Below are 115,343 nucleotides of genomic sequence, written 5' to 3' on the forward strand. Positions count from 1 at the left end.
TTGCCTCATCAGGATATTGCTCTACGAAATTGAGTAGGTTCATGATAACTATTTGATACTAAGTTACAAAATTTAGGTAATATATCGAGGATTCATTTATTTTATTTCCATTTGATATTACAACCTAAACTCGGTCTTTGGAATTCTTCTTGGTCAGCGCCTGCCAAAAGATTCTCGAAAGCAATAATCAAATCTTCTCCTGTAATTTCTTTCTGATTTCCCGGACGAGAGTCATCCATTTGTCCACGATAAATCAAACTTAGATTTTCATCGAAGAAATAAAAATCTGGTGTACAAGCCGCATCATAAGCTTTTGCAACATCTTGAGATTCGTCGTACAAATATGGGAATTTGATGTTTCTTTCATCTACAAAATCAACCATTAATTCAGGAGAATCTGCAGGATATCTATCCACATCATTAGAATTAATCCCAATAAACTCAATTCCTTGAGATTTGTAATCTTCGTATAATTCTTCCAATTTATCAATAATATGAAGAACAAACGGACAATGGTTACACATAAAAACAACCAAAGTTCCTTTCTTTCCTTTCAAAGATTCAAGGCTTTGTAATTCGTTATTCTTGGACGGATTAGGAAGTTTAAAATCCGGAGCTTTTGTTCCTAAAGCCAGCATATTCGAAGGTGTGTTTGACATCGTTATAATTTTTAATCTAATTTATTCAACAAAGATAATGCTTCTTGGAGAGAATTATCATAGTTGACCCAATTTACGTTTTCCAACTTTCTGTTCCACGTTGTTTGGCGTTTGGCATATCGTCTGGAATTTTTCTTAATCTCCGAAACTGCAAAATCCAAATCCCATTCTCCATCAAAATATCGAAACAGCTCCGAATAACCAACGGTTTGTAAAGCGACTTTCTCTCTGTCAGCAATCAAAGCTTTTGCTTCTTCCAACAAACCGTTTTCCATCATTTTATCAACTCGTAGATTAATTCTCTCGTAGATGATTTCTCTTGGTGCATTAATACCAATTCTGATGGTTTCAAAATCACGCTTTGCTTTTGGTGTACTAAGATTTTCGGTGTAAGTTTTTCCGGTTTGCCAAATGATATCAATCGCTCTCAATAATCGTCTGGAATTATCTTTATCAACTATAGAATAATATTCTGGGTCAAGTTCTTCAAGTAAATTTTGCAGAGGTTCAATGCCTTCGTTTTCAAAAATAGAAATGAGTTTTTTCTGATTGTCATCATCAGCTACAGGTAAATCATTCATTCCTTCAACAACCGCTTTTTCGTACATTCCACTTCCGCCAACCATTATTGCAACATCTTTTTTGGAGAATATTTCGTTCAATTTCTTTAGAGCTTCTTCTTCGTACAATCCAATCGAATAATAATCATTAATACTGATATTGCCTACAAAATGATGCTTCGCTTCTGCCAATTCTTCATCAGTTGGTGTTGCAGTTCCAATTTTCATTTCTTTATAAAACTGGCGCGAGTCGCAGGAAATAATTTCTGTATCGAGATGTTTTGCCAAATCGATTGCCAATCGGGTTTTCCCAATTCCTGTAGTTCCGACGATGGATATAAGACGTTTCAAAAAGTTAATTTTTGCAAATTTACAAAATGCGAAATTCTTCTAGCATTATATTTTATCGCAATGGCGCAAAATTGTCATCAATGAAACTTTTATAAGTCGCAAATCAAAAAAAATATAATAAAACGAACTATTAAAGGTTGCGACTTATAATATTAGAGCTTGTTTAAATTTATATCAGAAATTATTTTTAAACAGGCTCTTAAATTTAAAGAAAACATTTGCGCCTTTGCGATAAAATTCCTTGCAGGTTTAAAACAAATATTACTTATTTTTACAATCAGAATGGCATTAAAATTACCAAACTCCAAACTTCCTGATGTGAAAACGACGATTTTCACAGAAATGAGCTTATTAGCACAACAAGAAAACGCAGTCAATCTTTCTCAAGGATTTCCGGATTATCAGCCTGATGAAAATTTAATAAAATATCTCGGTGATTTTGCGAAACAAGGTTACAATCAATACGCACCTTTAGCAGGAGTCAAAGAACTTAGGGAAGCAATTTCAAAGAAATTCAATCTCCAATATCGCGTGGATTATCATCCGGATTCTGAAATTAATATAACAGCTGGAGCAACTCAAGGAATTTTCACGATTATCTCTGCATTTGTGGGAAAAGATGATGAAGTAATTATCTTTGAACCAGCTTACGACTGTTATGAACCTGCAATTATCTTGAATGGCGGAATTGTAAAAAACGTCAAAATGCTTTATCCTGATTATGAAATTAATTGGAATGAAGTTAAAAATCTGGTTTCCGAAAAAACCAAGATGATGATCATTAACAATCCGAATAATCCTTCCGGAAAAATCCTAAAACAGAAAGATATTGATGAACTCATCTCGATTGTAAAAAATACAGATATCATTATTTTGAGCGATGAAGTTTATGAAAGTATCACTTTCGATGAAAAACCTCATCTGACATTAGCCAAATATCCTGAACTGAAAGAAAGAACTTTTGTCGTTGGCTCTTTTGGGAAGCTACTACACATCACAGGTTGGAAAATCGGTTATGTTTGTGCGCCTTTGGATTTGATGACTGAGTTTAGGAAAGTTCATCAATTCAATGTGTTTTGTGTGAACACGCCTGCACAATTTGCAATTTCTAAATATTTGCAGAATATGGATGATTTCCAAACAATTTCAACATTTTTCCAAACAAAAAGAGATTATCTTAAAAATGCTTTAAAAGAAACACCTTTTCAATTATTAGATTGTGAAGGAACTTATTTTTTGTCCGCAAATTTTGGCGCAATTTCTGATAAGCAAGACAAGGATTTTTGCTATTGGATGACGAAAGAATATAAAGTCGCAACTATCCCGTTTTCTGCATTTTACAAAGATAAAACCGATGAAAAAGTGATTCGTTTTTGTTTTGCAAAAGAACAGGAAACTTTGGATAAAGCCATCGAAAAGTTATTAAAAATTAAAATATAATATGAAAAACCTAATCATCGCAGCTTCTTTATTAATAGGAGTTAGCGCATTTTCTCAAGCAAAATTAGATCCTGCAAAACTGAATTATTTTTCAGCTGATGCAAGTCCAATGGATGCATCATATTTTCCAATTCAAGTGACGTCTTCAAAGTCAGACGCTCCAAAAGTAAAAGTCGTTTATTCTCGCCCGCAGAAAAAAAACAGAGTTGTTTTTGGGAACTTGATTAAGTATGGAGAAATCTGGAGATTTGGAGCGAATGAAAATTCTGAAATCAAATTTTATACGCCAGTAGTAATCAGTGGAAAAGAAATTCCTGCTGGAACTTATAGTATTTTCGCTATTCCGTTTGAAAAAGAATGGACGATTGTTTTTAATTCTGAAATCGATAAATGGGGCGCTTATTTCTATGACAAAAGCAAAGATGTTGTGAGATTCAATGTTCCGGTTGAAAAAACTTCATCACCAATTGAATATTTTTCTGTGACTTTTGTACAGACAAAATCTGGAGCAGATTTGTACGCTGGATGGGATAATTCTCAGGTTAAATTCCCAATTGAGTTCAAGTAATTTCTCGAAAATTGTAATAAATGAAGCCTTATCAGATTTTGACAAGGCTTCTTCTTTTTAAAACTTGATTGAAAGTAACTCTTCAAAGTTTTGAATTTCGATTTTAGGATTTTCAACTGTTCCAAAACCGTAATTGGCAAATATAAAATCAACACCAGCTTTTTCAGAAGATTCTTTGTCCCAAATTGTATCGCCAACATAAACCGGATTTTGAAGATTATTTCGCTCGACAATCAATCTAATATTTTTATCTTTGGGTAAACCGGCATTTCCGTAACATTCAAAATCCTCAAATAAATCTTTAAAACTAAAAAACTCGATAAAGTTTTCTATATAACCTTTCATACAATTGCTGACGATAAAAAGTCTGTAATTTTTATTTAATTGTTCTAAAGTTTCTTTGACTTTGGGAAACAATTCACCTCCAAATTCCTTAAGATAATCGCTTTCTTTTTTTGCATAAATCTTTTCAAACTCCTGCAATTTTTCTTTTGGAATAAAACTGAAATACTGAGCAAAAATGTCATCCATTTTCATCCCAGAAAAATCTCTGACGGTTTGTGAAGTGATTTCAATATCAAATCCAATGTCTTTTATACTTTCATTAAAAGCTTTGGAAACTGTTTCGGAAGCATTCCAAAGTGTTCCGTCTAGGTCAAAAATAATACTGTCTCTCTCTTTCATTATAAAACTTTTTCTCCATTAATATAAACTTGATTGGGCAAAAGACTTCCTTGATGATAAAGAATATTTTGGAAATTATCGGTATTGTAAGTTATAAAATCTGCTTTTTTACCTTCAGCTAAAATCCCTCTATCTTCTAAATCCAAAGCAAACGCCGCTCTAAAAGTAATTGCAGATAACACTTCCGCCGTTGTCAACTTCTGATAAGTTGCTAAAATCGAAGCTTGAGTTACGAGATTGCCCATTGGTGCAGAACCGGGATTCCAGTCGGTTGCGATGGCAAGAATTCCGCCTTTGTCAAGGATTTTTCTAGCGGGAGAAAATGGTTCACCAAGACCTAAACTTGCACCGGGTAAAGCAATTGCAACTGTATTTGAATTAGCTAAAAACTCAATATCTTCATCAATTGTTGCTTCCAGATGGTCAGCAGATTTTGCGCCAACTTCAACCGCAATTCTAGAACTCCCTGCCGAAAATTGATCTGCGTGAACTGTAATTTGAAAACCCAATTCTTTCGCTTTTTCAAGAAACACTTTACTTTCTTCAGGTTGAAAAGCTGATTTTTCGATAAAGATATCAACTCGATTTGCGAGGTTTTCTTCTTTTACTTTTGGTAGAATTTCATCCAAAATATAATTGAGATATTCCTCGGAAGTACCTTCAAAATCTTTTGGTTTGAGATGGGCAGAAAGACAAGTGGGAACTAAGGTTACTTTAGTTTTTGCCTGAGCTTTTTTGATAGCTCGCAACATTTTGAGTTCCTCTTCAACATTTAATCCATAACCACTTTTTATTTCAATCGTCGTAATACCTTGTTTGATAAGTTGATTAACTCTTTTAAGAATTCCTTCAACTAATTCTTCTTCAGAAGAGGCTCTTGTATGTTTTACAGAACTCCAGATTCCACCACCGGATTCTGCAATTTCGAGATAAGTTTTACCTGCATTTCTCATTGCAAAATCATTAGAACGATTTCCTCCAAAACAAATATGCGTATGTGCATCCACAAAAGCTGGAATTGCAATTTGCTCACCTTTAATAAAATCAATTTCTGAATCTGGAAATTGCTGTTTTAAAGAATCAAAATCGCTGACTTCTAAAATTTTTCCATTTTCAGTGAGAATTCCGCCATTGGAAATGATTTCTAAAGATTCGTCTTGTAGTTTTCCTTTTAATGGAAGATTATTGAGAGTTACTATTTGTGTGAAAGGACCAGTTAAGTTCATATTAAATCTTATGCTGTAAAAATAACGATAACTTTATATTTTCTATCTATTATAAATTGTACTTTTATAAAAATTTTAAAAACCTATGAAAATAATTATTGCAAATATTGCTATTATATTAAGCACTTCATTTTTTAATGCACAGCAGAATTACAAAATGTTTACCGGTCCTCTTGCTTCAATCAATAAAGATTATGAAAAAGCTGGACATAATGTAATAGGCACCCCTTATTTCAACCTTAATTTTCTTTCCGCAACAATTGGAGAGTCACAGGATTCTTTACCAATTCGTTATGATGCTTATATAGATCAAGTTGAAACTCTCGTTGACGATAAAGTATATGAACTTCCAAAAAATGAAAAATTTGCAACGTTAAAATTTAAAGGATCAAATATCACTATTGTTTATTTAAAAGAAGACAATGGTTATTTTTTTCGATTAGTTGATGGCAAAAATCAATTATTAAAAAAAGAAAAAGTGAAAGTTGAAGTAGTTAAACCTTCAATTGAACCTAACTCTACAATAAAGGACGGTTATTCTAAATTTGAAAGAGTAAATCCTACATACTTTATTAAAACTGAAAAAAATTTAATTAAGATCCCAAAAAATGAGAAGGAATTGATGAGTTATTTTCCTGAACAAAAGAATGAAATTGAAAATTTTATTAAAACAAATAAAATTAAAATAAAGCAAGAAGAATCAATGATTAAATTAGTTAAGTTCTTAAATAGTCTTTAATTTCATTAAACATAAAAAAGAGATGCAAATCACACCTCTTTTTGTCTTAAAAAACTTCTCTTCCGATCTTGAGAATATTATCACTTTTTCCCATCGAATAAAAATGCAGAACCGGAATTCCAAAATCCAAAAGTTCTTTACTTTGGTTAATTGCCCATTCGATTCCAACTTCACGGACATCATTATTGGTTTTGCATTTCAAAACTTCATTGATTAATGCTTCTGGTAAATCGATTTTGAAAACCTGTGGCAACATTTGCAAATGGGTTTTGGTTGCAATCGGTTTGATTCCCGGAATAATCGGAACATCAATCCCAATTTCTCTGGCTTGTTTCACGAAATCAAAGAACTTTTGATTGTCGAAAAACATTTGGGTCACGATATAATCTGCGCCAGCTTCTACTTTTTTCTTCAACATTTGAAGGTCATAATTCATAGAAGGTGCTTCGATATGTTTCTCGGGATACCCTGCAACGCCAATGCAAAAACTGTTGTCAATGTCCGACTCTATCTTACCGTGCAGATATTCTCCGATTCCCAAATCGTGAATCTGCTTTACCAAATCCGAAGCATATTTGTGTCCGCCAACAGAAGGTTCAAAATATTTTTCGCCTTTCATTGCATCACCTCGTAAAGCAACTATATTATTGATTCCCAAATACATACAATCCACCAAAAGATATTCGGTTTCTTCTTTGGTAAATCCTCCACAAAGAACGTGTGGAACGGTATCAACATTATATTTGTTCTGAATCGCCGAACAAATCCCCAACGTTCCGGGACGCATTCTTGTGATTTTTCGCTCCATCAAACCGTTTCCTCTTTCCAGAAAAATGTACTCTTCTCGAGAAGTTGTAACATCAATAAATGGCGGTTTGAACTCCATCAACGGGTCGATGTTCTTATATAAATCCGCAATTCCAACACCTTTTTGTGGCGGAACAATTTCAAAAGAGAAAAGCGTTTTGCCATTGGCGTTTTTTATATGGTCAGTAATTTTCATTTTAAATTTTTTAGTTGTTTGTTGTCAGTTGTTTGTTGTCGGATTTTTAGTCGATGGAAAATCAACCGACAACCATCAACCATCAACTAAATTCGGAGCTAACCATTTTCTAGCATAATCCAATTCAACATCTTTTCTTTCAGCGAAATCTTTCAATTGGTCTTCATCGATTTTTCCAACTCCGAAATATTTTGATTTTTCATTTCCAAAATAATAACCAGAAACCGCCGCTGTTGGCCACATTGCGAGGCTTTCGGTTAAAGTCACTCCAATTTTTTCATCCACTTTAAGCAAATCCCAAATTGTCAGCTTTTCCAAATGGTCAGGACAAGCAGGATAACCTGGAGCGGGACGAATCCCGAGATATTTTTCTTTAATTAATTCTTCGTTATCTAGAGTTTCATTTTCGGAATAAGCCCAATATTCGGTTCTGACTTTTTTGTGAAGATATTCGGCGAAGGCTTCTGCAAAACGGTCTGCCAAAGCTTTTACCATAATGGCATTGTAATCGTCATTCTGGTCTTCATATTCCTTTGCCAATTCATCTGCTCCGAAACCTGTACAGACACAGAAAGTTCCGATATAATCCTGTTTTCCGGAATTTTCAGGCGCAATAAAATCACTTAACGCAAAATACTCTTTCCCTTCTGATTTTTTATGTTGCTGACGCAAAGTTCTGAAAGTCGAAATCACATTATGATTGTCATCAAAAACTAAAATATCATCCTGTTCATTCGCATTCGCTGGGAAAATCCCAAAAATACCTTTCGCTTTGAAACTTTTTTCTTTTAGGATTTTCTTGAGCATTATTTTAGCTTCGTTGAACAAAATCGTTGCCTGTTCTCCAACCACATTATCTGTCAAAATATCAGGAAATTTCCCGAACAATTGCCAACTTCTGAAAAACGGAGACCAGTCGATAAACTCTACCAATTCATCCAAATTTTGGTCTTCAATAATGGTAATTCCTAATTTTTTAGGTGTTGGTATCAATTCATTTTCCCAATCGATTTTGAATTTTTTCTCACGTGCTTCTGCAATCGGAACATATTCTTTATCAACTTGACGATTTAGGAATTTTTCACGGAATTCATCATAATCTTTTCTGATTTCCAAAGCATAAGCATTGGATTTGTCGTGATTTAATAACGCACTGACCACCCCAACCGCTCTGGAAGCGTCATTCACATGAACAACCGTGTTGGAGTATTTTGGTGAAATTTTAACTGCTGTGTGCGCTTTGGAAGTTGTTGCGCCGCCAATCAACAAAGGAAAATCAAGGTTTTTGCGTTCCAGTTCATCAGCAATATGAACCATCTCGTCCAGACTTGGTGTAATCAATCCGCTTAATCCAATCACATCTACCTTCTCATCAATCGCGGTCTGAATAATTTTTTCTGCGGGAACCATCACGCCCAAATCCACAATTTCGTAATTATTACAACCCAAAACTACGCTCACAATATTTTTTCCGATATCATGAACATCACCTTTTACAGTTGCCATTAGAATTTTTCCGTTGGACTTTTGAGTCTGGTCTTTTTCCGCTTCAATGAAAGGCTGAAGATAAGCTACCGCTTTTTTCATTACTCTCGCCGATTTTACAACCTGAGGCAAAAACATTTTTCCGCTTCCAAAAAGGTCGCCCACCACGCCCATTCCTGTCATTAGATTAATTTCTATAACATCCAAAGGACGTTTAGATGTTTTTCTCGCTTCTTCTGCATCTTCTTCGATAAAACGGTCAATTCCTTTAACCAAAGCGTACGTGATTCTCGTTTGCAAGTCCTGCTCTCTCCAACTTAGGTCCTCAACTTTTTCTTTTTTGGTTGATTTATGTTTTTCGGAATAATCCAGAAGTTTTTCTGTAGAATCCTCTTTCCTGTCGAGCATTACATCTTCCACCAGTTCCAGCAGATCTTTGGGGATTTCGTCATAAACTTCAAGCATTGTCGGATTTACAATTCCCATATTCATCCCAGCTTTTATGGCGTGGTAAAGGAAAACAGAGTGCATCGCTTCTCTCACAGAATCATTTCCGCGGAACGAAAACGAAACGTTGGAAACACCGCCACTTACGGAAGCATTTGGAAGATTGGTACGAACCCAGCGTGTCGCTTCGATAAAATCAATGGCATTTTTTCTATGCTCGTCCATTCCCGTTGCAACAGGAAAAATATTAAGGTCAAAAATAATATCTTCGGAAGGAAAGCCTACTTGGTTCACCAAAATATCATAAGATCTTTTGGAAATCTCAATTCTTCTTTCATAATTATCGGCTTGTCCAACTTCATCAAAAGCCATCACGATCACGGCGGCGCCATATCTTTTGATGGCTTTGGCTTGTTTGATGAACTCGTCCTCGCCACCTTTCAAACTAATGGAATTCACGACAGGTTTTCCTTGAACAACTTGTAATCCAGCTTCCAGAATTTCCCATTTTGAAGAATCAATCATAATTGGGATTCTTGCAATATCCGGCTCTGAAGCAATAAGATTAAGGAATTTAACCATTGCATATTTTCCGTCCAAAAGTCCGTCGTCCATATTGACGTCGAGAATCTGAGCGCCGCCTTCCACCTGATTTCTGGCAATATCGAGTGCTTCGGAATATTTTTTTTCTTTAATTAATCGAAGAAATTTTTTGGAACCAGCAACGTTGGTTCTCTCTCCAACATTGATAAAGTTGGATTCGGGGGTTATAATTAAAGGCTCAAGGCCTGATAATTTCAGATATTTGGTTGTCGGTTGTCGGTTGTCGGTTGTTGGATTTATCTTAATTTCCATTGTTTAAGTTTTTATAATAATTGATAAATCCATTCAATAATTTTTTGCAAATTAAAACCTGATTTGCCATTTCATTAAATTCAATTTCTTTAATATAATTTAGGTCTAAAGAAATGTATAATTGAGTTTCCAATTCAAATAAAGAGCCTTTTGCAATATGTAAAAACTGCAAAGTATCTTTTGATGTTCTTCTTCCACAACCTTCTGCAATATTAGAAGGGATTGAGACCGCACTTCTTCTTATTTGATTTGTAAGTCCGAAAAGTTCTTCTTTTGGAAATGACTTGGTTTTTCCATAAACCATATTTGTTAATTTTTTTGCTTCGTTCCAGACTTCCAGATTTGTGTATTCCATAAATTAAATTTAAATCCGACAACCATCAACTAACAACCGACAACTTTCTTGGCTTGTAATTTTTTGCCAAATCAGCAATCGCTTTGATATGGTCTGGCGTTGTTCCGCAACAACCTCCGATAATATTGATTAAACCTTTGTCCACATATTCTTTGATTTGCTCCGCCATTTGTTCGGCCGTTTCGTCGTACTGACCGAAAGCGTTTGGTAAACCAGCATTTGGATAAGCTGAGATTCCGAAATCTGTGTGATTGGCAAGAATTTCCAGATAAGGTGTCAATTGTTTTGCACCCAAAGCGCAATTGAAACCAACACTTATCAAATCCATATGCGAAACCGAAATCAAAAATGCATCGGCAGTTTGTCCGCTCAAAGTTCTTCCGGAAGCATCGGTAATGGTTCCAGAAACCATAATTGGAATCGTGATATTTCTTTCTTCTCTTATTTCGTCAATAGCAAACAATGCCGCTTTTGCATTCAAAGTGTCGAAAATTGTTTCAACCAAAAGAATGTCCGAGCCTCCGTCTAGCAAAGCTTCAGCTTGCTGTTTGTAAGCAATTCTGAGTTCATCAAAAGTAATCGCTCTGTAACCTGGATCATTGACATCTGGACTTAGACTCGCTGTTCTATTAGTTGGTCCGATTGAACCGGCAACAAATCTTGGCTTATTAGGATTTTGCGCTGTAAATTCATCACAGACTTTTTTGGCGATTTTGGCCGATTCGTAATTGAGTTCGTAAACCAAATCTTCCATATGATAATCCGCCATTGCAATGGTCGTTCCGGAAAATGTATTGGTTTCAATAATATCCGCACCCGCCAAAAGATATTTTCTGTGAATTTCTTCAATGGCTTCTGGTTGAGTCAAAGACAACAAATCGTTGTTTCCCTTGAGCGGAGATTCCCAATCTTTGAATCGTTCACCTCGGTAATCTTCTTCGGTAAAATTGTAGCGCTGAATCATTGTTCCCATTGCGCCGTCGAGAATGAGAATGCGTTCGCCCAATGCTTTATATAATTGTTCTGAATTTTTCATAATTCATTTCTTTTTCTAATGTCCCATCGGTTTTACCGACGGCTACTGATATTGAATCTTTCGGATTCTTCTTTTTTTTTCGTTGATTGGAAGATAAAACTTCAACATAGCCCCGATGGTAGCGGCATCCTTTTTTGTTTTTTTGGATTCTTCGACAAGCTCAGAATGACAAATGTTGTAAAAAAACAAAAAAGATATAGCGGACAGCGGGTTGGGATCTTGTTTCGGAGCTGAAAACTTGTTGCTCCTTCCTTCGACTCCGCTCAGGATGACATTAATCCAAAGCTTGTTTCAAATCGCCCAAAATATCATCAATATTCTCCAAACCAACGGAACATCTCACGAGTCCAGCGGTAATCCCAACCTCGTTTCGCTCGTTGTCGGAAAGCTTGGAATGCGTTGTGGAAGCAGGATGCGTAACAATCGTCCTCGTATCTCCCAAGTTTGCAGAGAGAGAACACATCTTGATTCTGTTTAGGAAATTTCGTCCGCCTTCGATTCCTCCTTTGATTTCAAAAGCCACGATGTTTCCGCCTAATTTCATTTGTTTTTTAGCGATTTCGTAACTTGGATGGGATTTTAGGAATGGATATTTTACTAATTCTACATTCGGATGATTTTCTAGAAATTCTGCAACTTTAAGTGCATTTTCGCAATGTTTTTCTACACGAATCGCCAAAGTCTCCAAACTTTTGCTCAAAACCCAAGCGTTGAAAGGTGACATCGCTGGACCTGTGTTTCTTGCAAACAAATAAATTTCACGAATTAAATCTGCTTTTCCAACAGCAACGCCACCCAAAACTCGACCTTGACCGTCAATCAGTTTTGTTGCTGAATGTACCACGATATCTGCTCCATATTTAATAGGTTGTTGCAAATAAGGCGTTGCGAAACAGTTATCGACAATGAAAATCAAGTTGTGTTTTTTAGCAATCTGACCAAAAAATTCCAAATCTAACACTTCAATTGCCGGATTAGTTGGTGTTTCCAAGTACAAGATTTTTGTATTTGGTTTGATGTATTGTTCTACATTTTCAGCATCTTCTGCCTTGAAATACGTTGTTTCGATATTCCATTTCGGGAAATATTTGGTGAACAGCGTATGCGTAGAACCGAAAACCGACTGGCAGCTGACAATATGGTCGCCGGCGCTCAGCAGCGCAGCAAATGTGGAATAAATTGCCGCCATTCCCGTTGCAAAAGCGTAACCGGATTCTGCACCTTCCATTTTCGTGATTTTGTCGACGAATTCTGTGACGTTCGGATTGCTGAAGCGGCTGTAGAGATTTTTGTCTTTCTCTTCCGCAAAGCTGGCGCGCATATCTTCCGCATCTTCGAAAACGAAGCTGGATGTGAGATATAACGGCGTAGAATGCTCATCAAACTGAGTTCTTTCGGTTTGAGTTCTTATGGCTAGGGTTTCGAAATTTTCACTCATATTATTATCATTAGTACTTTGTACAAAATTTACTTAGTTTCACTTAATCTTAAAATATCTCCGAAAACGCCTCTTGCGGTTACTTTTGCTCCGGCTCCGGCTCCCATAATTACGATTGGATTTTCTCCGTAACTTTCTGTATAGATTTCGAAAATTGAATCGGAACCTTTTAGTTGTCCTAAAGCTGAATTGGCTGGAACGGAAATTAATTTCACATCCAATTCTCCTTTTTCTTTTTGCAAGTCTCCGTGCAAATCTCCGACGTATCTTAAAACGTAGCCTGACTCTTGGTTTTCTTTAATTTTTTGATATTCGTCGTCTAATTCTTCCAATCTTGAAAGGAATTCTTCTTTTGAAACAGACAACAAACTTTCCGGAACAAGATTCTGAATATTAATATCTTCAAATTCATTAATCAAATCAAGTTCTCTTGCTAAAATCAACAATTTTCTCGCAACATCATTTCCTGATAAATCTTCGCGCGGATCCGGCTCTGTGTAACCTTTTTCCAAAGCTTCATTGATAATGGTTGAAAATTTGTCATTACGAAGCGAAAAATTATTGAAAACATAACTCAATGTTCCTGAGAAAACACCTTTGATTCTCGTGATATTTTCGCCAGAAAGATGTAATAATTTAATAGTATCAATTAAAGGCAAACCTGCACCAACATTAGTTTCATAAAGGTATTTCTTCTTGTTTTTTTCTAATAATTTTCTGAAACTGCGGTATTCAGAAATTGGTAAAGTATTGTAGATTTTGTTAGAACCAACGATATCAAATCCGTTCTCCACAAATAGAGGATAATTTTTCACAAAGTCTTTGCTTGCTGTGTTATCCACCATTACAAGATTTTCCAAATGATGTTCATTGGCAAAATCCACCAAAGATTTTACACTCGATTCTGTTGTAGAATATTTGATTTTTTGTCTCCAATCGCTTCCGAAACCAGCTTTGTTAAATGCAATTTTTCTTGAATTTGCAATCGCAACGATTTTCAAATCGAATCTTTTACGATTCAGAATATCATAAGCTGAATCCAAAATCTGCTCAACCAAAGTTCCACCAACATTTCCGTGACCAATCAAAGCCAGATGAACTGTTTTTGGCTTTCCGTAGATTTCAGTTTCGATGATGTTTTTTGTGATTTCGGTTTGATTTCCTGTTACAACAATATTCACTCTTCCCGCAGAAGCGATTTGACTTAGCAACAAAGGATAAATCTTATTTCTCTGAAGCTCCGACAAAATCTTATTATAATTATCAGAAACAAACCCGATAACGCTTAGATTTTCAACACTATAAATACTACTTACGTGTCCTATTTTTTTCTCTTTTTCAAATTCTTTATTCAGAAAATCAACTGCATCTGAAGCGTCATTCTCATCCACAAGAACAGAAATTCCGTTTTCAATCGCTTGTTGGGAAATTACTCCAACGCTGATTCCTCCTCCATTCAAAGCCTGAAAAATACGTGAATCCACGCCAATCTGTCCAAGAAAATCCTTCCCTTCGAAATTCACCAAAGCTTTATTTCTATAAATATTAATTGTGTTCTTGTCTGTCATCAGTTCAAAAAATTGGTTTTAAAATTGTGTTCAGTTGCTCATACTCCATTAGGAAAGCATCGTGTCCGTGGATAGAATTAATCTCGTGGTACTGAACGTTTTTGTTTTTATTTTGTAAAAAATGGTAAGTATTTTTGATTTCAAACGCTGGATAAAAAAGGTCTGAATCTACCGACACCAAATGAATCTCTGCTTTGATGTTTTCCAATTCATTTTCCTTTCCGTTGATGTTCATCAGAAGATGATTAACGAGTTTGTAAGCTTTTAAACTAAATCTTTCGTTTAATCGTTTTCCGTGGAAGTTGAGCCAGTCGTGAGATTTCAAAATTTGTTTTTCAGAATCGAATTCTCTATTGAATCTTAAGTTAAGAGATTCCGGGGTTCTGTAACACAACATTGCGTGAACTCTGGCTTTTTCAAGAGGTTTTTTTTCCGATTCCAAAAGAAATTTCTGAACCAGACATTGAGAATGTAACCAATCCGATGTTTTGAAATCTGTTGCAATCGGGATGAATTTTTCTGCTAAATTATTTTGCAAAGTCAACATTTCCCAACCGATAGAACCGCCAACAGAACCGCCAACTAAAGCGAATAGTTTCTCGATTTTAAGTTTTTTCAACCCTTCAATAAAAATTGATGCAATATCTTGAACTGTAAAATCTTCATAATTATCAATAAAAAATCCGTCAAAACCATTTCCGGGAATATTAAAACAAACAATTGTAAATCGATTGGTATCAATTATTTTCCCATCTCCAACCAAAGATTTCCACCAGCCGTTTTCTCCAGCAACATCTGAATTTCCCGTCAAAGCGTGATTGATTAAAACAATCGGAGCCGAATACAGTTCTTTTCCAAAAAGCTGATAGCTTAATGGAATGTCGAGAACTTTTCCGTTCTGAGTCGTGAAGTTATTAAGGTTGATATGTTGTAGCTCGTTTTTCAATTTTGATAAGATTAAATTGAAAATGCTACAGGGAAATGTAGAAATAAGTTTGGGTTATCTTTTCCGCCATTGCGGATAGAATTTAGCACCTTCTTCGTTTCCGAAGGGTTGCCAAGGTTTCACAGAGTCTAATCTCTCCACCTTTCTCGATAACATTTTCAATATGTAAATGAACAAATCTGGACGCAAAGATAGACAAGAAATTGCATTAGTTCCAAATTGTGTTAAAATTTCTCTACATCAATTTTTTGTTAACAATTTATTTTAAGATATTTATAATGGCAATTATGTATAATATTTGCTTAGAAAAAATCACAAAATTTGAAAAATGGACATTAATCTTAATAAACAAGTTGCTATTGTTACAGGTTCCAGCAGCGGTATAGGAAAAGGAATCGCTATCAGTCTGGCAAAATCCGGAGCAATCGTTATCATCAATCATTCATCCGAACATTCTCGTCCCGAAGCGGAAGAAACACTGAAAACAATTGAAGAAAACGGAGGCGAAGGTTTTATTATTCAATGTGATGTGAGTAAGGAAGACCAAGTTTTGGCAATGTTCCAAACGACGATTAATCAATATGGAACTGTTGATATTCTCATTAATAATGCCGGTTTACAGCAAGATGCGCCTTTTGCAGAAATGACGCTTGCTCAATGGCAAAAAGTAATCGATGTGAATCTGACCGGACAATTTCTTTGTTCAAGAGAAGCGATTAAAGAATTTTTGAAACGTGGAATGACCGAAAAATCCAAAGCTCTTGGAAAAATTATCAATATCAGCAGTGTTCACGAGACGATTCCGTGGGCTGGACACGCGAATTATGCTTCCAGCAAAGGTGCACTTAGAATGCTGATGCAAACACTGGCTCAGGAATATGGAAAACAAAAAATCCGTGTGAATAATATTTGTCCGGGCGCCATTCAAACTCCTATAAACAAATCCGCTTGGGATAATCAAAAATCTCTGGATGCGCTGATGACGCTGATTCCGTATGATAGAATCGGGCAACCGGAAGACATTGGAAATTTAGCCGTATTTTTGGCGAGTGATTATTCGGATTATATTACAGGTGCGAGTATCTATGTGGATGGTGGAATGACAAGTCTGGAGAGTTTTGCGGACAACGGATAATTAATTATTAATGATGAATTATAAATTATTAATGGTTTTTTGTTGAATTTAAACGCAAAGTTTTTTGAAGGGCTAAGTATTTTGAAGAAGGCTAAGAATCGATAAATCGATTTTTAAGTTGATGTTTTTTGAAATTTTAAAAACTTGAAAGAAGTGAAAAACCTCAACATAGCCCCGATGGGAACGGCATCCTTTTTTTGCTTTTGAGAAAGTTTTCTTTTGATGACAAATCTCTCTAAGCAAAAAAAGATAAAGTGGACAGCGGGTTGTAATGTTCTAACAAATGTACAACCGTGTTGCTCCCAATAAAAAGAATAATTATTCTCGAAAAATAATTAGAAAAATGAATGAAGAAGAAAAATTAAAAAATCCGGATTGGAAAAAGTGGGGACCTTACGTGAGCCACCGCCAATGGGGAAATGTACGCGAAGATTACAGCACCAACGGCGATGCGTGGGGATTTACCGGTCACGATATGGCGGAAGCGTGGACTTACCGCTGGGCAGAGGAAGGCATCGCGGGAATCTCGGATGAGAAGCAACAGATATGTTTTGCGCTTTCTTTTTGGAATAAAAATGACTGCAGAGTTAAGGAACGTTTTTTCGGACTGAGTAATTATCAGGGAAATCACGGTGAAGATATCAAGGAGATTTTTTACTATCTGGACAATACACCGTCTCATAGCTATATGAAGATGGTTTACAAATATCCAATCAATGCATTTCCGTACGATGACCTCATCAATACGAATGCGCAACGCTCCAACAAAGACCCAGAATATGAAATATTTGATACAGGAATCTTTGACAACGATGAATATTTTGACATTTTTATTGAATATGCGAAAGCTGGCGAGGATGATTTTTTAATCAGAATTGATGTTCATAACAGAAGTAATCAACCTGCTCCAATTGTAGTTCTCCCAACAGTTTGGTACAGAAACAACTGGATATGGGGTTATAACGACTACAAAGGGCAACTCGGTTTTTCTAAACAAGGCGAAATAGATGTTCATCATAATAGTCTTAGTATAAAGAAATTATATTCCAGAAATAGAAATGCTGATGCGCTGTTTTGTGAGAATGAAACCAACCGTTCGAGGCTATTCAATCTTCCGAAGACTGAAGGTTTTTTCAAAGACGGAATTAACCAATATATTACAAAAGGGCTTGCTACTGTCAATCCTTCTAAAACAGGGACAAAAGCATCTCTTCATTGTGAAGAAATCATAGAAGCGAACAGCAACAAGGTTTTTGAATTCCGATTGTCGCCTCATATTATGGATGATGCGTTTTGGGATTTTGATGAAATTGTTTCCCGACGAAAACAAGAAGCGGATGAGTTTTATGCGAACATCCAAAAAGATATTGAAAATGAAGACGAAAAGAATGTCCAAAGACAGGCATTTGCTGGTTTGCTTTGGAATAAACAATTCTATCATTACAACATCGGGAAATGGCTAAAAGGCGACCCTAATTTCCCTATTCAACGAAAAGGTTTTGTGCGAAACAGCAATTGGGAGCATCTTCATAACAAAGATATTATCTCGATGCCAGACAAGTGGGAATATCCTTGGTATGCGACTTGGGATTTGGCATTCCATTGTGTGAGTTTTTCTGTAATTGACTCAGAATTTGCTAAAAATCAATTAATTACATTGACGAAAGAATGGTATATGCATCCGAACGGACAAGTTCCTGCTTACGAATGGAATTTTGACGATGTTAATCCACCCGTTCACGCTTGGGCAACTTTCCGAGTTTTCAAAATCGATGAAAAAAATAATGGTAAACCAGATTTGGCTTTCCTTGAAAGAGTTTTTCAGAAATTATTACTGAATTTCACTTGGTGGGTAAACCGAAAAGACTACAACGGAAATAATATTTTTGGAGGCGGATTCCTTGGTTTGGATAACATCGGAGCCTTTGACAGAAATATGGAATTCAATGAAGGGGAACATCTGGAACAAGCCGACGGAACAAGCTGGATGGCAATGTACGCACTGAATATGATGCGTATCGCTATGGAATTGGCAACGTACAATCCTGTTTATGAAGATATGGCGATTAAATTCTTTGAGCATTATCTTTATATCGCCGAAGCAATGGAAAACATTGGGGAAGACAAGCAAGGACTTTGGAATGAAGAAGACGGATTTTTCTACGATTTGCTCCAATTGTCTAACGGAGACAGTGTGAATCTGAAACTTCGAAGCATTGTTGGATTGATTCCGATGTTTGCCGTAGAAGTTGTGGAACATAGTATGTTGGAAAAACTTCCTGAGTTTAAAAAAAGAATGGAATGGGTTCTGAAAAATAAGCAAGATCTGACGAAACTGGTTTCTCAATGGTATGTTGAAGGCGAAGGAAACAAGCATCTCTTGAGTATTCTCAGAAAAACAAGATTGACAAAAGTTTTAACAAGATTGGTTGACGAATCTGAATTCCTCAGCGATTACGGAATCCGCGCGATGTCCAAAGTTTATGAAGAAAATCCTTTCCGATTCACTGTTCACGGGCAGGAACACGTGGTTTATTACACGCCTGCAGAAAGCGACAGCCGAATGTTTGGTGGCAACAGCAACTGGCGCGGACCGATTTGGTTTCCGATTAATTTTCTGATTGTTGAGAGTTTACAACGTTTTCATTTCTTTTTTGGCGATGCATTGACCATTGAATATCCAAAAGGAAGCGGTGTTCAAAAGAATCTGGAAGAAGTTTCCAAAGACATTAGCGACAGGCTTTGTAAAATTTTCTTAAAAGATGAAAATGGAAACAGAGCATTCAACGGTGGCGTTGAGAAATTCAATCAGGACCCACATTTCAAAGATTACATTATGTTCTTCGAATATTTTCACGGCGATAATGGTCGTGGTGTCGGCGCTTCTCATCAAACTGGTTGGACTTCCACGGTGGCGAAGTTGATTCAGCCGAGATTGGCTAGCCGATAATAAGTTGGAGTGTGTGAGCGTTTTAGGGTTTTAGTGAGTTTTGATTCTCTCCTACTCTAAGACGCTCAAACCCTCAAACTCTATTGCACAAGTTCTCCATTAACGCTGACTTCGTAAGAAATCTCAACATTTGGCTCCAATGTTTTAGAAACAGAACAATATTTTTCGAAAGATAATTCCGATGCTTTTTTTGCTTTTTTCGGGTCGATTTCACCTTCAAGGAAAAACTTCACTTTGATGGATTTGAAAGGTTTTGCATCATCTACCTGCACTCTTTCGCCTTCCACTTCCGCTTTGAAATCTGTAATTGTCTGACGTTGTTTTTTCAGGATTGAAACGACATCAATTCCGCTACATCCAGCCACTGCCATCAATAAAGATTGCATTGGAGAAACACCTTTTGCTCCTGGTAAAGTTGTGTTGTCTAATAAAATAGAATTTCCTTGCTCATTGGAACATTCAAACAAAAAATCATCGTTGATTCTATTAAGTGTAATTTTCATTTTAAATCTAAATTAAAATCAAATTTACAAAATCAAAAGGGGATAAATTCACTTCTCTATATATTTTAACGTATAAGGGAACATTTGATATTAATAATAATTCTACTAATTCATTTTATTGTTTTCTCACAAATGATTGATAAAAGTTTATTTAATGATTAATCATTATCTGCCATTCTGTCACAATATTTTGTATCTTTGCAGACTTAAACAGTTCAAATTTTCGGGTTCAAAGTTCATCAACATTGGATTTCTTAACATTGAACTTTAAATCTAAATGTAGTGCAGGAAAAATATATAGACGAGACCAAACAAGGAGAAGCATTCGCCATTGCAGAAAAATCCGGAAATTCTAAAAAATTATTTCTGGAAAGTTACGGTTGTCAGATGAACTTCTCTGATTCCGAGATTGTTGCATCCATTCTTAATGAACAAGGTTACAACACGACTTTGAAAGCGGAAGAAGCAGATTTGATTTTGCTTAATACTTGTTCCATTCGTGAGAAAGCTGAGCAAACAGTGAGAATGCGTCTTGCTCAATTCAAGAATCTTAAAAAAGAACGCCCCAACATGACCGTTGGTGTTCTTGGTTGTATGGCAGAAAGATTGAAAACCAAGTTCTTAGATGAGGAACAACTCGTAGATTTGGTTGTTGGTCCAGATGCTTACAGAGATCTCCCCAATCTTCTCAAAGAAACCGATGACGGAAGAGATGCTATCAACGTAATCCTTTCAAAAGAAGAAACTTACGCCGATATCAACCCTGTTCGTTTGGGCGGAAATGGCGTCACTGCTTTTGTAACAATTACAAGAGGTTGTGATAATATGTGTACTTTCTGCGTGGTCCCATTTACGCGAGGACGTGAGAGAAGTCGCGACCCGCACTCAATCATCGAGGAATGTCAAAGTCTTTGGAACAATGGATACAAAGAAATCACACTTCTTGGGCAAAACGTTGATTCTTACCTTTGGTATGGTGGCGGTCCTAAAAAAGATTTTGCAAAAGCTTCTGAAATGCAGAAACTAACCGCAATTAATTTTGCGCAGTTGCTTGATATGGTTGCAGTTGCAGTTCCAAATATGAGAATCAGATTCTCGACTTCCAATCCACATGAGATGACAGAACAGGTTTTCCGAATGATTGCCAAGCACGACAATATCTGTAATTATGTTCACCTTCCCGTTCAAAGTGGAAGCGACAGGATTCTACAATTGATGAACCGTCAGCATACGCGTCAGGAATACTTGGATTTAATTAAAAAAGGAAAAGAAATTGTTCCCGACATTTCATTCTCACAAGATATGATCATTGGATTCTGTACGGAAACCGAGGAAGATCACCAATTAACTATGAGTTTGATGCGTGAAGTTGAGTACGATTACGGTTATATGTTCTCCTACTCCACAAGACCAGGAACGCCTGCTCACAAGAAACTGGAAGACGATATTCCGGTAGATGTGAAGCAAAGACGTCTGGCTGAAGTGATTGCTCTACAAGGCGAACTTTCCCGAAAAAGAATGCAAGGTTACGTTGGCAGAGTTCATGAAATCCTTATCGAAGGCACTTCCAAAAAGAATCAAAACCAATGGAAAGGCAGAAATTCTCAAAATGCCGTTTGCGTTTTTGATAAGTTGGAAGGCCAAAAATTGGGCGACATTGTGTCTGTTTTTGTTCACGGCAATACGCAGGGAACGCTTTTGGGGGAAACGGTTTGATAGTTCATACTAATTGAATTCTTATTTGAATTAAGATTGAAGCATATTTTTTACATATTATTTCTACTGCCAATTCTTTTTAGCTGCCAGTCTGAGAAAGCAGTTAATGTCTATCCAAACCAAGTTGGGGATATCGAACTTGATGAAAAGTTAGATGATTCCAATTTTAAAAAATGTTTTGTTGATCCTTTTTCCTTCCAATATTATAATTTTGATGGATTTCAATATAAAGGCGAAAAATTAGAAATAGAAAAAAAATTAGAAAGATCAAATCTAATAAGTGACAAAAATTCAACTGGGTACATTACAATTCGTTTTGTAGTGAATTGTGAAGGAAAAACTGGAATGTTCAGAGTTCAACAAATGGATGAGAACTACAAAGAAAAAGTGTTTGACAAGAAATTCATTAATCAGCTTTTAGACTTTACGAAAAGTTTAAATGGATGGATTCCGCAAGAATATTTAGGAATAAAAATAAATTACTATCAATATTTAACCTTTAAAATAAAAGATGGAAAAGTTTCCGAAATACTTCCTTAGCTTTCTTATACTGGTTATTTATGCTAATGTGCAAGCGCAGGTAAACTGTAATGCAATTGAGGGCGAAAGGTGCAAAAAAGCATGCGAAATCTACAATAGCAATTCCGGTTCTCAAGGATCTCGTGAATCTCAGGAAAGTTTTGATAAAGCTATAGACTTGTGTCCGAATTTCTCCCATGCTTATATGGAAAAAGCAGTTCCTTACTTGAAAAGAGGAGATTTTATAACCTGGAAAAAACTAATTGATAAGGCTGTAGAGCTTAGCCCTAATAATCATTTGGATTACAGAGGCTGGTGCAAATTTCAATTTTTAAGAGATTACGAGGGCGCAATTCAGGATTTTGATCTGCTTGAAAAATATAGACCTGGAAATATCGGCTATTCAGTAAATGGCGATTATAATTTATATGTCGCAAAAGCGATTTGTTACAGCGCTTTAGATCAAAAAGAAAAAGCGATTCAGATTTTAGAAGATCTTTTTAAAACTAAAGATTACCATTTTGGACTTTACGATTATTATCAATTAGGCGTTACGTATTTCGAAAGTGGAAAATATGACAAAGCCTTAGAAAATTTTGAAAAGCAAAGCAAAGTTTACGATTTTGCAGAAAATATTTATTTTAGAAGTAAAGTTTCTAAAATCAGAAATAAAGATTATTTGGATTTGAAAAGTCTAGCCTTGAAGTCATATGACGAAGGCAAAACAATGAAAGATGCTTACACCCATCATTTCAACAAAATTTACAGAAAGCAAATTGCTGAACTGTAAACTTTATTCATTTAATTTTTAATCATTTAATCAAAAAAATGGCAGAATTACAATCCATAAAAGCACGCTTCGGAATTATCGGAAACTTCCCGGCGCTCAACCGCGCTTTGGAAAAGGCAATCCAAGTGGCACCTACAGATATTTCGGTTTTGGTAATGGGTGAAAGTGGCGTTGGGAAAGAGTTTATCCCAAAGATCATCCACGGCGAATCCAGAAGAAAACACCAACCATACATCGTCGTCAACTGCGGCGCCATCCCAGAAGGAACGATTGATTCAGAATTATTTGGTCACGAAAAAGGCGCATTTACGGGAGCAACTTCTACCAGAAAAGGATACTTTGAAGTCGCAGACGGCGGAACTATTTTCCTTGACGAAGTTGGAGAATTGCCGTTGCAGACTCAGGTTCGTCTTTTGAGAGTTTTAGAAAGTGGAGAATTTATGAAGGTGGGTTCTTCGCAAGTCCAAAAAACCAATGTGAGAATAGTTGCCGCGACGAATGTCAATATGATGAAAGCTATCCAAGACGGACGTTTTCGTGAAGACCTTTATTATCGTTTGAATACCGTTCAGATTGACATGCCTGCTTTGCGAGAAAGAAAAGGCGATATCCATCTGTTATTCAGAAAATTTGCAATCGATTTTGCTGAAAAATATAGAATGCCGGAATTGAGATTAACTGACGATGCTGTTGGTTATTTGGAAAGTTATGCATTTCCTGGAAACGTTCGCCAGCTCAGAAACTTGGTAGAGCAAATGACTGTTGTAGAGCAGAATAGAGAAATTAATTCGGTGAAGTTAGCAGAATATATCCCAATGAACGCAAATCTGCCAGCGGTTGTTCAAAAGAATAATCTTGGAGGAAATCAAGGTTCAGATTTTAGTTCGGAAAGGGATATTATGTACAAAATTCTCTTCGATATGAGAAACGATATTAATGATTTAAAATCCTTAACTTCGGAACTGATAAAAAATAAAGGAAATGCTGATCTAAGTTTACAGGAGAAACATCTTATTAATAGAATTTACACACCTGAAACACAGCAAGTAGCGAGTCCTAATTCTTTGCTTTACTTCGAAAATAATAACAATAATCAAAATCAGATTCATCATCCAACGATTATTTCTGAAGACGAAGATCATCATTACAACGATGTAGAAGATATTGAAATTGAAGAAGCTAGGTCAGAATCTCTTTCACTTCAAAACAATGAAAAAGATCTAATAATCAAAGCATTAGAAAAACACAAAGGAAGAAGAAACAAAGCAGCAGACGAGTTGGGAATCTCGCAAAGAACACTTTATAGAAAAATAAAACAATATAATCTAGAGGAATAATGGTCAGAAGTCAGAAGCCAGAAGTCAGAAGCCAGAGAATTAAATTTTTTTTTCTCTTCTCTTTATTCTTTGTTCTTACAAGTTGCTATTCATTCACAGGATCATCTTTAAGTCCGGAAATGAAAACAGTTAAAATCAACACATTTCCTAATAACGCAGCCAACAATCTGCCAAGTTTGAGTCAGGATTTTACGGTGGCGTTGCAGAATCGTTTTCTACAGAGAACTACTTTGAAAGGTGCTATTGAAAAACCAGATCTCTTGATAGAAGGAGAAATAAGTGATTACAACATCACACCAACCAGTGTTGGAGCCGCTACAACTACAACTTCTGGAAGTACAATTGAAGCGCTTCAAAATAAGTTAACCATTTCCATAAAAGTTCATTATGAAAATAATGTAGACCCAACGCTAAGTTTTGACAGAACTTATAGTGACGAAGCCGTTTTCAATAGCGACCTGGATATCAACTTAATAGAAACTGCACAGGTAAGAATTGTGAATGAAAGGATCATCAACAAAATTTACAATGATATTGTAGCCAATTGGTAAAAGTATGAATACAAGAGTTTTAGAATTAATAAAAAATCCAAAGATTATTATAGAATCCGATTTGAAGATATTAGAATCCGAGTCGGAGAAAATGCCTTACGCTCAGAGTATTCGTGCGCTTTATCTTTATGGGATTAATCTTTATCAATCAGAAAAATACAAAGAAAATCTTTCTAAAACAGCAGCTTATACAACGGATAAAAAAATACTTTATCAATTCATCAATTCTGAAAAAATTTCTAAAAAAGAAATCACGTCAACTCAAATTGAGCCAGAAGAAACAGCTCACAATCAAACAATTAACAATACAGAAACAGAAGTTGTAAAACCTGCGGAATCTGAAATCGTAACTGAGATAGAAAAAACAGAAACCCAATCTGTTATTAATCAATTTGACATTGATAAAACTATCGAAAATGAAAGTGAGAAAAATTCCGAATTCGTTGTTTTAGAAAACGAAGAAAACTCCGTAGAAGAAAAAAATCATAAAATCGATTCGCAACCTACCAAAGAACCTGAAATTGTTTTAGTTAAAGATGATTTGGAAATTAAAGACAATTTAATTTTTATTGATGAAAATCGTTCTGAAGAAACTATTTCTGAACATAAAACCGTTGAAGAAGTTTTAGAAACTCCTGAAGAAAAAACTACCGAACCTATAACTGAAACTCAAGTTCAAGATGAGGATTCTTCTGGCAATATTAGTTTTAATGGGATTGAAGATTTTCTTCCTCAGGTTAAGTTTTCGGTTCCCAAAAATCACTTAGATTATCTTAATCCTCCAAAAAGAGAAATTAAGAAAGAAGTACAACAACCAATACAAGAAATTCCTGTTGCAAAAATAGAATATGCAGAACCAGTTGTTCCTGAAATTGCTGAAAATGAAATCGACAACAGCCAGGTAAGTTTTGAAAACACTCAAACTTTAGAAATTTCAAAACCAACAAAAGTTGTAGAAGTTGAATCTGAAATTGACGAAAACATTTGTGAAGATGAAATCAGCTTTGAAAATACTCAGAGTTTCGAAGTTTCGAAACCAGAAGAACCTGTAATTGTCGCTAAAATTCAGGAGCAAGAAATTATTTCTAAAAAGGTAAAAGTTGATGAACAACCTATTTCTGAATGGAAGCCAATGTCTTTTTCTGCTAATATTCCCGATGCGCTGATTGGCAAAACTACAGAAGCAGAAAAGCAGCCTGAAGTTGAAAGTATAGTTGAAGAAAAAACTGCCGAACCTGAAATTAAAGAAGAAATCATTATTAACGAAAAGCCAATTGTAGAGGAAAAACCTCAAATCCTAGAAACTGAAAGACCTGTGATGAATGTTTCTTTCTTCGGCAACGAAGTTTCTAGAATTGAAGAAAAAGAAAAAGAAATTCCCGCAATTATTGAAAAGCCAGAAGCGAAAGAAATTCCTGATAGCAACGTTGGAACTTTCATCAACACTTGGCAAAGCTGGTTGAAAATTGAGAGAAAAGAAACTGCAGAAAAACAAGCAAAAGTCAAGGAAAAAATCATTGATAATTTCATCGAAACAAACCCAAAAATCTCACAATTAAAAGAGGAAAGCAACTATGTTGTAAAAGAGAAAAAAGACGACATTTCTCACTTGATGACCGAGACTCTTGCAAGATTATATACTGAGCAAAAGCTCTATACAAAAGCAATAAAAGCTTACGAAATCCTTTCTGAAAAGCATCCTCACAAAAAAGATTACTTCGAAGAAAAAATCGAAGAAGTCAAGGAAATCAGGAAATCATAAAACAAAAAAGCGGAAAATTATTTTCCGTTTTTTTTTATTTCAATTCGATGGGGTTGTTTTTACTTTTTATTTCAGCTTCCATTCTTTTTTGGAATTCCTGTATTTGTTTAGGATCCATTCCAGGTCTGTTTCCTCCGCCACCTCCAGCTGGACCTCTTCCTCCACCAGAACTTCTCTGAGCAGAAAAAAAACTAGCTGGATCTTTTTGCATCTTTTTTTCCATCTCTACATATTTTGATTTGGGAAGCGCTATAACTTGTCCTCGGTTCAAAGGTTGATAGATCTCTGCTATTTTTTTTGTTTGCATCAGATCAAAAGAATAATCGCCTCTTTCATCTTGAACTTTTACAATCAATCCTGGCAAACCAGAGAATTTGTAAGGGCCATCTTGCAAAGGAATTTCTTGAGTAAACCACGCATACCAAGTTCTTCCACCAAATTTAGTTTCAGCCTTTTGCGTTTGATAATCTCCAATTTTCACCGTTTCTGGTAAGATTTTCCAGTCAAAAGTTGGCGTTTCTGAATAAGAATAATTATCTCTTCCGATTCTTGATTTGTAAATTAGACTTTGATTCGTGAGGTCTTTTTCAATCGTGAACTGTAGATTACTTCTCAAACTCTGCATTTGTTCTCTATTAAAGTTTTGAGTTGTACGCATTCTTTCCATCAAAGAATCTCTTTTCATTGCATTTTCTGCGTAGAATACAGACTTTTTTCCATCGGTATCCAGATAAGCCAGCTCTGTTTTTTTCTCCACATTTGTAGAATCTGGCGTCAATGTCGCTTGATAAACAAAACGTGTTCCTTGCTGAGCCATTACAAAAGGCATCGCGAACAAGCTTAATATTTTAAAAAATTTCATATTAATATTTGTTACTTAATTCAATTGGATTTGTATTTCCGAAATTCATCGTAGAAGCGTTATTTCCAGCCGAGTTACTTTGTGGATTTCCCATTTGTATATCAGCTTGTCCGTTTCCTACCTCGCTACCTGGCATTCCGCCATTCATTCCTTGCTGGCCCCCGAATCCGCCATTCATCCCTCCGTTTCTTTGATTCATCCTGTTGAAACTATCAAAGTTGATCTCAGGATCCTTATTTTTAACCATTTCCATTCTTACAGATTCTTTGTCTCCTCGAAAGTTGATTCTTGTAGATCTTCTGGCGTCCGGTTTTATAACTTCGGAAAAGGCTTTTTCTATATTAATTTTCTTAGTAAAGCTAAATCTGTAATCACCTTTATCATCTTCTAATTTTAAAATCAATCCTGGAAGTCCTAAAAATTTGTAAGGTCCATCAGAGATTTTAATTTCAGGAGCAAACCAAGCTGTCCAAGTTCTCCCTCCAAAAGTCATCGTTGCTTTCTGAACTTTATAATTATTAAAATCAGAAATTTGATTAGAAATATCCCAATTCATTTTTCTGTCTTCTTGATAATAGACTTGTTTTGAACCAATACTTTCAACAAAATTCACAGACTTGTCTTCTTGATTTTTTGTAATAAAATAATCAAAAAAAGTAGGTTGTATAGATTTTCCGTTGGGTAGTTTTGGAAATTCGGATTTATCTTTTTTTGATTTTTTAATTTCTGTTACGCCTTGTTGTTTTAAAACTGCAGTTAAAGAATCTTTTAATAATTTACTTTCACTGATGAATAATGACTGATTATTCTTGACATCCAAGAAAGTATTCTCAACCTTCATATTAACAAGATTAATCGTATCTGGATTCACTTCGGTTTGATAAATATATCTTTCGGTTTGGCTCATCATTTTTCCAAAAAAGGAAAATAGCATCATCAAAATAAAAATCTTCTTCATAACTAATTGTTTGATTAACAAATTCGAGCAAAGTTAATTATAAGAACAATCAGAATTAATAATTGTTTCTTTTTTGATAAGAATTTAACATTAACAAACTGTATCTCATTACAAAACGAATTATTAAAGTCTATTTAAAATCGTTAAAATAGACGCTGTCGATTTGAGAATGCGGAAATTAGTTCGTACTTTTGTAGACTAAAATCAGTCTAAATAAAAACAATGATAAAAGTAAGCGATCAGGCAAAATCCAAAGCAGCTCAGTTGATGACTGAAGAAGGCTTCAACCCTGAGACTGACTATATAAGAGTGGGCGTAAAAAGTGGCGGATGTTCCGGACTAGAATACGTCTTGAAGTTTGATAATGTAAAAAATGAAACCGACCAAATCTTTGAAGATAACGGTGTAAGAGTCATTATTGACAAAAAATCAATCCTTTATCTTGCAGGAACCACTTTAGAATATTCCGGAGGATTGAATGGAAAAGGTTTTGTTTTTAATAACCCAAATGCTGCAAGAACCTGCGGTTGTGGAGAAAGTTTTAGTTTATAAAAATTATGTCTAAATATACCGAAGACGATTTACGCGTCGATTTAGAAAATAAAAAGTACGAGTTTGGATTCGAAACGGATATTGAGTATGAAGATTTCCCGATTGGTCTGAATGAGGATATCATCCGAGCAATTTCTGAAAAGAAAGAAGAGCCGGAATGGATGACGGAATGGCGTCTGGAATCTTTCCGAATCTGGCAAAAAATGGAAGAACCAAATTGGGCCAACATCAAATATCAAAAACCTGATTTCCAAGCCATCAGATATTACGCAGCACCAAAAGCAAAACCAGAATTGGCAAGCCTTGATGAAGTGGACCCAGAATTATTGAAGACTTTTGCAAAATTGGGAATCAATATCGAGGAACAAAAAAGATTAGCTAACGTTGCGGTTGATATTGTTGTAGATTCTGTTTCAGTTAAAACAACTTTTCAAGAAACTTTAAAAGAAAAAGGCATTATCTTCTGCTCAATTTCCGAAGCTATTAAAGAACATCCGGATTTGGTAAAGCAATATCTTGGAAAAGTAGTTCCAAGAGGCGATAATTTTTACGCAGCTCTTAACTCCGCAGTTTTCTCTGACGGAAGTTTCTGCTACATTCCAAAAGGTGTACGGTGTCCAATGGAACTGTCAACTTATTTCCGTATCAATCAGTCTGGAACTGGTCAGTTCGAGAGAACTTTGGTCATTGCTGACGAAGGAAGTTACGTTTCTTATCTTGAAGGTTGTACTGCGCCGTCAAGAGATGAGAACCAGCTTCACGCTGCAGTTGTAGAATTAATCGCAATGAATGACGCTGAAATCAAATATTCTACAGTTCAAAACTGGTATCCTGGTGATGAAGAAGGAAAAGGAGGTGTTTTCAATTTTGTGACTAAAAGAGGTCTTTGCGAGAGAAATGCAAAAATCTCTTGGACTCAGGTCGAAACCGGTTCTGCTGTAACTTGGAAATATCCGAGCTGTATTTTGAAAGGTGATAATTCGGTTGGAGAATTTTATTCAATCGCGGTTACCAATATGCATCAATATGCAGATACAGGAACTAAGATGATTCACATCGGAAAGAATACTAGGTCAACCATTATTTCTAAAGGTATCTCTGCGGGAAAATCTAATAATTCTTATCGTGGATTGGTAAAAGTGATGCCAACTGCAAAAGGAGCGAGAAACTTTTCTCAATGTGATTCTTTGCTAATGGGTAATGAATGTGGTGCGCACACTTTCCCTTACATCGAAATCAAAGACCCGACTGCACAATTGGAACACGAAGCCACGACTTCGAAAATTGGAGAAGACCAGATTTTCTATTGTAACCAAAGAGGAATTGATACAGAAAGAGCAATTGCTCTGATAGTAAATGGATTCAGTAAAGAAGTTTTAAATAAGCTTCCAATGGAATTCGCCATTGAAGCTCAAAAGTTGTTGGAGATTTCTCTGGAAGGTTCAGTTGGATAAATTTTTTTAGCAAGGTTAAACAAAGATTTTCTTTGATTGTTTGAAAAAAATTTAAAGAAATACAAAGCCGCTAAAGCTTAGGAAAGTAATACAAGTTTTAAATTTCTACAATTAACTTGTTTATCTTTGTGAAAAACAACACAAATGACAGAGAATGAAATTTCAAAGATTGTCTTTGAAAGTGGGTTAAAGATTCATAGAAAATTGGGGATAGGCTTGTATGAGAGTATTTACGAAGAATGTCTTTTCTATGAATTAAAAAAAGCAGAAGTAAAAGTCGAAAGACAAAAACCTCTGAATATCCAATATGAAGAATTGTTGCTGGAAAATGCTTTTAGAATGGATTTATTAATTGAAAACAAGGTTGTTTTAGAAATTAAATCTGTTGAAAGTTTAAATAATTTTCACGCATCACAATTAAAAAATTATTTAAGACTAGGAAATTATAAGTTAGGAATGCTTATTAATTTTAATTCTCAACTATTTAAAAATGGTGTAATGAGAATTGCAAATGGTCTTGATTATATTAAAAAATAAGAAACAATAGTTTTTCATTGATAAGCGTTAGCGCCTTTGTTTCACTTAAAAAAGCAAAGGAAGATAAAAAAATCTTTGTCTAGCCTTGCGATAAATTTAAAAGTATGTTAGAGATAAAAAACTTACACGCCAAAATTGAAGATGGCGACAGAGAAATTTTAAAAGGAATCAATCTTGAAATAAAACCAGGCGAAGTTCACGCTATTATGGGACCGAACGGCGCTGGTAAATCTACACTTTCTTCTGTTATTGCAGGAAAAGAAGATTATGAAGTAACGGAGGGCGAAATTCTTTTCGAAGGAGAAGAAATCGGTGAAGATGCGCCTGAAGAAAGAGCACATAAAGGAATTTTCCTTTCTTTCCAATATCCTGTGGAAATCCCTGGAGTTACCGTTACCAATTTTATCAAAGCCGCTCTTAACGAAACAAGAAAAGCAAACGGATTGGAAGAAATGGGCGCTAAAGAAATGTTGGGTCTAATCCGTGAAAACTCTGAGAAATTAGGAATCAAAAAAGATTTCCTTTCCCGTTCTTTGAACGAAGGTTTCTCTGGAGGTGAAAAGAAAAGAAATGAGATTTTCCAAATGATGATGCTGAATCCGAAATTGGCAATTCTTGACGAAACCGATTCAGGATTAGATATCGATGCTTTGAGAATCGTGGCTGATGGTGTAAACCAATTCAAAAACGAAGGCAACGCAGTTTTGTTAATCACGCATTACCAAAGACTTTTAAATTACATTCAGCCAGATTTCGTTCACGTTTTGGCAGATGGAAAAATCATAAAAACAGGAGATAAATCTTTGGCTTTGGAATTGGAAGAAAAAGGTTACGATTGGCTTCTTAATTAATTTCTAATTTGAGATTTGAAGTTTGAAATTATGGCAACAATTAATAATTTTGAAGATTTAGAGATTTGGAAAAAGTCTCGAATTTTATGTCAAAAAGTTGATGCCTATTTACTTCAAAACCCAAATTGCAGTCAAAATATTAAATATCAAATTGACCGTTCATCCGGTTCTGTTATGGATAATATTGCAGAAGGATTTGAACGGGAAGGAAATAAAGAGTTTATTAATTTTCTTTCAATTTCAAAGGGTTCTTGTGGAGAAGTACGTTCTCAATTAATCAGAGCATTTGATAGAAAATTTATTAATGAAAATGAATTTAACGATTTGTTAAAAGATTTTGCAGAGCTTTCAAAAATGATTTCTGGCTTTATGAAATACCTAAAAAATACAGAACATAATGGAAACAAATTTCTGCGTCCTTAACTTCAAATCTCAAACTTCAAACAACTAATGAGTTTAGACATACAAATTTTAAATCAACATTCAGATTTTTTGGAATCGCTTCTTCATTCTTTTTTGAACGAAGAGAGAAAAATCGCTCTTCAGAAATTTGAAGAGAAAGGTTTTCCGACCAAAAAAGATGAAGAATACAAATACACGAATCTGAAGGAAATTACGGAAAAAGATTACAATTTTTTCCCTTCAGAAGCTCATCATATTACCAAAGAGCAGTTGGACGAATTGCATCTTGGAAAAGAACATTTTGACTGGATTGTGTTCATTAACGGGAAACTTCACAAAGAATATTCTAACATTTCTATTGAAAATGCAGAATTCCTGACTTTGAATGAAGCTCTGAATGATTCAGCGAAAAAAGAAACTTTCAATCAATATTTCAATACAATTGCAAGCAAAGATTTAGCTTTCACAAATTTGAATCTAGCTTATTTCAATGAAGGATTTTTCTTGAAAGTTCCGAAAAACATCGTCATCGAAAAACCGATTCACGTTTTTTATATCTCTGACAGTCAAGAAGAAAACACCTTCTATAACACAAGAAATCTTCTGATTGTGGAAGCTGGCGCAAAAGTAGAAGTGATTGAAAGTCATCATAATTTTGATGAATCTTTCGTTTTCACCAACTCTGTGACGGAGATTTTCACTTATCAAAATGCAAAAGCAGATTGGCACAAATTGCAGAACGACAGTGACACTTCCTACCTCGTAGACCACACATTTGCGAAGCAGGAAAGAGATAGTTTAACGACAGTGAACACCTTCTCTTTTGGAGGGAAATTAGTTCGTAACAATCTGGATTTCATTCACAACGGAGAGAATATCAACTCGTTTATGAACGGAATCACGATTATCGGAAAAGACCAATTGGTAGACCACCACACAGCGGTTCATCACAACACGCCAAACTGCGAATCTTACCAGAATTACAAAGGAATCTACAAAGACAAATCGCACGGTGTTTTCAACGGAAAAGTGTTTGTGAACAAGATTGCTCAGAAAACCAACGCTTATCAGCAGAATAATAACATTTTGTTGGACGAAGGCGCAACGATTGATACAAAACCTCAGCTGGAGATTTTCGCAGATGATGTAAAATGTTCGCACGGTTGTACCGTTGGACAGCTGAACGAGGACGCGATGTTCTACCTTAGAGCTCGTGGAATTTCCAAGAAAGAAGCAAGAGCATTGTTGCTTTACGCTTTCGCCAACGATGCGATGCAAAACATCGATATCGAGCCACTCAAAGTAAAAGTTTCCAAACTTCTGGCAGAAAAACTGGAAGTCAATATGGAATTCTAAATAAATCAAATCGCATCTATCAGGTGCGATTTTTTTGTTATTATTTGGGCGCCTTAATCCGCCTTCCGTTCCCAATCTTTTCACTCCACTTCGTTGCGTAAAAAGGATTTCCACTCAAGTCGGGGCGCGGATTCAGCTTCTTTTGAAATATTTGTCGTTAAATTGTAAATTTGAACATCACAACAATTATATTTTAACACAAATGAACTACGAAAAATTACAATTCAACCTCAACGCTTATAAAGAAACCGGCGAAATCCTAGACGGCGCAAGGTTCCTCATTCACGAATTCGAATTGGATGATGAAAACTTTTTAGGATTCGGTTTCCGGGAAGAATTAGAAAAGAACTCGATTTTATTGACTGCTAATGGAGAAATCGGAGATAGGCAGGAAGTTTTGATTCCGAGAAATATTTTCGATTTTGATTTGACTTTGGTTCTCAATATGCTCGCTCACGAGATGTTGCACGTTCGTCAGAAATCGTCAAAGATGATGATTATGGATAAGAATGAACGTGAATGGCAAGCTTACTACGAAATGTTATTTCATACCAATTTTCCGCAGATTCCAGAACTTTCTGATTATTACAAAAACTTCTTTGGTGAAAAAGCTTTGATTTATTATGGAAGAATGGGCGAAGGAAGTGAACTTCAATTAAAATATTTGGAACAAAAACTTGAAGTTGAAAAGCTTTTGCAAGACATTAAAAATAAAACGATTTAATATGAAGAGAATTTTATTATTAATACTGATAAATATATACAACTACTCTTTTTCTCAAAATCTGAAACAAGATTCTATCATAGAAAAATACACAAAAAAATGTGCTTATCAATTTCATTATTTGGCGCAAGGTTGGGAAGATTGTATCAATGAAGGAATAAAAGCAGATTCAACAATTGCCATTTTTTGGCATCATAAAGCGCTTCCACTTTGGAAAACAAGAAAATATGAACTGGCTTTGAAAAGTTATGATAAAGCCGTTTTATACGACAGAAAAGAATATCTGGGAAGAAGAGGTTTCCTAAAATGTATTTTCTCCAAAACTATTCGAAATGCTTTAAAAGATTTGGATGATGCAACAAAAGAATTCGGAGACGGAATTCAGAATGACCACTCTTATGATTTTTATAAATCGCTCTGTTACTTACAATTAAATCAATATGATGATGCCTTAAAACTGATGCAAATCGAAATTGAGAAGACAAAAAAACAAAGTGGAGAAGATTGGGTCTCGCCTCTTTGTTATTTCTATACAGGTGTTATCTATTACGAAAAACGAGATTACAAAAAAGCGGTCGAAGAATTTGATAAAGCTTTGAAACGTTATCCCAATTTTTCAGATGCTGAATATTACAAAGCTCTGAATCAATACAAAATCGATAAAGATTATACAAAGTATCTTGAAAGTGCAAGGCTGGCAAAAAAAGATTTTGATAAAGGTTTGACTTTTACCGAGGGCGATTCTCCTTATGAAAAATATCCTTATCAGGTCAATTGGTATATGATAAATCTGGATTAATATGAAAAAAGTATTCTATCTTTTATTAATGATTTCGGGAATTATTAATGCGCAAAAACTGAGGATTACGTATTCTGCGAAGTGCAAAACGGATTTGAATTTGGAAAAAATCAATCCTCAAATAATGGTTTTAGATTTTGTTGATAATAAATCTATTTTCAGAGAAATGATTGACCGAGATGGAGATTCTCTAAAAATCAATAATGGTTCTCCTATGAACAGCACTGGATTTGAAAATCAATATTATGTCAAAAAGAATTTGGCAAAGGAGAGAACAGAAAAAATCATTACTAATTCTGAAAATAATTTCCTTCTTCCTATTGATGAAAAACTGAATTGGAAAATTTTATCCGACAAGAAAAAGATTGCTGGGTATAATGCTCAAAAAGCAACTGTAAATTATGGTGGTAGAGAATGGACAGCTTGGTTTACTTCTGAAATTCCTATCAATGATGGTCCATATGTCTTTTGTGGTTTGCCTGGATTAATCATTTCGATTGAAGATAATAAAACAGAATATGTTTTCAACCTTATCGAAACCAAGAAAAACTGCGGAGAATTATATGATGCTAGAAAGCAATTGATTGACATTGATTGGAATCAATTTGAGCAATTAGCTATAAATTATTATGACAATCCTAACCGAGAAATGGAGCAAAAAATAAAATCAAATAAAGTTTTTATTACTGACGCAAAAGGAAATCGAATAGATTTGAATATCAAACAAATGAATGAAGAACGCCAAGATTATATTCGAAAAAATAACAATCCTATTGAATTAAACCATAAAATTAATTATCAATAAAAGACATTACAATGACAAAACCTGAAATATCTTGGCAAGATTTTGAGAAAATCGACATTAGAGTCGGAACAATTATTTCCGTTGATAATTTTGAAAAAGCCAGAAATCCTTCTTATCAATTGGAAATCGATTTTGGAGATTTAGGCATCAGAAAATCATCTGCTCAAATCACAACTTTATATTCGAAAGAAGATTTGGTAGGAAAACAAATTCTTGCTGTTGTAAATTTCCCAAAGAAACAAATCGCCAACTTCTTCAGTGAATGTCTTGTTCTTGGGGTTTATGGAGAAAATAAAAGTGATGTAACTTTGCTAAGTCCAAGCTTGCCTGTGAAAAACGGATTGGAAGTTGGGTGAAATCAGTTAAATCAAAAATTTATTTGATATAAGTTTTCACTTCATCAAGAATATTGAAAATCAATTCCATTGGTAAATCTTCTTCCATATTCAAAAGCAAGATTTTGAACTTCTTCCTACCTTCAGATAATAGTTCGGGGTAATCCAACCTATCGCCGTGATAAAAGCTGAGATAATGTTTTTGATGTTGTTTGCTATAATAGAAATAGCAGAGCATTTTCTTTTTGTATTTCAAAAAAGGAAGTCCAAAGCTGAAAGTCTCGGTAATCAGTTCATCAGAGTTCAGAATCTTTTCTCGGATAAATAGAAGTGCACTTCTCGCAGGTTCGTCAATTCGATAAAAATATTCCTGAATGGGATTCATCAATCAAAATTCTGAAGCTCAACCAACTTTCTATAAGTTCCGTCTTTGTCCATCAATTCCTGATGAGAACCTTGTTCTACAATATCACCTTTTTCCATCACAACAATATGGTCAGCTTTCTGAATCGTGGATAATCTATGCGCAATAACCAGAGAAGTTCTGTTTTGCATCATCTTTTCCAACGCATCTTGAACATATCTTTCGGACTCTGTATCCAAAGCAGAAGTTGCTTCGTCGAGAATCATAATTGGTGGATTTTTCAGAACTGCTCTTGCGATGGAAACACGTTGTTTTTGTCCGCCTGAAAGTTTGTTTCCATCATCTCCGATATTGGTATGATAGCCTTCAGGAAGTTGTGAAATAAAATCGTGAGCATTAGCAATTTTTGCTGCTTCTATGACTTGTTCTTCCGTTGCATCAGGATTCCCCATCAAGATATTGTTATAAACCGAATCGTTGAACAAAACAGATTCCTGAGTTACCATTCCCAGAAGTTTACGATAATCCGTCAGCTTTAGGTTTTTTATGTTATGTCCGTCAATCAGGATTTCGCCTTCGGAAACGTCATAGAATCTTGCTAATAGATTGGCAATCGTTGTTTTTCCACTTCCGGATTGTCCAACCAAAGCAACCGTTTTGCCTTTATGTAAATCGATGGAGAAATTCTTAAGAATCAAATTAGATTTTTCATAATAGAATCCAATATTTTTGAATTCAATTTTATCTTTTAATTCAGAAATTGGTGTTGGATTTGGAACTTCGTCAACTTTTAAATCGTAATCCAAAACTTCTGAAACTCTTTCCAAACTCGCCATTCCTCCTTGGATATTGGAAACGGCATTCGACAAACGTTTTGCTGGGTCCAAAATTTGAAAGAAAACCGCAATAAAAGCAAGGAAAGTTGCAGGGTCACGATTGGTTCCATTAATGATTTCTGTTCCAGCATACCAAGTAATCAGCAACATCGTCACGGAACCAAGAAACTCACTCATTGGAGAAGCCAATTCTCGCCTTCTACTCATTGAAATGGCGTGATGTTGCCATTGATTTGTGGTTTTATTAAAACGATTTTTCAGAATTTTATCCGCATTGAAAATCTTGATTACTTTTGAAGATTTTAAAGTTTCATCAACCAAAGAGAAGAGATTACCTAATTCTTCCTGAGCATTTTTAGCCTGCTTTTTCAAACTTTTCCCAACCCAAGAGATAATCCAACCCATAATTGGGAAAACGATTAATGAAAATAAAGTCAATTTTGGAGAAAGAAGAAACAACGCTGTCAATGACGAAAGAATCATAAAAGGCGAGTTCACAATGTCCACCAAAGAACCCATAATTCCACTTTCTACACCACCGATATCATTGGAGATTCTGGACATCATATCGCCTTTTCTCTGTTCTGTGAAGAAAGAAACAGGTAATTTCAGAAACTTGTCGTACATCGCAGTTCTCAAGTCTCTTGTAATTCCAACTCGGTAATTCACCAACAAGTAAGAACCAATGTAACGGAAAATATTCCTCAATAAAAAAGCAAAAGCCGTCATACAGCAAAGAATCGCCAAAACTTTGATTCCGCCGTGTTCATCGATATTTATCTGAATTGTATAATAAGCCCAATCTTTCACATAAGCGAAATAATCTGCCAATCTACCATTCCAAATCGGTGCTCTTGTAGTGTCGATTTCATCAGAAGTTCCGAACATTATGCTCAAAATTGGAAGCAAAGTTCCTATGGAAAAGATTTGCAAAAGCGAGTAAAGAATGTTAAAAAACATACTTCCCCAAAGGTATTTTTGATGTGGTTTTGCAAAACCTAAAATTCGTTGGTATGGTTTCATTAAGAAAAATTGAAAGGCAAAAATACGGAAAATAAATAGCTTGCAATAGATGAAAGAAAATAGATGAAAGATAAAAGACTAACAATCATTATATTTTATCTATAAATACTTTTTTTCCTACTACTTATTAAGACGTTAGAAATCGTATTTTATCTTATCGTTATACTTCGGCTGGAAGTTTTTGGTATTGAATTTTTCAATCGTCTTAGCAAAATTATTGATGATGTTTGTCAAATTATCAGCATCTACAATATTAATATCGTCATTCACAGCGTGATAATGAAAAGCCTTGTTCATATCAACGGTTGAAATCGAATGTGCTATGATTTTTCTTTTAACAAAATTCACATTGTCAGACCTGTAGAATAATTGCTGACCTTGATATGGGTCTGGATAAACTTTCAAACCGTTAACTGCATTAGCATTAATTAATTCATCAAAATCAGAAAATTCATCACCAGTCATAAAAACTGCATTCTTCCCGAACTGAGATTCTGTCGCCAACATTTCGAAATTAAAAAGCGCTTTGATATTATTGAAAACAGGCGTTAAATTTTGATTTTCAGACAAAGCTTTTGAACCAATCAATCCAATTTCTTCTGCATTGAAGGCCATAAAAACCATTGAAAAATCTGTTTTTTTATCTTTAAAATAATCAGCCAAACCAATCACTGTGGAAACTCCACTCGCATCGTCATCTGCTCCGTTGTAGATATTATCACCTTCTTTGTTATTCGTTCCAATATGGTCAAAATGTGCTGAAAAAGCCAAACTCTGTTCAGATTTTCCTTTTTTGATTCCGCAAACGTTGTAACCTTTTTGTCCTTTGTACTCGAAAGGAACGAGATAAGAATCTCCGAAGCAGTAATCCAGATTATTTTTTTTGAATTCCTGAGCGATATATTCTGCGGATTTATCATTTTCTGGCGTTCCGAATTTTCTGCCTTTCATCTCATCAGAAGCTAATGCTGAAACGATACCGACAACTCTTTCTTTGGAAATATTCTGCGCAAAAGACAGAAACGATTGAGCAATTAAAACAATGGAGATAACTTTTTTCATAGTTAGATTGATTTATTATAAAATAATAAGTACGACAAGCTAGCATTTTGTTACTAATCTTCTAAATATAAAGATAATATTGTTATAAATAAAAAACAGCCTCCAAAATGGAAGCTGTTCTCACTCAAAAAAATCGTCGTAAGCCTATCGAAGTCTGTCTACAGATTTTACGAGCCTTTCATCTTTTCTGATGTAGATGTTTGCCAAAAGCAGACAAATAATAGAAATCAATGAAAAAATTGGCTCAATACCCTTCTCAGGAAACTGAATTCCTCCGGATAAATTGAGTAGCCAGTAAGTCAAAAGACCAACCAACAAAGCGTTTATAATGATGCTGATGTTATTCAGCAAAATTTGTCTCTTACGGTTTTTGAAACTGAATAAGCTCAAAAGTCCAATTACAATTAACAAAACTGTTGAAATATTAATGGTAAGATTTCCACCAAAAATATCAAAATCCTGAGCTGTTAGATTCAGGAAAACGGCTCCTAAAACTGCTAAAAATATCCAGACTGTTTGTATTCTTTGTAACATTCTTATTATAAATCCTTTATAAAAAAGGTTAAAATCGATTACAAAAATAAAATAATTTTTGCTTAATTCAAAAATTAATGTAGATTTGCATTGTAATCACTCATTTAAAAATGATAACCGCCTGGTTTTCATTCTTACTTTACAAAAATAAATTTACTTTTTTACGTATAATATGTTTAATATTGAAACGCTAAGGTCAAAATCCGATGAGGAATTGATCAAACTTTCTAAAGATTTAGGCGTTAATTTGGCTAAGAAAAGCTCTCCAGAAGATACTGTCTTTGCAATTCTAGATTATCAGGCTTCAAACCCCAAAGTAATCAAGGATTATCTAAACGCTAATCAAGAGAATATGACGAAAAACACAGAAGAAAACTCTGGAGAAAAAGCTCCTATTAAAAAAAGAGGAAGAAAACCTGCTGAAAAACCAAAACAAGAGGCAGAAGTTCCTACCATAGAGACTGTTGTATCAGAAGCTCCTACAACTGTTGAAACTCCAGTGGTAGCAGAAGAGATTAAGAAACCAAATCCTCCCAAGAAAAAACAACCAAGAACTAGAGTTACACCAACTGAAAATAAAGAGCAAAGTCCTATTGAGGTACCTCTTGAAACAGTTCCAGTTTCTGAAACAACTCCTAAGATTGACGAAAAACCTGAGGACACCAAACCTCAACAAAGACAGCCTCAACAGCAAAACAATCGTCAACAGCAACAAAAGGCCAATAATAATAGAGGTCAACAAAAAACACAAAATCCTAACACTCCTCAGAACAACAATCAAAAAGAACAATCTGAAAATCAGCCTGAGCAGGCTCCGAAAAAAGATTTCACCTTTGATGGATTGATTACAATAGAAGGTGTTTTGGAAATTCTTCCGGACAATTACGGATTCCTACGATCTTCGGATTTCAGTTATATTTCTTCTCCAGATGATGTTTATGTTTCTACGAATCAAATCAGAAATTATGGTTTGAAAACGGGAGATACCGTAAAAGGATTCGTGAGATTACCAAAAGAAGGCGAAAAATATTTTTCACTTCTTAAACCAACAGAAGTTAACGGAAGAGATTTAGCATTCATCAAAGACAGAGTTGCTTTCGAATATCTTACCCCACTTTTTCCTCAGGAAAAATTTAATCTAGCAGGAAAAGGATCAACACTTTCTACAAGAATCGTAGATCTTTTTGCACCAATAGGAAAAGGACAAAGAGCAATGATTGTCGCACAGCCGAAAACCGGTAAAACAATTTTGCTTAAAGATATTGCCAACGCAATTTCTGCCAATCACCCGGAAGCTTATATGATGGTTCTTTTAATCGATGAAAGACCTGAAGAAGTAACCGATATGCAGAGAAGTGTAAATGCAGAAGTTATCGCTTCTACTTTTGACGAAGCTGCGGATAAACACGTCAAAGTAGCGAACTTAGTATTATCAAAAGCTCAGAGAATGGTAGAATGTGGACACGATGTTGTGATTCTATTGGACTCAATTACGAGATTGGCGAGAGCCTATAATACTGTAACTCCAGCCTCGGGTAAAATCCTTTCTGGTGGTGTTGATGCTAATGCACTTCACAGACCAAAACGTTTCTTCGGAGCAGCGAGAAAAATCGAAAATGGAGGTTCTTTGACAATTATCGCAACAGCTTTGATTGATACAGGTTCTAAAATGGACGAAGTGATCTTCGAAGAGTTCAAAGGAACTGGAAATATGGAATTACAATTAGACAGAAAAATTGCCAATAAGCGTATTTATCCAGCTGTAGATTTGGTATCATCCAGTACAAGAAGAGATGACCTTCTTCTAGATGAGGCAACGCAGCAGCGTATGTGGATTATGAGAAAATATCTAGCAGATATGAATCCTCTTGAAGCGATGGAGTTTGTACAGAAACAGATTAAAGGGACAAGAAATAATGAAGAATTTTTGATGTCTATGAATAGATAATTATTTCCCCAATATTATATAACATAAAACCGAGTCAGAAATGATTCGGTTTTTTTTTATTTTTAATATAAAATTCATTAAGCTACAAAAACATCTTCAATATCTTGCTTTCGACTAAGAACAGAATGAGCATAAGAGCAATGAGCTTTGATAGTCCAACGATTTTTCCTTGCAAATTCTACAGATTTATCGACTAATTTTTTCGCTAATCCTTGACCTTCAAATTTTGGAAAAACCATCACATAACTTACAATTAACTTTTTGTTCTCAGGAACAATAGTATAAGTTAATCTACCAACTTCTTCCTCTTGGTTTTTCATTGTTATAAATCCGCCGTTTCCTGATTTTCTGTTTTCGAAGACTAACTCCATAAGATTTTTGTTTCCAGAAAGATAGCGAAAAATATTCCAAAAATTATCAAATCCAAAAACTGAATCTATAATATTTTGGTTTCAAAAAATTTAAACAAAATTGCGATAAGAAATGCTAGGATTATTAGAACTATATTTCGATTGTTTTTTTCTGATTTAAAAAGATTCGAAATTATTACTTTCACTTTTTTGTAATCAAACACCATGATGATTAGAATTAAAACCTGATAATAAATAGCCGAATTCAAAGCTATTATATCATAAACATAATTCTGAATAATGATATTTGAAAGAATTATTGTTAACAAAATACATCCGAAAATCCTTGTCCGATTCATCAATAAACAAATGCCGCCTAAAACTTCAAACACACCAATAATAATTGGATAAGCCAACGAATAAGAATAAAACGTCCACATTAATTTGTGACCTTCTGATAAATTAGGATTATCAGCGCCGTCAAAACGTTGAAATTGAAGTGGTTTAGCTAGTCCATAAACAATCATTGAACCAGCAACGATAAAGATAATTACCCAATAAAAGAGATAGCTAAGATTTTCTCTTGAGATTTTCATTAATTCAGAAAAAAATTATCTTACAGGCGTTCGGAATTCTCCATAACCAATCAAACAATCAAAGTTTCTACCAAATGGTGTATAATATAAAAAGGCTTGATAGAGATTCTCTGTCTGCCAAAAATTCCCATTGACTTCGCCGTAATTCAGTTTTCCATCAGAACCTTTTGTCGCAATTATGTAACTGTAAAAACCTTGTTTCAAATAGATTTTTGCGATATACTTTTGCGCTTTCTCATCATATTGCATTTGGCTTTTAGCATCAGCTTTATAATCATTAAACATTCCCAAGACATATAATTCCTTGTCCGATTTTTGACTGTCTAGAGCAAAATAAACCCAAGAATAATCGGCTTCTCTATCTGCATTTCTTTCGATTCCCAAATCATTTCTTCGGAAATAATAAGCGCCATTTACATCAGGTTGATATTGATAATCTCCTGGATAAGCCCAAACGGGATGAAGATAAGTGTAATTTCTACCATCAATATTTTCCGTATTGGCAACCATATCCATCGCCTGATTCATAATCTTGTTATCGAAATAATAAAACTCATTATTACCTGGAAAAGCCAATCCTAACTGTTGAAAAAGCAGTTGATTGCCTAAAGTAGAACTAGGACGCAGATTTTTAAGCGCAATTCCCCAATTATTATTCTGAATCACACTTAACGATAATGACGAAAGATTATTAGTAATTCCTGCACCATTTCCGATAGCTTGTATTTCTAACCGTTGTTTCAGATTGGGATTTTTTGCATCAATGAATCTGGTAACATTAATCCCAAGATTGGCTCCGTCTTCGTAAATAGAAAATCTTTTCTTAAATAACGGTTTGTCCTGAGAATCTTTGTAAACGATAATCTCATAATTTCCAGAGATTTTTGGCTGAATTTTCTCATTCGGAAAAGTCAATTCGTAGTGCGTATATTTTTGATAAGTATTGAAAGAATACTGAAACTGGTCAATCAAAGCATTCATACTTCCATTGGCATATTCTGTAAAGAAAAGTCCATCTTCTTCCCAATTTCTATTATAGTGTTTGTAAGTGTAACGATAGAGCTGGCTAGAGTTTGACAAATCATCAAATCTTAAAATAAGTTGCTCGCCTTGTGCAATAACAGCTGTCTCATCATTAGTTTTTGGATTAAAAACTTGTATACCACTGATTTCTTGAGCCAAAGTAAATGAACTTAAAAAAATAAAAAATAGTCTAAATAACTTCATATCGCTAAGTTAATGTTTTATATTTTTACATCTAAATTAAAAAGAATGTTGCACGTAAAATCCTTTGCATTTAATCCATTTTCTGAGAATACATACATCATTTATAACGATGAAAAGGAAGCTTTTCTTATTGATCCGGGAAATATGCCCGAAGCTGAAACGGAAACTTTACATAATTTCATCAAAACGAACGAACTTAAAATCAAAAATATTCTTTTGACGCACGCTCATATCGATCATATTATTGGCTTGCAATGGGCTTATGATACATTTGATGTTCCGGTTTTAATTCATCTAGATGAAGTGGAGATATTGGAAAGAGCAACTTTCACAGCTAAGAATTACGGTTTCTTCTTCCCCGCTTTCAACGGAAAAACTGAATATATAAAAGAAGGAGAACAATTGAAATTAGGTTCAGACGTTTTTGAAATCTATGATGTTCCAGGACATTCGCCGGGAAGTATTGCTTTTTATAATCAAAATAACGGATTTGTAATTTCCGGTGATGCACTTTTTATGATGAGCATTGGTAGAACCGATCTTCACAAAGGCGATTCTAATCAATTGATTTCAAGCATTAAAAATAAATTATTGGTTTTGCCAGAAAACACCAAAGTTTACAGCGGACACGGAGAACCAACATCGATTGGTTTTGAAAAAGAATACAATCCTTTTTTGAAATAAATTATTCTAAAAACAAGGCTTATGCAAATTGCATAGCCTTGATGGTTTGTAACCTTGTCTTTTCGGGTTGAGACTATGCCTTGTTTTATTTTTTCAGGAGATTTTCTATGAGTTTGTTTTGAGATTCGATGAGTTTTGTAATTTGTTCTTGGTTTTTAAGAATATTATCGACAAGTTCAGGCGATTGCATATTCACTGTTTGAGCATAATTAAAGATATGATGTGATACACTTGAATCCTTAAAAATATTATTTGACACTATTCCCGTAGTTTCCTCTAACAGTTCTTTCATATCTACATTATGAAACTCACTAAGCTTTAACAAATTATCAGAACTTGGTTTAGCTTGGTCTGCTTCCCATTTGTTATAAGCGGATTGGGATATGCCCAGCATATCTGCAATCTGGGATTGGGACATCTTCTTATCATCTCTTAATTTTCTAAGTTTTGTACCTAGTGTTGCCATAATGTGTAAAATAATCACTAAAGTAATAAAAAATATTCCTAAAGTTGTTACTATTTAATTTTTTTAGGAATACTTTAGTTAAAATATTTTTTTTACTTTAAAACAAAAAACCAAGCAAGATGAAAAAACTACTACATCTGAGAATCATAGCGATGACTGTGCTTCTGCTGCTCTTTGCCTGCCGGCAGGAGATCACAACTATTGATGACCACAACAGCAGGCGGGAACAGGAGTTCTTCCGGAACAACGCAAACCCAGCCTCCAGGAACTTTGGCCAGATCGCCGGGCATATCACAAATCTCAGGGAAATCAATTCCAAAACAGAATTTATTTCAAAACTATCCGACAAAGCCGGGCTCCCGAAATGGGGCTTCTCTATGACCACAGCCATCGGCACACCAGGCAAGAGCGGAAGAACAGGAGATGCGGATGTCCTGATCATCCCAATGCAGGAGGATGATGACAGCTATCTCTCATCCCTGCTGTACGTGGAAAGACCGGAGTCTGATAATCCCATCATCTATACCGTTACCAATCTTGAGCTTTATGACTTTGTCCATAACAGTAATATCAATGCTGAGATCCGGGAACAGATCCTTTCGACCTTCCTTTATTTTGACAAAGAGGTGTATGATAACAAGGACTTTGCCCATCTGCCGGCAGATCTGTACGCAGAGATGCCGCTGAAGGAAGGAGAAACCTCAAAAAGCTTCATGATTACTTCGACAGAAAGCACAGATCCGCAGGGATTGCATTATAATACGATCTGTGTTGTCAACAATCACTGTACAAGAACCTATGTATGTGATTATGGAAGCAATTGCGACCACTGTCTCAAAGAATGCGAAAGTGTTAATTGCTATACGGCGGGCGGCGGAGGCTATGAAGGCCCCGGAACAGATGGCCCTGGCGATACAGGCAATCCCGGCGAGGGCAATGGGGGCGGTACAGGCAGCGGAGAGTGCAACCGAGGCGGCTGGTACAGGATTATACCTCCGAACGGCTGTGGCGGTGGTGGCGATGTTGAAACACCTTGTCAAAATATTAATAATAAACAAAAAGACACAAAATACGCTGAAAAATATAATGCATTAAACCAAAGCAATATTTTTTCTATGAACAGGGAAAGAGGTTTTTTCGAAAGACAGTCTCCACCTTCTAATAATTTAGGCTCTACTTTTATTCAACTTGATGGGCCTGAAGGTAGCTCTGGTTTAGGTCTTCCGGATAATATTAGTGGTATTGTAGGGCTTTTGCATTCTCATAATGATGAAAATGGAGTGATTAAAATCTTTTCACCAACAGATGTGAGAACATTTATTAATCATTTTTTGCCTCAAGCTAACAGTTATCTGGGTAGTTATGGCCAAGCTTATACCACAGTAGTAACATCCTTTGGAAGTTATACATTGCAATTTACAGAAGGAACACATCCAGGTGGTATCAATTATAATACCTGGGAGCAATGGAATACTTGGTATAAAGAAAAATATGAACAATTAATTAAAAATGAAAATCTAACTAAGGCAAATGTTGAAAAAGTATTTACACAATTTTTGAAAGAGGTAGTAAATATTAATGGGCTCGAAGTTTATAGAGTAACCAAAAATACCGCTGTAAGACTGGAATATAATGGAAAAGATAATCCAGTTAAAGAAACTCCTTGCCCAGTAATAACACCATAAAAAATACAATTATGAAAAATATAATCTTATTTTTAGTGTTTGCAATCTCAATGTCTTGCAATGCACAAACGTATCCGCTGAGAACTTATATAGATATGCCTGAGAATGCTTATCTTAAGGACACTAATAACGAACTTCCAACTTATGAAGGGACTTGGTTTGGAAGTTGGAACAATAAAACTATTTATATTACTTTAAAAAAAGTAACAAATAAATATAATTCAATATTGAAGTATTATGAAGATTTATTAATTGGTAAATTTAAAGTCATCAATAATACCGGAGCTGTCTTATTTGACAATACGAGTATTTCTGATGATAAAGCAAAAATAGAAGGAGGGAGTTTTAAAAAATCAGATGGTAAATATTTGTTTAGTTATTTAGATATGGATTTATGTGCCAGAAACGGATATGGAACAATTCAGTTTACAGATACCACAAAAACAAAACTGGAATGGAAATTTTCTGAAGGAGAAGTTATGATAGATACGGATTGCTTCTATTACGGACAGACTTGGCCAGAGCCTCTGCCAAAATCAATTATTCTAACAAAACAATAAAATTAAAGCCTCAGAAAATGAGGCTTTATTCAAAATTATGAAAATAAAAATCTTAATATTATTGGTATTTGTAATTCAATTATTCCAATCCCAGAATATTGAAAAAATTGAATTTGAACACTCTAACTCCATTATAACTGGCAAAGGAATAAAGATAACGATTGCCCCAATCAGAAATAATACAAAAGGTAAAGCAAAGCTCGCTATAAATAAAGATGGCGAAGAATATACCTTAAGAATCTCTAGAGAAAAATTTGTCAACATATCCAATGCTATACAAAAAATTAAAAACGATACTATTGCTGTTTTAGATTCATATTTTGATGTTTCATCCAGTAGCATAACAACCAATGATAACCAACAAAATAAGAAATCTTATTATGCAACTCATTTAACAAAAAATTCTCAATATTGCGAAAAACAAAAAGATTTTTGGTATGCCGCAAAATTAATAATTGAAGCGGCAAAATTAAGAATGGAAGATTTAATAGGCTATTGATAGATAAAAAAACGCTTCCAATTCCGGAAGCGTTTCTATTTTTAATCCAGATGAACTTCTGATAAAACCGGTCCAGAAGAAACCAATTCCAGAGCTTCATCATTATCTGTAAACTGTTCAAAATACTTGATATATCTTGCAGCCAAATCTTTAGCTTTCACTTCCCAATCAGAATTATTCTCATAAGTATTTCTTGGATCAAGGATATTGTCTGAAACATTTGGTAATGCAACCGGGAATTCCAAATTCATTACCGGAACTTTATTAGTCTCTGCTTTATCAATACTTCCGTCAATGATTGCATCGATAATCGCTCTAGTATCTTTCAGAGAAATTCTCTTCCCGGTTCCGTTCCAGCCAGTATTTACTAAATAGGCTTTTGCCCCGTGTTCCTTCATTTTCCCTATTAATGTTTTGGAATACATTGTTGGATGAAGTGTCAAAAATGCTTCTCCAAATGCCGGTGAAAAAGAAGGTGTCGGTTCTGTGATTCCCAATTCTGTTCCTGCTAATTTTGATGTATATCCGCAAAGGAAATGATACTGCGCTTGCTGGTCTGTCAAGATAGAAACTGGAGGTAAAACCCCAAATGCATCTGCTGACAAATAAATGATTTTACTCGCGTGACCAGCTTTGGAAGGCAGAACAATTTTACTGATATGATAAATTGGGTAGGAAACCCTTGTGTTTTCCGTAATCGAGCCGTCTGCATAATCTACGTTTCCTTCGTCGTCTGTAATTACATTTTCCAACAACGCATCTCTTCTAATTGCGCCGTAAATATCCGGTTCTTTTTCTTTACTAAGGTCAATCACTTTTGCATAACAACCACCTTCGTAATTGAAAACGCCATTATTATCCCAACCGTGCTCGTCATCACCAATCAAAAAACGTTTTGGGTCAGCAGAAAGCGTGGTTTTACCTGTTCCGGAAAGTCCGAAGAAAACCGCTACATCGCCTTCCTCTCCTACGTTTGCAGAACAATGCATAGAAGCCATTCCTTTCAGCGGAAGATAATAATTCATAATAGAGAACATCCCTTTCTTCATTTCTCCGCCGTACCAAGTTCCACCGATAATCTGCATTTTCTTGGTCAAATCGAACATTACAAACACTTCAGAATTCAGTCCGTGTTGTTCCCAATTGGGGTTTACAGATTCGGAAGAATTGATGACTACAAAATCCGGTTCTCCATAATTTTGAAGGTCATAATGAGAAGGACGAATGAACATATTCATCACAAAATGAGCCTGCCACGCCACTTTTGTTACGAATCTTACTTTTAGTCTTGTATCCTCGTTAGAACCACAAAATGTATCGATAACATAGATTCTGTCGTCGGAAAGGTCTTTGGTTACAATGTCTTTTAATTCATCAAAAACTTCGACTGTAGTTGGACGATTGATGTTCCCGTCCCACCAAATCGTATCCTGAGTGATATTGTCTTTTACAATATATCTGTCTTTCGGAGACCTGCCAGTAAAAATTCCTGTTTTTACAGCCACAGCTCCCGACTTTGTCAGAACGCCTTTAGCAAATCCGGAATTATTTGGATCCATCTCTGCTTGGAAAATTTCTTCGTAAGTGGGATTATGAATAATCTCTTTTGGATTAAAAATACCTTGACGTTCAAGATAAGATTTTAGCTTGTCCATTTTTAATTTTTTTGAAGATTAAGGGTGTTGTGACAAATGTAAAAATATCAACGAATTATCAATGCATTTATAAACTGACATTCATCAGTTTAAATAAAATTTATAATTAATTGATAATCAACTGATTAAATCTTTCCAGGAAAATATTTTGGAAAAACCACGCTGTTTGAAATAGTCTTGATAATCTCCAAATTTGGATGCAAGAACGAAATCTCCTCCCCAAGCTCCCAAACTTTTGACAAAACTTGGACAATCTTGGAAATATTTTTCTTTCACCGTTGGAGTTGCGAGAAAATCGGACAGTTTTTGCTCGTGAATTGTCATTAATTCTGAAAATTCTTCCAAATTCTGACTATTGACGATTTTTTTGGTTAATGCAGAATAATCATTGATTAATTCCGTTGAAGTCGGCTTGGATCTGTAATGAGAAATTCCTTCTCTTGTATCTTGCTTTTGATTGAGATGAATAAAGATTAATTCATCTTTGAAATTCGGTTGAAAATCAATTGCTTCATAAATTCTTTCAGGAAAACGACTGTAAAGAACTGCAGATTTTTCTTTGGCAACAGCAACGTCATAACCACTTCCTCCTAAACTGATTTCATTAAGAATAAAAGGATCGATATTTGCCCATTCTGCAAGATTGTTCATCAAGGTAGAACTGCTTCCTAATCCAAAGTCTGAAGGAAACTGAAGATTGGTTTTGATGTGATAAGAAGTATCGCTTTTCAGTTTGATTTCAGAAAGATTCTGAACATTTTTGAGCGTTTTAAGAATGAATTCTGAAGCTTTGGAATCGTTAGTTTCAAGGATTTTCCAATTTTTATAATCAATTGTAGCCTTTAACCATAATTGATTTTGATGATATGCTTCCCAAAAAATCAATGACTTCCGGTCTTCATTCTCTGTATAAAAAAGCTCTTGTCCCAGCTTTGTTGGAATAGCTAGAACAAGAGCGCCATCAACAGCAACATATTCTGAGGTAAGCATTAACTTGCCCGGTGAAAATATCCTGCTCATTTGTTGATTATTTATATTGCAGACGCAACACTTACTTCAGGATTAATTTTTTTAATCAAACCTTGAAGTGTTTTCCCCGGTCCAACTTCTATAAAATTAGTTGCTCCGTCTTTTATCATATTCTGCACACTTTGAGTCCATTTTACAGGACCAGTCAACTGAGCAATCAAATTTTTCTTGATTTCCTCTGGATCAGAAACTGCGGTAGTTGTGATGTTCTGGTAAACCGGAATTGTTGCTTTACGGAATTTGGTTTTCTCTATCGCTGCAGCCAATCTCTCTTGAGCAGGCATCATCAATGGTGAATGGAAAGCGCCATTTACAGGTAGTAATAAAGCTCTTTTTGCACCAGCCGCTTTCAAAGCTTCACAAGCTTTTTCAACAGCAACTGTTTCTCCAGAGATTACCAATTGTCCTGGACAGTTGTAGTTCGCAGGAACAACGATTCCTTCGATTTCCGCACAGATTTCTTCAACTTTTGCATCTTCCAAACCAAGAATTGCAGCCATAGAACTTGGATTAATATCGCAAGCCATTTGCATTGCTTGTGCTCTTTCGGAAACCAATTTCAATCCGTCTTCGAAAGATAAAACGCCGTTAGCAACCAAAGCGGAAAATTCTCCTAAAGAATGTCCAGCAACCATTTCTGCGCCCAAACCGTTCGCTACTTTTACAGCAGCAACTGAATGTAGGAAAATAGCAGGCTGAGTTACGCTGGTTTTTTTAAGGTCTTCGTCTGTTCCGTTGAACATTACGGAAACAATATCAAAACCAAGAATATCATTGGCAGAATCCATCAGGTCTTTCACGTCTTTTCGGGAATCGTAAAGTTCTTTTCCCATCCCGACAAACTGTGAACCCTGCCCAGGAAATACAAGTGCTTTCATATATTTATAAATGATAATTGATGAATGATAAATGATGATTCATCAATGTTTTAAATTTTATTTTATCTCTAATGTCAAAGCGAATCCTGAATCAGTTATCATCCATCACTTATCAACTATAATTATTGCATCAATCTCACCACTCTGTAACCATTATTGATGTAAGCACCATTTGGTTTTGTCCTTACAAACTCGAATTTTGTAGCTAACTGTGTTTGAGATTTACCGATTTGTTTGAAAATTTCTCCTTTTTTGTTTTCTCTCGTCAGCATATCATTCATCACATCAAAACCGATTACGGCATATTTTGAAGGCGTTTTACAATATTTGCCTTTGTAAGCCGCAAGAATTTCTTTTTCAAAATCGCCGTCATAATTGATTTTTCTATCCATTAGATAAACCAGACTTGCTTTTGAAAGATCGTCTACATTTTTTTCAAAACTAGGACTATAGAACATACTGAACGCTTTTACGCCCTGTGTTTGTTTTCCAAGTGCAATCACTTTTGATGCAAATGCTGCACCTGCCGATTCGTCATCATCAGCCAAAATCGCAATCACAGGGACCGATTGTCCCGTCATCATATTGTTTTCCAGCTGAATTTCTGATGAGGAATTAACAATAACAACATTAGGTTTTGACAATGATTTTTCTAAACCCGCTTTAATTGCATTGGCGTTTGCTTTGGAATTATCTGCAACGATATAGATTTTTTGATCCTGATAAACCTGACCAACTTCTTTCACAATTCTGTCTGAATAAACCGAATTCTCTGTTTCGATGATAATCAAATTGCTGTAATCAAAAAGGTCTTCGGAGTTAGCAAATGGTGCAACCACGGGAATCTTTTTGTCATTCACAAATCGAAGAACTTCAAGAACATTTGATTTGAAAAACGGGCCAACAATCAAATCTGTATTATCTGGATTGATTTGAGAAAGGCTGTTTTTGAAAGTCGTTTCGTTTCCCGCATCCACAACTTTGATGTCTAGTTTTTGTCCGTTGGTTGCATTCCTTTCAGCAGCTAATTTCGCACCTGTCAAAAAATCAATAGACATTGTTCTGTACTTTGCATCGTTGGCATCGTATCCGAAAGGCAACATCAAAACCACGCTCAAAACATCCCCGTTTTTCTTAGAATACGTCGGATCTTGCTTCTTGATTTTCAAAGTCATCCCGGCTTTCAAACCATCAGAAAGATTTGGATTAAGGCTAATCAACTGGTCAAGCGTAACATTAAATCTGTTCATAATACTGAACATTGTGTCGCCACTTTGAACCGTATAAGTCACATAATCATCTTCTGAAGAACTCACATTTGAAGATGTTTTCGCAGGCTCAGAAACTGTTGTCTGAGTTGTCGTTTTTGTAACCGGAGCCGAAGTTGTATTGCTTTGAGAATTATCTTCAACCTTGATAGAATTAGAAGAACTTGCTGCAGAATCATATCCCGAAACTCTGATGGCTTCACCCGGTTTCAAACCTGTGGTTTCCAATCCCGGATTCAAAGCGAATAACTGCTTTTGAGTCAGGTTGAATTGTCTCGAGATTTTATAATAATTATCTTTTGCCTGAACAACGTATAAACCTTTGTCGGAAGAAGTGGTTTCAGTTTTAGTTACTGTTTTTACTTCCGCAGGTTTTTCCGTCGTAGTCGTTGTTGTCGTTTGAACAACTGTTGCAGGTGCAGAACCTCCAAATTTCTGAATAGTATCTAATGGCAAAGTAATTTTGTCACCGATTTTCATATGAGAATCCAATTCAGGATTCAGTTTTCTAAGGTCTGCCTCAGAAATTTGATACTGTTTTGTAATTCCGTAGATGGTTTGCTTTGGCTGTAAAGTAATGGTTCCTGTTTTACCTGTTTTAGCTACAGAAGTTGTAGTAACAGGCGTTGAAGCTGAAGCCGTAGGTTTTGAACTTCCACTTTTTGAAACCACAATTACGTCACCAATTTTAAGACCGCCTTCTTTTTTAGAAGGATTCAATTGATACAATTCATCAATCGTGATACCATATTGTTTAGAAATCCCGTAAGGCGTTTCCTTTGGTGCAACAGTGTGGGTTTTCTGTGCCGAAAGCCCTAAAAAGCCGATAAGTCCTGATAAAATGAAAATCTTTTTAACCATCCTTTTTTTATATTGCTACAAAAATAATGCTTTCAGATTAAATGGAAGAACATTTTTGTTTCAAAACAAATCGGAATGTGTTCCCGTCCTCAATAAAGTAATGAGACGAACTTCTTCATCTTTATCCCATATCAAAAGCCAATCTGGCTGTATATGACATTCCCAAAGTCCATTGTATTTACCGGAAAGTTTATGTGGCTTGAATTTTGGAGGGAGATTTCCAGATTTTTCAAGAAGAAGTGCAACATCCTTTAAAAGACTTTCTTTCAAGCCTCTTTTTAAAGCTTTTTTGAAATCTTTTTGAAATTTTCTGGATGCTACAATTTTATACATCAGCTTTTGAGTTTTTCAAATAACTCATCAACACTGTCTGCTTTTATAATCCCGACACCCAACCGTACATCCTTTATGACCTTCTCAGTCTCGGTATTATAGCGTGGTTTTTCATCTTCTGAAATTACAACGCCTTTTTCTTTTTCGGACAGAAGCTTTGCCATTTCAAAAATTAATTTTCCGGCTTTTGTACGTTTGTTAATAGTAATAGTCGTCATATTAAAATCTTTTGTTTCACAAATATACAACATTTAAGCACCCGTTTTCTAAATGATATTTTTCAGATTAAATGGAAGAAATTATCAATTCCGATTTTTGAACATCCATCTGTTGATAACTGTCGGCAATCCATTGTTTGCCAAAATCTGCGTAGAACACGCTGAAATTGAATACTCTTTCCTGCCAAGTCCCGCCCGGATGAACTTTCAAAAATAAATTCTGCATCTGATCAAACTTCTCCGATTGTTTTATTTTCTCCGCTTTCAGAAGGCGTTTTTGCATTCTTTTAAAAGATTTCAATTGCCGTGTTTCTTCTGCTTTTACAAGATTGACAAATGATTTGTCCGTGAGTTCAGCTTTAGCTTTTATCTCCGAAAAGGAATCAATCAAGTTTTGTTCCTTCTGTTTAAGAAGAGATTTGATTTCGCTGTTGTCTAATATTTTTTGATTGATGACTTCTGCAAAATTTCCGAAGAAATCTTTTATACTCAATCCTGCTTTCTCTATTTTTCCCATCGTTTTTTGTTCCAGAAATAACATCGAGTTTCTCGGAATCAAAAGGGGGAAAGGAAGATTAATGGATTCGAAATAATCTTTGAGTTCTATCCAGTACATAATTTCTGCGTTTCCGCCAACGTAAGCCAGATTCGGCATAATCGTTTCCTGGTATGCAGGACGAAGAACTGCGTTAGGACTGAATTTCTCTGGATTATTTTCCAACTCTGCTAGAATTTCTTCCTGAGAAAACTTCAAATCGGTGTCTATTATGAAGTAATCATCGTTGATTTTCTCGATTCGATTTCTGGTTTCTGTTAGATAAAATAGATTAATTTCTCTCGGATTGACTTGAACTTTGCCATAATTATCTTCGAGAAATTGTCTTTGCTTTTTAGTGGTTTCGAAAAGTTGATTGGATAATAATTCTTTTCTGAAAATATCTTTGACCTGATTTTTCAGTTCTTTTTCATTTCCATCAATTGTCAATAATCCGTAATCCGAAAACAATTGATTCACCAAATATCGAATCGCTTGTGTATGCGTTTTTCCTTTTTGATAAGCTTTTTTAATCCAAAGAATCAACTCAGTTCCGTAAAGATGATCTTTGAATTCTTTCTCAAACTCCTGAATAAAAAAAGTATCATCGATTTTGATATTTCCAACATCGCCGCCAGCACTCCCTTTGATTTCGTAATAATGTTCACGCGTTTTGAAATGATTGATTTCATCGAAATCGTGGTCTTCCGTCGCCATCCAAAAAACGGGAACAAAATTATGTTCTGGGAAATTGGATTTCAAGAACTCTGCAGTTTTGATGGTCTGCAAAATTTTATAAACAAAAAAAACCGGACCTGTAAACAAGTTTAGCTGATGCCCAGTTGTAATGGTAAACGTATTCTTATCTTTCAAAGAAAGGAGAAATTCCAATTGTTTCGGAGACATCTGCTCTTCCTGATTCTGAGAAAAAATCGTGTTGTAAAGAATTTCTCTTTTGTTATCAGAATAAGAATTTTGTTTTTCTGTAATCTGATTTTTGAAGTTCTCCAAGTCAAAAATTTTTTCTTGAAATCCTTCCAGATTTTTTTTCAGAAAGTCTTTTACCAATTTTGGAATGCTGTCTATATTTTCGAAACCGATGGTCATTTGGTTGATTCTTTTTAAATTTTTAAACGCAAGGTTCGCAAAGTTTTTTTTAACAACTAACTGTTTTAAGATACGCAAAGGCGTTTCACTCAGCAAAATTTTGATTTATTTACAAATGTTGTTTTTATACTGTAACTACAGCCCGACTTATCTCACATTTATTTATTTTTTTATCTGAATCGATGAATCTCGTTCCTAGATTTGCGTGGACATTTCGACAAGCTCAGTGTGACAAATTTTGACTGGAAGGCGGATAAAGCTGCCATAATTATTCTCACAAAATTAGTGGAAAAGATACCAAACTACGCCCAAATTCAATCGAAAATCATAAATAGGGTAATTTGGTGCCGTGAACGACTTGTTTTGCATAAAAGTCTGATTGATATGCTGACCTTCTACATAAAAGAACATTCTTTTCACTTTCATATTAATATAAATATCCGCAATCGGTTGTCCACCAATTGAATACGCGTTTGTTCCAGGTAAAATATATTCATTAAGAATTGGTGAATATTCCCTTGAAGCAAACTTGGTGAAGTAATATAATTTAACACCTGCTTGGATTTCTGCTGCTTTTTTGAATGCCGGAGCTTGATAATATAAATTAACCCGACCAATGAAATCTGGCATCGGTAGAAGATTATCATTCGTCAAAGCTTTTTGAAATAATACTCTTCCGTTCAAATGAAATCTACTATAGTTAGCGGTTGCTTCACCACCAATCTGAGAAATATTGAGCGAAGATGAACTCTGCCGTGGCTTAGCTGAATTATCAAAATAAGTGTAATTATCGATCCTGTAATAATCTACAAACAATTGTGTGTTGAACCATTTTGCCAATTTCAAAGTTCCACCGATTTGGGTTACGGCTTCGTTATTTGGATTTTGCAGATAATAGTTATAATTGAGATAATGCGAAGAATTCACTAGATAATTGAAACTCGGGTAAGCTGACTGAAAATTAACTCGTCCTTCTAGCAAATAATCTTTGATTGGTTCAAAAACTAACTGATTGGTTGTTTTGATGTAATCTCCAAATTCGGAACCTTTGGAAATTTCTAAGAAAGATTTCAGTTGGATTTTGTCTAATAATTTGATTTGTAAATTACCAACCGCTCCAATTCTCTGCTCTTTGAACGAACCAGGAATTCCTAAAATTGGATAAGCATTTTTGTTACCAAAATTCAATGACTGATGACGAAATCCTGCATCTAGCTTAAATTTTTCGTTATCCCAAACTAGACTAATTGTGTTACTTAGATTATTGGATACTTTTTTGCTTCCAAGAGGAAATCCTGTGATATCTGCACCTCCAAAGAAATCTACATTTGTTGATGTTTCCGAGAAATAATATTTGTTACCTTGATGAAAAATTGTATGCCTTAGCTTAAAAGGATATTTTGCTGGGTCAAAAGGAGAAAATTCTTGACTGAAATAATACCGCCTATAACCATACCTAGATTCTACTCCGGACAAGTTGGTTTCAACGTTTTGTCTATTGTTTAAGTCGGAATCACCACTAAGGAAGGCATCGATATCTGCCACTCCACCATTTTCTTGATTGTTGACATTCTGATGGATATAATGTGCATAAGCCTCATATTTTCCATTTTTAGAAGTATAATGACCGCTGAAAATTGTATTATTACTAGATGCTAAACTATTAGTATAAAGACCTTGCGATCTAAGTCCCATATACTCTATAGCAAAGTTGAAATTCTTCCCAACATTTTGCGTATAAGTTGTTTGGAGCTGCCCGCCATTTTTCATAGCATTATTATAGAAGAATGTCGTGGTTGGGGTTTTTACATCATAATAATTGATATCATTTTCACCTATGATGTAAAAGGATTTGTTTTCAGGAAGAAGACTTAAATTTTGTTCGGTATTTTTTTCATACATCAGATTTTGGAATCCGGAGCCAATGTTAGATGACTGAATTTTTCCAAAATTATCTTGCTTATTATATTGAGTTACCACATAAGACCTCTCAATTGTAAATGTTGTATCGTAGATTTTCTTTTCAGAAAATCTTTTTTTCACTTGGTAATCATTGATTGTAGGCTTATAAATCTCCAATGAATCTTTTTCTCCCGAATCTACTTTAATTGTATCGGAGGAAATTTTATTGAAGTCAGTTTTGTTTATCTGTTGTCCATTAATAAAAATATTAAAAATGAATGACAGGAATAATAAATATTTCATCAAGGAAATTTGTCTACAAAAATACTAATTATACTGAAATAAAAAACCCCGCAAGATGCGGGGCTTAATTATATAAACTAATGTTGATTATTTTTTGATAACCTTTGCATTTTCCAACACTTCCGTCAGCATAAATCGCTTGAGAATTAGAAACATCGAGGTATTGTTTTTCACATTATAAAGCCCTCCTTTATACATTTATCCCTTATGAGCAACTTCAATTTAGAGAATTCACACAATAGCATCAAGTATTTGATTTTTAGCACACTATGAATAGTAAATATAAACAAACGCAAATTGACTAAACAAAAAAAAGACCGTCTTCTAAACGGTCTTAAAATTCAAATATTGCAAATATTATTTAACAATAATCTTTTTACTAAGTTTAGTTTGCTCTCCAGTAACATTTACAATATAAGTTCCTGGCACAAGCTTAGAAGTATTTACTTCAACTGAAGTTGCATTAGGAGCTAATTTCAACACTTGCTGCCCTGCAATATTATACACTTCTACACTTGAAATTTTTGATTCCCCTGAAACATTAAATACTTGATTGCTAACTAGCGTAGGATAAACAGAGAAAGACTTTGCTTTAACATCTACAACAGCCAAATCTCCTTCACCATACACGAAGTCATCAATATACCACTCACAAGGATCATTTGTACTTGTAGATCCAGTTATAAATAGACTTCCCGTATCAAATTTCCAAAGATCAGCACCTCCTACAGACAATCCAGGAGCCGTATAATCTGTTTCTATAATTTTTGTCCCGTCTATATATAACGAAACAATTGCGCTGTCCAAATCAAAAACTACTTTGTAAGTTGCCCACTGCCCGATTGGGTAGTCAATTGGATTTGATAACGATACAGTTCCTGCATCAGCGTAAAGCGAAACATACATTTTATTGTCATAATTACTATCACCAATAAAAGTATTTGTGTTAAAGTTCAATTTAAAAGGCATTGAATCATCACCATAAGCAGCAGGATTTGAAGTATCTTCCATGAATGCCATCCATGCCGATTTGTTAGCAGGAACAAGCATTTTCCACTGATATGTATGTACCCCTGTATATACAGTTGGAATTTTCAAGATAACATCTTGCCCATTCACACTAATTGTACCTGATTTTGTTCCACTTGCAGCTTGCGCAGTTGAAACAACTAAATTTTCAGCACCTGATGCTCCAGACCAATTCGACCAATGTCCTCCATAATAAGATCCAGCAGAATAGCTTTCAAAATCGTCATTAATAGAAACTTGCGCATTTGTAGCAGCCATTACCATAACGCTTGCTAAAAGATAGATTTTTCTCATATTAATAAATTTATTTTTTTTAAATTTTGTCTAATTTACATTTTATTTTTAAATATTCAAAAAATAAAATGCAAAATACTAATGAATTACAATTTGTTAAGACATAATCTTAAATTCTTCACATTTATAATACTCACTTAAAATATTAATTTTCTAAGATGAATAAATACACTCCTGAATATTTGTCTTTCAAATTAATTAAAGGCTGCCTCAATAATGAGGCAGCTTAGGATGATTACCATCCAGGGTATTGTTTCATATTTTGATTAATATTCATTTCTCTCAAAGGCATTGGAATTACAAATAATTTATCATTTCCTGGAACTTCGCAGACAATGCTGTAGCAATTTGAAGTTTTGGAAAATCCTAAATTATTTCTTTTCAAATCGAAAAACCTTTGTCCTTCAGCGAAAAATTCTTTCCTTCTTTCTGTTAGTATGTTTTCTAAACTTCCAGAAGTATATGTTGTTCCACCCCTTTCTGAAGCAAAGGCATTCAATTCTATAAGTGCTGCTGGTAGATTACCCAACTTATTGAGTGCTTCCGCTTTATTCAAATAAGCTTCCGACATCCTTAGAACCTTTACATTCTGTGTAAAGTTACCTTCGGATGTTGCTCTAATATATTTTTTAGTCCACACACCTCTTGGTTCGTCTTGAGTTGGAATAGTTGATCCAGTAGCAAGAAACAATTCTTTTCTTACGTCACTTGCTGGAAAAGCATCATAAAAACTTTTTTGAAATAAAAATCTTTTTTTACCTCCGTTGCTCGCATAAAAAACCGAGAGAGAATTGTTGACACCTGTATTTTCTCCAACTGCAGAGTTCATATTGATCTCCCATACCGTTTCGGGTTGATTTTCGCTCTCACCTATAGTAGGCGATGTGAAGTAAGTCACATAATCTGCTTTGGAGACAAATTTAAATTTGCTACTTGACGAGGCCGCAGAATTGATTACCAAATTGGCATAATCAAGTGCTTTCTGGTAATCTCCAGCTGCACCACGAGTAAGGTAAACTCTGGACAACAATAACCTTGCAGCAGTAGGACTCAAATGGCCTTTGTTCGTTGGCGCTTCCTTTGTCATAATGCTAAGGGCAGTAGTCAAATCAGAAATAATTACATCATAAACTTCTGCTACAGTAGCTCTAGGCAATTGGCTATCCGCATTATAATTTCCAAGATTTAATGGTATACCATACTCTAGATTTGTTCCAGAAGTTGGATTAGGAGAATAGAAATTAAGGGCATAGAAATATCCTAATGCTCTTGCAATTCTTGCTTCACCTTTGTAATTGAGTACAGCAGGCGTTTCTTTTAACGAGGTATCATTAATCACCGCATTGGCTAAAACGATACCATCATAAAATTCGTCTAACATTCCAAAATCTGATATATCCGCAGACCAATTTAAAAACCCTGTTGTTCTGTACGCTACATCCGTGTTTTGTGAAGTAATGAAAACATTGTCAGAAATCAAATCTCCAAATACCAAAACATCAGTTCCAAAGCCTGCTGCGGTAGAATACTGATCATATATTCCATTGACCAAGAATTCCATATCTGACTCAGTAGCTAATGGGGTATTAAGTGGGAATTGATCTACAGGCATCTCATTCAATCTTTCCTCGCTACAAGAAGACAAAGTTAGAGCACCTACTAATATGCTTATAAATATTTTTTCTAATTTCATAATACTAATTTTAAAAATCTAAAGAAACTCCAAAAGATAAACTTCTCATAATTGGAGATGTGTAATCGTACAATCCTTTTCCTTGCCAAGAAGCACCTGCAGCATTTGAATTAGCCTCAGGATCAAAAGTCAAGCTCTTATCGAAAGTATACAACCATAAGTTAAACCCTCTTAAGTATAAAGTCAAATTTTCTATTCCTGCATCTTTCAATACATTCCCAAAACTATATGCAAGCTTAACTTCTTTTAATCTGATATGATCCCCATCTCTCATCCATCTTGTTGATGGACCAGACGCATTAACAGGATTGAATGATCCTGGTAATTGTATCGGGTTTGATGCTGTAGTATTTGTAGGAGTCCAGCTATCGTATAGCGCATCTGTGATTTGGTTATTATTTGCAGAGCCATCACCCAAGATATAGTTTTGCCATCTGTTATGAACAGAATATTCGAATTGTCCAGTTAAAAATACACTGAGTGATACATTTTTATATCTAAACTCACTTTTAAACCCTGCTGTATATTTGGGGAAAGGCGATTTACCTTGCCAAACTCTTTGAGCTGAGGCTCTATTATTGGTGGTTGCAGTATGCGAAGCATCTGTCCAGAATAAGCCATCTCCATTGCTTGGATCTACACCTGCCCAGTCATATGTATAATATTCTCCTAACAGATGTCCTTCCGCAGTAGCTCTCATACTATTTGCTGTACCTGACAATGTAATCTCAGTTGGATCATTAAGACTCTCTATTGTATTTTTATTGTAAGCAAAGTTACCATCTAAAAACCATTTGAAATCTCCTTTAGTAAAAGGTCTAGCATTCAACGTAACCTCAACACCTTTGTTTAGGATTGTTCCCACATTAGCTAAATAGGAATCCAATGCACCTGCAGATTGCGCTGTCTGTCTTTGCCATATCGCATCAACTGTTTTTCTGTTGTATACATCCACAGTAGCACCTAAATTACCATCTAGTATAGCAACATCCAATCCTATGTTTGCTTGCTTGGAAACCTCCCATACTAAATTTCTATTACCAGCTTGTGTAATGTTGGTTGCAGTCTCTGCAGCATACGCATATGCTGGACTGATCAAAGCGTATGAATTATATGTTGATCCCCATTGATCAGCATATGGAATATTTCCAATCTCCCCATAGTTTGCTCTAATCGACAACTGACTGAAAAAATCTGGTGCGAAGTTTTCATTCTTTACGTTCCAAGATCCCGCAACTGACCAAAAGTTTCCAAATTTGGAATCTCCTAATGTAGAGTTACCATCTCTTCTAATTTGTCCAGAGAATGAATATTTGGAATCGTATGTATAATTCAACCTAGAGAAATATGAAATCTGAGTCCACTTTTCTCTTGTAGAAAATGAAGCAAGAAAAGGCTGTGTTGCAAAAGTAAGGTATGGTAAAGGACTTGATAGTTTATCTCCCTGAGCTCCTAACACATAATATTTATGCTCTTGATATTCCATTCCCACATAAGCTTGGATATCATGCTTTTCAGCCAATACTCTTTTGTAACTAATAGAGTTATTCCAATTCCAATCAAAGGCGCTTGTTCTCGTATCCAAGACATATCCTCCATAAGTTAATCCGTCACCAATTGATGGATGCCAGAATTCCTTTTCATCTAATGCCTGATACTGAACACCAAATAACGAGTTAGCATAAAATCCTTTTGCAAATTGCCAATCTCCACTAACCGAAGAAACAAAAGTTTTAATTGAACCCATCATCATATCCATATTTTGGATAGCAACAGGATTAAAATTGTCGTTTCCATTACCTAAGTTAGTTTGATTGTAAGTTCCACTACCATCTATATTATAGACTGGGTAGATAGGCGCGATATACCAGTTAGTCAACCAAGGATTTCTATAAGCACCTCCATCACTATAAGTTCTCCTCTCTACATTAGTAAAGTTCGCGTTGAATGCCAAATTAAACTTATCAGAAATCTTGTGATCTACCGCCGCATTTAAACTCAACCTATCAAATTTGCTTTTAAGAACTAATGGTTCATTTTGATAGTACGAGCCTCCTAAACGAAACGAAGTATTCTCTCCTCCTCCTGTTGCAGAGAAGCTATAAGTATTAACTGTAGAAGTCTTTCTTTGAACTGCATCTTGCCAACTTTGATCCGTTACCCCATCATAGTTATTATCAGTGGCGAACTTATCAATTGCCGTTTGCATATCGGTAGTTATGCCATTTCTGTAATCTCTATTTACATAAGTAAGCCCACCCCATCTCAAATATTCTGAGGCATTCATATAATTTTGTTTATCATAAGCAATATCTTGTACAGACATATCACTTGACAAATTAAATCTTGTTTTTTGATTATACTTACCTCGTTTAGTAGTTACTACAATCACACCGTTTGCTCCCCTAGCACCATACAATGCAGTAGCTGAAGCATCTTTTAACACCGCAACTTTTTCTATTGCATTCGGATCTATACTTGCCAACGGATTCCATGACTCCATAACCTGAGCGTTGTCAGATCCTTTACCGACAACCACACCATCAATAACATATAATGGATTAGGTGTTCCTATTAATGAGCCGACACCTCGAATAGTAATTAAATTTGTAGAGCCTGGATCCCCTCCATTTGTAGAAAAAACTAAACCAGCAACTCTACCGTTCAACACCTCATCAATTGAAGCAACCGGAGTAGACTCAAAATTTGCTTTGGATACAACGCTATAAGAACCTAATTTAACAGCTGGATCTAATTTGATTCCACCAACTAATACAACCTCTTCAATCTCTTTTGTTTTCGTGGTCGTATCACTTTTTTTCTTTTGTGCCATTAATGCTTGTCCCGTAAAGAACAACACACCAACGGATAACAATCGTAATTTTACATTCATATTAACACTATTTAATTATAATCTGCAAATATGTTAAAAAATATTAACACTGCAAATTTTAACAAGGCTTGGAATTATCAAATTCATCATACAAAACAATAATAGATTATAATTTGATATTTTTTTTTAAATATAATTAAATTATTATATCAATAATTCAGTTTTCACAATACACCCACTGTTATTATCAAGTATTATTTACAATTTAATTTTACTTATTTAGAATTATTACAAATAACGTTTATTGACATAAAAAAAACCGTCAACTGCGACGGTTTTTATTTTTATAAAATTTTACTTAAGTTTCTTCTTAACAGCTACTTCTTCATAAACCTCAAGAATATCTCCAACTTCTATATCATTATAGCCTTTGATATTAAGACCACATTCATAACCTTTTGTTACTTCTTTTACGTCGTCTTTGAAACGTTTAAGACTTTCTAATTCTCCATCAAATTTAACGATTCCATCTCTTAGGAGTCTGATTTTAGAATTTCTAGTAACTTTTCCTGAAAGAACCATACATCCAGCAATAGATCCAACTTTAGAAATTTTAAACACTTCTCTGATTTCTACATTACCAATAACTTGTTCCTGAATCTCTGGCGAAAGCATTCCTTCCATAGCTTCTTTCACTTCGTCAATTGCTCGGTAAATGATAGAATAAGTTCTGATTTCAACTTCTTCTTTATCTGCAATATCTTTTGCATTGGCACTAGCTCTTACATTGAAACCAATCATGATTGCATCTGATGCAGCTGCTAATAACACATCCGACTCAGTAATTTGACCAACTCCTTTATGAAGAATATTAACCTGAATCTCTTCTGTTGACAATCTTTGTAATTGATCTGCTAATGCTTCAACAGAACCATCCACGTCACCTTTAAGGATAATATTCAATTCTTTGAAATCTCCTAAAGCAATACGACGTCCGATCTCATCAAGCGTCAAATGCTTCTTAGTTCTGATAGATTGCTCTCTTTGAAGTTGCTCTCTCTTATTGGCAAGAGATTTTGCTTCTCTTTCGTCAGCAAATACTCTGAATTTATCTCCAGCTGTCGGCGCACCGTCTAAACCAAGAATTGTAACAGGGATTGATGGTCCTGCTTTTTCCATTGGTTTACCACGTTCATCCAACATAGCCTTTACTTTACCGTGATTTTTACCCGCAAGTACGTAATCTCCAACTGTCAAAGTTCCATTTTGAACCAACATTGTTGCAACATAACCACGTCCTTTATCTAAAGCGGCTTCTATGACAACTCCACTAGCCTGTTTGTTAGGATTAGACTTTAACTCTAACATCTCAGCTTGAAGGAGTACTTTTTCTAATAACAAATCTACATTGTTACCAAACTTAGCAGAGATTTCTTGAGCTTGTACATTTCCACCCCATTCTTCTACCAAAACATTCATCGCTGAAAGTTGCTCTCTGATTTTGTCTGGATTAGCTCCTGCTTTATCAACTTTGTTGATAGCAATAATCATTGGAACACCAGCTGCTTGTGCGTGAGCAATAGCTTCTTTTGTTTGTGGCATTACGTCATCATCCGCTGCAACAACAATAATTGCAATATCTGTAATCTGAGCACCTCTAGCTCTCATCGCTGTAAACGCCTCGTGACCTGGTGTATCTAGGAATGTAATTCTTTGTCCACTTTCCAACTTAACATTGTAAGCTCCAATGTGCTGAGTAATTCCACCTGACTCTCCTGCAATTACATTAGTTTTTCTAATATAATCCAGCAATGAAGTTTTACCGTGATCTACGTGTCCCATTACTGTTACAACAGGCGCTCTCGGCAATAGATCTTCTTCCAAATCTGGAACATCATCAGCCGCTGCTTCTTCTACATCAGCATCAGCAAATTCAATTTTATAACCAAACTCATCTGCTACTAATAATAATGTATCTGCTTCTAGACGCTGGTTCATTGTCACCATTACACCTAGAGAAAAACATGCAGAGATTACTTCTGTTGCACTTACATTCATCAAACTAGCTAATTCGCTAACTGTGATGAACTCAGTTACTTTAAGAGTTCTGTCTGCTGCATCAATTTCTTGTTGAAGCTCGTCTTGCTCTCTTCTCCAAGATCTTTTATCTTTTCTATGCTTAGAACCTTTAGACTTACCACCTTTATTAGTTAGTTTTTCTAAAGTTTCTTTAATTTGATTTTTAACTTGCTCATCGGTCAATTCAACCGGCATAGTACGCCCTTGACCACCTCGGTTGTTACCACCTCGGTTGTTGTTACCACCTGGACGATTGTTGTTACCACCCGGACGATTACCTCCCTGACCTTGTGGGCGGTTGCCATTATTATTACCTTGTCCTCCTTGTCTGTTGCCTCCACCTTGGTTATTACCACCTTGATTGTTAGAGTTTGTTTGTCCTGGAACGTCTTTAGTAATACGTTTTCTTTTTTTCTTGGCAGCGTTATTGTTAGAATTAGCCGAAGGTTTTGGCTTATTGAATTGGGACAAATCAATTTTTTCCCCTACAATCTTAGGACCATCCAATTTCTGATAAACAGTCTCAATTTTTTGAGGTTCGTCAGACTCTACAACTGGAGTAGAAACTTCAGCTACCGGTTGAGGTTTCTCAACTTTAGGTTCCGGCTTTGGTTCTTCTTTTACAACTGGTTTAGGTTCTTCTTTAGGTTTTTCAGAAGGCTTTGATCTTCCAGTGTCTATTTTGGATAGATCAATTTTATCTAAAACCTTGAACTCTTGTTTCTCCTCTCTTTTTACAACCTCTGGCTGTACTTCTTTTTTCTCTTCTACTACAGGAGGTGCAGTAGGAGCAACCTCTTCCACAGGCTTAGCTGGGTTAAGATCGATTTTTCCCAAGATTCTGGTTTCAGGTCTTGTGCTTGATTTGGCTCTTATAACCTCAGGAGCTTTTTCTTCGATCGCTAATTTTTCGTCAGGAACTTTAGAAATTACTACCTCATGAGAAGCTTTTCTCTGTTCACCATCTTTTCGGAACTCAGCTTCCAATGCAGAAAATGCCTGTTCTTCTAATAGAGCGTTAGGATTACTGTCCACTTCTATCCCTTTGCCCTGAAGATATTCCACAGCTCTTGGTATAGAAATGTTAAGTTCTTTAACGGCTTTATTTAATCTTATTTTTGGCATAAATATAAATTTGCTTTTGGCTTTAGCGTTTTAAGCTTTTGGCTTTATTTTTCTTTTTATTAAATATTTTGTTTTACAGAAAACTTTCCGAAAACTTTATTTCATTTTATTAACCTTCTAATTCTTCTCTTAGAATGTTTTTCACATCTTCAATTGTCTCTTCTTCAAGATCTACAATTTTCAACAATCCTTCAGTATCTTTATCAAGAACACTTCTAGCTGTAGTCAATCCAACTTTTTTGAACTCATCAATAATCCATGCTTCGATCTCATCTGAGAATTCTCTTAATTCAACATCATCATCATCAGAAGTTTCTCTGTAAACATCAATCTCGTAACCTGTTAACCAAGACGCTAACTTGATATTCTGACCTTGTTTACCAATCACTTTAGAAATCTCTTCTACTGGCGTATATACCAGTGCATAGTTTGCTTCTTCGTTGATTTCAATTTTATTAATGATAATATTTCCTAAAGCTCTCTTCACAAAGATTTCAGGATTTTTTGACCATTGGATCACATCAATATTTTCATTCTTAAGCTCTCTTACAACTCCATGAATCCTAGAACCTTTCACTCCAACACAAGCTCCAACAGGATCAATTCTATCATCATAAGCATCAACAGCAATCTTCGCTTTTTCACCAGGGATTCTTACTACTTTTTTAAGAATAATAGTTCCGTCCTGGATTTCAGGAATCTCAAGCTCCAATAACTCTTCTAGGAATTTAGGCGCTGTTCTAGAAACGATAATTTGTGGTTTAGAACCTCTAAAATCAACACTTTCTACAATTCCTTTTACGGTTTCTCCTTTCTTGAAGAAATCAGAAGGAATCTGGTTTTCTTTTGGCAAAATGAATTCGTTATCTTCATCATCCAAAAGAATCACGTGCTTGTGACGAATATGGTGTACTTCACCAATAATAATTTCACCAATTTTATCTTTGAATTGTTCATACAAAGAAGCGTTAAAATGCTCTTGAATTTTTGTAGCCAAGATTTGTTTCAATGTTAGAATATTTCTTCTGCCTAATTTAGCAACCGGAATCTCTTGTGTATATTCTTCTCCTACTTCAAAAGTTGGATCTATTTTTCTAACTTCAGAAATTTCTATTTCCAAGTCATCATCTTCAGACATCTCATCTTCAACAATCACTTTGTTCAAGAAAATCTGAAAATCTCCTTTATCAGGGTTTACAATCACATCAAAGTGATCATCAGAATCGTATCTTTTTCTAAGAAGAGTCTTAAGAGAATCTTCGATAATAGCCATTAAGTCTATTTTGCTGATATTCTTTATTTCTTTAAAATCACCAAAGGCTTCTATTAAAGCTAAATTATCCATATTCTAATATATAATTGATAAATGACAGATGATGACTGAATCAAACATCTATCTATATTGTTAAAATTTAATTACTACTAATGCTTTTTTGATTTCGGAATAAGGAATTTCCTTTTCTTCAACAACATCCTCTTTTCCTTTTCCTATTAATTTCGGACGTCTATATTCCAGCTTCAGAACAATTTTTTCTTCATCAACAGTTAAAAGTTCGCCTTCAATTTCAGAAGAATCATTCAACATTACTTCAATCTCTCTACCTATGTTCTTTTTAAATTGTCTTGGCGACTCTAGAGGCTCGCTTAATCCAGCAGACATTACTTGCAAACTAAAATCATGAATCTCACGATCCATATTAAACTCTATTGCTCTACTTGCATCCAGACAGTCCTGAAGTGTAACTCCATTATCTCCATCCAATATTACTATAACATCGGATGAAGCTGAAATCTTCAAATCTACCAGAAAAAGATCTGTTCTTGTTAATAAAAACTCGTTAAGTAATCGACTTATTTCTGTTTTGAAATCCATAATTAATAACCACTTAATTACATCTACGAAAAAAGGCATTCTTGCGAAAGCCTTCCCATTTTCCCGTAAATCTTTTGCAAAGATAATTAAATTTTATTTAACAAACAAAAACCCGTAATTACAACTAAATAAACTTCGACTAAATTTTCTTAGTTTTGTACGAATATTAAAATTATTCTTTGTGAATATAGCAATTGTTAACGCTTAATATATCGTATATAATCAAACAAGCAAACCCCTAACATACTTCATAAGCATGGGCAAAAAGCAAACGCTATGAAAAAAACAGATCATCTCCACCTATTAGTTTAGTCTGGAAAAGATGAAAAAAAACTATTAAAATTAGACAATTATAAAAAATGAAAAATATAATAATTACTGGTGGTGCTGGATTTATAGGCTCTCATGTCGTAAGAGAATTTGTAAAAAACAATCCGGATTCAACAATTATTAATCTAGATGCATTAACTTATGCTGGAAATCTTGAAAATTTGAAAGACATCGAAAACGAACCAAATTATGTTTTCGAAAAAGCAGACATTACAAAACCTGAAGAACTAAGAAAGGTTTTTGAAAAATATAACCCAGACGCTGTTGTACATTTGGCCGCTGAGAGTCACGTAGATAGAAGCATCACAGACCCTAATGCTTTTATTAATACGAATGTTAACGGTACTGCAAATCTTCTTAATCTTTGTATCGAATTCTGGACTTTGAACCCAAATCATACACACGGAAGATTTCCTAATGAGCCTAGAAAAAATCTTTTCTACCACGTTTCTACGGATGAAGTTTACGGAAGTTTGGGAGAAACTGGTTTCTTCTTGGAAACGACACCTTACGATCCACAATCGCCTTATTCCGCTTCGAAGGCAGCTTCTGACCACTTGGTGAGAGCTTATGGAAATACTTACGGAATGCCATTTATTTTGTCAAATTGTTCCAACAATTACGGTCCAAATCACTTTCCTGAGAAATTGATTCCACTTTGTATTTCGAATATCATTAATGAAAAGCCATTACCAATATATGGTGATGGAAAATATACTAGAGATTGGTTATTCGTAATTGATCATGCAAAAGCGATTCATCAGATTTTCAACGAAGCTAAAACGGGTGAGACATATAACATCGGAGGCTTCAACGAATGGCAGAATATTGACCTTGTTAAAGAATTGATCAAACAATTGGATGCTAAACTTGGCAAACCAGAAGGATATTCGGAAAAATTGATTACGTATGTTAAAGACAGACCTGGTCACGATAAACGTTATGCCATCGATGCTACAAAACTTAACAAAGATCTTGGATGGAAACCATCCGTAACATTCGAAGAAGGATTAGGAAAAACCATCGAATGGTTCTTAGACAACAAAGAATGGTTGGATAATGTGACCTCTGGCGATTATCAAAAATACTACGAAAGTCAATATTCATAAAATACAAAAAAACTAATCGTAAAATGAAAGGAATTATTTTGGCCGGAGGCTCCGGAACAAGACTTTACCCGTTAACAATCGCAGTCAGCAAACAGTTGATGCCTGTTTATGACAAACCAATGATCTACTATCCACTCTCGACATTGTTGTTGGCTGGGATCAAAGACATTTTAATCATCACAACGCCTCATGATCAGGCAGGATTTATCAAGCTGCTAGGCGACGGATCTCAATTGGGATGTAATATAGAATATGTGGTTCAACCAAGCCCAGATGGATTAGCACAAGCTTTTATTCTTGGAGATCAATTCATTGGTGACGATTCTGCTGCCTTGGTTTTGGGCGATAATATTTTCTACGGTTCCGAAATGGGAACTTTATTGAAAAATAAAACCAATCCAGACGGCGGTGTTGTTTTCGCTTATCACGTTGCTGACCCAGAAAGATATGGTGTTGTGGAATTTGATAAAGATTTCAAAGCACTTTCTATTGAGGAAAAACCAACTGAGCCGAAATCAAATTATGCTGTTCCAGGACTTTATTTCTATGATAATGAAGTAGTTGAAATTGCAAAAAACATCAAACCTTCTCCAAGAGGTGAACTAGAAATCACGGATATCAATAATGTTTATCTTAGCAAAGGTAAATTGGAAGTTGGTGTTCTAGATAGAGGAACTGCTTGGTTGGACACGGGAACTTTTGATTCTTTACAAGATGCTTCAGAATTTGTAAGCGTCATTGAAAAAAGACAAGGTTTTAAAATCGGATGCATTGAAGAAATTGCCTTTAGAAACAAATTCATTAACGAAGAAAAACTTTTGGAAACAGCTGCAAAATATGGAAAAAGTGGATATGGAAAATATCTGAAAAATCTTATTAAATAATCACAAATATAAACACAAATGAGTGATTCTCAAAATCATCAATGGACCGAAACGATAGAATCCAAACATTCTCTTTTTGATCTTAATTTGAAAGAGGTCTGGCGTTACAGAGATTTGGCTTTTATGTTTGTCAAAAGAGACTTTGTGTCTAGTTTCAAACAAACTATTTTAGGTCCTATCTGGTTTTTCATCAATCCAATTTTTACAACTATTGTTTATATTGTTATTTTTGGAAACATTGCAAAATTATCCACAGATGGTGCTCCAAAAATCCTTTTCTACCTTGCAGGAATCACGCTTTGGAACTATTTTTCTAGTTGCCTTGTAGGTACATCTAATGTATTTACCAATAATGCTGGGATATTTGGTAAAGTCTATTTTCCTAGATTAATCATGCCAATATCTATAGTACTTTCCAATCTAATGAGATTTGGAGTACAAATGGGTCTTTTTTTAATTGCTTTTTTTTACTATCTGTTCAAAGGAGAAGTTCAACCAAACTGGTGGATTCTTGCAACGCCCTTTTTAATTATTTTGATGGCGATATTTGCTTTGGGAATGGGAATGATATTTTCTTCATTGACAACAAAATACCGTGATTTGCAAATGTTGCTGACGTTTGGGATCAGTTTATACATGTATGCGACACCGGTCATATATCCTGCATCAAGTTTAAAAGGTATTTTTAAAACAATTGCTTATTACAATCCACTAACTGGTATTTTTGAATGTTTTAAATATGCCTGGTTAGGAGTTGGAGATTTTGACGCACTAATGTTGGTCATCAGTACCATTATAATATTCATAATTCTAGCGATAGGTACTGTAATCTTCAATAAAGTGGAGAAAAGCTTTATGGATACGGTTTAGTTAAGCCCTCCAACCATTATAAATGTAAACAAATGAAGAAATATTTAATCGTAGGAAGTGGCTTTTCCGGAGCAGTAATAGCAGAGCGGCTTTCAAAAAATCCCGACAACCAGATTTTGGTAATTGATGAAAGAAATCATATTGGAGGTAATTGTTTTACAGAAAGAGACAAGGAAACCAATATCATGGAGCATAGATACGGTCCTCACATTTTCAATACAGATAATCAGTTCGTCTGGGACTATGTGCAGAACTTTTGTGAGATGGTTCCTTTTATCAATCGTGTAAAAACAATTTATAAATCAAACGTCTATTCCCTTCCTATAAACCTTCATACAATCAATCAGTTTTTCAAAAAAACATTAAATCCAAATGAAGCCAAAAAATTTATTGAAAGCATTGCCAATCATAATATTGTAATACCTCAAAATTTTGAAGAACAAGCTTTGAAATTTATAGGAGCCGATTTATACAATGCTTTCTTTTACGGCTACACTAAAAAGCAATGGGGTTGTGAACCTAGAGAGTTGCCCTCAAGTATTCTTAAAAGACTACCTATCCGTTTCAACTATAATGATAATTATTACAATAATTATTACCAGGGAATACCCAAACACGGATATACTGCTATTTTTGAAAAAATGCTAGATGCTCCTAATATAGAAATTCGACTAAATACAAAATTTGATGATTCTTGGGATATCAAAGATTATGATCACGTTTTCTATACTGGGGCTATTGATTCATTTTTCAATTATAAATATGGGCGACTATCTTACAGAACCGTATTTTTTAACAAAACAACTACAGAGGGGGATTATCAGGGTAATGCAGTTATAAATTATGCAGATCCTGAAGTTCCTTATACAAGAGTTCACGAACATAAACATTTTACACCTTGGGAAGATCACCAAAAGACCATATATTTTAAAGAATACAGTAAAGAAACCGAAGCAAACGACATTCCATATTACCCGAAAAGATTGAAACAAGATATGGAAATCTTTGCTAAGTATGAAACCGAAAAAAATACTTTGGACAAATTTACTTTCTTAGGAAGATTGGCAACTTACCGCTATATGGACATGCATCATGTAATTGGGGAGGCTTTACAAATTGCAAAAAACTTCAAATAATAAAAATGGCATTAGCATTAAAAGCTGAAGATATATCGAAACAATATAGATTAGGGCAAGTAGGTACAGGAACACTTTCACATGACCTCAATCGCTTCTGGCATCAGATTCGTGGAAAAGAAGACCCTTACCTTAAAATTGGAGAGTCTAATGACCGGACTCAGAAAGGAGAAAGCGAATATGTATGGTCTCTTCGCGATATCAACTTTGAAATAGAACAAGGCTCTGCAGTAGGTATTATTGGAAGAAACGGTGCTGGAAAATCTACGCTTTTAAAACTTCTGAGCAAAGTAACAAAACCCACAACTGGAAGAATCCTGACCAGCGGTAGAATAGCATCTTTACTAGAGGTAGGTACAGGTTTCCATCCGGAAATGACTGGTCGAGAAAATGTTTACCTCAATGGCGCAATTCTCGGGATGACAAGGAAAGAAATTACGAGAAAATTTGATGAGATTGTAGATTTTTCAGGTGTTGAAAGATACATTGATACGCCTGTAAAACGCTATTCATCCGGGATGTATGTTCGCCTTGCCTTTGCTGTAGCAGCACATTTAGAATCTGAAATTCTAATCGTAGATGAAGTTCTTGCGGTGGGGGATGCCGAGTTTCAGAAAAAATGCTTGGGTAAGATGGGAGACGTATCCAAAGGAGAAGGTAGAACCGTACTGTTTGTAAGTCATAATATGGATGCTGTAAAAAAACTGTGTGACAAAGGAATATTTCTTGATAAAGGAACTGTAAAATATCACGGAAATATTAGCAAGACAATTTCTATTTATAACCAACATCTTTTTGAAAACAAAATAACTGATTATACTAATAACGATAACAAAAAAGAAAAAGTATCACGTGTTTTTATAAGCGATGAAAATGGTATCAAAAAAAATTCAATTAGTTCTTTTGATGGAGATTATTTTTTAAATATTACTTTACAAGCAGAAAATTTCTCTAACGTAGAGTTTGGATGTACCATTTTTACTGAAGATGGAGAAGCTCTAATTTCTTCTGAAATACTTAGTGATCTATCTCCCGTAGGCGGAGTTTCTAATGCTAAAATAAAACTGCCACATAATTTATTGACAGAAGGAAATTATTATCTAGAAGGAGCAATGTGGAGGAAAGGCGTAGGAAGCATAGAACAAAAAGATTACTATATATCGATTATTGTGGAGCCTAGAAATCTAATAGAATTGGAAGGAGGCAAGGTTCTTGGCAAACTACTAAATCCCAATTCTTGGATAAAAATTTAGTAATTATGAGTATATATATTGCTTGTCCCCCTCTCTTTGCCACCGGTGGAACAGAATTGCTTCACCAGCTTCATCAAAAATTGAAGCAAAGAGGTATTGATTCTTATATTTATTATTATGATGCTATTCAAGAAAACAAGGAAGATTTGATTGCAGAACGATTTAAAAAATATTTTGTTAATTTTGAGAAAGAAATTGTATTAGATTTCGTAGATACAAAAGATCATTTTCTAATCTTACCGGAAACACTCTTTGGAAAAATAAAAACATCAAAAATCAAACTTTGCCAATGGTGGCTAAGTGTAGATAATTTTTTCAAAGACAAGTGGCTTCTAAAACAGAACTTGATATTTTCTAATGACCCTATACAGAATCTTAAAAATTTTTTAAAAAAAACAATTAATAGATTCCCGTATAATACTTTGAATGAAATGCTGAATCAAGAAAACGTATACTGCAATTTCTATCAAAGCCATTATGCATTACAATTTATCAAAAAATTGGGATTAAGAAATCCTTTGCCTCTATCCGATTTTATAAACTCTGATATTTTGCAATTGTCTGCCAGCACAGACATCTCTTCCAAAGAAAACATTATTATATATAATCCACAAAAAGGGATAGAAAAAATTGAAATACTAAAAAAAAACAGTCCCAAAAATTTCAATTGGATTCCAATAGAAAATATGTCTCCTATCGAAGTCCAAGAACTGTTTAAAAAATCTAAATTATATATTGATTTTGGATACCATCCCGGGAAAGACAGAATTCCAAGAGAAGCCGCAGTAAATGATTGCTGCATTATAACAAACAGAGAAGGTTCTGCAAAAAACAATATCGACATTCCCATTTTTGATAAATATAAATTTTCTGAACCCATAAAAGATCAGACAAAAATATTTGAATTGATTTCTGATATTTTTGCAAATTATAAATTGCATCTAAAAAATTTTCAATCATATAAGAATAAGATCTTAAAGGAAGAGCAGATTTTTGAAATTGAGATTGATCATTTTTTAAAAAAGTTAAAATTAATCTAAAATTCCACCCTTGAAAAACAAACTTGCCATAGTCATCCCCTACTACAAAATTGATTTTTTTGAAGAAACAATTAAATCTGTGGCGAGTCAAAAAGACAAGAATTTTTCTTTATATATAGGAAATGATAATAGCCCAGATGATCCTTTACCAATTATAAAAAAATATCTAAAGGATGATGAGTACAAATATTTTTATTACGAAGAAAATCTTGGCGGCAAAAATCTGGCATTGCAATGGGAAAGAATTTTAGAAAATATAACAGAAGAATGGTTTCAGATTTTGGGCGATGATGATGAGTTGCCTGAGAATTTTGTAGAATCTTTTTATAATTCTATAACTCAACTTGATGAAAAAGGGATTAATGTTATAAAGTTTCCTGTAAAAATTATCGATGAAAACAATAATTGTATCCGACAATTTTCTTTTGGCAAAAATCTGATTAGCCGATATGAATTTCTTATATCAAGAATCAATCATTCTGCTTTATCCTCTTTATCAGAAAATATTTTCAGAACTAAAAGCTTTTTAAAATATAAAATACAGCAATTTCCGCTTGCTTGGCACAGTGATGACTGCATGATTTTCGAATATGCTGAAAATGACCAGATCCTTTACTGTAAAAATACATTTGTTTTTGTAAGAATGTCTGAAAAAAACATCTCCTCCATGACAAATAATACCTCTTTGAAGGAAACAGCTACAAATGAATTTTTCACTTATATTATTGCGAACTATTATAGACAATTTAGCTCGACACAAAAAAAAATCATTTTAAAAAATTTAAAAAAACATTTATATTACTCACATCACAAGCTAAGCTTACAAACAATTTTTATAATTTTTACCGATAACTTCATTCATGGCCTAAAGCTTTCTAAATATCTACTTTAATGAATCATTTAGTCTCCATTATCATTCCCAACTTCAACCGGGCAACTCTTATAAAAGAGACCTTAGACTCGATAGCATCACAGACCTATCCTAACTGGGAATGTATTATTGTAGATGATGGCTCGACTGACGACTCTATAAAAGTAATTAACCAGTATGCTGAAAGAGATTCAAGGTTTAAACTTTTTATGCGCCCCAAAGATTATCCAAAAGGAGCCAATTCCTGTAGGAATATCGGCATAAAAAAAGCAGTTGGTAATTATATTATTTTCTTTGATAGTGATGATTTGATGACTCCCAATCATGTAGAAGAGAAATTAAAGTTAATTCAATCAGGCGATTTCGATTTTGCCATAACCAAGACAGAATACTTCAATAATCCGGAAAACATAAACCCCATCAATTACCGAAATCTCTTCACCCATCCCATTACAGCGGATAGTTTTATACAAAAGAAAATTAACTGGCTTACATTAGACCCTATTATTAAAGCAGAGATATCAAAATCAATCTATTTCACGGAAAATAACAAATCAGCTGAAGAATATAATTATTTTGTAAAACTTGTCCTCAAAACAGAAAAAGCTACAGTTAAGAATATTGCTTTGTCTTTAAGAAGAAATCATGTCGACTCTTTTCAATTTGGAAAAGGAATTGAAGAAAGACAAAGACAGATAAATTATTTTTATTATTTCTGGGATTCTTATAATGAAATTAAAGACCATCCAAATTTGAGTAAATCTTCTAAACGCTTTATGCTTGACCAGTGTTACATTATTTTAAAAAACAATAGATTTAAATTAGATTTATTTCATTTTAGCTGGGAATATTTGAAGCTTTACAACTTCAAATCAATAAAAAAAGTATTAAACTTATTGTAGTTATATGTTATCCATTATCATTTCTTCGTACCAAGATCATTATTTTCAACAACTATCAGAAAACATTCATCAAACCATTGGTGAAGGTTTTGATTTTGAAATTGTGAAAATATGGAATCCCGGTAAAGTTGGAATATGTGAAGCCTACAATCTAGGAGCAAAAGAAGCTACATATGACAATTTGTTATTTATACACGAGGACATTCTTTTTTCGGATACCGACTGGGGAAACAGACTTGTAAAAGTATTACAAGAACCTGGTTGTGGAGTTGTGGGTGTAGCAGGTGGGAATTATTACTCTTATGTCCCAGGAAGCTGGTGGAATAGAGGTTACAGCAAATTATACTTTATTCAAGTTGATCAAGATAATAATGAATGTTTTAATAATAATATCTCTGAAAGAATAAAATCAGAAGTCAAATCTCTGGATGGAGTTTTCCTAGCATGTACGCGAAAAGTGTATGATGAAGTACAATTTGATGAAAAAATTAATGGCTACCACGGTTACGATTTGATTTTTAGTTTGAAAGCCGCTAAGAAATATAAAAATTATGTCACAAATCAGGTTTTAATAAAACATTTTTCACAAGGCACGCTTTCCAAAGAATGGTTGCTAAATATTATTAAAGTAAGAGAAATTATAGGGACGTTTCCAGATCAAAATCTAGATCACCAACTAGAGATAGCAAATTTTTACAAGCTACTCATTCATCTTAAAAATCTAAAATTCAACTATAAAGAATCATTAAAAATCTGTTTAAAATATCTGAATCCCAATAAACTTGGGTTTATAAATACATTAAAAGCAATCAACAGGTTAAGATACTTATGATAAAATTATTTAAGAAAATATTCTTCCGTCTATATCCTTCAACAAAAGTAATCATTACTCCTAAAGGAGCAAGATGGGGAAATCTTTTGTATTTTTTCCTTAGAGCTTATTTGTTTGAAAAACAAGGCAAATCGTTAAGAGTATTGTACACCAATCATATGGATGATCTCTTGAGATTTTTTCCCGAACTGAATAAATATGTAATCTATGAAAAAGAAGTAAAATTTTTTCACGAAAAAGATTCTACCAATACTTTTTATCAAATTTTCGATAAAGATTTTACAGAGCAAAACATAGACGATTTTATAAAAGAACATCTTCTGTCTTCCGACTTTGTCCAATCATTCTTACAAACTCATCCAGAGCCAAGTATGGAAGATATCACGATTAATATACGCCGGGGAGATTTTTTTGAAAAAGGGAACTCATCAATTTATGGATTTGATCAGGTAGCATTTGTAAAGCATATTTTTGAAAACCATTTGCCAAAGAAAAAATGGAAAAAAGTCAGCATCCTATCGGACGACATAAACTGGTGTAAAGCAAATTTTGATTTTATTAAAGAATACACATCCGAATTACACTTTCCCGAATTAGGTGAAGATAAAATCTTTTCCAGTTTTTTATGGGTCGCCAATTCTAAAAATTTAATTCTATCAAACTCTACATTTTCGTTTTGGGCAGCCTATTTTTCCAATTACTTATATCATTCTCAAGAAAATACATATTGTCCTATTTTTGGAAGCAGAAGAATAGAAAATACAGATCTTTATCAATTTAATCCTAAGTGGAACATGATTAGAGATTTTAATTTTAATGTAACATGATAAAACCACTAACCTCTTTAAGATTTTTCTTTGCTTTTTTTGTGTTTTTAAGTCATCTTCAAGGAATAAAAACGGACAATATACTCTTTCAGTGGCTCACACGGAATATATTTTTTGAAGGCTATCTGGGGGTCAGCTTCTTTTTTATACTGAGTGGTTTTGTTATTTCTTACAGTTATGCTAAAAAGATTAACTCTTCAAAGTTTACCTCTTTTCAATTTTATAAAGCTCGTATGTTCAGAATATATCCGCTGTATATTTTAACGACAATTCTGGGTGTAGTCACCGTTATACACACACCAAGTCTATCAACATGGCTTATCAATATTTTTGCAATTCAATCATTTTTACCAACAATCAATGAACATGTAATGAATGCTCCTTCTTGGAGCATCAGTAACGAATTCTTTTTTTATCTATGCTTCCCATTACTTTATCCATTAATTGAAAAAAATAAAAAAAGCAGCATAATTATTATAATCTCTTCTTGTATTATTCTGTTTTCAACACCCCTATTTTTTTCGGAAGTCAATCAAAAATTTATTTTCTATATACATCCCCTAAGTAGATTATTGGATTTTTCTTTGGGAATATTATTATTTCATCTGTATCAATTAATACAGAAAAGAGATTTAAAAAGAATAAATTTTACTACTTGGGAGTCTTTAGCCTTATTATTTTTTATATTGACTTTTCTTCCTCATCATGCAATTCCACGAATGTTTAGATTTTCTGTCTATTATTGGTTACCGATGTCTGCTATCATTCTTGTTTTTGCATTACAACGTGGACATTTCTCAAAATTATTGCAAAATCGTATTTTAGTTTATTTAGGTGAAATCAGTTTTTCATTTTATCTGATGCATCTTATTGTTATAAATACTTTACTGCCTCTATTGCCAATCAACAACCCATTTACTTCATTAATCATAATTCTTATTGCTGTCGTCTTTTTTAGTATTATATTGTTTGAATATTTCGAAAAGCCTGTCAATACATTGTTAAAAAGAAAATTTTTACATTCATGATCCCAAAAAAAATACACTACTGCTGGTTTGGAGGAAACCCAAAACCCGAATCTTTCTACATCTGCCTAGACTCCTGGAAGAAAAACCTTCCAGATTACGAAATCATAGAATGGAACGAGTCCAACTTTGACATCACTTGTTGCGAGTACGTTCGTCTTGCAGCCGAGAAAAAAAAGTGGGCATTTGTTTCAGATTATGCAAGAGCTCTGGCTTTATTCGAGCAAGGTGGAATTTATATGGATATAGATGTGGAAGTCAAGTTTTCTCTTGATGAGTTTCTTGTTCACCGTGCATTTTCTGGTTTTGAGATCAAAGGTTCACCTTTTACAGCTCTTTGGGCAACAGAACAAAATCATCCTTGGCCAAAAAAAGTTTTGGAATTTTATAATCAGAAAACAAATTTTGATTTGACAACCAATACGGTTTTTGTCTCGGATCTTCTTATTAATCACTATAAAGCCAACCCAGAAAAAGATGAATATCAAGAATTGGCAGACGGCATAGCAATTTATCCATCCACCTATTTTTGCCTAGATCTTCCAAAGAACTATACATCTCATCATTTTGTTGGGACTTGGCACGAGCGAGACACGCCTAACCCTTTTAAAGATTATGTACACGCCTATTTTCATTTGAAAAATATTGCGGAAATCAAACAAGGAAAAAAAGAAATCCATAATGCTATCAATAATCTTAAAATCATCACAGCTGATGAAATATTGAATCAGTTTCCATTGAAAATGTTATTAAAACATATTTTAAGAAGGATAAGACCTTAAGAATTATTATTTTTACAAAAACCAAATTGATGAGTCATAAAATCGCTATTGTTTACGGAACCAGACCCGAGTTCTTAAAAGTTTTTCCTGTTATTAATCAATTTCACCTTCAGAATGAAGAGGTTTTTATTGTAAACACAGGTCAACACGATGATCTTCTTTCCAAAATGGAAGAAAGTTTTGATATAAAGCCGGATTTTCGACTCTCTGTACAATCACTCGATTTTACCAATTCTAATTTGGTTGCAAAACTCATCAACAGCTTATCAGACCTTGTTCACAAAGAAAACATCAACAAGATTGTAGCACAAGGTGATACTTTTACAGTATTGGCGTCTGCGATGGTTGCGTTTCTTGAAAAAAGAAAGTTTTATCATATCGAAGCTGGCCTTAGAACGGCAGATATCAACATGCCTTTTCCGGAAGAATATAACAGAAGAGTGGTTTCTCTGGGAAGCGATGTCAATTTTGCACCAACCACTTTATCTCAAAATAATCTTATAAAAGAAGGAATAACTCAAGACAATATCATTCTTACAGGAAACACGATTGTGGATATGATTCAATACATTCTAGATAAAGAAAATATTGAAATAGAATACCTGGACAAAGTTTTCATAACAGCACACAGACGAGAAAATATAGGAAAACCTTTACAGGAAATCTCGCAATCTATCAAAGAATTAGCTATAGAAAATCCTAATATTATTTTTGAATGGGCATTACACCCCAACCCAAACACAAGAAAAATCATTCTTGATGTTTTTGAAAATGAAAAACCAGAAAATCTAATTTTCACAGAACCACTTCCCTATCTGGAAACTATCCGGAAAATGGCAGCTGCCAAATTAATTATTTCTGATTCTGGAGGAATACAAGAGGAAGCTCCTAGCCTTAGAAAACATGTCTTAATTTTACGTGAAGAAACAGAAAGACCAGAAGTTATAGATTGCAATTGTGGAATATTAGTAGGTCATGATTTACAAAAAATAAAGTCTGAGTTTTATAAAATTTGGAACGATGAGAAGGAGTTTATATTCCAATCCAAAAAAAATCCTTTTGGGGATGGAAAAGCTTCTGAATTAATATTAAAAACCCTTTTACAATGATAATTGGCAGAGGTCTTATTGCATCATTATTCTTAGATGATGATAGAGATGACATCATTTTCTTTGCCTCGGGAGTTTCAAATTCTTTGGAAACTCGCGTAGAAGAATTCCTAAGAGAAGAGAATCTCATCAAAAAAACAATCGCAGAAAATCCGGAAAAAACCTTCGTTTATTTCTCAACTTGTAGCATCTATGATTCTTCTAAAACAGGAAGTGATTATGTTCTTCATAAACTTAAAATGGAGCAACTTATCAAGAATAATCACAATCAATTTTTAATTCTAAGAGTTAGTAATGTTGTTGGAAAAGGCGGAAACCCGAACCTTCTAATGAATTATCTAGTTCGTTCTATCAAAAACAATGAAACCGTCAATGTTCATACAAAAGCGACTAGAAATCTTATAGATGCAGCTGATGTTAAACAAATTACTTTTGATCTAATAGAGAAATATGATTTCAACAAAATTGTGAACCTTGCCTACATGCAAAACTATTCCATTATAGAGATTTTAGAAATTATAGAAGATTTTTATAATATAAAGTTAGATTTGAATTTAATAAAAAATGGCTCCGGCTACGACATTAATATTCCTGATATAGAAGATTATTTCAGAATTAACAATCTTACAAACAAAGAGTCATATCTTTACAAAATATTAGAGAAATACTACTCGTAGAAAACAATAATGGATTTTAAAGAAAAACTCAACAATAAAAATATCTTAGTAACCGGTGGTGCTGGTTTTATCGGCTCCAATCTTTGTGAAGAATTATTAAATCTTGGTGCAAACGTAACTTGTTTAGATAATTTTGCAACAGGTTTCCGAGAAAACCTCGAATTTTTTAAAGACAATCCAAATTTCAAATTAATAGAAGGCGACATCCGCAATTTAGAAGACTGCAAAACAGCTTGTGAAAATCAGGATTTTGTATTGCACGAAGCCGCTCTTGGTTCTGTTCCAAGATCGATCAATGACCCAATTACAAGTAACGATGTGAATGTTGGTGGATTCTTAAATATGCTTGTTGCTGCGAGAGATTCTGGTGTCAAAAGATTTGTTTACGCAGCAAGTTCATCTACTTACGGGGATTCTGAAAGCCTACCTAAAGTTGAGGATAAAATAGGAAAACCGCTTTCTCCTTATGCTATTACTAAGTATGTTAATGAATTATACGCCGATGTTTTCAAAAGAACTTATGATTTTGATACAATTGGACTGAGATATTTCAATGTTTTTGGAAGAAAGCAAAATCCAAACGGAGCTTATGCTGCTGTAATTCCTAAGTTCGTAATGCAGCTGATGAACCACGAATCTCCGGTTATCAACGGTGGCGGAGAATATTCCAGAGATTTCACTTACATCGACAATGTGATTTTGATGAATCTTTTAGCTTTAACATCAGACAATGAAGAATCTATAAATCAAGTTTATAACACAGCTTTCGGAGAAAGAACTACGCTCAATGATCTAGTAAAATATCTGAAACAATATTTATCAGACTTTGATTCAAAAATTGCAGATGTAGAAGTCATCTACGGAGATTACAGAAAAGGTGATGTTCCACACTCTCTCGCAAGTATTGATAAAGCAAAAGAGCTTTTAAATTACGACCCAAAACTTTCTATGAAAGACGGATTGAAGGAAGCTGTAAACTGGTATTGGGAACATCTTAAATAAAAAAACTAATGAATCAAAAAATTACAATAATCGGACTAGGCTATGTCGGATTACCTTTAGCAAGATTATTTTCCACTAAATATCCTGTTATCGGATTTGACATTAATGAAAAAAGAATCGCTGACCTTAATGCTGGTAAAGATGATACTTTGGAAGTTGAAGATGAATTACTAAAGTCTGCTTTGGTTTCCAAAAATCCGGCTTTTGGAGAAACGGGATTATTCTGTTCCAACAAATTAGAAGACATTTCCGATTCCAATATTTACATTGTAACGGTTCCAACTCCGGTTGATAAAAATAATCGTCCGGATCTTACGCCACTTTACAAAGCAAGCGAAACCGTTGCAAAAGTTCTTAAAAAAGGCGACATTGTAATTTACGAATCTACTGTTTATCCGGGAGTTACAGAAGAAGAATGCATTCCTGTTTTGGAAAAAAACACCGGATTAAAATTCAATATTGATTTTTTTGCAGGTTATTCTCCGGAAAGAATCAATCCTGGAGACAAGCTTCACACGGTTGAAAAAATCCTTAAAGTAACGGCTGGTTCTACTCCAGAAATCGGAAAAATTGTAGATGATCTTTATAAATCTGTGATTGAAGCAGGAACGCATCTTGCACCAACAATCAAAGTGGCAGAAGCTGCAAAAGTGATAGAAAATTCTCAGAGAGATATTAATATTGCATTCGTTAACGAGCTAGCAAAGATTTTCAATCTAATGGGAATTGATACTCACGACGTTCTGAAAGCAGCAGGTACAAAATGGAACTTTCTGCCTTTCAAACCGGGTTTGGTTGGCGGACATTGCATTGGTGTAGATCCTTATTATCTGGCTCAGAAAGCTCAGGAATTTGGTTATCATCCGGAAATTATTCTTGCAGGGCGACGAATGAATGACTCTATGGGACAATATGTTGCGAGTGAAACCGTAAAACAAATGCTAAAACAGGATTTGAAAGTGAATGGTTCTGATGTATTAGTTTTAGGATTTACTTTTAAAGAGAATTGTCCTGATGTCAGAAATACAAAAGTTGTAGATGTTGTCAGAAATCTTGAAGATTACGGAATTAATGTAAGTATATACGATCCTTGGGCAAACCCGGAAGAAGTAAGGCACGAGTATGGTCTTACAACCTCAACAAAAACACCTTTCAAAAAGTATGATGCGGTAGTTTTAGCTGTTTCTCACAAAGAATTTGAAACTCTGAACATCAAAAATCTTCTTTCCGAAAAAGGAATCATCTATGATGTAAAAGGAATTTTAGCAAAAGAAGGTGGTATTAAAAGACTTTAATTAACGATCAAATCTCCATCGGAAAAATCTATATCCAACAAACAAAGGCAGGCGATAAAATAAATCCTGCTTTTTTAGTTTTGTTGAATAATCCGAAGAGAAATAATCCTGTAAACTCAGTTTTTTCAGTTTGGAATATGCTTTATAACTGTATTTCCAGAGTTCTTCATTTTGTTGCGCTTTCCAATTCATCTGAAGTGTGGTTGCCTTGAAGTTAATAAGATATTCCAGAATCAGTTTTTTTCGCTGGGTATCTTTTTCGTTGACATAATGTTCATTAATTTTCTCTGCAATTGTAATCCAATTATCAAAATGAACTTTTTTCCGGTTATGAATCACAGAATCCTCATGAAGATAATAGACGTATGTTTTTTGCCTCAAAAAAGCTAAAGTCTCCAAATGCAAGCCCATCTCGAAAGTATGAAGAGAATCTTGGGCGTACAAACCTTTTGTAAAATACATATTATTAAACCTTAGAAAATCCACAGAAATCAATTTGTTCCAAGATGAAACTGCAAATCCACCATTTACAAGCTCTTGCAGAATCTGTATATTGCCTTGCAAGAAATCAACCTTAGTATGAATCGGAAATACATCCACCTTTTCATTTGAAGGAATTTTGACTCCCTGAACTTCTCCCATAGAAATCTCCGCCTTGGTTTTTTCTGAAAGTTCTACCAGACTTTCGATAGCATCTGGAAGAATCTCATCATCACTATCTAGAAAATAGATGTATTCCCCTTTTGCCTTATCCATACCTACGTTTCTTGCCATAGAAAGACCTTGATTTGTCGGCTGATTGAAAACAACAAAATTAAAATCCTGATTTTTTTGAATAAATTTTTCAGCAATTTCCATTGATGCATCCGGTGTTACATCATTCACCAAAATACATTCGATGTTTTTATAACCCTGATTAACAACCGACTGAAGGCATCTTTCAATAAATTTTTCTACTTTATAAATGGGAATTACAATTGTAACAAGAGGATTCATCAGAAGTATTTTAATTTTATTAAATTTAGACAAAAATAGAAATAAAAATCTAGCATTAACCTATATTTGTAACAATAGAAACACAATGGGCTTTTTTTCTAAAATTATTTTTAAAATTCTGAAAGAGAACTCTCTCAGCATTATTCGGAAAAATAAAAATTCCAAAATTGGCGATGCATTCAGAATCGGAAATTATTCTCATTTTTCCATTCATCCATCTGCTTCTTTGGTAATTAGCAATCGAGTTAATCTTAGAAACTACTGCAATTTTGTTCTAGCAGAAAATGCAAAGCTTATTCTGGATGAGAATGTTTTTATGAATAATTACTGCTCTATTAATGCTATCGAAAAAATAGAAATCGGGGAAAATACATTGTTTGGTGAAGGTGTAAAACTCTACGATCACAACCACGAATATAATGGACAAATCGTAGAACATAGAAAATTCAAATCTTCTCCTATAAAAATCGGTAAGAACTGTTGGCTTGGAAGTAATGTCACTGTTTTGAAAGGTGTTACAATTGGTGACAACTGTATTCTTGGTGCTGGATGCGTGATCCACAAAGATGTTCCAGACAATTCGATCATTATCAACAAACAAGACCAAATGATAAAAAATTTATAGATGATTAATTCCAAAAACTATCATTATCTCCATCGTCTCGCCAAACGAACTGTTCCTATTTTTCATAAAGAAAACCGTTTCGACAAAGTGATGAATCGCGAGAAAAACGGAGAAGCCAATCAACTGATTTCCGAAATGATAAAAAGTGGAAAACCATTTATGATAGGAAGGCTCGGAAGCACGGAGACTAGATTTTTAGTTAATCAATTTCTGCAGAAAAAGATTAGCTCTGATTTATGCGGAATCTTGAAAACATCAATCGGCGACATTAATATTATATGGAAAAAAGATCCTGTTTTTTTGGATAATTTATGTCTGTTATCTGGCTTTTTTCCCAACGATAATTCTCTCGCAGAAAAATTTATAGAGATTTATAATCAATCTATTGCTAATCTTGATGTTTTAGGCGTTTGGAATGAGATGGAATATCAATTAGAAAATATTCCGAACAATGTGAAACTTTGCAAAATAAGAGAATTAGAACCTTGGTTTTATGAAAACCCTTGGACCTATGAATTAAGAGGAAAAAAGATTCTACTGGTACATCCATTTGAAGAATCTATCAAATATCAATTCTTACGAAAAGATTCTCTTTACAAAAATCCAAAGATGCTACCCGATTTTGAACTCAAAACGGTAAAAGCCGTACAAACAATAGCTGGGCAAAAATCGGAGTTTGAAACTTGGTTTGATGCTTTAGAATCAATGAAGGACGAAATCGCTAAAACAGATTTTGACATCGCCATTATTGGTTGTGGTGCTTATGGATTTCCGTTGGCTTCATACGCGAAAGACTTAGGAAAACAAGCCATTCACTTAGGTGGAGTTACTCAGCTACTTTTTGGGATCAAAGGGAAACGTTGGGAAGAATGGCAGCATTATACAGATTTGCGAAAAAACAACGGACAAAATTGGATTTTTACACAAGACATTCCTAAGGATTTTGAAAAAATAGAAGGTGGTTGCTACTGGTAATTGTTATCAATCGTTCCGTTCTAAAAACATTTAGGGGTAATAATTATAAAATTTTCACTTTAAAATTAAAAATTATGCTTTTATCACTTCCTTATCTTAAAAAAATGTATCCTAATTTCCCTACAAAAATTCTGCATCTGGGCGCCCATCTAGCAGAAGAAGCAGAAGAATATTCAGCAAACGATATTACTGATGTAATTTGGGTAGAAGGCAATTCGAAGTTAGTTGATGGTCTGAAAACTAAATTACAAAACTATCCTATCAATAGCCAGATATACAATATTATGATTTCTGAAAAAGACAAGGAAGAAATCATTTTTAATATTACAGATTTTGATCAAAGTTCATCCATTTTGGAACCAGCACTGACGCAAAAACTTCATAAAACTAAAATCGTTGAAACACAAAAAATTGTAGGAAGAAGATTGGACAGTTATTTCCTCGAAAATTCTATTGTGTTGAATGATTACAGATTAATGGTAATCGACTTACAAGGTTACGAATTATACGCGATCAAAAGTCTGGGAAAACTGCTAAATAATTTTGATTTTATAATGGCCGAAATCAACTTAAAAGAACTCTACAAAAACTGCACTTTATTGAGAGATTTAGATGTTTTTTTAGCGAATCATGGGTTTGTAAGAAAAGAAACTTTTGTCAATGAGAATTTTTGGGGAGATGCTTTATATGTTAGAACCAATATTACAGGATTCAGTTTCGTTTCCAACATCCTCAATAAGTTCAATATTCAGTACTACAACTTTATAAGTTCTAGAAAACATTTCCACAGAGCTTTGAAAAGCTTTGCCTATACAATCTATTACAAAATCAAATCATGAAATTAATTAACTTGAAAGGAAGAATAGGAAATAATCTCTTCCAATATGCACTCTATTTTACATTAAAAAACAAGTGTAAAACACCTGTATTGGTATATGGTTGGGACGAAGGTTTTCAGAAATATTTTGAAAAAGTTTCTTGGGTTGATTCTTTTTATTTTCGTAAAATCATCCACAGACTTATTACGTTTTTTCCAAAGAAAACCTATTCTCAGTATGATTTTGAACCGCTAATCGATGTTAAAAAAGGCATCGAGAATAACATTGTTTTAGATGGGTATTTTCAATCTTTATTGTTTTTTGAAAATTATGAAGATGTTATCCGAAAGAACATAAAAATAAAAACTAAATATCTAGCTGAGTTCAATGAAAGATATGGGAAATTATATCAGGAAAACAAAATTTTGGCCATCCATTGCAGATTAGGAGATTATATCAATTGGGGAAATGAAAGTCTTGGCGGAAAAAATCTTGTTTTACCCATTTCTTATTATAAAAATGCCCTAAAAAACATAGAAGACATTGAGTCTCACAAAATAGTTCTTATAACCGACGATAAAGAATTGGCAAAAGAACGATTTGATTTCTTAGAAGGTATTGAAGTTTTTTCTGAAAGTGAAATCATTGATTTCCAACTTATAAAGAATGCCACATCTATTATCATTTCCAACAGCACATTCAGTTGGTGGGCAGCATTTCTTAGTAATACCGCAAGCCAAATTTTAGCACCAGAGTTTTTTGTTGGTTTTAAAATTAAAAAAGATTTTCCTGAGGGTATCTATGATAACACAAATTTTAAGATTGTTTCTTTTGAATATGAAAAATGATTTGACTCTATAAATGCTCCTCCATCCAAATCCCCAAAACCAGCAAACTCCAATGTTTGTAGTTATAGTTGAGCTGTCTCTGAACAGACTGAAAATCTAATTTTGTAAATATTTTTGAGCTAGAGTTTTTAAGAATATTCTTGGTCAGATTTTCCATTTCTGGGATTCTTAACCAATCTGCAATTGGAGCACCAAAACCTTGTTTCTTCTTCGTAAGAATATTTTGAGTCAGCTTTTCTCCAAATGCTTTTCTTAGGATAATCTTGGTCTGCTTTTCATCTACTTTAAATTTTGCAGGAAGCATTGAACAAAACTCAACCAAATCTTTATCCAAAAACGGTGTTCTAAGTTCTATAGAATGCATCATTGCGATACGATCATCTTTCACAAGATAATCTCCAGCAATTACATTGGTTAGATCCATTCTCATTGGCGTATTCAGATTATTCTTATCTAAAGGAAAATTGTATTGATGTTCATAATTCGGTCTGGTTTTCATCAATTGGAGTGTTTCTTCCTCTGTAAAATTATTATGAACCTTTCCTTTCTGATAAGAGACAATATCAGGAAACTTAGATCGAAAAATATGATCAAGAAAATACAACCTCAATTTTTCAAGACCTAATTTTTCACTGATTGTAGAACCCACTTTGTACAATGGCAAAAGTGAGGCATTTGCGCCTCCTTTTTCAAGAATTTTTTTTTCCTGCTGATACCATTTGTAGCCACCAAAAAGTTCGTCTCCAGCATTTCCTGTAATTACAACAGTCATATTCTGGGCTGCTTCTTTACAAATAGTATAAGTTGCGAGGATTGCAGTATCCGCAAGCGGCTCATCCAACTTCTTTAAGACTTCTACTAAAGTTTTCGGTATGTCAGCATTTTGGAGTGCGACTTCTTTGTGATCTGTATTATATTTTTGGGCAATTGTTCTGGCATCTGGCATCTCATCCCAATCTCCTTCGTATTGGAAACCAAGAGTAGTCAAATTTTGATGATGTTCTGAGGAAAGAGCAACCAAAGTTCCCGAGTCCAATCCTCCACTAAGGAAAGCGCCTACTTTCACATCAGCAACCAACTGTTTCTCAACAGATTTCTCAACTAATTGTTGGAATTTCTCAATCGCATCATTTTCTGAAATTTGTAATTCTTCTTGAGGAAAATTCCAATACTGAGAAACTTCAATTTTTCCATCAGTATAGATTAATTGATGAGCAGGAGGTAAAATTTTAATATTCTTATAGATACTTTGCTGACTGTCAACGTACATATATCTCAAAAAATGAAAAACAGCTTCATCATTGAGTTCTTCATCTATAAGACCAGTTGCTAAAATAGATTTGATTTCTGATGCAAAAATGAATTCTCCATTATTTCCAATAGCGTAATAAAATGGCTTCTCTCCAAATCTATCTCTTGCACAAAAAAGCTGTTGTTTATCTTCGTCCCAGATTGCAAAAGAAAACATACCATTGAGTTGCTTTGGAAGTTCTAAACCATTTTTTTGATATAATGACAATATAACTTCTGTATCTGTATTGCTTTGGAAAGGATAATCTTTGATTTCTTTTTTGAGATCGCGGTAACCGTAGATTTCACCATTGAAAACAATGCATTCATTTTTGGTATTAGAATACATCGGTTGATGACCATCTTTGGAAAGATCTACTATTGCCAAACGCCTAAAACCTAAAAAACAGTTTTGAAAATACTCGTGACCTTCATCATCCGGACCTCGGTGGATGATAGAATCTGTCATCTTTTTAAGAGTTTGTTTGTATAAATTTTCTTCTAGAATATTTTTCTTTACAATCCCCGTAATTCCGCACATATAGCAATATTAAGATACAAATCTAAGATTATTTTGTTAATTTTGACAATATCCTTACACGATGAAAAAATTCTCTGTCCTTATCGCACATTACAACAATTTTGAATATTTCAAAGATTGTTATAACAGTCTTATCAAACAAACTTTTCAAGATTTTGAAGTTATAATTGTAGACGATTGCTCTACGGACGATTCTTTTGCAAAAATCACAGAACTCACAAATAAGGATAAAAGATTCAGGCTATTCAGAAATGAAGAGAACCGTGGCGTAGGTTTTACCAAAAAAAAATGCATCGATTTGTCTTCTGGCGAAATCTGTGGCTTTGTGGATCCCGATGATGCTTTGGTAGAAAATGCTATAGAAGTGAGTTTGAAAAATCACACTACAAATAATGTAGTTACCTATTCTAGTTTTACACTTTGTGACAACAATCTAAAACCTCAACGGATATTTGCACATTCCAGAGCTGTAAAAAATGGAGACAGAAAATTCTTCAACATCTTTTTAGAAGCTAATCATTTTTTTACTTTTAAAAAATCGGCATACAACAAAACTGTTGGTATCAATCCAGAACTCACTTCTGCAGTGGATCAAGATCTTTATCTAAAATTATACGAAACCGGAAATTTCACATTCATAAAACAACCTTTATATCTTTACAGGCTTCACGCCAACGGTGTTTCTCAAGATTCATCCAAAAAAATTAAGCTTAATGAAAACTGGCAAAAGGTACTTTTGGATACTTTGGAAAGAAGAAAAATCAATAAACTTTTTGGTGAAGAAGTTTCCGAAATAAAAAACCTTCCTGAATTTTTAAAAGTGAAACAAAATAATTTATTGGCGAAAATTTTACGAAAATTTTGATGATGGATATTTTAATCAAATCTTTTAACCGACCTTATTATCTTGACAGATGTATTACGTCTATTTATAAAAATGTTTCTGGTCAATTTAAGATCAAAGTCTTGGATGATGGAACACCGGTAAGATATCTCGATAAAATTAGAAAAAAACACCCGAATGTTGAAATTCTTCTTTCCGATAATTATCAAAAAAAGGGTAAAGCTATTGAAGAAAATCTAAGTTCTGGAAAACCTATTAATGGCTTTGAGATCCCTACCAAATTCTGGTACGAAAATGTAAAAAAAGCTTCAGAATATGTTATTGTGACAGAAGATGATGTATGGTTTACACATCCAATTAATATTGATAATTTACAAAATCAAGCTCAATGTTTTAACATTAATCTAATCAAACTTGGTTGGCTCGGAAATGAATCTGATAAAGAGAATTTGCTCATTAATTCTATCTCGGATAATTTAGAATCGGCGAAACCAAAATCTCTTTTTTATTTTCCCAAAAAGCTGATGGAAGCTTTTTTCTACAATCATTATAAATTCTACACTATTCTTTACAAATTAGGCAAAACTGACCATTATACACAAAGAAAATATTGGGCTTTGAATTCTATATTAATGGGTTTTTTCAATAAAAAGTACTGGTTGGAAATCTGGGAAGGAATGGATGGAAAAGTGGATGAAAAAAGACAACTCATAAACGCCTCTTTATTTTATCGAAAAAATAAAAACAATCCCAATTTTATCTCTAGGTTGAAAACCGAAGCCATGAAAACCACCTTTCAATCTTCTGCAACCAATTCTTACCACGAGTATGGTTTTGATTTTGATGTTAATCGATTCAATTATTTGATTAATGAAGCTTGGATGAAGGGAGAATTTGATGCGATGGAAAACTTTCCCAAAGATTTTTCTTTAGATTATTTCAAAAAATTTGTGTCGGAAAAAATCAACTTTTCTGAATTTGAAAAATGGGTCACAAAATTCAGAAATCAATACGAAGAAATGGGTTGTAATACGAATTAAAAAAAGAGCGCTTCAGATTACTTTGAAGCGCTTTTTTCAATCATTCTTTTATAATAACTCCGGCATACTTGCCATCGAATTCTATAATGTGTGGTTTGCGATTATTTTTCTCACAATAATCTTTGAAAGCGGCATTATCTCCAACATCATCGCTCATAAAGATTCCTCCTTTTCTCAACTTGCTCCATAAAAGATTGTAAGCCCAGATCCTACCGTCATAAGTTTTATCGCTATCATAATGTACAACGTCAAAAGAATTAGCTTTTTCAAAAATCTTAGGAAGAGACTCTTTATCTGCAAATCTGTAAAGATCCCAATTATTTCTATACTTTTCAGGAATTACACACCCTACAAAATCCTCACTCTGATTTTGCAAAATATAAGGCATATCTGAACTGTAAAGTGTTCCGTTTCTGTGAACCAATGATGCCAAAGCTGCAAAAGAAGACCATCCGTAAGCAACTCCCGTTTCTATAGATTTTTGAGCATTTGCAAATTCATTTATGTAATAAATAACGCTTAAAGAACTTGCACCTCCCATTTTCACAGGCGCTTTTGCTTGCGCTTGTAAGGCAAATGCAAACTCTTGAGGAAAAAGTTTCTCAAAAGGGATGAAGGTAGTGTTCAAAACTTTTTCTATGAAATCTTTTTCAGAAATCGCAATGCTCTTACACCATTGCTCAGCTTCTTCTTTCCCTCGTAATCCGGATGAACGATTGAATATGTTTTTCCAGATTTTTCGTCTCAATTCTGGATAAAGATCCGGACGTTTTAAGTAGGCAAAAAAGGTAGAAACAATCTCAGCAATTTTATTCATAAATCATGTTTTGAAATTCAAAAATACAAAAGAATTGCACAAACAATCTTATATTTGTTTTATTAGAATCATTTTTTTTGAAATTAACACAAATGCATCAAAAAATAAAAATACTTTTCCGCCATAGATCTATGGAAATGGGCGGTGTAGAAAAAGTAATCCTTAGCCTTCTAAACAATTTAGACAAAGAAAAATTTGATATAGCTCTACAAATAAGTCTGTATCAAGGCGAATTGCGTGATAAGGTCCCATCTGACATCCGTTATATCAAAAACAATAGAGGGAAAGAAGATTTCTCCGAAAATAAACTAATCAAACCTATCCAGCTTTTTATTAGAAATTTAAAAATCAGAATTCTAAATCTTTTCCCAAGCTTGGCAGATAAGATTTATTTGAAGGAAAAATATGATGTCGAAATTGCTACATCTTATACAGACTTTGGCTTTGTTCTTAATAGTTCAAATCCAAAGTCAAAGAAGATAGGTTGGTTTCATTCGGATATTACATTTCCAAAATTACAACCAATTGTTCCCAAAATTCTAAGTCAGATTCCAAAGTTTGATTATTTTATTTTTGGTTCTCAACAAACTAGGGATATTTTGGTGGAAACTTATCCTCAACTCCATTTACCTGAAAATAAGGTTGTTTTAAATGCTATTCCGATTAAAGAAATCAAGCAAAAAGCCGAAGAATTTGTACCAGATTTCGAAACCACGGCTCCTGTTTTTATTGCTGTTGGAAGACTACACTCTCGGAAAGGATTTCATAAGTTAATAGAAGTCCATTCTAGGTTAATCAAAGATGGTTTTCGTCATAAAATTATTATTATTGGTGATGGAGAAGAAAAAGAAAACCTTGAGAATCTTACAAAGGAGTTAGGCGTAGAAAACACCTTCGTTTTGATAGGATCTATGATTAATCCTTATCCTTATGTGAAAAATGCAGACTTTTACATTATGCCGTCCGAATCAGAAGGCTGGCCATTAATCATTGCGGATACTTTGATACTTCAGAAACCCATTATTTCGACCGCTGTTGGTGGAATCCCGGAAATGATTACCCATCGAGAAAACGGATATCTTATCAATTATGATTCTGAGGAAATCTACAACGCAATGAAAGAATTCATGTCGAATAAGGAGCTTGTAAGTCAAATTAAAGAAAATTTGAAAAATTCTGAAATACAATTTGATAATCAGAAAATCTTTGATACTGTTGAAAATATCATTATTAAATTAGCCCAAAAATAATCAATGCTTTTACTATATAGGATTATTCTGAAAATCCATACATCTTATCAGGATCTCATAAAAAACATCACTATAAAACTAGCCGTTAATAGAGGTCTGAAAATTGGGAAAAATCTTTTTGTCCAAGGGATTCCCAATTTTGGATCAGAGCCTTATCTTATCGAAATTGGAGACAATGTTACTATTGCAGAGGATGTATCATTTATAAATCACGGTGGAGATGCAAGAGTTACAAAGAATATAGAAAAATACAAGGATGGACGTAATTTTGGTCGTATAAAAATTGGTAATAATACCTTTATTGGAAAAGGTACTATTCTTCTTCCAGGCGTACAAATTGGAAACAATTGCATTATTGGCTCTCTTTCTACAGTAACTCATTCAATACCTTCCAATTCTGTTTTTGGCGGGATTCCTGCAAAATTCATATGCTCTATTGACCAATATGGCGAGAAGCTATTGGCAAACAACGTTATATATCCTCGCGAACTAGAAAAAAACAGATCACAGCTCGATAATTATATCCGCGAAAACCTACCCCACACCTACAAACCAGTAAAATAAGAGAATGATATGCTAATTTTAATCATTCAAAAACTATTCATAACCTAATATTTATTTTTAAGATGCTTATCTTTGCAAAAATTTAGGAAAGAGTTATAATGATTAATATTGCAGCAATAGAGTATTATTTGCCCAAAAATATATTAACCAACGAAGATATATCAAAGGAATTCCCAGAATGGAGTGCTGAAAAAATCAAAGCCAAGATAGGTGTAGAATCCAGACATATCGCAGATGAGTCTGAGACCGCTTTGGATTTGGCTTTTCAGGCTTGTGAGAAACTTTTTGAAAAATACGACAAAAGCAAAGTAGATTTTATTTTATTCTGCACGCAGAGTCCAGATTATTTCCTACCTACAACGGCTTGTATTTTACAGGACAAATTAGGTCTTGCCAAGAACATTGGCGCATTAGATTTTAACCTGGGCTGTTCTGGATTCGTTTACGGGTTGACGTTAGCACAAGGACTTATTGCGTCTGGCGTGGCAAAAAATATCTTATTGGTTACCGCCGAAACTTACAGCAAGTTTTTGGATAAAAATGACAAATCCAACAGAACTATTTTTGGAGATGGAGCAGCTGTAACGATTGTTGAAAAAGATGATTCTAAGGAGCATTATCAATTTTCTGTAGGTACAGACGGTAGCGGATTCAATAATCTGATTGTAGAAAAAGGCGCTTCCCGAAATCAAACAGAGGAACAACCAACCCTTTTTATGAAAGGACCTAAGATTTTCACTTTTGCTGTAGAAAACATCCCGACTTTGATCCAGGATACTCTTAAAAAGAACAAACTCAAATTGGACGAAATCGACTTATTCGTTTTCCACCAGGCGAGTTCTTATATGTTGAATTATCTCAGAAACCTTTGTAATATCCCAGAAGAAAAATTCTTCGTGGATATGAAAAACATTGGTAATACAGTCTCTGCAAGCATTCCTATTGCTCTGAAACTGGCTTTTGATCAAGGCAAAATAAAAGAAGGTTTCAAAGTAATGGTCGCAGGATTTGGCGTTGGCTATTCTTGGGGAGCCGGAATTTTGGAGTTTTAATCAAAATCATTGAAAAAAAAAATACTTATCAGAATTGGTTCTCTTCGTCACGGAGGCGCAGAGAAAGTTCTGGTGACTTTTCTTAAAAATCTTCCTAAAGATAAGTACGAGGTTGACCTTCTGCTCAATCTCTACTCAGGAAAATACTTGGTAGAAGTTCCTGATTGGGTGAATGTGATGTACCTGAACCGTGGCGAAATGATCACAACCAATCGCCCAAAGGATTTACCAAAAAAAGCTTATCGTGTTGTTTACCAGCAACTTTTAAAGAAGTATCCAAAAATCCTTTACCGAAGAAAACTCAAGAAAAAGCAATACGATATTGAGTTTGCTGCCATTCATGGTTTTATGGACGAAGTACTGAACAGTCCTTTGAAATCTTCTAAAAAACTAATGTGGATTCATAACGATCTCACGCAAGTCAGTGGTTATACTCCAGAAAAAATCAGACGTTTTTTCCATTATGACAAAGTGATGGTGATTTCTGAAAAGATTCAGGAGACTTTCTTATCATTAGCCAAAAATGAAGAAGAGAAATCCAAAATCGTTAGAATTTACAATCCACTTGACACAGAAGAAATTCTTACTAAAGCTGAAAAGCCTGTTATCAATTATGAATTCGATAATAACATCCCGTCTTTCATTTCCGTAGGAACCGTCTTTCCACAGAAAGGATTTGACCGCTTGTTGAAAGCTCACAAAAGACTTTTGGATGAAGGTTTTCAACATAAAGTTTTAATCGTTGGCGATGGTTATGATTTTGAAAATGTTAAGAAATTAAAAACAGAACTTGGCATTGACAAAACAGCAATAATGTTGGGATTTACAGATAATCCTTATCCTTATTTCAAAGCGGCAGATTTTTATATTTTAAGTTCCAGATACGAAGGTTTTCCGACCGTTTTATTTGAAGCAATCACTCTGAAAAAGAACATCATTGCAACAGATGTTTCTGGCGTGAAAGAAATGCTGGAAAATGGCAATCTTGGTTTGGTTACAGAAAACTCGGAAGACGGAATCTACAAAGGAATGAAAGAAGCGTTGACCAATTCAGAAAATTTTCAAAACTATCAGGATCGTCTACAGAATTATGAAATGCCATTCAATCTAAAAAACTCTGTCAACAAGATTATGAAAATCATTGATAATTTGTAATAGACAGTTTAATGTAAGAATATCAATCAAAAATATTCCTATTTTTACACTATGGGTTATTCTATCATTCAAAAAGATTTTTACAGAGAAAGTGGAAAATACTTGTCTGGTTTTCAGATTCTGAAAAGGTGTTTTAGTCCTAACCTTCACTACATTTATATCTTTAGAAAAACTCAAAAAAATTATAAAAAACCGATTATTGGCTTGTTTTATAAACTGGTTCTCCGTCATTACCAAATCAAATACGGTTTCCAAATCTATCCCGAAACTCAGATTGGGGAGGGTTTATATTTGGGACATTGGGGACAATTGGTGATTAACCCAAAAACTAAAATCGGAAAAAACTGTAATATCGCCCAAGGTGTAACCATTGCCCAAGCCAATCGTGGAAAAAACGAAGGTGTTCCCGAGATTGGAAACGAGGTTTGGATTGGTCCCAATGCTGTCATTGTAGGCAATATTAAAATTGGCAACAATGTTTTAATTGCGCCTAATGCTTATGTGAATACAGATGTACCAGACAATTCTCTGGTTTTGGGAAACCCAGCAGTCATCACTCCAAAAACAAATGCGACAGAAAGCTATATTAATAATAAGGTTTAAATTTTCTATCCTAGAAAAAATTATTAAAAAAAGTTAATTTACAGTCCATCAAAAAAATCATTAATTATTAAAGTTTATCTTTGCGGATTATTTGCCGGATGAAGAAACTTGTCATTATTCCAACTTACAACGAAAAAGAAAACATCGAAAAAATTATTTCGGCTGTTTTTGACTTGGACCAAGATTTCCATGTGCTAGTCGTTGACGATTCTTCTCCAGACGGAACAGCGGAAATTGTTAAAAAACTACGCGAAAAATATCCTCTTCAGCTTCATCTCACTATTAGAAAAATAAAAGATGGATTGGGCAAAGCCTATATCCACGGTTTTCAATGGGCCATTCATAACGAGTATGATTACATTTTTGAGATGGACGCCGATTTTTCTCACAATCCAAAAGATTTAATCAAACTTTATGAAGCTTGTAAAAATGCGGATATGACAGTTGGTTCCAGATACTCGCAGGGTGTGAATGTAGTGAACTGGCCAATGGGTAGAGTTTTGTTATCTTATTTTGCATCAAAATATGTAAGATTTGTTCTCGGACTCCCGATTCATGATACAACAGCTGGTTTTGTTTGTTTCAAAAAAGAAACACTGATTGCAATTGGATTAGACAAAATCAAACTGAAAGGCTACGGTTTCCAGGTGGAAATGAAATACCGCGTCTTCAAGAAAAATCTTAAAATTGTTGAAGTTCCTATCATCTTCACAGACAGAACCGAAGGCGAAAGCAAAATGAATGGCGGAATCATAAAGGAAGCCATCTTCGGTGTTTTAAATCTAAAATGGAAAAATCTTATCGGTAAACTATAAATATGAAATATTTATTTTACATATCGATGATTTCTTGCACATTGTCTTGCAATGAAGCTATCGAAAAACCCAAAGAGCTCTTGTCAGAAGATCAGATGTCCGAGATGATTGCAGATTTTGCGATTAATGATCAGCAATATGTAATCGGAACAAATATCAATTCCGAAAATTCGACAAGATATATTCTAAAAAAACATAAGTTAAAAGGTGAACTCTTCACAAAAAGCTATGAATATTACATGACAAAACCAGATATCATCAAAAATATTCTGGATGACGCACAGAAAATTATCATCGCAAAAGATCCAAAGGCTGACGGATTTATCAAGAAAAAATTGAAAGAAAGCGGTAATCTTCCGGCACAAGCAAGATAAATTATACAAACACAAGTTCCATTCGGCAAAACACAATAGTCGAAGGCGAAATTTAAGATATACGAATGAAATTTTTTGAAATCGAAAAAACTTCAGAATCCAAAGCAAGAGCTGGAGTCATCACAACAGACCATGGACAGATTCAAACCCCAATTTTTATGCCGGTTGGAACTGTTGCGTCTGTAAAAACCGTTCATCAAAGAGAACTAAAGGAAGATATAAAAGCCCAGATTATTTTAGGTAACACTTATCACTTGATGCTTCGTCCTACAATGGATATTATGGAGCAAGCTGGTGGACTTCACAAGTTTATGAATTGGGACAGACCAATCCTGACAGATTCTGGTGGTTATCAGGTTTTTTCTTTGGCAAAAAGCAGAAAGATTACAGAAGAGGGTGTGAAATTCAAATCGCATATTGATGGAAGTTTACGTTTTATGTCTCCTGAGGTTTCTATGCAAATCCAAAGACAAATTGGAGCTGATATTTTTATGGCTTTTGATGAATGTATAGCTTACCCTAGCGATTATAATGCTGTAAAAACATCGATGGAACTCACCCACCGTTGGTTGAAAAGATGTATCGATTGGACTGAAGAAAACAAAGAATTGTACGATCACAAACAACGATTGTTCCCAATTGTTCAGGGTTCTTGTTTTTCTGATTTGAGAAAAATTTCGGCTGAAGTGATTTCTGAAGCTGGCGCAGAAGGTAACGCTATTGGTGGACTTTCCGTTGGAGAACCAGAAGAAGAGATGTATAGAATCACGAATGAAGTTACGGATATCCTTCCAAAAGATAAACCACGATATCTTATGGGCGTTGGAACACCTTGGAACATCATAGAAAGCATTGGTTTTGGTGTAGATATGATGGATTGCGTAATGCCAACTAGAAATGCAAGAAATGCAATGCTCTTCACTTGGCAAGGTGTGATGAATATGAAAAACGAAAAATGGAAAACCGATTTTTCTCCTTTGGATGAGTTTGGGACCAGTTTTGTGGATCAGGAATACACCAAAGCTTATGTAAGACACCTTTTCGTAGCGAAAGAATATCTTGCAAAACAGATTGCATCAATTCATAATTTGGCATTTTATCTGGACTTGGTAAAAGTAGCGAGAGAGCATATTATTGCTGGAGATTTTTATCAATGGAAAGAGCAGATTATCCCTCAATTGAAGAAACGCCTGTAATCAATATTTAAGAAAAGTAATCAATCATCATTTATCAATTATAGAACGATGAAAATCATAGATCTTTACGTCATCAAAAAATATTTGGGAACCCTCATTTTTATGTTGGCGCTGTTGTCTATCATTATTATGGTTGTGGATGTGCAGGCAAAAACGCCTAGGATTGAGAGCAACGGATTTACAGTTGGTTATTTTCTACTTAATTTCTATCCGTTTTGGATTTTGAATTTGATTTTGACATTTATGTCTATTCTCGTTTTTATCACGGTAATTTTCTTCACTTCCAGAATGGCAAACAACACAGAGATTGTTGCCATCATCAGCAGTGGAGCCAGTTTTCATAGATTTTCTAGACCGTATCTCATCACATCTTTGCTCATATTTTTTGTTACACTAGCAATCAATCACTTTATTTTACCGTGGTCTAACATCAAAAAAAATGTCTTAGAGCCTTATACTTACAACGCTGTAAACAAGGAGAAAATGCTTGGAAATATGAGCATTGCGTCCAACATTAGTACTACCGATTATATTTTTGTAAACAGCTATAACAAAAAAGAAAACCGTGGATCTGGATATATGTATCAGAAATTTGATAAAAACAAAAAATTGGTTTATCAGATTTCTGCAATGGATATCCAATGGGATGTGAAGAAAAAACATTTCGTGATTAACAATTACACAGAAAGAACAGCTGGAAAAAATGACACAGAAATCTTAGGACAAGGAGCCACTAAAATTCAGGATTTCAAACTGCCTCCTTCCGAGTTATTTCCTGATAAATTGGTCGCTCAAAACAAAACCACACCCGAATTATTAACCATGATAGAACGGGAGAAAGCAAAAGGAAACAACAACGTAACATCCTTCTACAACGAGCTTTACCAAAGAACATCTATGCCAGTTTCTATTATCATTTTGACGTTCTTAGGATTATCATTATCATCTCAGAAGAAACGTGGCGGATTGGGGATTAACCTTGCATTAGGAATTGCATTAGCCTTTTTGTTCGTATTTTCGTTTCAGGTTTTGACTGTTGTTTCCGAAAACAAATCGTTACCACCATTATTAGCAATGTGGCTACCGAATATTTTTTTCGCACCTATTGCGGCTTATCTCTACATCAAAAGAGCAAATCAGTAGAGCAGTTCTATTTCTTTGTGAAAGAATTTTTGCAAACCATCATTTTCCAGTTCAATCCAAAGAAAACCATTTTTGTCAGCATTTTTGATAATGCCATTTTGTCTTACATTATTTTTTTGAAAGACCGAAATCTCATCTTTTCTAAAAAGAGAATTATTGTAAATATTTAGAATTTCTTCTTCTGAATCAATCTGTTCTATTTTTGAAATTAAGTATTGATGAAATTGAGTGGCGAAATCTTTTAAGTCAAAACTTAATCCTGTGATAGACAAGATAGAACCAGCTTTTGGAAGATGAGAAAAATCGTTTTGAAGAATATTAATTCCAATCCCAATGATATAATATTCTTTTTTCGCTACTTTTTTCTTTTCGATGAGGATGCCACAAATCTTTTTTCCATTCAGGATAATATCGTTGGGCCACTTTATTTCAACATTTCCATTTGTCAGATTGGCAAGAAAATTCCGAACAATAATCGCGGTATAATAATTGAGGAATGTATCGGAAATATTGATCTTTGAAGTTTTTATAGCAAGGGAATAAGCTAGGTTTTGATTTGGAACCACTTTCCAAATGTTACCATATTGTCCACGACCTTGTGTCTGATTAAAAGTAAAAACAGCAGTTGGTTCGTCTTCATTCAAAAGCAGGATAATTTCGTCGTTTGTAGAAAAACAATTTTCGAGATGGAATAATTGGCTCATTTATGAAAACTTTAAGAGATAATAAACATGAGAAACAAAAGATAAATAGATAAAAATCAATAAATTTGCAAATTAGACAATTTTTTGAATGAGTAAAATTACAGAAAAACAATTATTAATCGACAAAATCGTAGATTCGATTCAAGATACAAAAGGTGAGGACATCTTGGTTTTTGACCTATCAGGCATAGAAAATGCAGCAGCAGAAACATTTATTATCTGTAGTGCAAATTCGAACACACAAGTTTCTGCAATAGCAGGAAACATCCAAAAAAATGTAAGAAACGACCTTAACGACAGACCTTGGCACGTAGAGGGAACAGAAAACTCTATGTGGGTTTTGGTAGATTACGTTTCTGTGGTTGTGCACATTTTCCAAAAAGAAATTCGCGAATACTATGACATCGAGGAACTTTGGGGAGATGCCAAAATCACGAAAATAGAAAGCTAAAAAAGATGCATCATTGCATCATCAATTTTTTAAAAAATAAGAATGAATAACAAAGGATTCAACTGGTTTATACCCGTTTTATTGGGACTCATTTTACTCATATTTCTTCCGGGACTTTTGGGAGATTCTATGGTGAAAAATATAGATGAAAAGGAGTTTTACACGCTTGTAGAAAAAGGCAAAGTGGGCGAAGTGATGGTCTATAGAGACAACTTCAAAGCCGATGTTTATCTTACAAAAACAGCTAAGGCAGAGTTACAAACCGGAGAGAAAAAGAGCGACCCTCTTTCTGTAATCAACATCAAACCAAATCCAGACTATGTCTTGACTTATGGTGATCTTAGATATTTCCAAGAGCGCTTTGAAAACATCAACTCCAAACTGCCAACACAGGCAAGAATGGAGTTTGGTAAAAGCCAAAGTGGTTTTTCCGAATTGCTATTTACTTTAGCACTTTGGGGTGGGCTTTTTGCATTGCTTTATTTCTTTATTTTCAGAAAGATGGGCGGTGGTGCTGGAGGTCCCGGTGGACAAATCTTCAGCATTGGAAAATCTAAAGCCAAATTATTTGACGAAAAGGACAAACTGCAAGTAACTTTCAAAGATGTTGCAGGATTGGAAGGCGCCAAAGAGGAAGTTCAGGAAGTTGTTGATTTTTTGAAAAATTCTGAAAAATATACAAAATTGGGAGGTAAAATCCCAAAAGGTGTTCTTTTAGTTGGCCCTCCGGGAACTGGTAAAACTTTGCTAGCAAAAGCTGTTGCAGGTGAGGCTAAAGTTCCCTTCTTCTCACTTTCGGGCTCAGATTTCGTAGAAATGTTCGTGGGTGTTGGAGCATCTAGAGTTAGAGATCTTTTTGCTCAAGCTCGCGCAAAATCTCCAGCCATTATTTTCATTGATGAGATAGATGCTATTGGTAGAGCAAGAGGAAAAGGTGGATTCCAAGGCGGTAATGACGAACGCGAAAACACTCTTAACCAACTACTTACAGAAATGGATGGTTTTGGTACAGATGTAAACGTTATCGTAATGGCTGCTACAAACCGTGCTGACATTCTGGATAAAGCATTGATGAGAGCTGGACGTTTTGACCGTTCCATCTATGTAGATCTTCCTGAACTTCATGAGAGACAACAGATCTTTGAAGTTCATTTGAAAAAAATAAAGTTAGACGATTCTATCGATAGAGAATTCTTAGCAAAGCAAACCCCTGGTTTCAGTGGAGCAGACATTGCCAATGTTTGTAATGAAGCTGCACTTATTGCAGCAAGAAACTCTCACGAAGCTGTAAACAAACAAGACTTCTTGGATGCAGTGGACAGAATAATTGGTGGACTCGAAAAGAAAAATAAAGCCATCAAACCTTCCGAAAAAAGAAGAGTGGCTTTCCATGAGGCTGGTCACGCAACCATATCTTGGTTGGTAGAGCACGCGGCACCATTGCTTAAAGTAACTATCGTTCCAAGAGGACGTTCTCTTGGAGCAGCTTGGTATCTTCCAGAAGAAAGACAGCTGACTACAACTCAACAGATGTTGGACGAGATTTGTGCAACTCTTGGAGGTAGAGCTGCAGAACAAGCTGTTTTTGGAAATATTTCTACAGGTGCTTTGTCAGATCTTGAAAGAGTAACAAAACAAGCTCAGGCAATGGTTACAATTTATGGACTGAATGATAAAGTGGGAAATATCTCTTATTACGACAGTTCAGGACAGTCTGAATATAGTTTCGGAAAACCTTATTCTGAGCAAACGGCAAAATTAATTGACGAAGAAATTTCTAAATTAGTAGAAACTCAATATCAGAGAGCAATTACAATTCTTACTGAAAATAGAGACAAACTAGATGCTCTAGCTAATAAATTATTGGAAAAAGAAGTTATTTTCCGTGAAGACCTGGAAGAAATTTTCGGAAAAAGAGCTTGGGATCCAGAATTGACAGAAAAACCTGTATCAAGTATAGACAATCCTGCCGATGCTGGAAACGTCTTAAATACAGAGAGTTAATATAATTTAAGAATATATACAAAGAAAAAAATCCTAATTTGATTAGGATTTTTTTTATAAAACAAATTTTTGGTTTTTAGAGTATTATAATAATTCTTTACATTTGTAATAATTAATAAAAAATTGCAGAAAATTGAGTCTGTTTAAAAAACTCGTTAACAAGATAATGAATCAGTCCGAAGAAGAGGAGCCAGATGTAACAAAACTGGCCGATCAACTTCATGATGCCGATTTGGACTATAAATTTGCGCAACTTTTTACGCATTCCGGAGGATTCTTTAATTATTGTGCAGATGAATCTGAAGCCCTTCAAACCTTGAATCAAATCGTTAAGATAGAACAAATAAGTAATGTATTCTGTTGGGATCAGGATTTGAAAAATTTTTTGGATGTTGTAAAGATTCCTTACTCTCCTGAATTGACCGAAGAGAACGATGCCGCTTTCATCACTTGTGAGTATCTAATTGCTTTTGACGGCAGAATCATGCTCTCTCATAACAATATCCTTCATTACCATTCTTCTCGTTTGCCGAGTAAGATTATCATCATGGCCAATGTTTCTCAGATTACACATAATTTGAACGAGGCAATGATGAAGGTAAAACGCGCAGGAAACCTCAAGAATCTAACATCCATTAGCGGAAGCCAATCCAAGTTGGACACTCCGAATAAGGATAATACCAAACTTTTCTTACTTTTGTTGGAAGATTAAACTTCAGCTTTGGATAAAAATTTAATTCAACGGACTATTTCGGGATTAGTTTATGTTTTCGTCATAGCGATTTGTACTACGCCTTTGGGTGAATATTTGCTTGGCAATATTATTCCGGATTTAAAACAACAATATCTTTTTTATGGATTGATAACATTCTTCTTTGTTGTAGGACTTTATGAATGTATCAAGATTATGAAATTTGATAACAGCTTCTATAAATGGCTGGTTTTCCCAGTTGCTGCTATTATTTATTATCGATTCAGCAAGCGGTTTTTTTACCACGGTTTTTTCTTTGATGTTAACTTTAGCGAGCTTCTGGCTTTAGCATTAATTCCCATTGCAGTCATTACATTATTCAAATATTCTCAGGAGCTTTATTTCGAAAATGGCAAATTGATTTTCACTGTTATTTATTTAGCGTTGCCTTTTGGATTTGCATTAGGCTTACCAAAATTCAGTACACTTGATCCAGATAAACCATTTACATTAGAAGTATTTATGCTTTTCGTATTGATATGGAGCAGTGATACGTTTGCTTACCTTACAGGAAAATTCTTCGGAAAACATAAAATGGCACCAAAGATTTCACCTAAAAAAACTTGGGAAGGATTTGCCGGAGGTGTTATTTTGACATTGATTTTAGGATTTTTCGTTGAGCAATATTTTCCTGAACTAAGAGGGAACTGGATGATTGTCGGATTATTGATTTCTATATTTGCACCTTTAGGCGATTTGGTAGAAAGTCAGCTAAAGCGTAGTTTTGCAGTGAAGGACAGCGGAAACATCATTCCCGGACACGGCGGAATTTTGGATAGACTGGATAGTTTTATCATTTGTGCGCCAGTAATTTATCTCTATTTTATTTTAGAAAAATTATTTTAAAAGACTATTATGAAACTACATAAAGAATCAAAAGGAACACTAATCGTTTCGATTTTGTTCATTGCATTTATTGCAACAATATCTATTTATTATTTACAATTATGGTCATTAATCATCTTAATTCCGCTATTAGTGATGTTGGGATTGATATTCTGGTTTTTCCGGGTTCCAACGAGAGCCATTCTTGACCATACGGAAAACGTAGTTGCGCCAGTTGACGGGAAAGTCGTGATGATAAAGGAAGTAATCGAAGATGAATTCATTAAAGACAAATGCATTCAGGTTTCTATATTTATGTCACCTTTGAATGTTCACATTTGCCGTTATCCAGTGAGTGGTGATGTTATTTATAAAAAATATCATCCAGGAAAATATTTGGTGGCTTGGCACGAAAAATCCTCTACTGAAAACGAAAGAACGACTGTTGCAGTGAAAAGTTTGACCAATCATCAGGTTGTTTTCCGTCAAATTGCAGGATATGTGGCGAGAAGAATTGTTTTCTATTGTAATGTTGAAGATAAAGCAAAAGCCGGTCACGAATTTGGATTCATTAAGTTCGGTTCCAGAATGGACGTTTTCCTTCCGCTAGACACCGAAATCCTTTGTAAAATCGGAGACAAAACAAAAGGTGGTCTGGATGTGATTGCCAGACTTAGAGATTAAAAATTCAAATTATACAGATATAAAGAGACTTATTATTAGGTCTCTTTTTTGTTTATCCTACTTTTTTACAGTTCGGTCTGAGTTTTTGACGATTCGGTCGGATAATTTTCTTTTTGATGTTCAGGCAGTCTACTTTTGAATCATCAAATAAATTTAAAACAATGAAAACATCAGTATTCTTCTCTCTATTCTTAGTATTAGTATCATTTTTTTCTAAAGCTCAAATGGACCATATGTTCTATCAGCCAAAGAAAGAAATGAAACCTCTGGAATTCAAAAACATCGAAAATATAAGTCTGCCAGTTGAAAGTGATACCATCACTGCGGTCGTCTTGAAGCCGGAATCAAAATCAATCAAAAAAACAATTGTCTTTTTTCACGGTGCTGCCGGCAATATTTCAACTTATCAATACATCACAAAACCTTTGGTAGAAAACGGATTCCAGGTGGTGATGGTAGATGTAAGAGGTTATGGAAAGTCCACAGGAAAACCAACACACATCAATGTCGCAGAAGATGGTCAAAAAATGTTCAATTATTTATTAGCTAGAAAAGACATTGATAAAACTAAAATTTATCTTTACGGTGCATCTTTGGGTTCTCAAATCGCAACTCATTTAGCAAAAGATAATCAATCAAAAATCTCAGGATTGATTTTGGACGGCGGAATGTCTTCTTTCACAGATATTGCCATAAAATTCAAACCAGAAATGAAGGAAGTCATTGAAAAATATGTAACCTCTCCATACTCTGCAAAAGAAGATGTAAAATCTTTGACAGGACTTCCAAAATTGTTCATCTACAGCAAAGGCGATTCAACGGTTCCTTTTGAACAAGGACAATTGATTTATAACAATGCACCTGAGCCAAAACAATTTCTAGAGTTTTCCGGAGAACACATCCAAGGAATGGTCGTAGAAAAAGATAGATTAGTGAAAGCCATTGAACAACTTTAATATAATAAAAATCCCGATTCTAAATTAGAATCGGGATTTTGTAATTTTTATTTCAAAGCAATTTCAATCACTTCGCTCATATTGTTAACATAATTGACTTTCAGATTTTTAAGATAATCTTTTTTGATTTCCTCAACATCTTTTCTATTCGTCTCGCAAAGAATTACTTCCTTGATTCCAGCTCTTGTCGCTGCCAAAAGTTTTTCTTTGATTCCACCAACTGGAAGAACTTTTCCACGAAGTGTAATTTCACCCGTCATTGCCAGATGAGATTTCACTTTTTTGTTTTTGTAGCTAGAAACCATTGAGGTTAACATTGCGATACCTGCAGAAGGTCCATCTTTTGGCGTTGCACCTTCCGGAACGTGAACGTGGATGTTTTTCTTCTCGATATCTTCTTCCGAAATTCCTAATTCTTCATAATGAGCTTTGATGAATTCCAATGCAATGGTTGCAGATTCTTTCATCACGTTTCCAAGATTTCCGGTCATTGTCAAACCACCTTTTCCTTTGGAAAGAATACTTTCGATGAACAAAATATCGCCTCCGACACTTGTCCAAGCCAATCCTGTAACAACACCCGGAACATCCGTGATTTCAGCCAAAGTTTTCGGTCTTGGAACTCCAAGGATTTCGTCCACTTTTTCAACCGAAATTTTCGGGTCAAATTTATTTTCCATTGCTAATTGCAAAGCAACCCAGCGAGCAACGCCTGCAATTCTTTTTTCCAATGTTCTCACACCACTCTCAGAAGTATGAGCATCGATAATATGTTTCAATTCAGGGTTTCCAAGTTTCAAGGACTTTGCATCCAAACCATTTTCCTGAAGTTGTTTTTTTATTAAATGTCTTTTAGCAATTTCGATTTTCTCTTCTAAAGTATAACCCGCAATGCTGATGATTTCCATTCTATCCAAAAGCGGACGCTGAACAGACGAAAGCGAGTTAGCTGTCGCAATAAACATCACTTTGGAAAGGTCATAGCCTAATTCCAAAAAGTTATCATAGAAATTGTTATTCTGCTCAGGATCAAGAACTTCCAACAAAGCAGAACTTGGGTCACCGTGAATTCCTTGTCCGATTTTATCAATCTCATCCAAAACAATCACAGGATTGGATGTTCCTGATTTTTTGATGGATTGAAGAATTCTTCCCGCCATTGCGCCGATGTAAGTTTTTCTATGTCCACGGATTTCACTTTCGTCGTGTAATCCACCAAGAGAAACTCGAACATATTTTCTTCCTAAAGAATCCGCAATCGATTTTCCAAGCGATGTTTTACCAACTCCCGGAGGACCAACCAAACAAAGAATTGGCGACTTCATATCATTCTTCAGTTTCAGAACTGCGATGTGTTCCAAAATTCTTTTCTTGATATCCTCAAGTCCGAAATGTTCTTTATCCAAAAGCTTTTCGGCCTTTTTCAAATCAAAATGGTCTTTGGAATATTTTTCCCAAGGCAAATCTGTGAAGAAATCCAGATAATTTCTCTGAACGTTGTAATCCGGAGAATTCGGATGTTGGCGTTGAAGTCTTTGCAATTCCTTTTGGAAATGATTTTCGACTTCAGCATTCCAAGTGATTTTTTCAGCTTTTTTCTTGAATTCGTCGGCATCGGATTCTGCACCGCCACCTAATTCATCCTGAATCGTTTTGATTTGTTGACTCAAGAAATATTCACGTTGCTGTTTGTCAAGGTCTTTGCTTGTTTTCTGATGAATCTGATTCTTCAATTCCAAATGACGGAAATCGTCGTGCATCAATTCGTACAATGTTTTTGCACGTCCAATCAAGGTTTTTTCGTCCAACAATCTTTGCTTTTTGTCGGAAGAGAAATTACCGTTAGCTGAAACGAAATTCAACAAATCCTCCTGACCGTCAATATTTTTAAGAGCAAACTGCGCCGCATTTGGAATGTTTGGATCGATGTTGATGATTTTTTCTGCGAGGTCTTTGATATTGTCCATCAATGCCGAAAATTCTTCTTTATCTTTTGGTTGAGAATCTTTTTGTTTTGTGATTTCGGCTAGGAAATAAGGCTCCTGAGAAACCATTTTTTTGACTTTGAATCTTTGAACACCTCTCGTAATCGCTGTAATATTACCTTCTGGAAGTTTGATAATTTTGATAATCTTAGCCAAAGTCCCGATTGTGTAAAGGTCTTTCTCGGTTGGATTTTCTACATTCGGATTTTTCTGACTGATAATTCCGATGAGTTTATTTTCCTTTTGAGCTTCCTCCAGCAATTTTTTGGATTTTTCTCTTCCTGCTGTAATAGGAATCACCACTTTTGGGAACATTACCATATTTCTTACGGGAAGAATCGGGAAAAGCGTTTGAGAATCATCACTTTCTCTAGTATCGAAGTCGGAAAAATTAATTTCTTCGGAAATAATTCCTACGCCTTCTTCAAAGATTTCTTCAAAATTGATATTTTCAAATTCTGTCATAATATAGTTGATGACATATTGTCATTAATCTTAATTGATATAAAGATTGATTCTCTATATTTCTTAGAAAATCAATCTGGTTCTATGTTGGATTATAATTTCGCAAGAGCTGTGCCATAGGAAAAAACAATACAATTTGTCAGTTTAATAAAAAGAAACTCTTTCAGAAATTATCTAAAAGAGTTTTATTTTTTTAAGTCTCGCTAATTTTGCAGATAAAGCAGATTTGGTTTATAGTCTATCTGCTGAATTAGCTTAATTCGCCAGAAATTTACTTTTATATAAATTACACCAACATTCTTTGCGCTTTTTTCACACCTTCGACCAAAATATCAATTTCTTCCAAAGTATTGTAAACTGCAAAACTTGCACGAACTGTTCCAGCGATGTTGAAGAAATCCATAATAGGTTGTGTGCAATGATGTCCAGTCCTCACGGCAATTCCCATTTTGTCGAGAATCATTCCTGTATCAGAAGCAATTCCTGCACCTTCTAGGTTGAAAGAAACTACGCCGGTTCTGTTGGCTTTTTCTCCATAGATTTTGATTCCATCGAGTTCCAGAAGTTTTTTCTGAGCGTAAGTCAGAAGTTCGTTTTCGTGGATTTGAAGATTATCGTGCCCGATTTGATTAATGAAATCAACGGCTGAACCAAGAGCAATATTTCCACCAACATTAGGCGTTCCAGCTTCGAATTTGAAAGGTAAACCTGCATAAGTTGTTTTCTCGAAACTACAAACCGCAATCATCTCGCCACCGCCGTGGAATGGATGAAGATTTTCGAAAACAGATTCTTTACCATAAAGAATTCCGGTTCCCATTGGCGCATACATCTTGTGTCCTGAGAAGACAAAGAAATCGCAGTCCAGTTTCTGAACATCGATTTTGAAATGTGGCGAAGATTGTGCGCCGTCTATCAAAACATAAGCGTTGGAGAGTCGTCTTGTTTTTTCAATAATTTGTTCGATTGGATTGATGATTCCCAATGCATTAGAAACTTGATTTACAGATACAACTTTCGTTTTTTCGTTCAACCAAGAATCCAAAACATCGATTTGAAGAATTCCGTTTTCATCCATTGGGATTACACGAAGTTTTGCGCCAGTTCTTTCGCAAAGCATCTGCCACGGAACTATGTTGGAATGATGTTCCAGATATGAAATGATAATCTCATCATCTTTTTTGATTTGATTCGTCAAAGCATAAGCTACTAAATTGATTCCCTCAGTTGTTCCTTTGGTGAAAATAACTTCGTAATCGTGTTTTGCGTTGATGAATCTTTGGATTTTCTGTCTGGAAAGTTCCATTTCTTCCGTTGCAATCTGACTCAAAGTGTGAATCCCGCGGTGAACATTCGCATTGATGGTTTCGTAATATTTTTCCCAAGTTTCTAAAACTGAAATCGGTTTTTGAGATGTTGCAGCGTTGTCCAGATAAACCAATGGTTTTCCATTGACCTGCTGATTCAAAATTGGAAATTGTGCTCTGATATTGTTGATGTCGAACATTTTATTTTAGATGTTAGAAGCTAGATTTCAGATGTTAGACTAATCGCAAACTCTAAAATCAATAATTAAACGTTGAATTGTTGCAGCCCGACTTGAGCGGTTGAGCCCTTCGACAAGCTCAGGATAAACTCCAGGCGGATAAAGCTGTCCAAATAATTAATCTTGTTGTTTTAATTATTTAGAATGGGTCAAAGTTACGGCAAAATTTATTAAAAATTTCGATGTTAAATATTTATAAAATGAGTGTGATTCTTGTTTTTAGGAATAATTATTGAGTATTTTTGGGCAATTCATTTATTATTAACAAATAAATAGCGAAACTATGGCATTCGAATTACCTAAACTAGGTTATGCATACGATGCGTTGGAACCAACAATCGATGCGAAAACAATGGAAATCCACCATTCTAAGCACCACCAAGCTTATGTGGATAATCTTAATAATGCAATTGCAGGAACAGACCTTGAAGGGAAATCTCTTGAAGAAATCCAAAAAACAGGTACAGATAAACCAGCCGTGAGAAATAACGGAGGCGGACATTTTAACCATTCACTTTTCTGGGAACTTTTGACTCCGGGCGGAAGCAAAGAGCCAGTTGGAAACGTGAAAGCTGAAATCGAAAAAATCGGAGGTTTTGAGAAATTCAAAGAAGATTTTTCTAACGCTGCTAAGACAAGATTCGGTTCTGGCTGGGCTTGGTTAGTGAAAAATTCTGACGGTTCTGTAGTGGTTTCTTCAACTCCGAATCAAGATAACCCACTAATGCCAGTTGCTGATGTAAAAGGAACACCGATTCTTGGATTGGATGTTTGGGAGCACGCTTATTACCTAAATTACCAAAACAGAAGACCTGACTATGTGTCTGCGTTTTTTGATGTGATTAATTGGGATAAAGTGGAAGAGCTTTATAACAAATAAGATAATAGATTTTAGAATCTAGATATTAGAAAACCACCAAATTTTTGGTGGTTTTTTTATGGTGTTACCGCTGGTTCTGTTTTGACCTCTGGTTTTGTTTCTTTCTTTTCTTCTTTGGCTTTTTCTGCTTCTAACTTCGCTTTTTCTTTGTCGAGTTTTTCCTGTTCTGCTTTTGCGATTGCTGCAAGACTGTCTTTTTCACGTTTTATTGCCACGGCGTTAATTTTTGCCATTACACTTTCCGATGTTGCTCCCGGTCCAAAAGAATCGATGGCTGTAGTATCATAAGTGATTTGTGGCGCTGCATCTAATTGGTCTGAATTGTTCAGAACCGGAGCTTTCTTTGAACAAGACAACGTTGAAGCAAGAATCAAAAAGAAGTAGAAATGTTTCATATCAACAAATATCGAAAATTATTTGATATAAAATTCAGCAATAACCGGAAAATGGTCTGAGATTCTTACACTTCTATCCACTTTATAACTGATTGGTATTATTGATTCTGATGCAAAAACATGATCAATTTTAATAGGAAATTTGAAATCGTGGAAACTTGTTCCACTTCCTTTTCCAACTTTCAGAAAAGTGTCTTCCAGATTTTCGGATAAAGTATAATATTCGTAAGAATTGGGAACAGAATTGAAATCGCCGGCAAGAATAATTGGATAAGGCGAACTGTCCAAGAATCCTTTGATTGGAGCAATTTGACTTTGATGTTTACGGAATGTAGGAACTAGTTTACGAAGGATATCTTTTGCTTTTTCTTCATTCACATTCATATCAGCAGTTGGTTTTACCATAGATTTGTCTAGGTAAAAAGGCTCCATATAAACATTCACGAAACGGACGATTTTCCCATTCACCTTGATATCAGCATAGATACATCGCCCGTTCTTGGCATCAGTTTCTACAATTCCACTTTCTATAATTGGAAATCTAGATTGGATTTTAACCACCGGAAAATTGCGTACGAAATAACTAAAACTCTTCAAATCTTCTGCACTTTTGTATTCCTGTGTCAGAACAACATCCGCATTTTGAGCATTAAGAAAGTTATAAATATCTTCATCTCCAAATTTTCCTGACTTTCCGTTAAAAGAAATGATTTTTAGATTCGATTTCTGATTTTTAGTTGATGTATAATTAATCCAACGTCTTGTCGGGATAATGAAAAACAATGACAGTATCAAAAAAACAACCGTTCGTTTTTTCCAAGTTACCATCCAGAAAATCAGAAATATAATATTAAGGATAATCAGAATCGGAAATCCAAGAGATAAGAGATTCAGAAATCCAAAAACACTTGGTGGGATATAAGCGTTCATTATCGTCCCGAAAAGCAGAACAATAATTATTAAATGAAAAATAGTTAAAATAAATCTAATAATTCCCATCTATTGGATTCGGTCTCGGTATTTTTTCCAGTTCCAAATGTAAAGAAAACCAATCAATGCGCCTCCAAGATGTGCAAAATGTGCAATATTATCACCGCTGAATTGTCCAACGCCCAAGAACAATGAAATAACAATAATAACTGGTGTCAAATATTTTGCTTTGATAGGAAAAGGAATGAACATAAACATCAGCTTAGCATCTGGAAATAAAGTTGAGAATGCCGCTATGATTCCGAAAATTGCACCTGAAGCACCAACCATTGGGGTTTTTAAGATTCCAAAAAGTTGTTGAGCTGCGTCATTTATATTTTCGTTATTAGAAAAATTAGGATAGTACTCTATATAATTATAATTAATTGTCTTATAAACTTGATGGATATCGAAGTCTTGATTGTTTAAAAAATTCGTCAATTGACTCACTTCGTAATAATTCCAAAGATTATATAATAAAAACCCACCTAATCCTGCTGCAAAATAAAGAATGATGAATTTTTTCTGTCCCAAAACTTGTTCTAGAACTGGACCAAAACTATAGAGTGTCAGCATATTAAAAACAATGTGCATCACACTTCCGTGCATAAACATATGCGTGATGATTTGCCAAGATTGGAAATTTGGAGACAAAGGAAAATACCCAGCTAATAAAGCTTTAAGATTAAGATTGGGGAGGAGAAAAGTTACCACAAAAAAAATCACATTTA

General features: G+C 34.6%; 109 protein-coding genes and 1 riboswitch (1 of these 110 running past the window's edge). Of the genes, 64 read left to right on the top strand and 45 right to left on the bottom strand.

The annotated features are described in order from the left end of the window. Positions 1-101 precede the first annotated feature (101 nt). Complete coding sequence (locus DRF58_RS04170; protein ID WP_116033228.1) at positions 102-659, bottom strand: thioredoxin family protein; 558 nt, start codon at positions 657-659, stop codon at positions 102-104. Between the two features lie 11 nt (positions 660-670). After that, complete coding sequence (gene miaA, locus DRF58_RS04175; RefSeq protein ID WP_116033230.1) at positions 671-1,570, bottom strand: tRNA (adenosine(37)-N6)-dimethylallyltransferase MiaA; 900 nt, start codon at positions 1,568-1,570, stop codon at positions 671-673. 282 nt (positions 1,571-1,852) lie between these two features. Between miaA and DRF58_RS04180 the strand changes: the two genes are divergently transcribed. Together DRF58_RS04180 and DRF58_RS04185 are read left to right on the top strand one after the other, a co-directional pair. After that, the gene (locus tag DRF58_RS04180; protein ID WP_116033451.1) at positions 1,853-3,010 is read left to right on the top strand and encodes a methionine aminotransferase; all 1,158 of its coding nucleotides are present in this window, start codon (positions 1,853-1,855) and stop codon (positions 3,008-3,010) included. Position 3,011: 1 nt separating this feature from the next. Then, positions 3,012-3,578 carry a DUF2911 domain-containing protein gene (locus tag DRF58_RS04185; protein ID WP_116033233.1) on the top strand — a complete coding sequence of 189 codons (567 nt, stop codon included), beginning with the start codon at positions 3,012-3,014 and terminating at the stop codon, positions 3,576-3,578. 57 nt (positions 3,579-3,635) lie between these two features. Here DRF58_RS04185 and DRF58_RS04190 read toward each other — a convergent pair whose 3' ends face one another. Further along, positions 3,636-4,262, bottom strand: coding sequence for an HAD family hydrolase (locus tag DRF58_RS04190; protein ID WP_116033235.1), 627 nt, complete (start codon positions 4,260-4,262; stop codon positions 3,636-3,638). Continuing rightward, entirely contained in the window at positions 4,262-5,488 is a 1,227-nt protein-coding gene (gene hutI / locus DRF58_RS04195) for an imidazolonepropionase (RefSeq protein WP_116033238.1), read from the bottom strand. The genes DRF58_RS04190 and hutI overlap by 1 nt, the downstream gene beginning before the upstream one ends. 85 nt (positions 5,489-5,573) lie before the next feature. Between hutI and DRF58_RS04200 the strand changes: the two genes are divergently transcribed. Next, positions 5,574-6,227, top strand: a complete 654-nt coding sequence (locus DRF58_RS04200; protein ID WP_116033241.1) for a hypothetical protein — start codon at positions 5,574-5,576, stop codon at positions 6,225-6,227. Between the two features lie 46 nt (positions 6,228-6,273). Here the strand turns inward: DRF58_RS04200 and metF are convergent, their stop codons facing one another. The 7 genes from metF to DRF58_RS04235 form a co-directional block, all read right to left on the bottom strand. Beyond that, positions 6,274-7,230 (bottom strand): methylenetetrahydrofolate reductase [NAD(P)H], encoded by a 957-nt coding sequence (metF, locus tag DRF58_RS04205; protein WP_116033243.1) that lies wholly within the window; start codon positions 7,228-7,230, stop codon positions 6,274-6,276. A gap of 75 nt (positions 7,231-7,305) precedes the next feature. Beyond that, a complete protein-coding gene (metH, locus tag DRF58_RS04210) occupies positions 7,306-10,017 on the bottom strand; it encodes a methionine synthase (protein WP_116033246.1) in 2,712 nt (903 codons plus the stop codon). Beyond that, positions 10,007-10,372 carry a four helix bundle protein gene (locus DRF58_RS04215; protein WP_116033249.1) on the bottom strand — a complete coding sequence of 122 codons (366 nt, stop codon included), beginning with the start codon at positions 10,370-10,372 and terminating at the stop codon, positions 10,007-10,009. The genes metH and DRF58_RS04215 overlap by 11 nt, the downstream gene beginning before the upstream one ends. Positions 10,373-10,397: 25 nt before the next feature. Continuing rightward, positions 10,398-11,408, bottom strand: coding sequence for a homocysteine S-methyltransferase family protein (locus DRF58_RS04220; RefSeq protein WP_116033252.1), 1,011 nt, complete (start codon positions 11,406-11,408; stop codon positions 10,398-10,400). Positions 11,409-11,682: 274 nt separating this feature from the next. Beyond that, positions 11,683-12,846: an O-succinylhomoserine sulfhydrylase gene (locus DRF58_RS04225; RefSeq protein ID WP_116033254.1), complete on the bottom strand. Its 1,164-nt coding sequence runs from the start codon at positions 12,844-12,846 to the stop codon at positions 11,683-11,685. A 29-nt stretch (positions 12,847-12,875) separates the two neighbouring features. Then, the gene (locus DRF58_RS04230) at positions 12,876-14,414 is read right to left on the bottom strand and encodes an ACT domain-containing protein (RefSeq protein WP_116033257.1); all 1,539 of its coding nucleotides are present in this window, start codon (positions 14,412-14,414) and stop codon (positions 12,876-12,878) included. 4 nt (positions 14,415-14,418) lie between these two features. Then, positions 14,419-15,360 (bottom strand): alpha/beta fold hydrolase, encoded by a 942-nt coding sequence (locus DRF58_RS04235; protein ID WP_116033260.1) that lies wholly within the window; start codon positions 15,358-15,360, stop codon positions 14,419-14,421. Between the two features lie 51 nt (positions 15,361-15,411). Beyond that, positions 15,412-15,516: riboswitch (SAM riboswitch) on the bottom strand. Positions 15,517-15,688: 172 nt separating this feature from the next. Between DRF58_RS04235 and DRF58_RS04240 the strand changes: the two genes are divergently transcribed. Both DRF58_RS04240 and DRF58_RS04245 read left to right on the top strand, forming a co-directional pair. Further along, entirely contained in the window at positions 15,689-16,495 is an 807-nt protein-coding gene (locus tag DRF58_RS04240) for a glucose 1-dehydrogenase (RefSeq protein ID WP_116033262.1), read from the top strand. A gap of 343 nt (positions 16,496-16,838) precedes the next feature. Then, a complete protein-coding gene (locus DRF58_RS04245; protein WP_116033452.1) occupies positions 16,839-19,445 on the top strand; it encodes an MGH1-like glycoside hydrolase domain-containing protein in 2,607 nt (868 codons plus the stop codon). A gap of 80 nt (positions 19,446-19,525) precedes the next feature. On the opposite strand, the gene DRF58_RS04250 is transcribed toward DRF58_RS04245, so the two are convergent. Further along, on the bottom strand, positions 19,526-19,948 hold the full coding sequence (locus DRF58_RS04250; RefSeq protein WP_116033265.1) for an OsmC family protein: 423 nt from the start codon (positions 19,946-19,948) through the stop codon (positions 19,526-19,528). A gap of 282 nt (positions 19,949-20,230) precedes the next feature. Between DRF58_RS04250 and miaB the strand changes: the two genes are divergently transcribed. The 6 genes from miaB to DRF58_RS04280 are packed head-to-tail and all read left to right on the top strand — an operon-like array spanning position 20,231 to position 26,623. Continuing rightward, the gene (gene miaB / locus DRF58_RS04255; protein ID WP_116033267.1) at positions 20,231-21,664 is read left to right on the top strand and encodes a tRNA (N6-isopentenyl adenosine(37)-C2)-methylthiotransferase MiaB; all 1,434 of its coding nucleotides are present in this window, start codon (positions 20,231-20,233) and stop codon (positions 21,662-21,664) included. A 36-nt stretch (positions 21,665-21,700) separates the two neighbouring features. After that, positions 21,701-22,204 (top strand): hypothetical protein, encoded by a 504-nt coding sequence (locus tag DRF58_RS04260; protein WP_051879815.1) that lies wholly within the window; start codon positions 21,701-21,703, stop codon positions 22,202-22,204. Further along, positions 22,176-22,973 (top strand): tetratricopeptide repeat protein, encoded by a 798-nt coding sequence (locus DRF58_RS04265; RefSeq protein WP_116033270.1) that lies wholly within the window; start codon positions 22,176-22,178, stop codon positions 22,971-22,973. The genes DRF58_RS04260 and DRF58_RS04265 overlap by 29 nt, the downstream gene beginning before the upstream one ends. Before the next feature lie 38 nt (positions 22,974-23,011). Next, positions 23,012-24,310 (top strand): sigma-54 interaction domain-containing protein, encoded by a 1,299-nt coding sequence (locus DRF58_RS04270; protein ID WP_116033273.1) that lies wholly within the window; start codon positions 23,012-23,014, stop codon positions 24,308-24,310. Beyond that, positions 24,310-24,861 (top strand): LPS assembly lipoprotein LptE, encoded by a 552-nt coding sequence (gene lptE, locus DRF58_RS04275; RefSeq protein ID WP_116033276.1) that lies wholly within the window; start codon positions 24,310-24,312, stop codon positions 24,859-24,861. Before DRF58_RS04270 ends, lptE begins: the two co-directional genes overlap by 1 nt. 4 nt (positions 24,862-24,865) lie before the next feature. Further along, positions 24,866-26,623: a hypothetical protein gene (locus DRF58_RS04280; RefSeq protein WP_116033278.1), complete on the top strand. Its 1,758-nt coding sequence runs from the start codon at positions 24,866-24,868 to the stop codon at positions 26,621-26,623. A 34-nt stretch (positions 26,624-26,657) separates the two neighbouring features. Here DRF58_RS04280 and DRF58_RS04285 read toward each other — a convergent pair whose 3' ends face one another. Together DRF58_RS04285 and DRF58_RS04290 are read right to left on the bottom strand one after the other, a co-directional pair. Continuing rightward, complete coding sequence (locus DRF58_RS04285) at positions 26,658-27,485, bottom strand: GLPGLI family protein (protein WP_116033281.1); 828 nt, start codon at positions 27,483-27,485, stop codon at positions 26,658-26,660. 1 nt (position 27,486) lies between these two features. Continuing rightward, the gene (locus DRF58_RS04290; protein ID WP_116033284.1) at positions 27,487-28,443 is read right to left on the bottom strand and encodes a GLPGLI family protein; all 957 of its coding nucleotides are present in this window, start codon (positions 28,441-28,443) and stop codon (positions 27,487-27,489) included. A 222-nt stretch (positions 28,444-28,665) separates the two neighbouring features. On the opposite strand from DRF58_RS04290, the gene DRF58_RS04295 reads away from it, so the two are divergent. From DRF58_RS04295 to DRF58_RS04340, 10 genes are all read left to right on the top strand, one after another. Then, positions 28,666-28,995 carry a HesB/IscA family protein gene (locus tag DRF58_RS04295; RefSeq protein ID WP_089769668.1) on the top strand — a complete coding sequence of 110 codons (330 nt, stop codon included), beginning with the start codon at positions 28,666-28,668 and terminating at the stop codon, positions 28,993-28,995. Positions 28,996-29,000: 5 nt separating this feature from the next. Further along, positions 29,001-30,449 (top strand): Fe-S cluster assembly protein SufB, encoded by a 1,449-nt coding sequence (gene sufB, locus DRF58_RS04300; RefSeq protein WP_116033285.1) that lies wholly within the window; start codon positions 29,001-29,003, stop codon positions 30,447-30,449. A 144-nt stretch (positions 30,450-30,593) separates the two neighbouring features. Beyond that, positions 30,594-30,986 (top strand): GxxExxY protein, encoded by a 393-nt coding sequence (locus DRF58_RS04305; protein ID WP_116033288.1) that lies wholly within the window; start codon positions 30,594-30,596, stop codon positions 30,984-30,986. A gap of 104 nt (positions 30,987-31,090) precedes the next feature. Continuing rightward, complete coding sequence (gene sufC, locus DRF58_RS04310; RefSeq protein WP_116033290.1) at positions 31,091-31,837, top strand: Fe-S cluster assembly ATPase SufC; 747 nt, start codon at positions 31,091-31,093, stop codon at positions 31,835-31,837. A gap of 30 nt (positions 31,838-31,867) precedes the next feature. Beyond that, positions 31,868-32,260: a four helix bundle protein gene (locus DRF58_RS04315; protein WP_116033293.1), complete on the top strand. Its 393-nt coding sequence runs from the start codon at positions 31,868-31,870 to the stop codon at positions 32,258-32,260. Between the two features lie 27 nt (positions 32,261-32,287). Further along, positions 32,288-33,595, top strand: a complete 1,308-nt coding sequence (gene sufD / locus DRF58_RS04320) for a Fe-S cluster assembly protein SufD (RefSeq protein ID WP_116033295.1) — start codon at positions 32,288-32,290, stop codon at positions 33,593-33,595. Positions 33,596-33,797: 202 nt separating this feature from the next. Beyond that, entirely contained in the window at positions 33,798-34,319 is a 522-nt protein-coding gene (locus tag DRF58_RS04325; RefSeq protein WP_116033298.1) for a hypothetical protein, read from the top strand. A gap of 1 nt (position 34,320) precedes the next feature. After that, complete coding sequence (locus DRF58_RS04330) at positions 34,321-35,118, top strand: tetratricopeptide repeat protein (RefSeq protein WP_116033300.1); 798 nt, start codon at positions 34,321-34,323, stop codon at positions 35,116-35,118. A gap of 1 nt (position 35,119) precedes the next feature. After that, positions 35,120-35,923 carry a GLPGLI family protein gene (locus tag DRF58_RS04335; protein WP_116033303.1) on the top strand — a complete coding sequence of 268 codons (804 nt, stop codon included), beginning with the start codon at positions 35,120-35,122 and terminating at the stop codon, positions 35,921-35,923. 11 nt (positions 35,924-35,934) lie between these two features. Then, a complete protein-coding gene (locus DRF58_RS04340; RefSeq protein WP_116033306.1) occupies positions 35,935-36,279 on the top strand; it encodes a tRNA-binding protein in 345 nt (114 codons plus the stop codon). Positions 36,280-36,298: 19 nt separating this feature from the next. On the opposite strand, the gene DRF58_RS04345 is transcribed toward DRF58_RS04340, so the two are convergent. From DRF58_RS04345 to DRF58_RS04360, 4 genes are all read right to left on the bottom strand, one after another. Further along, on the bottom strand, positions 36,299-36,643 hold the full coding sequence (locus DRF58_RS04345) for a DUF1801 domain-containing protein (RefSeq protein ID WP_116033308.1): 345 nt from the start codon (positions 36,641-36,643) through the stop codon (positions 36,299-36,301). Next, positions 36,643-38,481 (bottom strand): ABC transporter ATP-binding protein, encoded by a 1,839-nt coding sequence (locus DRF58_RS04350; RefSeq protein WP_116033311.1) that lies wholly within the window; start codon positions 38,479-38,481, stop codon positions 36,643-36,645. Before DRF58_RS04350 ends, DRF58_RS04345 begins: the two co-directional genes overlap by 1 nt. A 135-nt stretch (positions 38,482-38,616) precedes the next feature. Further along, positions 38,617-39,543, bottom strand: coding sequence for a M28 family peptidase (locus DRF58_RS04355; protein WP_116033313.1), 927 nt, complete (start codon positions 39,541-39,543; stop codon positions 38,617-38,619). A gap of 144 nt (positions 39,544-39,687) precedes the next feature. Next, positions 39,688-40,077 carry a DUF4293 family protein gene (locus DRF58_RS04360; protein WP_116033316.1) on the bottom strand — a complete coding sequence of 130 codons (390 nt, stop codon included), beginning with the start codon at positions 40,075-40,077 and terminating at the stop codon, positions 39,688-39,690. A 172-nt stretch (positions 40,078-40,249) separates the two neighbouring features. Here DRF58_RS04360 and rho point away from each other — a divergent pair, with 172 nt between their 5' ends. After that, complete coding sequence (rho, locus tag DRF58_RS04365; protein WP_116033318.1) at positions 40,250-42,025, top strand: transcription termination factor Rho; 1,776 nt, start codon at positions 40,250-40,252, stop codon at positions 42,023-42,025. Positions 42,026-42,102: 77 nt separating this feature from the next. On the opposite strand, the gene DRF58_RS04370 is transcribed toward rho, so the two are convergent. The 3 genes from DRF58_RS04370 to DRF58_RS04380 all read right to left on the bottom strand — a co-directional run bounded on the left by DRF58_RS04370 (position 42,103) and on the right by DRF58_RS04380 (position 44,198). Continuing rightward, positions 42,103-42,396: a GNAT family N-acetyltransferase gene (locus DRF58_RS04370; RefSeq protein ID WP_116033321.1), complete on the bottom strand. Its 294-nt coding sequence runs from the start codon at positions 42,394-42,396 to the stop codon at positions 42,103-42,105. Between the two features lie 65 nt (positions 42,397-42,461). Continuing rightward, complete coding sequence (locus tag DRF58_RS04375; protein WP_116033323.1) at positions 42,462-42,971, bottom strand: hypothetical protein; 510 nt, start codon at positions 42,969-42,971, stop codon at positions 42,462-42,464. A 15-nt stretch (positions 42,972-42,986) separates the two neighbouring features. After that, positions 42,987-44,198, bottom strand: coding sequence for a type IX secretion system plug protein (locus tag DRF58_RS04380; protein ID WP_116033326.1), 1,212 nt, complete (start codon positions 44,196-44,198; stop codon positions 42,987-42,989). A gap of 45 nt (positions 44,199-44,243) precedes the next feature. Between DRF58_RS04380 and DRF58_RS04385 the strand changes: the two genes are divergently transcribed. Further along, positions 44,244-44,882, top strand: a complete 639-nt coding sequence (locus DRF58_RS04385) for an MBL fold metallo-hydrolase (protein ID WP_116033329.1) — start codon at positions 44,244-44,246, stop codon at positions 44,880-44,882. Between the two features lie 85 nt (positions 44,883-44,967). Here the strand turns inward: DRF58_RS04385 and DRF58_RS04390 are convergent, their stop codons facing one another. Beyond that, positions 44,968-45,348 carry a helix-turn-helix domain-containing protein gene (locus DRF58_RS04390; RefSeq protein ID WP_116033331.1) on the bottom strand — a complete coding sequence of 127 codons (381 nt, stop codon included), beginning with the start codon at positions 45,346-45,348 and terminating at the stop codon, positions 44,968-44,970. Positions 45,349-45,467: 119 nt separating this feature from the next. Here DRF58_RS04390 and DRF58_RS04395 point away from each other — a divergent pair, with 119 nt between their 5' ends. The 3 genes from DRF58_RS04395 to DRF58_RS04405 are packed head-to-tail and all read left to right on the top strand — an operon-like array spanning position 45,468 to position 48,092. Then, a complete protein-coding gene (locus tag DRF58_RS04395) occupies positions 45,468-47,033 on the top strand; it encodes a hypothetical protein (protein WP_123902356.1) in 1,566 nt (521 codons plus the stop codon). An 11-nt stretch (positions 47,034-47,044) separates the two neighbouring features. Further along, the gene (locus DRF58_RS04400) at positions 47,045-47,593 is read left to right on the top strand and encodes a DUF6705 family protein (protein ID WP_123902357.1); all 549 of its coding nucleotides are present in this window, start codon (positions 47,045-47,047) and stop codon (positions 47,591-47,593) included. 37 nt (positions 47,594-47,630) lie between these two features. Further along, positions 47,631-48,092 (top strand): hypothetical protein, encoded by a 462-nt coding sequence (locus DRF58_RS04405; protein ID WP_116033338.1) that lies wholly within the window; start codon positions 47,631-47,633, stop codon positions 48,090-48,092. A 41-nt stretch (positions 48,093-48,133) separates the two neighbouring features. Here DRF58_RS04405 and pckA read toward each other — a convergent pair whose 3' ends face one another. From pckA to rimP, 14 genes are all read right to left on the bottom strand, one after another. Further along, the gene (gene pckA, locus DRF58_RS04410) at positions 48,134-49,747 is read right to left on the bottom strand and encodes a phosphoenolpyruvate carboxykinase (ATP) (RefSeq protein ID WP_116033339.1); all 1,614 of its coding nucleotides are present in this window, start codon (positions 49,745-49,747) and stop codon (positions 48,134-48,136) included. A 117-nt stretch (positions 49,748-49,864) separates the two neighbouring features. Next, positions 49,865-50,767 carry a GYDIA family GHMP kinase gene (locus DRF58_RS04415; protein ID WP_116033342.1) on the bottom strand — a complete coding sequence of 301 codons (903 nt, stop codon included), beginning with the start codon at positions 50,765-50,767 and terminating at the stop codon, positions 49,865-49,867. An 11-nt stretch (positions 50,768-50,778) separates the two neighbouring features. Then, positions 50,779-51,654 carry an ACP S-malonyltransferase gene (fabD, locus tag DRF58_RS04420; RefSeq protein ID WP_116033345.1) on the bottom strand — a complete coding sequence of 292 codons (876 nt, stop codon included), beginning with the start codon at positions 51,652-51,654 and terminating at the stop codon, positions 50,779-50,781. A 122-nt stretch (positions 51,655-51,776) separates the two neighbouring features. Beyond that, complete coding sequence (locus DRF58_RS04425) at positions 51,777-53,783, bottom strand: LysM peptidoglycan-binding domain-containing protein (RefSeq protein WP_116033348.1); 2,007 nt, start codon at positions 53,781-53,783, stop codon at positions 51,777-51,779. A 60-nt stretch (positions 53,784-53,843) separates the two neighbouring features. Next, on the bottom strand, positions 53,844-54,116 hold the full coding sequence (locus DRF58_RS04430; protein ID WP_116033351.1) for a type II toxin-antitoxin system RelE/ParE family toxin: 273 nt from the start codon (positions 54,114-54,116) through the stop codon (positions 53,844-53,846). Beyond that, positions 54,116-54,334: a hypothetical protein gene (locus DRF58_RS04435; RefSeq protein ID WP_123902358.1), complete on the bottom strand. Its 219-nt coding sequence runs from the start codon at positions 54,332-54,334 to the stop codon at positions 54,116-54,118. Before DRF58_RS04435 ends, DRF58_RS04430 begins: the two co-directional genes overlap by 1 nt. 67 nt (positions 54,335-54,401) lie before the next feature. Beyond that, entirely contained in the window at positions 54,402-55,976 is a 1,575-nt protein-coding gene (gene bshC, locus DRF58_RS04440; protein ID WP_116033454.1) for a bacillithiol biosynthesis cysteine-adding enzyme BshC, read from the bottom strand. Positions 55,977-56,258: 282 nt separating this feature from the next. Next, the gene (locus DRF58_RS04445; protein WP_116033356.1) at positions 56,259-58,181 is read right to left on the bottom strand and encodes a putative porin; all 1,923 of its coding nucleotides are present in this window, start codon (positions 58,179-58,181) and stop codon (positions 56,259-56,261) included. A 357-nt stretch (positions 58,182-58,538) separates the two neighbouring features. Further along, positions 58,539-59,504, bottom strand: a complete 966-nt coding sequence (locus DRF58_RS04450; protein WP_116033357.1) for a T9SS type A sorting domain-containing protein — start codon at positions 59,502-59,504, stop codon at positions 58,539-58,541. 235 nt (positions 59,505-59,739) lie between these two features. Further along, on the bottom strand, positions 59,740-61,197 hold the full coding sequence (locus DRF58_RS04455; protein ID WP_116033359.1) for a RagB/SusD family nutrient uptake outer membrane protein: 1,458 nt from the start codon (positions 61,195-61,197) through the stop codon (positions 59,740-59,742). Positions 61,198-61,207: 10 nt separating this feature from the next. Then, a complete protein-coding gene (locus DRF58_RS04460; RefSeq protein ID WP_116033360.1) occupies positions 61,208-64,090 on the bottom strand; it encodes a SusC/RagA family TonB-linked outer membrane protein in 2,883 nt (960 codons plus the stop codon). Between the two features lie 294 nt (positions 64,091-64,384). Next, positions 64,385-67,234 (bottom strand): translation initiation factor IF-2, encoded by a 2,850-nt coding sequence (gene infB, locus DRF58_RS04465; RefSeq protein ID WP_116033362.1) that lies wholly within the window; start codon positions 67,232-67,234, stop codon positions 64,385-64,387. A 109-nt stretch (positions 67,235-67,343) separates the two neighbouring features. Further along, positions 67,344-68,579 carry a transcription termination factor NusA gene (nusA, locus tag DRF58_RS04470; protein WP_116033363.1) on the bottom strand — a complete coding sequence of 412 codons (1,236 nt, stop codon included), beginning with the start codon at positions 68,577-68,579 and terminating at the stop codon, positions 67,344-67,346. A 60-nt stretch (positions 68,580-68,639) separates the two neighbouring features. Continuing rightward, entirely contained in the window at positions 68,640-69,107 is a 468-nt protein-coding gene (gene rimP, locus DRF58_RS04475; protein WP_116033365.1) for a ribosome assembly cofactor RimP, read from the bottom strand. A gap of 359 nt (positions 69,108-69,466) precedes the next feature. Between rimP and rfbB the strand changes: the two genes are divergently transcribed. Genes rfbB through DRF58_RS04555 form a run of 16 tightly spaced genes read left to right on the top strand, consistent with a single transcriptional unit; the run spans position 69,467 to position 85,051 of the window. Next, on the top strand, positions 69,467-70,546 hold the full coding sequence (rfbB, locus tag DRF58_RS04480) for a dTDP-glucose 4,6-dehydratase (RefSeq protein WP_116033367.1): 1,080 nt from the start codon (positions 69,467-69,469) through the stop codon (positions 70,544-70,546). Positions 70,547-70,569: 23 nt separating this feature from the next. Then, on the top strand, positions 70,570-71,430 hold the full coding sequence (gene rfbA / locus DRF58_RS04485) for a glucose-1-phosphate thymidylyltransferase RfbA (RefSeq protein ID WP_116033368.1): 861 nt from the start codon (positions 70,570-70,572) through the stop codon (positions 71,428-71,430). 18 nt (positions 71,431-71,448) lie between these two features. Next, positions 71,449-72,300, top strand: coding sequence for an ABC transporter permease (locus tag DRF58_RS04490; RefSeq protein WP_116033370.1), 852 nt, complete (start codon positions 71,449-71,451; stop codon positions 72,298-72,300). A 32-nt stretch (positions 72,301-72,332) separates the two neighbouring features. Then, entirely contained in the window at positions 72,333-73,436 is a 1,104-nt protein-coding gene (gene glf, locus DRF58_RS04495) for a UDP-galactopyranose mutase (RefSeq protein WP_116033371.1), read from the top strand. A 5-nt stretch (positions 73,437-73,441) separates the two neighbouring features. Continuing rightward, positions 73,442-74,689: an ABC transporter ATP-binding protein gene (locus DRF58_RS04500; RefSeq protein ID WP_116033373.1), complete on the top strand. Its 1,248-nt coding sequence runs from the start codon at positions 73,442-73,444 to the stop codon at positions 74,687-74,689. A gap of 5 nt (positions 74,690-74,694) precedes the next feature. Beyond that, on the top strand, positions 74,695-75,729 hold the full coding sequence (locus DRF58_RS04505; RefSeq protein WP_123902359.1) for a hypothetical protein: 1,035 nt from the start codon (positions 74,695-74,697) through the stop codon (positions 75,727-75,729). A 10-nt stretch (positions 75,730-75,739) separates the two neighbouring features. Then, a complete protein-coding gene (locus DRF58_RS04510; protein ID WP_157966705.1) occupies positions 75,740-76,621 on the top strand; it encodes a glycosyltransferase family 2 protein in 882 nt (293 codons plus the stop codon). After that, positions 76,621-77,502, top strand: coding sequence for a glycosyltransferase family 2 protein (locus tag DRF58_RS04515; protein ID WP_116033378.1), 882 nt, complete (start codon positions 76,621-76,623; stop codon positions 77,500-77,502). Before DRF58_RS04510 ends, DRF58_RS04515 begins: the two co-directional genes overlap by 1 nt. Before the next feature lie 4 nt (positions 77,503-77,506). Further along, positions 77,507-78,334: a glycosyltransferase gene (locus DRF58_RS04520; protein ID WP_116033380.1), complete on the top strand. Its 828-nt coding sequence runs from the start codon at positions 77,507-77,509 to the stop codon at positions 78,332-78,334. After that, the gene (locus tag DRF58_RS04525) at positions 78,331-79,161 is read left to right on the top strand and encodes an alpha-1,2-fucosyltransferase (protein ID WP_116033381.1); all 831 of its coding nucleotides are present in this window, start codon (positions 78,331-78,333) and stop codon (positions 79,159-79,161) included. The genes DRF58_RS04520 and DRF58_RS04525 overlap by 4 nt, the downstream gene beginning before the upstream one ends. Continuing rightward, positions 79,158-80,189 carry an acyltransferase family protein gene (locus DRF58_RS04530; RefSeq protein ID WP_116033383.1) on the top strand — a complete coding sequence of 344 codons (1,032 nt, stop codon included), beginning with the start codon at positions 79,158-79,160 and terminating at the stop codon, positions 80,187-80,189. Before DRF58_RS04525 ends, DRF58_RS04530 begins: the two co-directional genes overlap by 4 nt. Then, positions 80,186-80,968 (top strand): glycosyltransferase family 32 protein, encoded by a 783-nt coding sequence (locus DRF58_RS04535; protein ID WP_116033384.1) that lies wholly within the window; start codon positions 80,186-80,188, stop codon positions 80,966-80,968. The genes DRF58_RS04530 and DRF58_RS04535 overlap by 4 nt, the downstream gene beginning before the upstream one ends. A gap of 29 nt (positions 80,969-80,997) precedes the next feature. Continuing rightward, the gene (gene wecB, locus DRF58_RS04540) at positions 80,998-82,077 is read left to right on the top strand and encodes a non-hydrolyzing UDP-N-acetylglucosamine 2-epimerase (RefSeq protein ID WP_116033386.1); all 1,080 of its coding nucleotides are present in this window, start codon (positions 80,998-81,000) and stop codon (positions 82,075-82,077) included. Further along, positions 82,074-82,754 (top strand): NAD-dependent epimerase/dehydratase family protein, encoded by a 681-nt coding sequence (locus tag DRF58_RS04545; protein ID WP_116033387.1) that lies wholly within the window; start codon positions 82,074-82,076, stop codon positions 82,752-82,754. The genes wecB and DRF58_RS04545 overlap by 4 nt, the downstream gene beginning before the upstream one ends. A gap of 9 nt (positions 82,755-82,763) precedes the next feature. Then, positions 82,764-83,756, top strand: a complete 993-nt coding sequence (locus tag DRF58_RS04550; RefSeq protein ID WP_116033389.1) for an SDR family oxidoreductase — start codon at positions 82,764-82,766, stop codon at positions 83,754-83,756. Between the two features lie 8 nt (positions 83,757-83,764). After that, positions 83,765-85,051 carry a nucleotide sugar dehydrogenase gene (locus tag DRF58_RS04555; protein ID WP_116033391.1) on the top strand — a complete coding sequence of 429 codons (1,287 nt, stop codon included), beginning with the start codon at positions 83,765-83,767 and terminating at the stop codon, positions 85,049-85,051. Here the strand turns inward: DRF58_RS04555 and DRF58_RS04560 are convergent, their stop codons facing one another. Further along, the gene (locus tag DRF58_RS04560; protein WP_116033392.1) at positions 85,052-86,047 is read right to left on the bottom strand and encodes a glycosyltransferase; all 996 of its coding nucleotides are present in this window, start codon (positions 86,045-86,047) and stop codon (positions 85,052-85,054) included. Between DRF58_RS04560 and DRF58_RS04565 the strand changes: the two genes are divergently transcribed. The 4 genes from DRF58_RS04565 to DRF58_RS04580 all read left to right on the top strand — a co-directional run bounded on the left by DRF58_RS04565 (position 86,016) and on the right by DRF58_RS04580 (position 89,313). Next, positions 86,016-86,672, top strand: a complete 657-nt coding sequence (locus DRF58_RS04565) for an acyltransferase (RefSeq protein WP_317124851.1) — start codon at positions 86,016-86,018, stop codon at positions 86,670-86,672. The two genes, DRF58_RS04560 and DRF58_RS04565, sit on opposite strands and share 32 nt — an antisense overlap. Next, a complete protein-coding gene (locus DRF58_RS04570) occupies positions 86,673-87,647 on the top strand; it encodes a hypothetical protein (RefSeq protein ID WP_116033394.1) in 975 nt (324 codons plus the stop codon). Between the two features lie 74 nt (positions 87,648-87,721). Next, entirely contained in the window at positions 87,722-88,486 is a 765-nt protein-coding gene (locus DRF58_RS04575) for an FkbM family methyltransferase (RefSeq protein ID WP_116033395.1), read from the top strand. Then, positions 88,483-89,313 (top strand): alpha-1,2-fucosyltransferase, encoded by an 831-nt coding sequence (locus DRF58_RS04580; protein WP_116033397.1) that lies wholly within the window; start codon positions 88,483-88,485, stop codon positions 89,311-89,313. The genes DRF58_RS04575 and DRF58_RS04580 overlap by 4 nt, the downstream gene beginning before the upstream one ends. A 7-nt stretch (positions 89,314-89,320) precedes the next feature. Here the strand turns inward: DRF58_RS04580 and asnB are convergent, their stop codons facing one another. Further along, positions 89,321-91,144, bottom strand: a complete 1,824-nt coding sequence (gene asnB, locus DRF58_RS04585) for an asparagine synthase (glutamine-hydrolyzing) (RefSeq protein WP_116033399.1) — start codon at positions 91,142-91,144, stop codon at positions 89,321-89,323. A gap of 61 nt (positions 91,145-91,205) precedes the next feature. Between asnB and DRF58_RS04590 the strand changes: the two genes are divergently transcribed. Together DRF58_RS04590 and DRF58_RS04595 are read left to right on the top strand one after the other, a co-directional pair. Further along, on the top strand, positions 91,206-92,009 hold the full coding sequence (locus DRF58_RS04590) for a glycosyltransferase family 2 protein (protein WP_116033400.1): 804 nt from the start codon (positions 91,206-91,208) through the stop codon (positions 92,007-92,009). Next, positions 92,009-93,028 (top strand): glycosyltransferase family 2 protein, encoded by a 1,020-nt coding sequence (locus tag DRF58_RS04595; RefSeq protein WP_116033402.1) that lies wholly within the window; start codon positions 92,009-92,011, stop codon positions 93,026-93,028. Before DRF58_RS04590 ends, DRF58_RS04595 begins: the two co-directional genes overlap by 1 nt. Before the next feature lie 40 nt (positions 93,029-93,068). Here DRF58_RS04595 and DRF58_RS04600 read toward each other — a convergent pair whose 3' ends face one another. Then, the gene (locus tag DRF58_RS04600) at positions 93,069-93,845 is read right to left on the bottom strand and encodes a class I SAM-dependent methyltransferase (RefSeq protein WP_116033403.1); all 777 of its coding nucleotides are present in this window, start codon (positions 93,843-93,845) and stop codon (positions 93,069-93,071) included. 92 nt (positions 93,846-93,937) lie between these two features. On the opposite strand from DRF58_RS04600, the gene DRF58_RS04605 reads away from it, so the two are divergent. The 9 genes from DRF58_RS04605 to DRF58_RS04645 all read left to right on the top strand — a co-directional run bounded on the left by DRF58_RS04605 (position 93,938) and on the right by DRF58_RS04645 (position 101,997). Further along, the gene (locus DRF58_RS04605) at positions 93,938-95,095 is read left to right on the top strand and encodes a glycosyltransferase (RefSeq protein ID WP_116033405.1); all 1,158 of its coding nucleotides are present in this window, start codon (positions 93,938-93,940) and stop codon (positions 95,093-95,095) included. A 3-nt stretch (positions 95,096-95,098) separates the two neighbouring features. Further along, positions 95,099-95,659, top strand: a complete 561-nt coding sequence (locus DRF58_RS04610; protein WP_116033406.1) for an acyltransferase — start codon at positions 95,099-95,101, stop codon at positions 95,657-95,659. A gap of 98 nt (positions 95,660-95,757) precedes the next feature. Beyond that, a complete protein-coding gene (locus tag DRF58_RS04615; protein ID WP_185144529.1) occupies positions 95,758-96,711 on the top strand; it encodes a 3-oxoacyl-ACP synthase III family protein in 954 nt (317 codons plus the stop codon). 9 nt (positions 96,712-96,720) lie between these two features. Further along, positions 96,721-97,866 carry a glycosyltransferase gene (locus DRF58_RS04620; protein ID WP_116033409.1) on the top strand — a complete coding sequence of 382 codons (1,146 nt, stop codon included), beginning with the start codon at positions 96,721-96,723 and terminating at the stop codon, positions 97,864-97,866. Between the two features lie 51 nt (positions 97,867-97,917). After that, entirely contained in the window at positions 97,918-98,469 is a 552-nt protein-coding gene (locus tag DRF58_RS04625; protein ID WP_116033411.1) for a serine acetyltransferase, read from the top strand. Between the two features lie 98 nt (positions 98,470-98,567). Beyond that, the gene (locus DRF58_RS04630) at positions 98,568-99,284 is read left to right on the top strand and encodes a polyprenol monophosphomannose synthase (protein WP_116033413.1); all 717 of its coding nucleotides are present in this window, start codon (positions 98,568-98,570) and stop codon (positions 99,282-99,284) included. A gap of 2 nt (positions 99,285-99,286) precedes the next feature. Then, a complete protein-coding gene (locus DRF58_RS04635) occupies positions 99,287-99,658 on the top strand; it encodes a DUF4296 domain-containing protein (protein ID WP_116033414.1) in 372 nt (123 codons plus the stop codon). A 65-nt stretch (positions 99,659-99,723) separates the two neighbouring features. Then, complete coding sequence (gene tgt, locus DRF58_RS04640) at positions 99,724-100,854, top strand: tRNA guanosine(34) transglycosylase Tgt (protein WP_116033416.1); 1,131 nt, start codon at positions 99,724-99,726, stop codon at positions 100,852-100,854. Positions 100,855-100,902: 48 nt separating this feature from the next. Next, positions 100,903-101,997, top strand: coding sequence for an LptF/LptG family permease (locus DRF58_RS04645; RefSeq protein WP_116033418.1), 1,095 nt, complete (start codon positions 100,903-100,905; stop codon positions 101,995-101,997). Here DRF58_RS04645 and DRF58_RS04650 read toward each other — a convergent pair. After that, complete coding sequence (locus tag DRF58_RS04650; protein ID WP_116033419.1) at positions 101,991-102,701, bottom strand: biotin--[acetyl-CoA-carboxylase] ligase; 711 nt, start codon at positions 102,699-102,701, stop codon at positions 101,991-101,993. The two genes, DRF58_RS04645 and DRF58_RS04650, sit on opposite strands and share 7 nt — an antisense overlap. A gap of 88 nt (positions 102,702-102,789) precedes the next feature. On the opposite strand from DRF58_RS04650, the gene rsfS reads away from it, so the two are divergent. The 6 genes from rsfS to DRF58_RS04680 all read left to right on the top strand — a co-directional run bounded on the left by rsfS (position 102,790) and on the right by DRF58_RS04680 (position 108,372). Further along, complete coding sequence (gene rsfS, locus DRF58_RS04655; RefSeq protein WP_116033421.1) at positions 102,790-103,152, top strand: ribosome silencing factor; 363 nt, start codon at positions 102,790-102,792, stop codon at positions 103,150-103,152. Positions 103,153-103,194: 42 nt separating this feature from the next. Further along, complete coding sequence (gene ftsH, locus DRF58_RS04660) at positions 103,195-105,156, top strand: ATP-dependent zinc metalloprotease FtsH (RefSeq protein ID WP_116033423.1); 1,962 nt, start codon at positions 103,195-103,197, stop codon at positions 105,154-105,156. A 133-nt stretch (positions 105,157-105,289) separates the two neighbouring features. After that, positions 105,290-105,868 (top strand): LUD domain-containing protein, encoded by a 579-nt coding sequence (locus DRF58_RS04665; protein WP_116033424.1) that lies wholly within the window; start codon positions 105,290-105,292, stop codon positions 105,866-105,868. 9 nt (positions 105,869-105,877) lie between these two features. After that, positions 105,878-106,753, top strand: a complete 876-nt coding sequence (locus DRF58_RS04670; protein WP_116033426.1) for a phosphatidate cytidylyltransferase — start codon at positions 105,878-105,880, stop codon at positions 106,751-106,753. A gap of 9 nt (positions 106,754-106,762) precedes the next feature. After that, positions 106,763-107,416: a phosphatidylserine decarboxylase family protein gene (locus tag DRF58_RS04675; RefSeq protein WP_116033428.1), complete on the top strand. Its 654-nt coding sequence runs from the start codon at positions 106,763-106,765 to the stop codon at positions 107,414-107,416. Positions 107,417-107,577: 161 nt separating this feature from the next. Further along, entirely contained in the window at positions 107,578-108,372 is a 795-nt protein-coding gene (locus DRF58_RS04680; RefSeq protein ID WP_116033430.1) for an alpha/beta hydrolase, read from the top strand. Between the two features lie 47 nt (positions 108,373-108,419). Here DRF58_RS04680 and lon read toward each other — a convergent pair whose 3' ends face one another. Then, complete coding sequence (gene lon / locus DRF58_RS04685; protein WP_116033431.1) at positions 108,420-110,822, bottom strand: endopeptidase La; 2,403 nt, start codon at positions 110,820-110,822, stop codon at positions 108,420-108,422. Between the two features lie 286 nt (positions 110,823-111,108). Further along, positions 111,109-112,329, bottom strand: coding sequence for an aminotransferase class V-fold PLP-dependent enzyme (locus DRF58_RS04690; RefSeq protein WP_116033433.1), 1,221 nt, complete (start codon positions 112,327-112,329; stop codon positions 111,109-111,111). Positions 112,330-112,651: 322 nt separating this feature from the next. Here DRF58_RS04690 and DRF58_RS04695 point away from each other — a divergent pair, with 322 nt between their 5' ends. After that, on the top strand, positions 112,652-113,248 hold the full coding sequence (locus DRF58_RS04695) for a superoxide dismutase (RefSeq protein ID WP_116033434.1): 597 nt from the start codon (positions 112,652-112,654) through the stop codon (positions 113,246-113,248). A 56-nt stretch (positions 113,249-113,304) separates the two neighbouring features. Here DRF58_RS04695 and DRF58_RS04700 read toward each other — a convergent pair whose 3' ends face one another. The 3 genes in view from DRF58_RS04700 to DRF58_RS04710 are tightly spaced (at most 18 nt apart) and all read right to left on the bottom strand, a layout consistent with a single transcriptional unit that may run on beyond the window. Then, complete coding sequence (locus tag DRF58_RS04700) at positions 113,305-113,643, bottom strand: hypothetical protein (protein ID WP_116033436.1); 339 nt, start codon at positions 113,641-113,643, stop codon at positions 113,305-113,307. Between the two features lie 18 nt (positions 113,644-113,661). Then, positions 113,662-114,642, bottom strand: coding sequence for an endonuclease/exonuclease/phosphatase family protein (locus tag DRF58_RS04705; RefSeq protein WP_116033438.1), 981 nt, complete (start codon positions 114,640-114,642; stop codon positions 113,662-113,664). Further along, positions 114,643-115,343, bottom strand: the 3' portion of a protein-coding gene (locus DRF58_RS04710) for a rhomboid family intramembrane serine protease (RefSeq protein WP_116033439.1). The gene runs 43 nt beyond the window's last position; 701 of the gene's 744 nt are visible here — the last part of the coding sequence; the start codon falls outside the window, past its right edge; the stop codon is at positions 114,643-114,645.

This window comes from Epilithonimonas hispanica (assembly GCF_003385395.1).
Lineage (GTDB): Bacteria > Bacteroidota > Bacteroidia > Flavobacteriales > Weeksellaceae > Epilithonimonas > Epilithonimonas hispanica.

Excerpts from the sequence above, each read along its gene's own strand:
- metF (WP_116033243.1), bottom strand. The coding sequence starts at position 7,230 with ATGAAAATTACTGACCATATAAAAAACGCCAATGGCAAAACGCTTTTC.
- DRF58_RS04385 (WP_116033329.1), top strand. The coding sequence starts at position 44,244 with ATGTTGCACGTAAAATCCTTTGCATTTAATCCATTTTCTGAGAATACA.
- DRF58_RS04430 (WP_116033351.1), bottom strand. The coding sequence starts at position 54,116 with ATGTATAAAATTGTAGCATCCAGAAAATTTCAAAAAGATTTCAAAAAA.
- DRF58_RS04240 (WP_116033262.1), top strand. The coding sequence starts at position 15,689 with ATGGACATTAATCTTAATAAACAAGTTGCTATTGTTACAGGTTCCAGC.
- DRF58_RS04250 (WP_116033265.1), bottom strand. The coding sequence starts at position 19,948 with ATGAAAATTACACTTAATAGAATCAACGATGATTTTTTGTTTGAATGT.
- DRF58_RS04270 (WP_116033273.1), top strand. The coding sequence starts at position 23,012 with ATGGCAGAATTACAATCCATAAAAGCACGCTTCGGAATTATCGGAAAC.
- lon (WP_116033431.1), bottom strand. The coding sequence starts at position 110,822 with ATGACAGAATTTGAAAATATCAATTTTGAAGAAATCTTTGAAGAAGGC.
- sufD (WP_116033295.1), top strand. The coding sequence starts at position 32,288 with ATGAGTTTAGACATACAAATTTTAAATCAACATTCAGATTTTTTGGAA.
- DRF58_RS04595 (WP_116033402.1), top strand. The coding sequence starts at position 92,009 with ATGATGGATATTTTAATCAAATCTTTTAACCGACCTTATTATCTTGAC.
- DRF58_RS04590 (WP_116033400.1), top strand. The coding sequence starts at position 91,206 with ATGAAAAAATTCTCTGTCCTTATCGCACATTACAACAATTTTGAATAT.
- DRF58_RS04575 (WP_116033395.1), top strand. The coding sequence starts at position 87,722 with ATGCTTTTATCACTTCCTTATCTTAAAAAAATGTATCCTAATTTCCCT.
- DRF58_RS04345 (WP_116033308.1), bottom strand. The coding sequence starts at position 36,643 with ATGAATCCCATTCAGGAATATTTTTATCGAATTGACGAACCTGCGAGA.
- DRF58_RS04355 (WP_116033313.1), bottom strand. The coding sequence starts at position 39,543 with ATGAAAAAAGTTATCTCCATTGTTTTAATTGCTCAATCGTTTCTGTCT.
- DRF58_RS04290 (WP_116033284.1), bottom strand. The coding sequence starts at position 28,443 with ATGAAGAAGATTTTTATTTTGATGATGCTATTTTCCTTTTTTGGAAAA.
- DRF58_RS04230 (WP_116033257.1), bottom strand. The coding sequence starts at position 14,414 with ATGACAGACAAGAACACAATTAATATTTATAGAAATAAAGCTTTGGTG.
- hutI (WP_116033238.1), bottom strand. The coding sequence starts at position 5,488 with ATGAACTTAACTGGTCCTTTCACACAAATAGTAACTCTCAATAATCTT.
- rho (WP_116033318.1), top strand. The coding sequence starts at position 40,250 with ATGTTTAATATTGAAACGCTAAGGTCAAAATCCGATGAGGAATTGATC.
- DRF58_RS04370 (WP_116033321.1), bottom strand. The coding sequence starts at position 42,396 with ATGGAGTTAGTCTTCGAAAACAGAAAATCAGGAAACGGCGGATTTATA.
- DRF58_RS04245 (WP_116033452.1), top strand. The coding sequence starts at position 16,839 with ATGAATGAAGAAGAAAAATTAAAAAATCCGGATTGGAAAAAGTGGGGA.
- DRF58_RS04525 (WP_116033381.1), top strand. The coding sequence starts at position 78,331 with ATGATAAAATTATTTAAGAAAATATTCTTCCGTCTATATCCTTCAACA.
- DRF58_RS04390 (WP_116033331.1), bottom strand. The coding sequence starts at position 45,348 with ATGGCAACACTAGGTACAAAACTTAGAAAATTAAGAGATGATAAGAAG.
- DRF58_RS04635 (WP_116033414.1), top strand. The coding sequence starts at position 99,287 with ATGAAATATTTATTTTACATATCGATGATTTCTTGCACATTGTCTTGC.
- DRF58_RS04680 (WP_116033430.1), top strand. The coding sequence starts at position 107,578 with ATGAAAACATCAGTATTCTTCTCTCTATTCTTAGTATTAGTATCATTT.
- DRF58_RS04505 (WP_123902359.1), top strand. The coding sequence starts at position 74,695 with ATGAGTATATATATTGCTTGTCCCCCTCTCTTTGCCACCGGTGGAACA.
- DRF58_RS04455 (WP_116033359.1), bottom strand. The coding sequence starts at position 61,197 with ATGAAATTAGAAAAAATATTTATAAGCATATTAGTAGGTGCTCTAACT.
- DRF58_RS04645 (WP_116033418.1), top strand. The coding sequence starts at position 100,903 with ATGAAAATCATAGATCTTTACGTCATCAAAAAATATTTGGGAACCCTC.
- rfbB (WP_116033367.1), top strand. The coding sequence starts at position 69,467 with ATGAAAAATATAATAATTACTGGTGGTGCTGGATTTATAGGCTCTCAT.
- ftsH (WP_116033423.1), top strand. The coding sequence starts at position 103,195 with ATGAATAACAAAGGATTCAACTGGTTTATACCCGTTTTATTGGGACTC.
- DRF58_RS04220 (WP_116033252.1), bottom strand. The coding sequence starts at position 11,408 with ATGAAAAATTCAGAACAATTATATAAAGCATTGGGCGAACGCATTCTC.
- DRF58_RS04550 (WP_116033389.1), top strand. The coding sequence starts at position 82,764 with ATGGATTTTAAAGAAAAACTCAACAATAAAAATATCTTAGTAACCGGT.
- DRF58_RS04190 (WP_116033235.1), bottom strand. The coding sequence starts at position 4,262 with ATGAAAGAGAGAGACAGTATTATTTTTGACCTAGACGGAACACTTTGG.
- DRF58_RS04690 (WP_116033433.1), bottom strand. The coding sequence starts at position 112,329 with ATGTTCGACATCAACAATATCAGAGCACAATTTCCAATTTTGAATCAG.
- DRF58_RS04695 (WP_116033434.1), top strand. The coding sequence starts at position 112,652 with ATGGCATTCGAATTACCTAAACTAGGTTATGCATACGATGCGTTGGAA.
- asnB (WP_116033399.1), bottom strand. The coding sequence starts at position 91,144 with ATGTGCGGAATTACGGGGATTGTAAAGAAAAATATTCTAGAAGAAAAT.
- tgt (WP_116033416.1), top strand. The coding sequence starts at position 99,724 with ATGAAATTTTTTGAAATCGAAAAAACTTCAGAATCCAAAGCAAGAGCT.
- DRF58_RS04400 (WP_123902357.1), top strand. The coding sequence starts at position 47,045 with ATGAAAAATATAATCTTATTTTTAGTGTTTGCAATCTCAATGTCTTGC.
- lptE (WP_116033276.1), top strand. The coding sequence starts at position 24,310 with ATGGTCAGAAGTCAGAAGCCAGAAGTCAGAAGCCAGAGAATTAAATTT.
- DRF58_RS04285 (WP_116033281.1), bottom strand. The coding sequence starts at position 27,485 with ATGAAATTTTTTAAAATATTAAGCTTGTTCGCGATGCCTTTTGTAATG.
- DRF58_RS04600 (WP_116033403.1), bottom strand. The coding sequence starts at position 93,845 with ATGAATAAAATTGCTGAGATTGTTTCTACCTTTTTTGCCTACTTAAAA.
- DRF58_RS04705 (WP_116033438.1), bottom strand. The coding sequence starts at position 114,642 with ATGGGAATTATTAGATTTATTTTAACTATTTTTCATTTAATAATTATT.
- DRF58_RS04560 (WP_116033392.1), bottom strand. The coding sequence starts at position 86,047 with ATGAATCCTCTTGTTACAATTGTAATTCCCATTTATAAAGTAGAAAAA.
- DRF58_RS04555 (WP_116033391.1), top strand. The coding sequence starts at position 83,765 with ATGAATCAAAAAATTACAATAATCGGACTAGGCTATGTCGGATTACCT.
- DRF58_RS04330 (WP_116033300.1), top strand. The coding sequence starts at position 34,321 with ATGAAGAGAATTTTATTATTAATACTGATAAATATATACAACTACTCT.
- DRF58_RS04580 (WP_116033397.1), top strand. The coding sequence starts at position 88,483 with ATGAAATTAATTAACTTGAAAGGAAGAATAGGAAATAATCTCTTCCAA.
- DRF58_RS04180 (WP_116033451.1), top strand. The coding sequence starts at position 1,853 with ATGGCATTAAAATTACCAAACTCCAAACTTCCTGATGTGAAAACGACG.
- DRF58_RS04605 (WP_116033405.1), top strand. The coding sequence starts at position 93,938 with ATGCATCAAAAAATAAAAATACTTTTCCGCCATAGATCTATGGAAATG.
- DRF58_RS04380 (WP_116033326.1), bottom strand. The coding sequence starts at position 44,198 with ATGAAGTTATTTAGACTATTTTTTATTTTTTTAAGTTCATTTACTTTG.
- DRF58_RS04295 (WP_089769668.1), top strand. The coding sequence starts at position 28,666 with ATGATAAAAGTAAGCGATCAGGCAAAATCCAAAGCAGCTCAGTTGATG.
- DRF58_RS04170 (WP_116033228.1), bottom strand. The coding sequence starts at position 659 with ATGTCAAACACACCTTCGAATATGCTGGCTTTAGGAACAAAAGCTCCG.
- DRF58_RS04335 (WP_116033303.1), top strand. The coding sequence starts at position 35,120 with ATGAAAAAAGTATTCTATCTTTTATTAATGATTTCGGGAATTATTAAT.
- metH (WP_116033246.1), bottom strand. The coding sequence starts at position 10,017 with ATGGAAATTAAGATAAATCCAACAACCGACAACCGACAACCGACAACC.
- DRF58_RS04545 (WP_116033387.1), top strand. The coding sequence starts at position 82,074 with ATGATAATTGGCAGAGGTCTTATTGCATCATTATTCTTAGATGATGAT.
- DRF58_RS04615 (WP_185144529.1), top strand. The coding sequence starts at position 95,758 with ATGATTAATATTGCAGCAATAGAGTATTATTTGCCCAAAAATATATTA.
- DRF58_RS04650 (WP_116033419.1), bottom strand. The coding sequence starts at position 102,701 with ATGAGCCAATTATTCCATCTCGAAAATTGTTTTTCTACAAACGACGAA.
- DRF58_RS04535 (WP_116033384.1), top strand. The coding sequence starts at position 80,186 with ATGATCCCAAAAAAAATACACTACTGCTGGTTTGGAGGAAACCCAAAA.
- DRF58_RS04415 (WP_116033342.1), bottom strand. The coding sequence starts at position 50,767 with ATGAGCAGGATATTTTCACCGGGCAAGTTAATGCTTACCTCAGAATAT.
- fabD (WP_116033345.1), bottom strand. The coding sequence starts at position 51,654 with ATGAAAGCACTTGTATTTCCTGGGCAGGGTTCACAGTTTGTCGGGATG.
- DRF58_RS04625 (WP_116033411.1), top strand. The coding sequence starts at position 97,918 with ATGGGTTATTCTATCATTCAAAAAGATTTTTACAGAGAAAGTGGAAAA.
- DRF58_RS04445 (WP_116033356.1), bottom strand. The coding sequence starts at position 58,181 with ATGAAATATTTATTATTCCTGTCATTCATTTTTAATATTTTTATTAAT.
- DRF58_RS04200 (WP_116033241.1), top strand. The coding sequence starts at position 5,574 with ATGAAAATAATTATTGCAAATATTGCTATTATATTAAGCACTTCATTT.
- DRF58_RS04280 (WP_116033278.1), top strand. The coding sequence starts at position 24,866 with ATGAATACAAGAGTTTTAGAATTAATAAAAAATCCAAAGATTATTATA.
- DRF58_RS04425 (WP_116033348.1), bottom strand. The coding sequence starts at position 53,783 with ATGGTTAAAAAGATTTTCATTTTATCAGGACTTATCGGCTTTTTAGGG.
- DRF58_RS04350 (WP_116033311.1), bottom strand. The coding sequence starts at position 38,481 with ATGAAACCATACCAACGAATTTTAGGTTTTGCAAAACCACATCAAAAA.
- wecB (WP_116033386.1), top strand. The coding sequence starts at position 80,998 with ATGAGTCATAAAATCGCTATTGTTTACGGAACCAGACCCGAGTTCTTA.
- glf (WP_116033371.1), top strand. The coding sequence starts at position 72,333 with ATGAAGAAATATTTAATCGTAGGAAGTGGCTTTTCCGGAGCAGTAATA.
- bshC (WP_116033454.1), bottom strand. The coding sequence starts at position 55,976 with ATGACCATCGGTTTCGAAAATATAGACAGCATTCCAAAATTGGTAAAA.
- sufB (WP_116033285.1), top strand. The coding sequence starts at position 29,001 with ATGTCTAAATATACCGAAGACGATTTACGCGTCGATTTAGAAAATAAA.
- DRF58_RS04315 (WP_116033293.1), top strand. The coding sequence starts at position 31,868 with ATGGCAACAATTAATAATTTTGAAGATTTAGAGATTTGGAAAAAGTCT.
- rsfS (WP_116033421.1), top strand. The coding sequence starts at position 102,790 with ATGAGTAAAATTACAGAAAAACAATTATTAATCGACAAAATCGTAGAT.
- DRF58_RS04565 (WP_317124851.1), top strand. The coding sequence starts at position 86,016 with ATGGGAATTACAATTGTAACAAGAGGATTCATCAGAAGTATTTTAATT.
- DRF58_RS04325 (WP_116033298.1), top strand. The coding sequence starts at position 33,798 with ATGAACTACGAAAAATTACAATTCAACCTCAACGCTTATAAAGAAACC.
- DRF58_RS04360 (WP_116033316.1), bottom strand. The coding sequence starts at position 40,077 with ATGTTACAAAGAATACAAACAGTCTGGATATTTTTAGCAGTTTTAGGA.
- DRF58_RS04340 (WP_116033306.1), top strand. The coding sequence starts at position 35,935 with ATGACAAAACCTGAAATATCTTGGCAAGATTTTGAGAAAATCGACATT.
- nusA (WP_116033363.1), bottom strand. The coding sequence starts at position 68,579 with ATGGATAATTTAGCTTTAATAGAAGCCTTTGGTGATTTTAAAGAAATA.
- DRF58_RS04405 (WP_116033338.1), top strand. The coding sequence starts at position 47,631 with ATGAAAATAAAAATCTTAATATTATTGGTATTTGTAATTCAATTATTC.
- DRF58_RS04395 (WP_123902356.1), top strand. The coding sequence starts at position 45,468 with ATGAAAAAACTACTACATCTGAGAATCATAGCGATGACTGTGCTTCTG.
- DRF58_RS04305 (WP_116033288.1), top strand. The coding sequence starts at position 30,594 with ATGACAGAGAATGAAATTTCAAAGATTGTCTTTGAAAGTGGGTTAAAG.
- DRF58_RS04450 (WP_116033357.1), bottom strand. The coding sequence starts at position 59,504 with ATGAGAAAAATCTATCTTTTAGCAAGCGTTATGGTAATGGCTGCTACA.
- infB (WP_116033362.1), bottom strand. The coding sequence starts at position 67,234 with ATGCCAAAAATAAGATTAAATAAAGCCGTTAAAGAACTTAACATTTCT.
- rimP (WP_116033365.1), bottom strand. The coding sequence starts at position 69,107 with ATGGATTTCAAAACAGAAATAAGTCGATTACTTAACGAGTTTTTATTA.
- rfbA (WP_116033368.1), top strand. The coding sequence starts at position 70,570 with ATGAAAGGAATTATTTTGGCCGGAGGCTCCGGAACAAGACTTTACCCG.
- pckA (WP_116033339.1), bottom strand. The coding sequence starts at position 49,747 with ATGGACAAGCTAAAATCTTATCTTGAACGTCAAGGTATTTTTAATCCA.
- DRF58_RS04265 (WP_116033270.1), top strand. The coding sequence starts at position 22,176 with ATGGAAAAGTTTCCGAAATACTTCCTTAGCTTTCTTATACTGGTTATT.
- DRF58_RS04675 (WP_116033428.1), top strand. The coding sequence starts at position 106,763 with ATGAAACTACATAAAGAATCAAAAGGAACACTAATCGTTTCGATTTTG.
- DRF58_RS04225 (WP_116033254.1), bottom strand. The coding sequence starts at position 12,846 with ATGAGTGAAAATTTCGAAACCCTAGCCATAAGAACTCAAACCGAAAGA.
- DRF58_RS04460 (WP_116033360.1), bottom strand. The coding sequence starts at position 64,090 with ATGAATGTAAAATTACGATTGTTATCCGTTGGTGTGTTGTTCTTTACG.
- DRF58_RS04500 (WP_116033373.1), top strand. The coding sequence starts at position 73,442 with ATGGCATTAGCATTAAAAGCTGAAGATATATCGAAACAATATAGATTA.
- DRF58_RS04630 (WP_116033413.1), top strand. The coding sequence starts at position 98,568 with ATGAAGAAACTTGTCATTATTCCAACTTACAACGAAAAAGAAAACATC.
- DRF58_RS04515 (WP_116033378.1), top strand. The coding sequence starts at position 76,621 with ATGAATCATTTAGTCTCCATTATCATTCCCAACTTCAACCGGGCAACT.
- DRF58_RS04185 (WP_116033233.1), top strand. The coding sequence starts at position 3,012 with ATGAAAAACCTAATCATCGCAGCTTCTTTATTAATAGGAGTTAGCGCA.
- DRF58_RS04375 (WP_116033323.1), bottom strand. The coding sequence starts at position 42,971 with ATGAAAATCTCAAGAGAAAATCTTAGCTATCTCTTTTATTGGGTAATT.
- DRF58_RS04570 (WP_116033394.1), top strand. The coding sequence starts at position 86,673 with ATGATTAATTCCAAAAACTATCATTATCTCCATCGTCTCGCCAAACGA.
- DRF58_RS04520 (WP_116033380.1), top strand. The coding sequence starts at position 77,507 with ATGTTATCCATTATCATTTCTTCGTACCAAGATCATTATTTTCAACAA.
- sufC (WP_116033290.1), top strand. The coding sequence starts at position 31,091 with ATGTTAGAGATAAAAAACTTACACGCCAAAATTGAAGATGGCGACAGA.
- DRF58_RS04490 (WP_116033370.1), top strand. The coding sequence starts at position 71,449 with ATGAGTGATTCTCAAAATCATCAATGGACCGAAACGATAGAATCCAAA.
- DRF58_RS04435 (WP_123902358.1), bottom strand. The coding sequence starts at position 54,334 with ATGACGACTATTACTATTAACAAACGTACAAAAGCCGGAAAATTAATT.
- DRF58_RS04700 (WP_116033436.1), bottom strand. The coding sequence starts at position 113,643 with ATGAAACATTTCTACTTCTTTTTGATTCTTGCTTCAACGTTGTCTTGT.
- DRF58_RS04215 (WP_116033249.1), bottom strand. The coding sequence starts at position 10,372 with ATGGAATACACAAATCTGGAAGTCTGGAACGAAGCAAAAAAATTAACA.
- DRF58_RS04610 (WP_116033406.1), top strand. The coding sequence starts at position 95,099 with ATGCTTTTACTATATAGGATTATTCTGAAAATCCATACATCTTATCAG.
- DRF58_RS04530 (WP_116033383.1), top strand. The coding sequence starts at position 79,158 with ATGATAAAACCACTAACCTCTTTAAGATTTTTCTTTGCTTTTTTTGTG.